101 protein-coding genes, 3 tRNA genes and 1 pseudogene (2 of these 105 running past the window's edge) are annotated in these 115343 nt (G+C 55.4%); 35 read left to right on the forward strand and 70 right to left on the reverse strand.

What is annotated here, in order from left to right:
• Window positions 1-279 carry the 3' portion of an MDR family MFS transporter gene (locus tag ACMWKA_RS07560; protein WP_029883185.1) on the forward strand. It extends 942 nt beyond the left edge of the window, so 279 of the gene's 1221 nt are visible here — the last part of the coding sequence; its start codon lies beyond the left edge, outside the window; the stop codon is at window positions 277-279.
• Window positions 280-284: 5 nt separating this feature from the next.
• On the opposite strand, the gene ACMWKA_RS07565 is transcribed toward ACMWKA_RS07560, so the two are convergent.
• Window positions 285-629 (reverse strand): nitrous oxide-stimulated promoter family protein, encoded by a 345-nt coding sequence (locus ACMWKA_RS07565; protein ID WP_038420491.1) that lies wholly within the window; start codon window positions 627-629, stop codon window positions 285-287.
• A 174-nt stretch (window positions 630-803) separates the two neighbouring features.
• Here ACMWKA_RS07565 and ACMWKA_RS07570 point away from each other — a divergent pair, with 174 nt between their 5' ends.
• The gene (locus ACMWKA_RS07570) at window positions 804-1049 is read left to right on the forward strand and encodes a SymE family type I addiction module toxin (RefSeq protein ID WP_013098482.1); all 246 of its coding nucleotides are present in this window, start codon (window positions 804-806) and stop codon (window positions 1047-1049) included.
• On the opposite strand, the gene ACMWKA_RS07575 is transcribed toward ACMWKA_RS07570, so the two are convergent.
• Together ACMWKA_RS07575 and ACMWKA_RS07580 are read right to left on the reverse strand one after the other, a co-directional pair.
• Window positions 1027-1506, reverse strand: coding sequence for a membrane protein (locus ACMWKA_RS07575; protein ID WP_023621089.1), 480 nt, complete (start codon window positions 1504-1506; stop codon window positions 1027-1029). The genes ACMWKA_RS07570 and ACMWKA_RS07575 overlap by 23 nt on opposite strands.
• Entirely contained in the window at window positions 1503-2318 is an 816-nt protein-coding gene (locus ACMWKA_RS07580; protein ID WP_414760109.1) for a winged helix-turn-helix domain-containing protein, read from the reverse strand. The genes ACMWKA_RS07575 and ACMWKA_RS07580 overlap by 4 nt, the downstream gene beginning before the upstream one ends.
• Window positions 2319-2841: 523 nt before the next feature.
• On the opposite strand from ACMWKA_RS07580, the gene mutS reads away from it, so the two are divergent.
• Entirely contained in the window at window positions 2842-5403 is a 2562-nt protein-coding gene (mutS, locus tag ACMWKA_RS07585) for a DNA mismatch repair protein MutS (RefSeq protein WP_013098485.1), read from the forward strand.
• 93 nt (window positions 5404-5496) lie between these two features.
• On the opposite strand, the gene ACMWKA_RS07590 is transcribed toward mutS, so the two are convergent.
• Genes ACMWKA_RS07590 through ACMWKA_RS07600 form a run of 3 tightly spaced genes read right to left on the reverse strand, consistent with a single transcriptional unit; the run spans window position 5497 to window position 7748 of the window.
• A complete protein-coding gene (locus ACMWKA_RS07590; protein ID WP_013098486.1) occupies window positions 5497-5718 on the reverse strand; it encodes a non-oxidative hydroxyarylic acid decarboxylases subunit D in 222 nt (73 codons plus the stop codon).
• Between the two features lie 10 nt (window positions 5719-5728).
• Window positions 5729-7156, reverse strand: coding sequence for a non-oxidative hydroxyarylic acid decarboxylases subunit C (locus ACMWKA_RS07595; protein ID WP_045902038.1), 1428 nt, complete (start codon window positions 7154-7156; stop codon window positions 5729-5731).
• Complete coding sequence (locus ACMWKA_RS07600) at window positions 7146-7748, reverse strand: non-oxidative hydroxyarylic acid decarboxylases subunit B (RefSeq protein ID WP_013098488.1); 603 nt, start codon at window positions 7746-7748, stop codon at window positions 7146-7148. Before ACMWKA_RS07600 ends, ACMWKA_RS07595 begins: the two co-directional genes overlap by 11 nt.
• 172 nt (window positions 7749-7920) lie before the next feature.
• On the opposite strand from ACMWKA_RS07600, the gene ACMWKA_RS07605 reads away from it, so the two are divergent.
• On the forward strand, window positions 7921-8328 hold the full coding sequence (locus ACMWKA_RS07605) for a MarR family winged helix-turn-helix transcriptional regulator (protein ID WP_020689291.1): 408 nt from the start codon (window positions 7921-7923) through the stop codon (window positions 8326-8328).
• On the opposite strand, the gene ACMWKA_RS07610 is transcribed toward ACMWKA_RS07605, so the two are convergent.
• Window positions 8325-9212, reverse strand: coding sequence for a LysR substrate-binding domain-containing protein (locus tag ACMWKA_RS07610; RefSeq protein WP_414760110.1), 888 nt, complete (start codon window positions 9210-9212; stop codon window positions 8325-8327). The genes ACMWKA_RS07605 and ACMWKA_RS07610 overlap by 4 nt on opposite strands.
• Window positions 9213-9321: 109 nt before the next feature.
• On the opposite strand from ACMWKA_RS07610, the gene ACMWKA_RS07615 reads away from it, so the two are divergent.
• Together ACMWKA_RS07615 and ACMWKA_RS07620 are read left to right on the forward strand one after the other, a co-directional pair.
• Window positions 9322-10530 (forward strand): MFS transporter, encoded by a 1209-nt coding sequence (locus ACMWKA_RS07615; protein WP_048971758.1) that lies wholly within the window; start codon window positions 9322-9324, stop codon window positions 10528-10530.
• The gene (locus tag ACMWKA_RS07620; protein ID WP_029883177.1) at window positions 10527-10904 is read left to right on the forward strand and encodes a DUF4440 domain-containing protein; all 378 of its coding nucleotides are present in this window, start codon (window positions 10527-10529) and stop codon (window positions 10902-10904) included. Before ACMWKA_RS07615 ends, ACMWKA_RS07620 begins: the two co-directional genes overlap by 4 nt.
• Before the next feature lie 51 nt (window positions 10905-10955).
• Here the strand turns inward: ACMWKA_RS07620 and rpoS are convergent, their stop codons facing one another.
• From rpoS to cysG, 13 genes are all read right to left on the reverse strand, one after another.
• Complete coding sequence (gene rpoS / locus ACMWKA_RS07625; RefSeq protein ID WP_013098493.1) at window positions 10956-11948, reverse strand: RNA polymerase sigma factor RpoS; 993 nt, start codon at window positions 11946-11948, stop codon at window positions 10956-10958.
• 59 nt (window positions 11949-12007) lie between these two features.
• Window positions 12008-13132 carry a murein hydrolase activator NlpD gene (gene nlpD / locus ACMWKA_RS07630; protein ID WP_414760111.1) on the reverse strand — a complete coding sequence of 375 codons (1125 nt, stop codon included), beginning with the start codon at window positions 13130-13132 and terminating at the stop codon, window positions 12008-12010.
• Window positions 13133-13248: 116 nt separating this feature from the next.
• A complete protein-coding gene (locus tag ACMWKA_RS07635; protein ID WP_013098496.1) occupies window positions 13249-13875 on the reverse strand; it encodes a protein-L-isoaspartate(D-aspartate) O-methyltransferase in 627 nt (208 codons plus the stop codon).
• Entirely contained in the window at window positions 13869-14630 is a 762-nt protein-coding gene (gene surE / locus ACMWKA_RS07640) for a 5'/3'-nucleotidase SurE (protein WP_029883175.1), read from the reverse strand. Before surE ends, ACMWKA_RS07635 begins: the two co-directional genes overlap by 7 nt.
• Window positions 14611-15660 carry a tRNA pseudouridine(13) synthase TruD gene (truD, locus tag ACMWKA_RS07645; protein WP_248068015.1) on the reverse strand — a complete coding sequence of 350 codons (1050 nt, stop codon included), beginning with the start codon at window positions 15658-15660 and terminating at the stop codon, window positions 14611-14613. The genes surE and truD overlap by 20 nt, the downstream gene beginning before the upstream one ends.
• Window positions 15657-16136: a 2-C-methyl-D-erythritol 2,4-cyclodiphosphate synthase gene (gene ispF / locus ACMWKA_RS07650; RefSeq protein WP_013098499.1), complete on the reverse strand. Its 480-nt coding sequence runs from the start codon at window positions 16134-16136 to the stop codon at window positions 15657-15659. Before ispF ends, truD begins: the two co-directional genes overlap by 4 nt.
• Window positions 16136-16846 (reverse strand): 2-C-methyl-D-erythritol 4-phosphate cytidylyltransferase, encoded by a 711-nt coding sequence (gene ispD / locus ACMWKA_RS07655; RefSeq protein WP_013098500.1) that lies wholly within the window; start codon window positions 16844-16846, stop codon window positions 16136-16138. Before ispD ends, ispF begins: the two co-directional genes overlap by 1 nt.
• Before the next feature lie 19 nt (window positions 16847-16865).
• Window positions 16866-17177 (reverse strand): cell division protein FtsB, encoded by a 312-nt coding sequence (gene ftsB, locus ACMWKA_RS07660; protein ID WP_003862095.1) that lies wholly within the window; start codon window positions 17175-17177, stop codon window positions 16866-16868.
• 166 nt (window positions 17178-17343) lie between these two features.
• A complete protein-coding gene (locus ACMWKA_RS07665; RefSeq protein ID WP_013098502.1) occupies window positions 17344-17670 on the reverse strand; it encodes a DUF3561 family protein in 327 nt (108 codons plus the stop codon).
• A gap of 58 nt (window positions 17671-17728) precedes the next feature.
• Window positions 17729-18334 carry an adenylyl-sulfate kinase gene (gene cysC / locus ACMWKA_RS07670; RefSeq protein ID WP_013098503.1) on the reverse strand — a complete coding sequence of 202 codons (606 nt, stop codon included), beginning with the start codon at window positions 18332-18334 and terminating at the stop codon, window positions 17729-17731.
• The gene (gene cysN, locus ACMWKA_RS07675) at window positions 18334-19758 is read right to left on the reverse strand and encodes a sulfate adenylyltransferase subunit CysN (RefSeq protein WP_020689300.1); all 1425 of its coding nucleotides are present in this window, start codon (window positions 19756-19758) and stop codon (window positions 18334-18336) included. The genes cysC and cysN overlap by 1 nt, the downstream gene beginning before the upstream one ends.
• Window positions 19759-19767: 9 nt before the next feature.
• On the reverse strand, window positions 19768-20676 hold the full coding sequence (gene cysD / locus ACMWKA_RS07680) for a sulfate adenylyltransferase subunit CysD (RefSeq protein ID WP_008499613.1): 909 nt from the start codon (window positions 20674-20676) through the stop codon (window positions 19768-19770).
• 9 nt (window positions 20677-20685) lie between these two features.
• Complete coding sequence (gene cysG, locus ACMWKA_RS07685) at window positions 20686-22035, reverse strand: siroheme synthase CysG (RefSeq protein WP_161496891.1); 1350 nt, start codon at window positions 22033-22035, stop codon at window positions 20686-20688.
• A 246-nt stretch (window positions 22036-22281) separates the two neighbouring features.
• Here cysG and ACMWKA_RS07690 point away from each other — a divergent pair, with 246 nt between their 5' ends.
• On the forward strand, window positions 22282-23325 hold the full coding sequence (locus ACMWKA_RS07690) for an aminopeptidase (protein WP_316372148.1): 1044 nt from the start codon (window positions 22282-22284) through the stop codon (window positions 23323-23325).
• A gap of 496 nt (window positions 23326-23821) precedes the next feature.
• Here ACMWKA_RS07690 and cysH read toward each other — a convergent pair whose 3' ends face one another.
• The 3 genes from cysH to cysJ are packed head-to-tail and all read right to left on the reverse strand — an operon-like array spanning window position 23822 to window position 28089.
• A complete protein-coding gene (cysH, locus tag ACMWKA_RS07695) occupies window positions 23822-24556 on the reverse strand; it encodes a phosphoadenosine phosphosulfate reductase (RefSeq protein ID WP_020689303.1) in 735 nt (244 codons plus the stop codon).
• Window positions 24557-24571: 15 nt separating this feature from the next.
• Window positions 24572-26284, reverse strand: a complete 1713-nt coding sequence (gene cysI / locus ACMWKA_RS07700; protein WP_020689304.1) for an assimilatory sulfite reductase (NADPH) hemoprotein subunit — start codon at window positions 26282-26284, stop codon at window positions 24572-24574.
• Window positions 26284-28089 carry an NADPH-dependent assimilatory sulfite reductase flavoprotein subunit gene (gene cysJ / locus ACMWKA_RS07705; RefSeq protein WP_178328468.1) on the reverse strand — a complete coding sequence of 602 codons (1806 nt, stop codon included), beginning with the start codon at window positions 28087-28089 and terminating at the stop codon, window positions 26284-26286. The genes cysI and cysJ overlap by 1 nt, the downstream gene beginning before the upstream one ends.
• Before the next feature lie 306 nt (window positions 28090-28395).
• Here cysJ and queD point away from each other — a divergent pair, with 306 nt between their 5' ends.
• The gene (queD, locus tag ACMWKA_RS07710; protein WP_010434567.1) at window positions 28396-28758 is read left to right on the forward strand and encodes a 6-carboxytetrahydropterin synthase QueD; all 363 of its coding nucleotides are present in this window, start codon (window positions 28396-28398) and stop codon (window positions 28756-28758) included.
• Between the two features lie 87 nt (window positions 28759-28845).
• Here the strand turns inward: queD and queE are convergent, their stop codons facing one another.
• The 3 genes from queE to ACMWKA_RS07725 are packed head-to-tail and all read right to left on the reverse strand — an operon-like array spanning window position 28846 to window position 31838.
• On the reverse strand, window positions 28846-29517 hold the full coding sequence (gene queE, locus ACMWKA_RS07715; RefSeq protein WP_013098510.1) for a 7-carboxy-7-deazaguanine synthase QueE: 672 nt from the start codon (window positions 29515-29517) through the stop codon (window positions 28846-28848).
• A 54-nt stretch (window positions 29518-29571) separates the two neighbouring features.
• Window positions 29572-30279: an N-acetylmannosamine-6-phosphate 2-epimerase gene (locus ACMWKA_RS07720; protein ID WP_414760112.1), complete on the reverse strand. Its 708-nt coding sequence runs from the start codon at window positions 30277-30279 to the stop codon at window positions 29572-29574.
• Window positions 30279-31838 carry a maltose/glucose-specific PTS transporter subunit IIC gene (locus tag ACMWKA_RS07725; RefSeq protein ID WP_013098512.1) on the reverse strand — a complete coding sequence of 520 codons (1560 nt, stop codon included), beginning with the start codon at window positions 31836-31838 and terminating at the stop codon, window positions 30279-30281. Before ACMWKA_RS07725 ends, ACMWKA_RS07720 begins: the two co-directional genes overlap by 1 nt.
• Before the next feature lie 166 nt (window positions 31839-32004).
• Between ACMWKA_RS07725 and ACMWKA_RS07730 the strand changes: the two genes are divergently transcribed.
• On the forward strand, window positions 32005-32829 hold the full coding sequence (locus ACMWKA_RS07730; RefSeq protein ID WP_013098513.1) for a MurR/RpiR family transcriptional regulator: 825 nt from the start codon (window positions 32005-32007) through the stop codon (window positions 32827-32829).
• Window positions 32830-33185: 356 nt separating this feature from the next.
• Window positions 33186-34295 (forward strand): SDR family oxidoreductase, encoded by a 1110-nt coding sequence (locus tag ACMWKA_RS07735; protein WP_028027975.1) that lies wholly within the window; start codon window positions 33186-33188, stop codon window positions 34293-34295.
• Between the two features lie 53 nt (window positions 34296-34348).
• Here the strand turns inward: ACMWKA_RS07735 and eno are convergent, their stop codons facing one another.
• The 5 genes from eno to rlmD form a co-directional block, all read right to left on the reverse strand.
• The gene (gene eno / locus ACMWKA_RS07740) at window positions 34349-35647 is read right to left on the reverse strand and encodes a phosphopyruvate hydratase (protein WP_013098515.1); all 1299 of its coding nucleotides are present in this window, start codon (window positions 35645-35647) and stop codon (window positions 34349-34351) included.
• 81 nt (window positions 35648-35728) lie between these two features.
• On the reverse strand, window positions 35729-37366 hold the full coding sequence (gene pyrG, locus ACMWKA_RS07745; protein WP_013098516.1) for a glutamine hydrolyzing CTP synthase: 1638 nt from the start codon (window positions 37364-37366) through the stop codon (window positions 35729-35731).
• A gap of 223 nt (window positions 37367-37589) precedes the next feature.
• Window positions 37590-38381 carry a nucleoside triphosphate pyrophosphohydrolase gene (gene mazG, locus ACMWKA_RS07750; RefSeq protein WP_029883908.1) on the reverse strand — a complete coding sequence of 264 codons (792 nt, stop codon included), beginning with the start codon at window positions 38379-38381 and terminating at the stop codon, window positions 37590-37592.
• 66 nt (window positions 38382-38447) lie between these two features.
• Window positions 38448-40679: a GTP diphosphokinase gene (gene relA / locus ACMWKA_RS07755; RefSeq protein ID WP_013098518.1), complete on the reverse strand. Its 2232-nt coding sequence runs from the start codon at window positions 40677-40679 to the stop codon at window positions 38448-38450.
• Window positions 40680-40730: 51 nt separating this feature from the next.
• Window positions 40731-42029, reverse strand: a complete 1299-nt coding sequence (gene rlmD / locus ACMWKA_RS07760) for a 23S rRNA (uracil(1939)-C(5))-methyltransferase RlmD (RefSeq protein WP_013098519.1) — start codon at window positions 42027-42029, stop codon at window positions 40731-40733.
• Window positions 42030-42086: 57 nt separating this feature from the next.
• Between rlmD and barA the strand changes: the two genes are divergently transcribed.
• Window positions 42087-44846 carry a two-component sensor histidine kinase BarA gene (gene barA / locus ACMWKA_RS07765; protein ID WP_013098520.1) on the forward strand — a complete coding sequence of 920 codons (2760 nt, stop codon included), beginning with the start codon at window positions 42087-42089 and terminating at the stop codon, window positions 44844-44846.
• 70 nt (window positions 44847-44916) lie between these two features.
• On the opposite strand, the gene ACMWKA_RS07770 is transcribed toward barA, so the two are convergent.
• The 8 genes from ACMWKA_RS07770 to syd form a co-directional block, all read right to left on the reverse strand.
• A complete protein-coding gene (locus ACMWKA_RS07770) occupies window positions 44917-46056 on the reverse strand; it encodes a glycerate kinase (RefSeq protein WP_040021628.1) in 1140 nt (379 codons plus the stop codon).
• A gap of 77 nt (window positions 46057-46133) precedes the next feature.
• On the reverse strand, window positions 46134-47471 hold the full coding sequence (gene gudD / locus ACMWKA_RS07775; RefSeq protein WP_029882847.1) for a glucarate dehydratase: 1338 nt from the start codon (window positions 47469-47471) through the stop codon (window positions 46134-46136).
• Window positions 47472-47486: 15 nt separating this feature from the next.
• Entirely contained in the window at window positions 47487-48827 is a 1341-nt protein-coding gene (locus ACMWKA_RS07780) for a glucarate dehydratase family protein (protein ID WP_222168934.1), read from the reverse strand.
• Window positions 48827-50182 carry a galactarate/glucarate/glycerate transporter GudP gene (gene gudP, locus ACMWKA_RS07785; protein WP_013098524.1) on the reverse strand — a complete coding sequence of 452 codons (1356 nt, stop codon included), beginning with the start codon at window positions 50180-50182 and terminating at the stop codon, window positions 48827-48829. Before gudP ends, ACMWKA_RS07780 begins: the two co-directional genes overlap by 1 nt.
• 334 nt (window positions 50183-50516) lie before the next feature.
• Entirely contained in the window at window positions 50517-50963 is a 447-nt protein-coding gene (locus ACMWKA_RS07790; RefSeq protein ID WP_013098525.1) for a flavodoxin, read from the reverse strand.
• Window positions 50964-50978: 15 nt separating this feature from the next.
• Window positions 50979-51764, reverse strand: coding sequence for a tRNA pseudouridine(65) synthase TruC (gene truC, locus ACMWKA_RS07795; RefSeq protein WP_013098526.1), 786 nt, complete (start codon window positions 51762-51764; stop codon window positions 50979-50981).
• Window positions 51761-52090: a YqcC family protein gene (locus ACMWKA_RS07800; protein ID WP_335261807.1), complete on the reverse strand. Its 330-nt coding sequence runs from the start codon at window positions 52088-52090 to the stop codon at window positions 51761-51763. The genes truC and ACMWKA_RS07800 overlap by 4 nt, the downstream gene beginning before the upstream one ends.
• Window positions 52091-52720: 630 nt before the next feature.
• Complete coding sequence (gene syd / locus ACMWKA_RS07805; RefSeq protein WP_013098528.1) at window positions 52721-53266, reverse strand: SecY-interacting protein; 546 nt, start codon at window positions 53264-53266, stop codon at window positions 52721-52723.
• Window positions 53267-53334: 68 nt separating this feature from the next.
• Here syd and queF point away from each other — a divergent pair, with 68 nt between their 5' ends.
• From queF to xni, 5 genes are all read left to right on the forward strand, one after another.
• Window positions 53335-54177, forward strand: coding sequence for an NADPH-dependent 7-cyano-7-deazaguanine reductase QueF (gene queF, locus ACMWKA_RS07810; RefSeq protein ID WP_013098529.1), 843 nt, complete (start codon window positions 53335-53337; stop codon window positions 54175-54177).
• A 116-nt stretch (window positions 54178-54293) separates the two neighbouring features.
• Window positions 54294-55658: a nucleotide 5'-monophosphate nucleosidase PpnN gene (gene ppnN, locus ACMWKA_RS07815; RefSeq protein WP_013098530.1), complete on the forward strand. Its 1365-nt coding sequence runs from the start codon at window positions 54294-54296 to the stop codon at window positions 55656-55658.
• Window positions 55659-56169: 511 nt separating this feature from the next.
• On the forward strand, window positions 56170-57465 hold the full coding sequence (locus tag ACMWKA_RS07820; RefSeq protein ID WP_013098531.1) for an HAAAP family serine/threonine permease: 1296 nt from the start codon (window positions 56170-56172) through the stop codon (window positions 57463-57465).
• Between the two features lie 65 nt (window positions 57466-57530).
• Window positions 57531-58898, forward strand: coding sequence for an L-serine ammonia-lyase (locus ACMWKA_RS07825; protein ID WP_020689323.1), 1368 nt, complete (start codon window positions 57531-57533; stop codon window positions 58896-58898).
• Window positions 58899-59010: 112 nt separating this feature from the next.
• Entirely contained in the window at window positions 59011-59766 is a 756-nt protein-coding gene (gene xni / locus ACMWKA_RS07830; RefSeq protein ID WP_044157526.1) for a flap endonuclease Xni, read from the forward strand.
• Window positions 59767-59808: 42 nt separating this feature from the next.
• On the opposite strand, the gene rlmM is transcribed toward xni, so the two are convergent.
• The 4 genes from rlmM to ACMWKA_RS07850 form a co-directional block, all read right to left on the reverse strand.
• Window positions 59809-60909, reverse strand: a complete 1101-nt coding sequence (rlmM, locus tag ACMWKA_RS07835; protein WP_013098534.1) for a 23S rRNA (cytidine(2498)-2'-O)-methyltransferase RlmM — start codon at window positions 60907-60909, stop codon at window positions 59809-59811.
• Window positions 60902-61297, reverse strand: coding sequence for a DUF423 domain-containing protein (locus ACMWKA_RS07840; protein ID WP_003862756.1), 396 nt, complete (start codon window positions 61295-61297; stop codon window positions 60902-60904). The genes rlmM and ACMWKA_RS07840 overlap by 8 nt, the downstream gene beginning before the upstream one ends.
• 39 nt (window positions 61298-61336) lie before the next feature.
• The gene (gcvA, locus tag ACMWKA_RS07845) at window positions 61337-62254 is read right to left on the reverse strand and encodes a glycine cleavage system transcriptional regulator GcvA (RefSeq protein WP_023622031.1); all 918 of its coding nucleotides are present in this window, start codon (window positions 62252-62254) and stop codon (window positions 61337-61339) included.
• 349 nt (window positions 62255-62603) lie between these two features.
• Window positions 62604-62831, reverse strand: a complete 228-nt coding sequence (locus ACMWKA_RS07850; protein ID WP_008499648.1) for a YgdI/YgdR family lipoprotein — start codon at window positions 62829-62831, stop codon at window positions 62604-62606.
• 192 nt (window positions 62832-63023) lie between these two features.
• Between ACMWKA_RS07850 and csdA the strand changes: the two genes are divergently transcribed.
• Entirely contained in the window at window positions 63024-64229 is a 1206-nt protein-coding gene (csdA, locus tag ACMWKA_RS07855; RefSeq protein WP_262819652.1) for a cysteine desulfurase CsdA, read from the forward strand.
• Complete coding sequence (csdE, locus tag ACMWKA_RS07860; RefSeq protein WP_023622033.1) at window positions 64229-64675, forward strand: cysteine desulfurase sulfur acceptor subunit CsdE; 447 nt, start codon at window positions 64229-64231, stop codon at window positions 64673-64675. The genes csdA and csdE overlap by 1 nt, the downstream gene beginning before the upstream one ends.
• Here the strand turns inward: csdE and tcdA are convergent.
• Window positions 64666-65472: a tRNA cyclic N6-threonylcarbamoyladenosine(37) synthase TcdA gene (tcdA, locus tag ACMWKA_RS07865; protein WP_013098539.1), complete on the reverse strand. Its 807-nt coding sequence runs from the start codon at window positions 65470-65472 to the stop codon at window positions 64666-64668. The genes csdE and tcdA overlap by 10 nt on opposite strands.
• A 76-nt stretch (window positions 65473-65548) precedes the next feature.
• Window positions 65549-66646, reverse strand: a complete 1098-nt coding sequence (gene mltA / locus ACMWKA_RS07870; RefSeq protein ID WP_367641696.1) for a murein transglycosylase A — start codon at window positions 66644-66646, stop codon at window positions 65549-65551.
• Window positions 66647-66855: 209 nt separating this feature from the next.
• On the opposite strand from mltA, the gene ACMWKA_RS07875 reads away from it, so the two are divergent.
• The 3 genes from ACMWKA_RS07875 to ACMWKA_RS07885 all read left to right on the forward strand — a co-directional run bounded on the left by ACMWKA_RS07875 (window position 66856) and on the right by ACMWKA_RS07885 (window position 67153).
• Window positions 66856-66932, forward strand: a tRNA-Met gene (locus tag ACMWKA_RS07875).
• A 34-nt stretch (window positions 66933-66966) separates the two neighbouring features.
• A tRNA-Met gene (locus ACMWKA_RS07880) sits at window positions 66967-67043 on the forward strand.
• A gap of 33 nt (window positions 67044-67076) precedes the next feature.
• Window positions 67077-67153: transfer RNA gene (locus tag ACMWKA_RS07885), tRNA-Met, on the forward strand.
• An 88-nt stretch (window positions 67154-67241) separates the two neighbouring features.
• Here ACMWKA_RS07885 and amiC read toward each other — a convergent pair.
• Entirely contained in the window at window positions 67242-68495 is a 1254-nt protein-coding gene (gene amiC, locus ACMWKA_RS07890; protein ID WP_013098541.1) for an N-acetylmuramoyl-L-alanine amidase AmiC, read from the reverse strand.
• 227 nt (window positions 68496-68722) lie between these two features.
• On the opposite strand from amiC, the gene argA reads away from it, so the two are divergent.
• Window positions 68723-70054, forward strand: coding sequence for an amino-acid N-acetyltransferase (gene argA, locus ACMWKA_RS07895; protein WP_013098542.1), 1332 nt, complete (start codon window positions 68723-68725; stop codon window positions 70052-70054).
• A gap of 54 nt (window positions 70055-70108) precedes the next feature.
• On the opposite strand, the gene recD is transcribed toward argA, so the two are convergent.
• The 12 genes from recD to rppH form a co-directional block, all read right to left on the reverse strand.
• Complete coding sequence (gene recD, locus ACMWKA_RS07900) at window positions 70109-71929, reverse strand: exodeoxyribonuclease V subunit alpha (protein WP_414760113.1); 1821 nt, start codon at window positions 71927-71929, stop codon at window positions 70109-70111.
• On the reverse strand, window positions 71926-75468 hold the full coding sequence (gene recB / locus ACMWKA_RS07905; protein WP_149896962.1) for an exodeoxyribonuclease V subunit beta: 3543 nt from the start codon (window positions 75466-75468) through the stop codon (window positions 71926-71928). The genes recD and recB overlap by 4 nt, the downstream gene beginning before the upstream one ends.
• Window positions 75465-78347 (reverse strand): pitrilysin, encoded by a 2883-nt coding sequence (gene ptrA, locus ACMWKA_RS07910; protein WP_414760114.1) that lies wholly within the window; start codon window positions 78345-78347, stop codon window positions 75465-75467. Before ptrA ends, recB begins: the two co-directional genes overlap by 4 nt.
• A gap of 140 nt (window positions 78348-78487) precedes the next feature.
• On the reverse strand, window positions 78488-81862 hold the full coding sequence (gene recC, locus ACMWKA_RS07915; protein WP_414760115.1) for an exodeoxyribonuclease V subunit gamma: 3375 nt from the start codon (window positions 81860-81862) through the stop codon (window positions 78488-78490).
• 12 nt (window positions 81863-81874) lie between these two features.
• Window positions 81875-82198 (reverse strand): prepilin-type N-terminal cleavage/methylation domain-containing protein, encoded by a 324-nt coding sequence (locus ACMWKA_RS07920; RefSeq protein WP_013098547.1) that lies wholly within the window; start codon window positions 82196-82198, stop codon window positions 81875-81877.
• Window positions 82183-82584, reverse strand: a complete 402-nt coding sequence (locus ACMWKA_RS07925) for a DUF2509 family protein (RefSeq protein ID WP_040021643.1) — start codon at window positions 82582-82584, stop codon at window positions 82183-82185. The genes ACMWKA_RS07920 and ACMWKA_RS07925 overlap by 16 nt, the downstream gene beginning before the upstream one ends.
• The gene (locus tag ACMWKA_RS07930; RefSeq protein ID WP_414760116.1) at window positions 82581-83144 is read right to left on the reverse strand and encodes a prepilin peptidase-dependent protein; all 564 of its coding nucleotides are present in this window, start codon (window positions 83142-83144) and stop codon (window positions 82581-82583) included. The genes ACMWKA_RS07925 and ACMWKA_RS07930 overlap by 4 nt, the downstream gene beginning before the upstream one ends.
• A complete protein-coding gene (locus tag ACMWKA_RS07935; RefSeq protein WP_023620429.1) occupies window positions 83135-83599 on the reverse strand; it encodes a prepilin peptidase-dependent protein in 465 nt (154 codons plus the stop codon). Before ACMWKA_RS07935 ends, ACMWKA_RS07930 begins: the two co-directional genes overlap by 10 nt.
• 184 nt (window positions 83600-83783) lie before the next feature.
• Window positions 83784-84578 (reverse strand): thymidylate synthase, encoded by a 795-nt coding sequence (gene thyA, locus ACMWKA_RS07940; protein WP_013098550.1) that lies wholly within the window; start codon window positions 84576-84578, stop codon window positions 83784-83786.
• A gap of 6 nt (window positions 84579-84584) precedes the next feature.
• A complete protein-coding gene (gene lgt / locus ACMWKA_RS07945) occupies window positions 84585-85460 on the reverse strand; it encodes a prolipoprotein diacylglyceryl transferase (RefSeq protein WP_013098551.1) in 876 nt (291 codons plus the stop codon).
• Between the two features lie 347 nt (window positions 85461-85807).
• Entirely contained in the window at window positions 85808-88054 is a 2247-nt protein-coding gene (gene ptsP / locus ACMWKA_RS07950; RefSeq protein WP_248048421.1) for a phosphoenolpyruvate--protein phosphotransferase, read from the reverse strand.
• A gap of 12 nt (window positions 88055-88066) precedes the next feature.
• Window positions 88067-88597 carry an RNA pyrophosphohydrolase gene (gene rppH, locus ACMWKA_RS07955; protein ID WP_013098553.1) on the reverse strand — a complete coding sequence of 177 codons (531 nt, stop codon included), beginning with the start codon at window positions 88595-88597 and terminating at the stop codon, window positions 88067-88069.
• 442 nt (window positions 88598-89039) lie between these two features.
• On the opposite strand from rppH, the pseudogene ACMWKA_RS07960 reads away from it, so the two are divergent.
• From ACMWKA_RS07960 to ACMWKA_RS07975, 4 genes and pseudogenes are all read left to right on the forward strand, one after another.
• Window positions 89040-89126 (forward strand): annotated as a pseudogene (locus ACMWKA_RS07960) (hypothetical protein); the annotation flags it as partial.
• A 154-nt stretch (window positions 89127-89280) separates the two neighbouring features.
• Window positions 89281-89973, forward strand: a complete 693-nt coding sequence (mutH, locus tag ACMWKA_RS07965) for a DNA mismatch repair endonuclease MutH (protein ID WP_013098554.1) — start codon at window positions 89281-89283, stop codon at window positions 89971-89973.
• Window positions 89974-90101: 128 nt separating this feature from the next.
• Entirely contained in the window at window positions 90102-90320 is a 219-nt protein-coding gene (locus tag ACMWKA_RS07970) for a YgdI/YgdR family lipoprotein (RefSeq protein WP_013098555.1), read from the forward strand.
• Window positions 90321-90452: 132 nt separating this feature from the next.
• Window positions 90453-91493: an NADP(H)-dependent aldo-keto reductase gene (locus ACMWKA_RS07975; RefSeq protein WP_013098556.1), complete on the forward strand. Its 1041-nt coding sequence runs from the start codon at window positions 90453-90455 to the stop codon at window positions 91491-91493.
• 90 nt (window positions 91494-91583) lie between these two features.
• Here ACMWKA_RS07975 and lplT read toward each other — a convergent pair whose 3' ends face one another.
• Window positions 91584-92777, reverse strand: coding sequence for a lysophospholipid transporter LplT (gene lplT, locus ACMWKA_RS07980; RefSeq protein WP_414760117.1), 1194 nt, complete (start codon window positions 92775-92777; stop codon window positions 91584-91586).
• Window positions 92770-94929, reverse strand: a complete 2160-nt coding sequence (gene aas / locus ACMWKA_RS07985) for a bifunctional acyl-ACP--phospholipid O-acyltransferase/long-chain-fatty-acid--ACP ligase (protein WP_248048419.1) — start codon at window positions 94927-94929, stop codon at window positions 92770-92772. The genes lplT and aas overlap by 8 nt, the downstream gene beginning before the upstream one ends.
• A 422-nt stretch (window positions 94930-95351) precedes the next feature.
• Between aas and galR the strand changes: the two genes are divergently transcribed.
• Window positions 95352-96368, forward strand: coding sequence for an HTH-type transcriptional regulator GalR (galR, locus tag ACMWKA_RS07990; protein WP_013098559.1), 1017 nt, complete (start codon window positions 95352-95354; stop codon window positions 96366-96368).
• Here galR and ACMWKA_RS07995 read toward each other — a convergent pair.
• From ACMWKA_RS07995 to ACMWKA_RS08010, 4 genes are all read right to left on the reverse strand, one after another.
• Window positions 96329-96805, reverse strand: coding sequence for a GNAT family N-acetyltransferase (locus ACMWKA_RS07995; RefSeq protein ID WP_414760118.1), 477 nt, complete (start codon window positions 96803-96805; stop codon window positions 96329-96331). The two genes, galR and ACMWKA_RS07995, sit on opposite strands and share 40 nt — an antisense overlap.
• Window positions 96802-97575, reverse strand: coding sequence for a GntR family transcriptional regulator (locus ACMWKA_RS08000; protein ID WP_414760119.1), 774 nt, complete (start codon window positions 97573-97575; stop codon window positions 96802-96804). Before ACMWKA_RS08000 ends, ACMWKA_RS07995 begins: the two co-directional genes overlap by 4 nt.
• 90 nt (window positions 97576-97665) lie before the next feature.
• Window positions 97666-99093 (reverse strand): glycoside hydrolase family 1 protein, encoded by a 1428-nt coding sequence (locus ACMWKA_RS08005; RefSeq protein WP_414760120.1) that lies wholly within the window; start codon window positions 99091-99093, stop codon window positions 97666-97668.
• A 7-nt stretch (window positions 99094-99100) separates the two neighbouring features.
• Window positions 99101-100426, reverse strand: coding sequence for a PTS sugar transporter subunit IIC (locus tag ACMWKA_RS08010; RefSeq protein ID WP_414760121.1), 1326 nt, complete (start codon window positions 100424-100426; stop codon window positions 99101-99103).
• A gap of 300 nt (window positions 100427-100726) precedes the next feature.
• Here ACMWKA_RS08010 and ACMWKA_RS08015 point away from each other — a divergent pair, with 300 nt between their 5' ends.
• Window positions 100727-101764, forward strand: a complete 1038-nt coding sequence (locus ACMWKA_RS08015) for a LacI family DNA-binding transcriptional regulator (protein WP_013098564.1) — start codon at window positions 100727-100729, stop codon at window positions 101762-101764.
• Here the strand turns inward: ACMWKA_RS08015 and lysA are convergent.
• Window positions 101734-102996 (reverse strand): diaminopimelate decarboxylase, encoded by a 1263-nt coding sequence (lysA, locus tag ACMWKA_RS08020; RefSeq protein ID WP_102751616.1) that lies wholly within the window; start codon window positions 102994-102996, stop codon window positions 101734-101736. The genes ACMWKA_RS08015 and lysA overlap by 31 nt on opposite strands.
• 122 nt (window positions 102997-103118) lie before the next feature.
• On the opposite strand from lysA, the gene ACMWKA_RS08025 reads away from it, so the two are divergent.
• The gene (locus ACMWKA_RS08025; RefSeq protein ID WP_020689348.1) at window positions 103119-104045 is read left to right on the forward strand and encodes a LysR family transcriptional regulator; all 927 of its coding nucleotides are present in this window, start codon (window positions 103119-103121) and stop codon (window positions 104043-104045) included.
• Here ACMWKA_RS08025 and ACMWKA_RS08030 read toward each other — a convergent pair.
• Complete coding sequence (locus ACMWKA_RS08030; RefSeq protein ID WP_013098567.1) at window positions 104040-104732, reverse strand: aspartate/glutamate racemase; 693 nt, start codon at window positions 104730-104732, stop codon at window positions 104040-104042. The two genes, ACMWKA_RS08025 and ACMWKA_RS08030, sit on opposite strands and share 6 nt — an antisense overlap.
• Before the next feature lie 135 nt (window positions 104733-104867).
• Here ACMWKA_RS08030 and ACMWKA_RS08035 point away from each other — a divergent pair, with 135 nt between their 5' ends.
• A complete protein-coding gene (locus ACMWKA_RS08035) occupies window positions 104868-105191 on the forward strand; it encodes a cupin domain-containing protein (protein WP_013098568.1) in 324 nt (107 codons plus the stop codon).
• A gap of 40 nt (window positions 105192-105231) precedes the next feature.
• Here ACMWKA_RS08035 and wzz(fepE) read toward each other — a convergent pair whose 3' ends face one another.
• A complete protein-coding gene (wzz(fepE), locus tag ACMWKA_RS08040) occupies window positions 105232-106356 on the reverse strand; it encodes an LPS O-antigen length regulator Wzz(fepE) (RefSeq protein WP_020687121.1) in 1125 nt (374 codons plus the stop codon).
• A gap of 408 nt (window positions 106357-106764) precedes the next feature.
• On the opposite strand from wzz(fepE), the gene ACMWKA_RS08045 reads away from it, so the two are divergent.
• Genes ACMWKA_RS08045 through ACMWKA_RS08060 form a run of 4 tightly spaced genes read left to right on the forward strand, consistent with a single transcriptional unit; the run spans window position 106765 to window position 110987 of the window.
• Window positions 106765-107655 carry a carbohydrate ABC transporter permease gene (locus ACMWKA_RS08045; protein WP_013098570.1) on the forward strand — a complete coding sequence of 297 codons (891 nt, stop codon included), beginning with the start codon at window positions 106765-106767 and terminating at the stop codon, window positions 107653-107655.
• Complete coding sequence (locus tag ACMWKA_RS08050) at window positions 107648-108550, forward strand: carbohydrate ABC transporter permease (protein ID WP_023620436.1); 903 nt, start codon at window positions 107648-107650, stop codon at window positions 108548-108550. The genes ACMWKA_RS08045 and ACMWKA_RS08050 overlap by 8 nt, the downstream gene beginning before the upstream one ends.
• A 12-nt stretch (window positions 108551-108562) precedes the next feature.
• Window positions 108563-109687, forward strand: a complete 1125-nt coding sequence (locus ACMWKA_RS08055; RefSeq protein WP_023620437.1) for an ABC transporter ATP-binding protein — start codon at window positions 108563-108565, stop codon at window positions 109685-109687.
• 13 nt (window positions 109688-109700) lie between these two features.
• Complete coding sequence (locus ACMWKA_RS08060) at window positions 109701-110987, forward strand: ABC transporter substrate-binding protein (RefSeq protein ID WP_095427999.1); 1287 nt, start codon at window positions 109701-109703, stop codon at window positions 110985-110987.
• A 69-nt stretch (window positions 110988-111056) separates the two neighbouring features.
• On the opposite strand, the gene ACMWKA_RS08065 is transcribed toward ACMWKA_RS08060, so the two are convergent.
• From ACMWKA_RS08065 to kduI, 3 genes are all read right to left on the reverse strand, one after another.
• Window positions 111057-112490 carry a sugar porter family MFS transporter gene (locus tag ACMWKA_RS08065; RefSeq protein ID WP_414760144.1) on the reverse strand — a complete coding sequence of 478 codons (1434 nt, stop codon included), beginning with the start codon at window positions 112488-112490 and terminating at the stop codon, window positions 111057-111059.
• Between the two features lie 294 nt (window positions 112491-112784).
• On the reverse strand, window positions 112785-113546 hold the full coding sequence (kduD, locus tag ACMWKA_RS08070; RefSeq protein ID WP_013098575.1) for a 2-dehydro-3-deoxy-D-gluconate 5-dehydrogenase KduD: 762 nt from the start codon (window positions 113544-113546) through the stop codon (window positions 112785-112787).
• 63 nt (window positions 113547-113609) lie between these two features.
• The gene (gene kduI, locus ACMWKA_RS08075; protein WP_100168062.1) at window positions 113610-114446 is read right to left on the reverse strand and encodes a 5-dehydro-4-deoxy-D-glucuronate isomerase; all 837 of its coding nucleotides are present in this window, start codon (window positions 114444-114446) and stop codon (window positions 113610-113612) included.
• Between the two features lie 298 nt (window positions 114447-114744).
• Between kduI and ACMWKA_RS08080 the strand changes: the two genes are divergently transcribed.
• Window positions 114745-115343: the 5' portion of an oligogalacturonate lyase family protein gene (locus ACMWKA_RS08080; protein ID WP_029883167.1), read on the forward strand. It continues 577 nt past the right edge of the window; 599 of the gene's 1176 nt are visible here — the first part of the coding sequence; the start codon lies at window positions 114745-114747; its stop codon lies off the right edge, out of view.

Consider the following 115343-nt stretch of genomic DNA (forward strand, 5'->3'; position numbering starts at 1 on the left):
TTTGTGGCGCTATTAACGCTTGGGCAAATGCTGCTGGTGCCCTCGGCGAAAGATCTGGTTCCACGCTTTGCGGAGGAATCGACGCTTGGCGCGCACTACGGCGCACTCGCCACCGCAGGCGGTGTTGCGGTGCTGCTGGGGAATTTGCTGTTTGGCAGTCTGCTGGATCGTGCGCTTGTCCCTTCGCCGCAGGCGATGTCCCCCTGGCTGCTGCTGGCCCTGTTCCCGCTATGCAGCGCGATCGCCATGAAGATCATTTGTCGCCCTTTCACACGCTGAGACGGTTACTTTTTCGGGCGATACTTTTCCGGTAATTCCGGTACCGGGCGACGATCGTCAAGCAGATGGCGTACCGTCAGAATGGGGTGACGCCACAGCATGCGGGGCCCCGCCCAGCGCATAATCTGCTTCATCTCTTCACGCCGGGCGGGCTGGTAGCAGTGTACCGGACACTGTTTACAGGCCGGTTTTTCCTCACCAAAGACGCACTTATCCAGACGCTTATCTGCATAGGCATTCAGCGCCTGATAATGCCCCTCTTCCTGAGAAGCCTGCGGGCACTGTTTTTCATACAGAGCGATCATTCTGGCGATCGTCTTTTTTTCCCGTGAAATACGTTTACCAGACATAGCGGCTCACCGACTAAAAACATGCATTAATAATACTCCTTTATCTGCCCCTTTTCAGTCGTTGCATTTCGTTTTCTGAAGCCGCCTTCCACTATTAAGCCCACCCCCACCCTTTTTTACTGGTATTTTATACAGGCATTAACAACACGCGTCGCTCATCGTTACGGAGGCTATATGCAAGAGATCGCCACGACCAAACACTATCGCCACTTAAAAGTCGGTTATTTCAGAAAGCGTCACGAAGACCGGAAGACCAAAATCCCGCGACGTTACAGCGTACATGCGGCGTTGAGCTTAAAAGGTGACTGGCTGGAGCAGGCAGGGTTTACTACCCACTCTCAGGTCAGGGTGGGGGTTGAACAGGGGAAAATTGTCATCGAACTACTGAAAGAAGATCTCAGCGAGAGCAGAAGAAAATAGGACGCTTACCGACGGTAAATAGAAACCCTCTGGGCCCTTGTTTCAGAATGGTATAGTTCAATTTATGGTTCGGATAAATAAAGAAATCAGGCAACACGTCGCCGAGCACATTATCCGGCAGGGAGTCTTCATTAACCTCATGGATCTTCACGGAGGTAAACTGGAAAGAGTCTTTGTTTTCGGTCCAGATATAAGACACATCCCGGCGGATAGAGGCTATCGCCTTCTCATTTTTAAAATATGTCCCGCTTAGCGCGATGACCCCGGTCTGCTTTTGCATGGTGTACATAAAATCCAGCGTCAGGTTTGCGCGGGCATCTTCATGGTAAACAACAACAGAAACTGAACAGGCTTCCGTATTTTGTTTTTTTTCTAAGTGATAATGATAAAGCCAGGACGTCAGCGCCCCAACGGCAAACAGGACGAGACACAGGATGGCAGTAGACTTTTTAGTCACTGATTGTACCCCCTAAAATAAAGCGTAACGCATCCTGCATCTTCTTCTTGCTCATACGGTTTTCTGCAAATGAGTACAGAAAGTGCCGGAGCCGTGCTGGATGAAGAGAAGTAGGCCCAGGGGTATTTTTTACAATCGAGCCCTGTTCGCATGATAATTTGCTTATAACGCGTGAAGTTACCCCTGCTTTTAATATCATCGTTTCGTGAGAAAAAATGGCAGCCATTTTCCGTACTGCTTATGGTGTAGTCTTTAAAAAAGTCTTTTCTGGAATAGTCATGGACCGCCAGATGAAGAATAAAATAGCCCAGCCCAAAAGAGAGGGCCATAAAAAGCAGTGGAAGATAGCGACGATAGTAATGACGCGGGGTCATATCTTTCACCTGAACGGCAGCAGTTTCCGCAATCACCTCTTTCGAGCCGGTGACAGGCTGGGCTTCTGCTATCGCGCTTTCTGATTCTGTTACGTCGTTTTCAATTCGGCTGACCTTTACTTCTTTTTTAATCTGGAACCCTTTTCTGGGCACCGTGGCAACCAGCGTGTCGTCAGTCTCTCCCGTCGTGCGCAACCCACGCCGGATAATGGAGATATTCTGATAAAGGGTATTGGCCGGAACTAACATTCCGTCTTCACCCCAAACTTTAGTAAAGAAATCCCTTTGATTAACCACTTCCGGGGCGGACTCAAGCAGAAGAACCAGACAACGACTGGCTGGCGTGGTCAGAATGACGCTCAACTCCGGTCGGGTCATAGAGACAAGTAAGTTTTTCTCTGGACAAAATTTAATATTATCGTTAATTATCCAGAACATATGAGACTCACTATGCAATAAACAGAATCAGAAAACTGTTGCCAGAGTTAGCAAGTATACTCTGCGAATATTCCTTGTCAAAGCAGTAAGTTATGGTGTTTGTTCAGCAGTAACACCGAAATAAAATAATGTGAGCATAATAGAATATTATCCCCACATCGAAGACAAATACGTTTCTGAAACAGAAAAAAAGGATGACGTTATATTCTGACGCCTTTATTCCCGTTTACGTTTAATACGCAAGGAATATCGCGCGGTGTTCCTTTAGCGTTACCGGACCAGCGTGCCTGTCGCAATTGCGGCAAGACAGGCCCACGTCTTCAGTATCGCTGGAATCAGGTACGCATTTTAGTCGAAAGAGCCTGCACGTCTGTTTTCCTGTCCAGCAGAGTCCGTTATCATGGTCCGTGAACGATTCATGATAAGAAACGCAGGCTGTCATGCGTTCCAATGAGAGAGTAAGAAACCTGACAATAAAAAAGACAACTCATTGAAATTGAAAAAAAATGGACACGGTAACCTAATGAGTACACTTGAAAATTTTGACGCCCATACCCCAATGATGCAGCAGTACCTGAAGCTGAAAGCGCAGCATCCGGAAATTCTGCTGTTTTACCGCATGGGCGATTTTTACGAGCTGTTTTATGACGATGCTAAACGGGCATCGCAGCTGCTCGACATCTCTCTGACCAAACGTGGCGCATCGGCAGGTGAACCCATCCCGATGGCAGGCATTCCGCATCATGCGGTAGAAAACTACCTGGCCAAGCTGGTGAATCAGGGCGAGTCGGTTGCCATCTGTGAGCAGATCGGCGATCCGGCCACCTCAAAAGGCCCGGTTGAACGCAAGGTCGTGCGTATCGTCACGCCAGGCACCATTAGCGACGAAGCCCTGCTCCAGGAGCGTCAGGATAACCTGCTGGCGGCCCTGTGGCAGGACGGCAAAGGGTTTGGTTACGCCACGCTGGATATCAGCTCCGGGCGTTTTCGTCTGAGCGAGCCGGCTGACCGGGAAACCATGGCAGCCGAGCTGCAGCGCACCAACCCGGCGGAACTGCTGTATGCCGAAGATTTTGCCGAAATGGCGTTGATCGAAGGTCGTCGCGGCCTGCGCCGCCGTCCGCTGTGGGAATTTGAAATTGATACCGCTCGCCAGCAGCTCAACCTGCAGTTTGGCACCCGCGATCTGATTGGCTTTGGGGTGGAAAACGCCCCGCGCGGATTGTGCGCCGCGGGCTGCCTTTTGCAGTATGTGAAAGATACCCAGCGCACCGCCCTGCCGCATATCCGCTCTATCACCATGGAGCGCCAGCAGGACAGCATCATTATGGATGCGGCCACGCGTCGGAATCTGGAGATCACCCAGAACCTGGCGGGTGGCGTTGAGAACACGCTGGCATCCGTCCTCGATAACACCGTGACGCCGATGGGCAGCCGCATGCTGAAGCGCTGGCTGCATATGCCCGTCCGCGATACGGATACGCTCGTTTGTCGTCAGCAGACCATTGCCGCGCTGCAGGATCGCTACACCGAACTGCAGCCTGTGCTGCGTCAGGTGGGCGATCTGGAGCGTATTCTGGCTCGCCTGGCACTGCGCACGGCGCGGCCTCGCGACCTTGCACGAATGCGTCATGCCTTCCAGCAGTTGCCGGAACTGCGTGCTCAACTGAGCGACGTTGACAGCGCACCGGTTCAGAAACTGCGCGAAACCATGGGCGAGTTTGCTGAACTCCGCGAGCTGCTGGAGCGCGCTATCATAGATGCGCCGCCGGTTCTGGTGCGCGACGGTGGCGTAATTGCCCCTGGCTACAACGAAGAGCTGGATGAATGGCGCGCGCTGGCTGACGGCGCAACGGATTACCTCGACAAGCTAGAGATCCGCGAGCGCGAACGTCTCGGGCTCGATACCCTGAAAGTCGGCTATAACGCAGTCCACGGTTACTATATTCAGATCAGCCGCGGGCAGAGCCATCTGGCGCCGATTCACTATGTGCGTCGCCAGACGTTGAAAAACGCTGAGCGCTACATCATTCCTGAGCTGAAAGAGTATGAGGACAAAGTTCTCACCTCGAAAGGCAAAGCGCTGGCCCTGGAAAAGCAGCTTTACGACGAGCTGTTCGACATGCTGATGCCACACCTCGCGGACCTGCAGTTAAGCGCTGGCGCGCTGGCGGAGCTGGATGTGCTGGTAAATCTGGCTGAGCGTGCTGAAACGCTGAACTATACCTGCCCGACCTTTACCGACAAGCCCGGCATTCGCATTACCGAAGGCCGCCACCCGGTGGTGGAGCAGGTACTGAACGAGCCGTTCATCGCTAACCCGCTGAGCCTGTCGCCGCAGCGAAGAATGCTGATCATTACCGGTCCGAACATGGGCGGTAAAAGTACCTATATGCGCCAGACGGCGCTTATCGCCCTGCTCGCCTACATCGGCAGCTACGTTCCGGCGCAGAAAGTGGAGATTGGCCCCATCGATCGTATCTTCACCCGCGTGGGTGCGGCGGACGATCTGGCCAGCGGCCGTTCCACCTTTATGGTCGAAATGACGGAAACCGCCAATATCCTGCACAACGCGACAGAACACAGCCTGGTGCTGATGGATGAAGTCGGACGCGGCACCTCAACCTACGACGGACTGTCGCTGGCATGGGCGTGTGCGGAAAACCTGGCGAATAAAATCAAGGCCATGACGCTGTTCGCGACGCACTACTTTGAACTGACGCAGTTGCCGGAGAAAATGGAGGGCGTGGCAAACGTCCACCTGGATGCGCTTGAGCATGGCGATACCATCGCCTTTATGCACACGGTGCAGGAGGGGGCCGCGAGCAAGAGCTATGGCCTGGCCGTCGCGGCACTGGCGGGTGTGCCTAAAGAGGTAATTAAACGCGCGCGTCAGAAACTGCGCGAGCTGGAAAGCCTGTCACCGAATGCGGCGGCCACCCAGATTGACGGCACGCAAATGTCGCTGCTGGCACCTGCGGAAGAGACGTCACCCGCCGTTGAAGCGCTGGAGAATCTCGACCCGGATTCACTGACGCCACGTCAGGCGCTGGAGTGGATTTATCGGCTGAAAAGTCTGGTTTAGTTTTCTGCGGTCTGTTTTGTCGGGTGGCGGCTTCGCCTTACCCGTCCTACAAAACCCGTAAGCCCGGTAAGCGTAGCGCCACCGGGCTTTTTTTTACAGCAATGGCGGAATGGTCGGCACCTGCGGCGCCTCATCAATATCCTTCTGCGTCATGCGGAACGCTTCAGGGTAATGTTCGCGGCTGGTACGACGCAGCGGCTCGGTATCGCGCCAGGTATACAGACAATGCTGGCACTGATAAACCGTCCAAATCCCTTTCACCGGTGATGTGGCCATCACCTCAATTTGCTCATCGGCACAACGTGGACAAATCATCTTTTCCTCCTTATTGGCGTGCTGCCAGCATCGCAGTCAGCTTTTCAGCCCAGGCTTTGGTTTCAGGTAAATCCTGCACCGGCTGGCTGTAGTGACCGCGGTTATCCGGCGCAACAGGCGTGGTGGCATCAATAATCAGCTTGTCGGTGATACCTGCCGGGCTGGACCCAGGATCAAGCTCAAGAACCGACATGTTCGGCAGCTGCACCAGATCCCCTGCCGGGTTCACTTTCGATGACAGCGCCCACATCACCTGCGGCAGATTGAACGGATCGACATCTTCATCCACCATAATCACCATCTTCACATAGCCCAGGCCATGCGGCGTGGTCATGGCGCGTAAACCGACCGCGCGGGCAAAACCACCGTAGCGTTTTTTGGTGGAGATGATCGCCAGCAGACCGTGGGTGTACATCGCGTTCACCGCCTGCACTTCAGGGAACTCCGCTTTCAGTTGCTGGTAAAGCGGCACACAGGTGGCTGGCCCCATCAGGTAGTCGATCTCGGTCCAGGGCATCCCGAGATAGAGGGATTCGAAAATCGGTTTGGTGCGGTACGAGACTTTATCAATACGGACCACCGTCATATTGCGTCCGCCCGAATAGTGCCCGGTAAACTCACCGAACGGCCCTTCAATTTCACGTTTACGGCCTTCAATCACCCCTTCCAGGATCACTTCAGACCCCCACGGCACATCGAAGCCGGTCAACGGCGCGGTCGCAATCGGGTACGGGCTTTCACGCAGCGCCCCGGCCATTTCATACTCGGACTGATCGTATTTCAGCGGCGTTGCGCCCATCAGGGTGATGATCGGATCGTTGCCCAACGTAATCGCAATCGGCAGGTCTTCACCACGCTCTTCGGCTTTATGCAGATGCAGGGCGATATCATGCATCGGCACCGGCTGCAGGCCGAGCTTACGTTTGCCCTTCACTTCCATGCGGTAAATACCGACGTTCTGCTTGCCAAAATGGACCGGGTCGAGCGGATCGCGCGAGACAACGCACGCTTTGTCGAGATAAAAACCGCCGTCCCCGTCGTTCAGGCGAAACAGCGGCAGGATGTCGAACAGGTTAATCTCCTCACCGTCCACCGTATTCTGCGCCCATGCGGGGTTGGCCCGGCGCTCCGGTGCGACCGGGAATTTATCCCAGCGGCGAATAAACTCATCGATCTGCTTTTTGACCGGGGTATTCGCCGGCAGCCCCATCGAAATGGCGTGGTTCTGCCAGGAGCCGATGGTGTTCATCACCACCCTGGCATCGGTAAACCCGCGAATGTTATCGAACCACAGCGCAGGCGCACCATCACCGATACGTCCCGTCGCGTTAGCGGCCGCCGCCAGATCCGGCTCCGCATTGACCTCTTCTTCAATTTTCAGCAGTTGCCCTTGCTCATCGAGCGCCTGCAGGAAGCTTCTCAAATCATCAAATGCCATCGTTATTCTCCTGTGAAAAATGTTTCGCCGCCTGCAGGCCGTTCCAGCGACGCGCTTTTTTGTGCTCCAGACCAAACTGGTCGAGCACGCGGGTCACGATATGCTGGGTGATATCATCGGCGGTTTGCGGGTGGTTGTAATACGCAGGCATGGGCGGCACCATCGCCACACCCATGCGGGAAAGCGCGAGCATGTTCTCCAGATGAATGGTGCTGAGCGGCGTTTCACGCGGGACCAGCACCAGCTTGCGCCCCTCTTTCAGCACCACGTCTGCCGCACGGCCCACCAGCCCTTCGGCATAGCCCGCGCGGATACCCGCCAGCGTTTTCATGCTGCAGGGAATGACGATCATGCCGTCGGTACGAAACGAGCCGGAGGAGATGGTGGCAGCCTGATCGGCAGGACTGTGAACGACATCTGCCAGGGCGGCGACATCCTGCGCGGTATAGGGCGTTTCCAGCTCAATGGTGGTTTTCGCCCATTTCGACATCACCAGATGGGTTTCAACCTCTGGCATGTCCCGTAACGCCTGCAGTAAAGCCACACCCAGCGGAGCACCTGTTGCTCCCGTCATTCCCACGATCAATCTCATTCAGCACCTCAATTAATTTGTTCGCATACGAACATAATGACTACGTTACTCCCGGTGAGCTGAGCTGACAATATTGTTCGTACACGATCACACGTAATGCTAAAAACTGCTGCGTTAAAATCGCAGGCAATAGCGGCTATCATAGGGGGAGATTTTTTTCGTCGGAGTGTTCATGGAACTGAGACAAGAAGCGTTCCACCTGCTACGGCAGCTTTTTCAACAGCATACTGCCCACTGGCAACATGCTTTACCGGCGCTGACCAAGCCGCAATATGCGGTGATGCGATCTGTTTCTGAAAATCCGGGGATCGAGCAGGTCGCCCTGACGGAAGTCGCCGTGAGCACAAAAGCGACGCTGGCCGAAATGCTGAGCCGCATGGAATCGCGCGGGCTGGTGAAGCGCGAACACGATCCTGCGGATAAGCGCCGCCGGTTTGTCTTCCTCACGCCTGAAGGGGAAGCCCTGCTTGCAAGCTGTAAACCGGTCGGTAATGAGGTGGATGAGGCGTTTTTAGGGCGTCTCAGCCAGGACGAGCGGGAACAATTTACGGCACTGATCAAAAAGATGATGCATGACTAGTTCACCCGGGCACGCATAAAATCAATAAATGTCCGAACCTTAGCGGGCACATGCTGGGCATCTGGATAAACGGCATAGATGCCCTGCTGAGCAAACGTGTATCCCGGTAAAAGCGATACCAGAACCCCCGAATTCAGTGCGTTTCGCACCAGCCACTCCGGCAGCAGCGCCACACCACATCCCGCATGCGCGAAAGCCATCAGCGCCTGGGCGCTATCTGCGTACAGGCGCGGGGCTTTTTTAATCTCAAAGGCAACCAGATTGCCAGCTGCATCTTTTACCTGCCAGTGCAGCGGCGAAGGTAAACGCTCGTGAACGATCCACTCGGCCTGCGCCAGGTGTTCGAGAGATTCAACGGGATGGTTAGCCAGCCACCCGGGGGCGGCAACCGGCAGGATAGTAAAGTTTGAAATCAAGGCGGCGTGGTAGCGCGAATCAGCGAGTGTTCCCAGCCGGATGGCGACATCAAAGCGCTCCGAGATAAGATCGGCATGCTGAGACGACGAAACATGACGAACGCGAAGCTCCGGATGCTGCTGGCTAAATTCGGCCAGCAAAGGCAAAACCACCTGCGAACCGTATTCGGGCGTGGTGGTGATCCGCAATTCGCCGGTCAGGCCGGCATGGTTAGCGCGAACGTCATCCTGCAGGCGTTCAGCCTCCTGTAAAAGCCTGACGCTTCGCTGATGAAAAAGCACGCCCGCCTCGGTTAACGTCAGGCGACGGGTGGATCGCAACAGCAGCGTGACTCCCAGCTCATCTTCCAGCTGGCGAATATTGAAGCTGACCACGGCCTTTGTCAGCCCCATCGACTCTGCGGCGGCAGTAAAACTGCCCGCATCTGCTACCGCCACAAACATCGCCGTTCGCTGGAGATTCAGCATCGTTAACCTTCAAAATTGTCAAAATAGTTTTGACAGTATATCGCGAATTGTTGCGTTTATCGGCACCGGACAAGCCGATACGAAACGCCCCCTCACCGGAGGATCCACCATGACGTATCGCAGCAAAGTCGCCGTAGTCTATCTGCTGGGCTTTTTTCTTGATTTGATCAACATGTTTATCGCCAGCGTCGCCTTTCCGGCAATGGCGCAGACCTATCACGCCACGCCCTCTGCACTCGCCTGGGTCAGTAACGGGTATATTGCCGGCCTGACGCTGGTGATCCCGTTCAGCAGTGCCCTGACGCGCCGCATCGGGGCAAAGCACGTCATCCTTCTCTCGCTGGTTCTCTTTAGCGTAGCCTCCACCGCGGCAGGCTTGTCTGCCACACTTGAAAGTCTGATTGCCTGGCGGGTGCTGCAGGGCGTGGGCGGTGGCTTATTGATCCCCGTAGGGCAGGCGCTGACCTGGCAACAGTTTAAAGCGCATGAACGCGCCAGGCTCTCTTCCGCCGTCATGCTGGTTGCACTGCTTGCCCCCGCATGCTCACCTGCGTTAGGGGGCGTACTGGTTCAGGCGTTAAGCTGGCGGTGGGTATTTTTTGCTACCCTCCCGGTTGCTCTCCTGACCTTTGCATTGGCCTGTCTGTGGCTTAAGCATGAAATGCCCGCGATGAAAGCAAACCGACTGCTAAACCTGAGTTTGATCGCCGATCCGCTTCTGCGCGTTTCCATGATGGTTTATGTATGTGTCCCCGGCATGTTTATCGGAATAAACGTCACCGGCATGTTTTATCTGCAGAGCGTGGCCAACATGACGCCAGCCGCGACGGGCATGCTGATGCTGCCGTGGTCTCTGGCATCGTTTATGGCCATCACCGCAACGGGCCGTTACTTTAACCGTGTCGGCCCCCGACCTCTGTTGATCGCGGGTTGCCTGCTTCAGGCGTCAGGTATTCTGCTTTTGCTCAGCGTCAGTGCGACCACGGGCACGCTGCCAGCGATCGTTGCGTTTGCATTAATGGGCGCAGGAGGCAGTCTTTGCAGCAGTACGGCACAGAGCAGCGCATTTCTGACAACGCGTCGGGAAGAGATGGCTGATGCCAGCGCGCTGTGGAATCTTAATCGTCAGCTGAGTTTTTTTGCGGGTGCCTTTCTGCTGGCACAGGTGCTGGATCTGGCCCAGAGGTATTTGCCCCCCGTCGCCGCGTGGCACGGGATGTTTCTGGTTGCTTCGGCCATCACCCTGGTGCCCGTCATCTCTGTATTTCGTCTTAACAACCCGCAGGTGCTTGCACAACTGCAACAGGAGAAACCATGACGCCTTTCGAACACGACATCATTGATATTCATATCGCACTGGAAAACTGGCTGGGTGCCGGTGAAGGTAATATTGATGCCCTGCTCGCCCGTTTCCAGCCAAACTTTCTGATGGTTCCCCCGAGTGGAGCGCATTTAAACCATGACGCCCTTGTCCGTTTTCTGCACGCCCAGCGTGGAAGCCGACCCGGCCTTAAAATCATCATTGATGAGCTAGCCACGATTCAGTCATGGGATAACGGTGCGGTGCTTCATTACCGGGAGACGCAGACCCGCCCGGACCAGCCCGTCAACGTACGCTGGTCAACCGCGGTGCTCAATCGGGATGGCGAGAAAATCAGCTGGCGTCTGCTGCACGAAACGGCCCAGCCGTAAGAGATAAAAAAGGCCCGTCTCACGACGGGCCTTTTTTTGACGAAAGGTTGCTTATTCGCGGAACAGCGCTTCGATATTCAGACCTTGCCCCTGCAGAATTTCACGCAGGCGGCGCAGACCTTCAACCTGAATCTGACGAACACGTTCACGGGTCAGGCCAATTTCACGGCCGACGTCTTCCAGTGTCGCAGCTTCATACCCCAGTAAACCGAAACGACGTGCCAGCACTTCACGCTGTTTGGCGTTCAGTTCGAACAGCCATTTGACGATGCTCTGTTTCATGTCATCGTCCTGCGTGGTGTCTTCCGGGCCGTTGTCTTTTTCATCGGCCAGGATATCCAGCAGCGCTTTTTCGGAGTCGCCACCCAGCGGGGTGTCAACCGAGGTAATGCGCTCGTTGAGACGCAGCATGCGGCTTACGTCATCAACCGGTTTGTCGAGTTGCTCAGCAATCTCTTCTGCGCTTGGCTCGTGGTCCAGTTTATGGGACAACTCGCGCGCGGTACGCAGATAGACGTTCAACTCTTTGACGATGTGAATCGGCAGGCGAATCGTACGGGTTTGGTTCATAATGGCCCGTTCGATGGTCTGACGAATCCACCAGGTCGCGTAGGTGGAGAAGCGGAACCCACGTTCTGGGTCAAACTTCTCTACTGCGCGGATGAGACCTAAGTTGCCCTCTTCAATCAGATCCAGCAGAGCCAGACCACGATTGCCGTAACGACGGGCAATTTTCACGACCAGACGCAAGTTACTTTCAATCATGCGACGGCGCGAGGCAACATCACCACGCAAAGCACGACGTGCGAAATAGACTTCTTCTTCGGCCGTTAACAGTGGGGAGTAACCAATCTCCCCAAGGTAAAGCTGAGTCGCGTCCAGTACACGCTGTGTGGCACCCTGCGATAACAGCTCTTCTTCAGCCAAATCGTTATCACTGGGTTCCTCTTCTACTAAGGCTTTTTCGTCAAAAGCCTCTGCTCCGTTCTCATCAAATTCCGCATCTTCATTTAAATCATGAACTTTCAGCGTATTCTGACTCATAAGGTGGCTCCTACCCGTGATCCCTGAACGAGACACCCTGGCTGGCATGCCCCGTCAATTTATCGCTGCGGCAAGTACTGCAGCGGGTTTACGGATTTCCCCTTGTAACGAATTTCAAAATGCAAGCGTGTAGAACTGGTTCCGGTGCTACCCATGGTAGCGATTTTTTGCCCCGCCTTAACTTCTTGTTGTTCCCGGACCAGCATTGTGTCGTTATGGGCGTAGGCACTCAGGTAATCATCGTTGTGTTTGATGATAATAAGATTACCGTAACCGCGCAGAGCGTTACCGGCATACACAACGCGTCCGTCTGCGGTCGCGATGATAGCCTGTCCCTTACTTCCTGCGATATCGATCCCTTTGTTCCCTCCTTCGGAGGAAGAGAAGTTCTCGATAACCTTACCGTCAGTTGGCCAGCGCCAGGTTGAAATTGGCGAACTGGAACTCATACTGCTGGCAGTCGGTTCAGTAGAGCTAACCACAGGTGCCGTAGCCGGTGCTGTGACAACAGTCGCAGTCCCTTTATTATTCGGCAACATTTTGTTAGCAGTCTGATCACCTGAATCTTCAGAATACGTAATTACAGGTTGTGAAGCAACCACCTTGGTGGATTTTTGTGCAGGCTTAACGCTGTTATTTTGCGCGGTCACGTCGGCTGCAGAAACGGTATTGCCAGGCGTAAGCGGCGTACCCGTCGCGTTGCCCACCTGGAGCGTCTGCCCGACTTCCAGCGCATACGGTGCCTGGACGTTGTTGCGCTGCGCGAGGTCACGGAAATCGTTCCCGGTGATCCACGCGATATAGAACAGCGTATCGCCACGTTTCACGGTATAGGTGCTGCCGCCGGTATAGCTGCCTTTCGGAATGTTCCCATACTGACGGTTATACACTATGCGGCCATTTTGGGTCTGAACAGGTTGTTCGACTGGCTGAATCTGTGTTGGCTGTGTAACAGGATGTTGCACAGGCTGAATTTGTGGTGTTTGCTGCGGCGCAGCAGTTCCCATTTTAGGTGGCGGCGTGATCAACATTCCGCTGGACGTGTTACCGGAGCCGCTGTTTCCGCCAACAGAACTGACAGGCGCAGGTGCATTGTTAGAACTCGAACAGCCTGCCAGCCAGAGCGAAACCAGTGATAATGCCGCAACACGGCTGATGGTGAATTTAGGGCTTCCCGCGCTCATTTATCCCCCAGGAATGTGTTAACTACCAGTGACTTAAAATTAACCGTGATGGCACGATTCTTTCGCGCCACACCATACGCTGAATTTGCCTTAATAACCCTGGAAAATTCCGAGTCTTAGGCCAGTTCCCCCTTTACCAGAGGCACAAAGCGCACGGCTTCTACGGTATCGATAATAAACTCGTCGCCACGTCGACGAACGCGCTTTAACAGCTGCTGCTCATCGCCAACAGGCAATACAAGAATGCCCCCCTCATCCAGCTGCGACAACAGGGCCGCAGGGATCTCCGGTGGAGCCGCCGTCACGATGATTGCGTCAAACGGGGCGCGAGCCTGCCAACCCTGCCATCCATCACCGTGTCGTGTCGAAACATTGTGTAAATCAAGTTGTTTCAGGCGACGACGCGCCTGCCACTGTAAACCTTTGATCCGCTCAACCGAGCACACATGATGCACCAGATGCGCCAGAATCGCAGTCTGATACCCGGACCCGGTGCCAATCTCCAGCACGCGGGAGTCGGGGGTGAGCTCCAGCAGCTCCGTCATGCGCGCCACCATGTAGGGCTGCGAAATCGTCTGGCCCTGCCCGATGGGCAACGCCACGTTTTCCCACGCTTTGTGTTCAAACGCCTCATCTACAAATTTCTCACGCGGAACCTGGGCGAGCGCGTCAAGCACATGCTCGTCGCGGATCCCCTGTGCGCGAAGTTGTTCCAGAAGAGTTTGTACACGTTTGCTTACCATTGCGCGTTCACTCCTGCGCGATCAAGCCAGCCCGACACCACATCATGCGCGCTATACGCGGTTAAATCTACGTGCAGCGGCGTTACCGAGACATAGCCTTCATCCACAGCGGCAAAGTCGGTATCCGGCCCCGCATCGCACTTATCGCCGGGAGGGCCAATCCAGTAGAGCGTGTTGCCGCGCGGATCCTGCTGCGGGATGACCTGATCGGCCGGATGACGGCTTCCGCAACGCGTGACGCGAATGCCCTTGATTTCATTCAGCGGGAGATCCGGCACGTTGATGTTGAGGATGCGTCCGGTACGCAGCGGTTCACGGCTAAGTGCCCGCAGGATAGAACAGGTTACCGCTGCCGCCGTGTCGTAATGAGTGTGACCATTTAACGATACCGCCAGCGCCGGAAAGCCAAGATGACGGCCTTCCATTGCGGCCGCCACGGTACCAGAGTAGATAACGTCATCACCCAGATTCGGCCCGGCGTTAATCCCGGAAACGACGATATCCGGGCGCGGGCGCATCAGCGCATTCACCCCCAGAAAAACGCAGTCCGTTGGCGTGCCCATCTGCACGGCAATATCGCCATTTTCAAAAGCAAAGGTGCGAAGCGACGACTCCAGCGTCAATGAGTTAGACGCTCCACTGCGGTTACGATCGGGAGCCACGACCTGCACATCCGCAAATTCGCGAAGGTGTTTCGCCAGCGTCTGAATGCCTGGCGCATGGATCCCGTCATCGTTACTCAGCAATATTCGCATAATCACCCGACGTGTTGATAAGTTCCCTGACAACACTGGTGGCAAAACTACCTGCCGGCAGCCAGAAACGTAACTCAACGGTTACGTCATCCCACCAGTTCCAGCTTAACTGCTGCGGGTAGAGCAACATCGCCCGGCGTGCTGCTTCGACTTTTTCCCGCACCAGCAATGATTGTAATTCTTGCGCTTCGGCCACGGCTGCCTGCTCCGCGGCCAGCGCGTCACCCTGCGTTCCCCAGTCGCCCGTGCCGGGCAAGGCTGCGGTGATCATCAGCGTTTTAGCGTCCACGCGCGACTGAACATCGGCCATTTCTTCGGCCGTTGCCACAAACCAGCTACCGCGTCCCGCTAATTGTAGCGCATCGCCGACAACAACTTGATTCACGTCCGGTTTTTTCAGCCGTTCGCTTACGATCTGATTAAACAACGCACTGCGGGCCGCCGACAACCAAAAACTGCGTTTATTCCTGTCGCGCACCGGCGCATCGCTCTGAGCCCAGCGCAGTGCGCCCTGCAGGTTACTGCCGCCGATGCCAAAACGCTGTGCGCCAAAATAGTTAGGCACACCGCGTTCATTGATGGCCTGCAAGCGCTTTTCCACGTCGTCACGGTCGGTCACTTCACGCAGTACGAGGGTAAAGTTGTTACCTTTCAACGCCCCCAGACGCAGTTTGCGCTTGTGACGGGCGTACTCCAGCACCTTACAGCCCTCAAGCTCAAATTTGCTTAAATCAGGCATCGCATTGCCGGGAACGCGCGCGCAAAGCCACTGTTCGGTGACCGCGTGTTTGTCTTTCTGCCCGGCGAAGCTCACTTCGCGGGCATGGATTTTCAGAAATTTAGCCAGCGCATCGGCCACAAAGCGGGTATTGCAGCCATTTTTGAGGATGCGCACCAGGATATGCTCGCCTTCGCCGTCCGGCTCAAAGCCCAAATCTTCCACGACCACGAAATCTTCGGGGCTGGCTTTCAGCAGCCCACTCACCTGCGGTTTACCGTGCAGGTAGGTCAGGTTGTCAAAATCGGTCATTTGCTCGCCTTCACCAGCAGCGCCACGGCTTCGCAGGCGATGCCTTCGCCGCGACCGGTAAAGCCCAGTTTCTCCGTGGTGGTCGCTTTGACGTTGACGTCATCCATATGGCAGCCCAGATCTTCAGCGATAAATACGCGCATCTGAGGAATATGCGGCAGCATTTTAGGGGCCTGAGCGATGATCGTCACATCGACGTTACCCAGGGTGTAGCCCTTCGCCTGAATACGGCGCCAGGCTTCACGCAACAGCGCACGGCTGTCTGCGCCTTTAAACGCCGGATCGGTGTCCGGGAACAGCTTGCCGATATCGCCCAACGCCGCCGCGCCCAGCAAGGCGTCGGTTAAGGCGTGTAATGCCACGTCGCCATCAGAATGCGCCAGCAGCCCTTTTTCATAAGGAATACGCACGCCGCCAATGATAATTGGGCCAACGCCTCCAAAGGCGTGTACATCAAAACCGTGTCCAATTCGCATTATGCCTTCTCCTGATGGGTCGAACGGGTAAGATAAAATTCCGCGAGCTGTAAATCTTCCGGGCGCGTCACTTTTATATTATCAGCGCGCCCTTCAACAAGCGTTGGGTGGAAACCGCAATACTCCAGCGCAGAGGCTTCGTCGGTGATGGTCGCACCTTCTTTAAGCGCGCGCGTTAAGCAGTCGTGGAGTAATTCGCGGGGGAAAAATTGTGGCGTCAGCGCGTGCCAGAGATCCACGCGCTCAACGGTATGCGCGATAGCCTGTTTGCCAGGCTCGGCACGCTTCATGGTGTCACGCACCGGCGCGGCCAGAATGCCACCGACTTTACTGGTTTCACTCAGCGCCAGCAGGCGCGCAAGATCGTCCTGATGCAGACACGGGCGCGCAGCGTCGTGGACCAGCACCCACTGGGCATCGCCAGCGGCCTGGATGCCCGCCAGCACGGAATCGGCGCGCTCGGCACCGCCATCAACGACGGTGATCTGCGGATGAGCGGCCAGCGGTAACTGTGCGAACCGGGCATCGCCCGGACTGATGGCGATGATGACACGCGTCACTCGGGGGTGCGCCAGCAGCGCCGCCACGGCATGTTCGAGGATCGTTTTATCGCCAATAGAGAGGTATTGCTTAGGACATTCTGTCTGCATGCGCCGGCCAAAACCCGCGGCCGGCACCACGGCGCATACGTCCGAAAAAGTCACTGCCATGTCGTAATCCTGGGCCTGATTATCGATTGTTTTGTGCTGAGCCCTGATTGCGTTTAGACGCATCCGGAACCAGACGATAAAAGGTTTCGCCCGGTTTAGTCATACTGAGTTCATTGCGTGCGCGTTCCTCAATCGCCTCCTGCCCGCCATTGAGGTCATCAATTTCAGCAAAAAGTTGATCGTTTCGCGCCTTAAGTTTGGCGTTAGTTGCCTGCTGAGCCGCGACGTCATCGCTTACCCGGCTATAGTCGTGCAGTCCGTTTTTACCGAACCACAGCGAATATTGCAGCCAGACCAGCAGAGCCAGCAACAGCAGCGTTAGTTTACCCATCCTGCCCCCTGAAAAACGGCATCTTCATCCCACAACGCCCCCGGCGCTCTATGCCGGAGTAACAGAGATGCCGCAACATCGCGGGCAAATGTACCACATTTTTTCCGCAGAATCGCCCTGCTCAATATCGTCACACAGTTGGTTACGGTTTGAATTATGGCTGAAGTTAGCCCATGAGCCACAAAAATAACAGACCAAACATCAGGACCACCGTCACAATCGTGACAACGGTGCTGTACAGCAGTTTGCCGTTAAGCAGTGAATGCAGGGCGATGCCGACGACAACCGCCACGGGCATCAGCGCCAGGAAGAAGGGCCAGGTGTAGAGAAAGAAGAACAGCGTGTTACCGCCATAGATGAGAAACGGGATGCCCAGCGCCAGCAACCACGAGACGAAGCCGACGAAGGCCCCGGGAAAGGACCAGGTCGTCTCGTCGTCGGTCGCTATCGGATCCGACCCGGTGGTAATCATGTAGTTTTCACTGTTGCGCATAGCTAATCCTGTGACCGTGACTCATCGTTCGGGAAGACAGCTCCCGAACGATACCGTCTCAGGATCTGATAATATCGTCCCGTCTGAGCAGGTCTAATAATTGGCTTACTAAATTTGTTACCAATTGTTGACCTTCCAGGTGAATCTCAGGGGATTCAGGCGCTTCGTAGACCGAGTCGATGCCGGTGAAGTTTCGCAGCTCACCCGCGCGGGCTTTTTTATACAGCCCTTTCGGATCGCGCGCTTCGCAGATTTCCAGCGGCGTATCGACAAACACCTCGATAAATCGATCCTGACCGACGCGCTCGCGTACCATCTGCCGCTCGGCGCGGTGAGGCGAGATAAACGCGGTCAGCACCACCAGCCCGGCATCCGCCATCAGGCTGGCCACTTCCCCAACCCGACGGATATTCTCCTTGCGGTCTTCATCACTAAACCCTAAATCACTGCACAGGCCGTGACGCACGTTGTCGCCATCCAGCAGGTAGGTGCTCACCCCCTGCTGATGCAGCGCCTCTTCCAGCGCGCCCGCGACCGTCGATTTACCGGAGCCGGACAGCCCGGTAAACCACAGCACAACCCCACGGTGGCCGTGGAGTTGCTCCCGCTGAGCGACGGTGACCGGATGAGGATGCCAGACGACGTTCTCATCATGGGCGGCCATTACTTGCCTCCCAGCAGATCGCGTGCGCCCCAGTGCGGGAAGTGCTTACGCACCAGCGCATTCAGCTCAAGCTCAAAGGCGCTGAATTCAGACACCGCTGCCGCCTGTTGATTAGGCTCGCGGACCATACCTGCACCAACCGTAACGTTGGTCAGGCGATCGATAAAGATAAGTCCACCCGTTACCGGATTTTGCTGGTATTTGTCCAGCACCAGCGGCTCGTCAAAGGTGAGATCCACCAGGCCAATACCGTTCAGCGGCAGTTCGCTCACTTCACGCTGGGTCAGATTGTTGATGTCCACCTGGAACTGGATACCGTCCACCCGGGCGCGGGTTTTCTTACCGGCAATTTTGATGTCGTAGCTTTGGCCTGCGGTCAGCGGCTGTTCAGCCATCCACACCACATCCACGGCAGCACCCTGCACCGCCGCCAGCGTTTCCTGCGCATCCACCAGCAGATCGCCGCGGCTGATATCAATCTCATCTTTCAGCACCAGCGTCACCGCTTCACCGGCCCCCGCCTCCTGCAGATCGCCATCAAAGGTGACGATACGGGCAATGGACGACTCCACACCCGACGGCAGCACTTTGACGCGCTGCCCCACCGTGACGGTGCCCGAGGCGAGGGTGCCGGAGAAGCCGCGAAAATCGAGGTTCGGGCGGTTCACGTACTGCACCGGGAAGCGCATTGGCTGGGTATCTACCACGCGCTGAATTTCAACCGTCTCCAGCACTTCCAGCAGCGTCGGGCCGCTGTACCACGGCATGTTGGCGCTCTGGGAGGCAACGTTATCCCCTTCCAGCGCCGAGAGCGGCACAAAGCGAATATCAAGGTTACCCGGCAACTGTTCAGCAAAGGTCAGGTAGCTCTGGCGGATCTCCTCGAAGGTCTCTTCGCTGAAGTTCACCAGATCCATTTTATTCACCGCCACCACCAGGTGTTTGATCCCCAGCAGCGTGGAGATGAAGCTGTGACGACGGGTTTGATCCAGCACGCCTTTACGGGCGTCGATCAGCAGGATCGCCAGCTCACAGGTTGATGCACCGGTGGCCATGTTGCGGGTGTACTGCTCATGCCCCGGCGTGTCGGCAATAATAAATTTGCGTTTTTCGGTGGAGAAATAGCGGTACGCAACATCAATGGTGATGCCCTGCTCGCGCTCCGCCTGCAGGCCGTCCACCAAAAGCGCCAGGTCGAGCTTTTCGCCCTGAGTACCATGACGTTTGCTGTCGTTATGCAGGGAAGAGAGCTGGTCTTCATAGATCTGACGCGTGTCGTGCAGCAGGCGACCAATCAGCGTGCTTTTACCGTCATCAACGCTACCGCAGGTCAGAAAGCGCAGCAGGCTCTTGTGTTGTTGTGCGTGCAGGTATGCTTCTACGCCGCCTTCGTTGGCAATTTGTTGGGCAATCGTGGTGTTCATGGCGGCTCCTTAGAAATAACCCTGACGTTTCTTCAGCTCCATCGAGCCTGCCTGGTCGCGGTCAATGACGCGCCCCTGTCGCTCGCTGGTGGTCGATACCAGCATCTCTTCGATGATCTCTGGCAGCGTTTGCGCGTTGGACTCCACCGCGCCGGTCAGCGGCCAACAACCAAGAGTACGGAAACGTACCATCTGTTTTTTGATCACTTCGCCCGGCTGTAAATCAATGCGATCGTCGTCGATCATCATCAGCATGCCGTCGCGCTCCAGCACCGGGCGTTCAGCCGCCAGGTAAAGCGGAACGATCTCGATATTTTCCAGATAGATGTACTGCCAGATATCCAGCTCGGTCCAGTTGGAGAGCGGGAAGACGCGAATGCTTTCGCCTTTGTTGATCTGGCCGTTGTAGTTGTGCCACAGCTCAGGACGCTGGTTTTTCGGATCCCAGCGGTGGAAGCGGTCGCGGAAGGAGTAAATACGCTCTTTGGCGCGGGATTTCTCCTCGTCACGGCGCGCACCGCCGAAAGCGGCGTCAAAACCGTACTTGTTCAGCGCCTGCTTCAGCCCTTCGGTTTTCATGATGTCGGTGTGTTTGGCGCTGCCGTGAACAAACGGGTTAATGCCCATCGCCACCCCTTCCGGGTTTTTATGCACCAGCAGCTCACAGCCATAGGCTTTGGCGGTACGGTCGCGGAACTCATACATCTCACGGAATTTCCAGCCGGTATCCACGTGCAGCAGCGGGAACGGCAGCGTACCCGGATAAAACGCTTTACGCGCCAGATGCAGCATCACGCTGGAATCTTTACCGATGGAGTACATCATCACCGGGTTAGAGAACTCGGCGGCCACTTCGCGGATAATATGGATACTTTCCGCTTCAAGCTGTCGCAGGTGAGTAAGTCGTTTTTGGTCCATAACCGTTCCTTAAGCCAGATTCACCACAGAGGAGCCAAACCCCTCTGAGTCTGTTGTATGTTGAAACCAGGCGAGCGTGCTGTGCAGCTGTACCACTTCGCCCACCACAATAAGCGCGGGCATTGGGGCGTCTTTCGCCAGGACTGCAAGGTCTTGTAGCGTACCGGTCACCACACGCTGATCGACGCGGGTACCGCGAGAAATCACGGCCACCGGCGTTGTCGCCTCGCGACCGTGCTGAATAAGTTGTTCACTGATGTCCGCCGCCTTCATGGTGCCCATATAGATGGCCAGCGTCTGTCGGCTCTGGGCGAGATGCGACCAGTCAAACGGCGTGCTGTCGGCCTTATAATGACCAGTCACAAAGGTCACACTCTGGGCGTAATCGCGGTGCGTAAGCGGAATACCTGCGTAGGCCGTTACCGCGGAGGCCGCCGTAATCCCCGGCACCACCTGGAACGGCACGCCCGCTTCGGCTGCCGCCTGCAGTTCTTCGCCACCGCGACCAAAGATGAACGGATCGCCCCCTTTAAGGCGCACCACGGTTTTGCCTGCTTTCGCTGCGGCAACCAGCATCTGATTGGTGTCGTGCTGCGGTACCGAGTGCTCGCCTGCGCGTTTACCCACGCAGATTTGCTCGGCATCGCGACGAATTAGCTCGCGCACACCGTCGGTGACCAGATGGTCATAGAACACCACGTCCGCGTCCTGCAGCACCTGCAGTCCGCGTAAGGTCAGTAACCCGGCATCACCCGGACCAGCACCTACCAGAATGATCTCGCCGCCCGTGCTGCCGGGGTTATCCAGCTCGTCTTCGAGGATTTTTTGCGCTGCCGTCTCATTACCGGCGTGCATCAGGCTGGCAAAGCGGCCACGGAATACCCGCTCCCAGAAGCGACGGCGTTCCGTTACGCTGGTCAGGCGGGTTTTCAGATGGTTGCGCCAGTAGCTCGCTTTCTCTGCCATACGTCCGAGACTGGTTGGTAACAGCGCTTCAATCTTTTCCCGCAGCACGCGCGCCAGCACCGGTGCGGTACCGCCGGAGGAGATCGCCACCAGCAGCGGCGAGCGGTCGACAATCGACGGGAAGATAAACGAGCACAAAGGCTGGTCGTCGACCACGTTCACCAGGCGGTAACGCGCCTGAGCGGCCTCGGAAACGCGTCGGTTGAGTTCGCGATCCTCCGTCGCTGCAATCACCAGCACCACGCTGTCGATTTGTGACTCGTCGAACTCCGCTTCTGCGACAACCCGCACCTGCGCGCCCGCGCGCTGCAGAAACGCGATTTTGCGATCGGCAATTTCACCCGTACCCACAACCAGTACCGGTTTTTCTTTAATCGCAGCAAAAAGGGGCAGATAGTCCACAAGCAACAACTCACTAACAACGAGGAATAGAGGGACTATAGGGGGCGGCTTAGACCGAATGAAATTACGAATTGGAATGAGTAGTTACTCAATGGAATAACGCGATGAAAAAGCAAATATCAAAAAGTGCTTAACACGCGAAATTTCGGGCATTTAAGAGCAATTCAAATTGTGTATGGCCGATCACAGTTTCATACTAAGCGGGTTATAATTTTGCTCTGTTTTTAAGGACTCACTATGTTTTCCGCAATGCGCCACCGATACGTTGCCCTGGCGCTCGGCGTTTGCTTTATCCTTCCGGCTCAGGCAAAAAATCAACCGTTTGGTGAAATCGCCAATATGCAGGCGCGGCATATTGCCACCGTTTTTCCCGGACGCATGACCGGCTCCCCTGCGGAAATGCTTTCCGCTGACTATCTTCGCCAGCAGTTTGCCGATATGGGCTACCAGAGCGATATCCGCTCGTTTCACAGCCGCTATATCTACACCTCACGAAATAAAACAAAAAACTGGCATAACGTGACCGGCAGTACCGTTATTGCGGCACATGAAGGTAGCGCGGCTGAGCAGATCATTATTATGGCGCACCTGGACACTTACGCGCCCATGAGCGACGCCGATACCGATAACAATCTGGGCGGGCTGACGCTGCAGGGGCTGGACGATAACGCGGCGGGTCTGGGCGTGATGCTTGAACTGGCCGAGCGAATGAAAAACATTCCGACAAAATACGGTATTCGCTTTGTGGCAACCAGCGGCGAAGAGGAAGGCAAACTCGGCGCGGAGAATTTCCTTAAGCGCATGAGCGCTGAGGAGAAGAAAAATACACTGCTGGTGATTAACCTCGATAATTTAATCGTTGGCGATAAGCTCTATTTTAATAGCGGACAGAGTACGCCGGGTACCGTGCGTAAACTGACCCGTGACCGGGCGCTGGCAATTGCGCGCAGCCATGGCGTGTATGCCACGACCAATCCTGGCGGCAATCCGGCTTATCCGCGCGGAACGGGCTGCTGTAACGACGGTGAAGTGTTCGATAAAGCGGGCATCCCGGTGCTGTACGTCGAAGCCACCAACTGGGCGTTAGGCAAGAAAGATGGCTATCAGCAGCGGGCTAAAACGAAAGCCTTTCCGGACGGGACGAGCTGGCATAACGTGATGCTGGATAATCAGCAGCATATTGATAGCGCACTGCCGCAGCGCATTGAGCACCGTAGCCGCGATGTGGTGAAAGTGATGCTGCCGCTGGTGAAGGAGCTGGCGAAAGCGGGGAAAGCCTGAGGTCGTGCGGCCTGATGCCTTCACCCTCCCCCTCTCCTACCGGGTTGAGGGATCCCCAGTAATTTTTTTACCGAAAGCGACGAAAGTTGTTTCAGGAAAATTAATGACTTACAGCGACGCCCTGGTCCGGCTGTAAATCGCTGAGGCGTTTCCTGCAGGCCGGGGCGAGGCGCATGGATGCGCCGAGAGGGCGGCTTTACAGGGACGTTACATCCGCCCGTCCCCGATAAGCCGGAAGGAATAAGCCGAAGGCACCGCGAAGCGGCAATTTACCGCCGGGAGCCCGGGTCGCCAGGGTGGTGGCGACTGAGCCACCCTGGCACGTTCACGGGCTATGTCGTTACAGAGTAGCAAGGAACATAAAGTGAACGGAATGACCTCCACAGCCGTATGTTCCCCCTCACCCCAGCCCTCTCCCTCAAGGGAGAGGGGGGCCTCCGTGCAGGCATTATTTTGTGGGGAACTCTCAGCCCACCGGGAGAGGGAGAAAAGATCATTACCCTTCGTGTAACCCGCACTCGCGCTTCAGCCCAAAGAATCGCGTCTCTTCTTCCGCCATTCCCGGCTCCCATTTGCGCGTGGTGTGGGTATCCCCCACGGACAGGTAGCCCTGATCCCACAGCGGATGGTATTTCAGCCCGTGTTTTTGCAGGTACTGGTACACCGTACGGTTATCCCAGTCGATGATCGGCAGCACTTTAAACACGCCGCGCTGCACCGCCAGCACTGGCAGCGTGGCTCGGCTGCCGGACTGCTCGCGGCGAAGACCGGCAAACCAGGTCTGCGCGTTCAGCTCTTTCAGCGCACGGTTCATCGGCTCGACCTTGTTGATCTCATTGTATTTCTCAATGCCCTCAACGCCCTGCTCCCAGAGTTTGCCGTAGCGCGCCTCCTGCCAGGCCGCGCTCTGCTCCGCGCGGTACACTTTCAGGTTCAGCTTAAGCTTGTCCGTCAGCTCATCGATAAACTGGTAGGTTTCCGGGAACAGATAGCCGGTATCGGTGAGGATCACCGGAATATCCGGGCGGATCTGATTCACCAGATGCAAACTGACCGCCGCCTGAATGCCAAAGCTCGACGACAGCACGTAGTCACCCGGCAGGTTTTCCAGCGCCCACGCCACGCGCCCTTCGGCGTCCAGCTTTTCCAGTTGGGCGTTGGTTTCTGCGAGTGCCAGAATGCGTTCGACTTTTGGCAATGCGTTAAGCGCGTTTAGATCGAGTACGGACATAATTACCTCTCGTGGTTACTCCCAGAAATCCCTTGCGGGATCGAGCACCGGGCGAATAATGCCCGCACGCACCGTAAAGTCGCCGAAGCCTTCACCCGCTTCGCGCTCTTTCGCCCAGCGCCCGACAAGCTCGTCGATGGAATCGAGAATTTCTGGCTCAGTGATATTCTCGCGGAACATACGCGGAATACGCGTGCCGATACGGTTACCGCCCAGGTGCAGGTTATAGCGACCCGGCGCTTTCCCCACCAGCCCAAGCTCGGCCAGCATCGCGCGGCCACAGCCGTTCGGACAGCCGGTAACGCGCATAACAATATGCTCGTCCGGAATACCGTGTTTTTCCAGAATCGCTTCCACTTTGTCCGTAAATGACGGCAGGAAACGTTCCGCTTCCGCCATCGCCAGCGGACAGGTCGGGAACGACACGCAGGCCATCGAGTTTTCGCGCTGCGGTTTGACCGCATTCATCAACCCATGGTCACGCGCCAGCGCCTCAATTTTCGCCTTTTCACTTTCCGGCACACCAGCAATAATCAGATTCTGGTTGGCGGTAATGCGGAACTCACCTTTGTGGATCTTCGCGATTTCCAGCAGGCCGGTTTTCAGCGGACGGCCCGGGTAATCCAGAATACGGCCGTTTTCGATAAACAGCGTCAGGTGCCATTTATTGTCGATGCCTTTTACCCAGCCGATGCGATCGCCGCGACCGGTGAATTCGTAAGGGCGGATCGGCTCAAATTTGATCCCCGCGCGACGCTCCACTTCCTCTTTGAACGTCTCAACGCCCACGCGCTCCAGGGTGTATTTGGTTTTCGCGTTTTTACGGTCGGTACGGTTACCCCAGTCGCGCTGGGTGGTGACCACCGCTTCCGCCACGGCCAGCGTATGCTCCAGCGGCAGGAAGCCGAACTCGCTCGCGGTTCGGGCATAGGTTTTCTTGTTACCGTGTTCAATGGACAGACCGCCGCCCACCAGCAGGTTAAAGCCCACCAGCTTGCCGTTTTCGGCAATTGCCACAAAGTTCATGTCGTTGGCGTGCAGATCGATGTCGTTCTGCGGCGGGATCACCACCGTGGTTTTGAACTTACGCGGCAGATAGGTCTGACCGAGGATCGGTTCTTCATCGGTGGTCGCAACTTTTTCCTGATCGAGCCAAATCTCCGCATAGGCGCGGGTACGCGGCAGCAGGTGCTCGGAGATCTTCTTCGCCCACTCATAGGCTTCAGCGTGCAGCTCGGACTCATACGGGTTCGAGGTGCAGAGCACGTTACGGTTCATGTCGTTGGCCGTCGCCAGCGCATCCAGTCCGACGGAGTGCAGCATCTGGTGTACCGGCTTCACGTTCTTCTTCAGAATGCCGTGGAACTGGAAGGTCTGACGGTTGGTCAGACGAATGCTGCCGTAAATGGTGTTTTCACCGGCGAATTTATCAATCGCCTGCCACTGTGTCGTGGTGATCACTCCGCCCGGCAGACGGCAGCGCAACAGCATCGCGTGACGCGGCTCCAGCTTCTGTTCAGCACGCTCGGCGCGAATGTCGCGGTCGTCCTGTTGATACATGCCGTGGAAACGGATCAGCAGGAAGTTGTCGCCTTTGAAACCGCCGGTGAGACCGTCATTCAGATCTTCAGCAATGGTGCCGCGCAGATAGTTGCTTTCCAGCTTCATGCGCTCGGCGTCTGACAGTTTACCTTCGACCACCAGGGGTCCTGGATGTTTTTCGCTCATTAGTAGACATCTCGCTGATAACGGCGCTCAACGCGCAGCTCACTTAAAAATTCATCCGCCGCTTCGGCATCCATACCACCGAATTCGGCAATCACTTCCAGCAGTGCCTGCTCAACGTCTTTCGCCATGCGATTGGCGTCACCGCAGACATAAATGTGGGCACCGTCATTGATCCAGCGCCACAGCTCTGCGCCCTGTTCGCGCAGTTTGTCTTGTACGTATACTTTTTCTTTCTGATCGCGCGACCAGGCCAGATCGATACGGGTCAGCACCCCTTCTTTCACGTAGCGCTGCCACTCAACCTGATAGAGGAAATCTTCGGTAAAGTGCGGGTTGCCGAAGAACAGCCAGTTTTTACCCGGTGCCTCGTCCGCCGCACGCTGCTGCATAAAGGCACGGAACGGCGCAATGCCGGTACCCGGGCCAATCATGATTACCGGCGTTTCCGGGTTCGCCGGCAGACGGAAGTTGTCGTTGTGCTCGATAAAGACGCGCACTTCGCCCTCTTCCTCCACGCGATCGGCCAGGAAGCTGGAGGCACCGCCCGCGCGGGCACGGCCTTCGATGTCGTACCGCACCACGCCCACGGTGATGTGCACTTCGCTCTCGACTTCAGCCTGCGATGAGGCAATGGAGTACAGACGCGGCGTAAGCGGACGCAGCAGGCCGATCAGCGCGTCGGCATCCAGTTGTGCCGGAGAGAAACGCACCATATCGACAATCGGTGTGGTCGCCGCGTAATGCTGCAGCTTCGCCTTATCGCCGACTAACGGCAGCAGCGATTCGCTGCGCGTTAAGGTGGCATAGTTCTCAACGATATTGGCGGTATTTACCGTCAGCTCGAAGTGCCACTGCAGCGCTTCAGAGAGCGGCTGCGTTTTGCCTTCGACGGTGACAGGCTCGTCGCCTTTCAGCCACAGCAGTTCGACCAGTTCCTTGACCAGCGCCGGATCGTTTTGATACCAGACCCCCAGCGCATCGCCAGGCTGATAGCGCAGACCCGAGTCGCCCAGATCGATCTCGATATGGCGCACATCTTTTTCAGAGTCGCGGCCGGTAATTTTTTGATTAACCGACAGGCTTGCCGACAGCGGCGCCTCTTTGGTGTACGGGCTGGTGTGAATGTCGTTGACCACGCCGGTCGCGGTGATCGCAGCCTGGGCTGGTGTCTCTTTCGGTACGCGTGCTTTCAGCACGTCAACAATGCGCGCACGCCACTCTGCAGCGGCAGCCTGGTATTCCACATCTGCATCAACGCGGTCCAGCAGGCGCTCTGCACCCAGCTCCGCCAGCTTGCTGTCAAAATCTTTGCCGGACTGGCAGAAGAATTCATAAGAGGTATCGCCCAGGCCGAACACGGCAAACGCAGTGCCATCGAGTTTGGGCGCTTTTTTCGAGAACAGGAATTTATGCAGCGCGACCGCCTCTTCAGCGGGTTCACCCTCGCCCTGCGTTGAGGCCACAACCACCAGCAGTTTTTCTGACGCGATCTGTTTGAATTTATAATCCCCGGCGTTTACCAGGTTCACGTTCAGTTTGGCGGCAAGCAGGTCGTCACGCAGCGCTTCTGCCACGCGGCGGGCATTGCCCGTCTGCGAAGCGGAGATAAGCGTAATGGCAGGAATTTCTACCGCCGTTGCCGGAGCCGCAGCCACAGCGCCAGGCTGCTGGTTGAGCATTCCCCAGAAATAGCCAGAGACCCAGGCAAGCTGGGTGGGAGAAAAATCAGAGGTGGCAGCCTGAAGGCGCGCCAGTTGCTCCGGGTTCAGGGGAAGCAAATTTGAAGGTGGGGCCTGTGTTGTCATGCGTCGTTATGTTCCAGTAGCCAAGCGGACTTTAAGCGAATAAATCCAAACTGAAGATAAGGTTAACGGCGAGGATAATAACAATTAAAGAAGGGATGGAAATAATAAATAACCAAATGGACTAACCTGTTTTAGTTATCGTTCTTAACGGTAAAAGCGATAAACTAACCGACTGTAAAATAAGGATATAAATCACAAAGCGACGGCTTTTTTGCTGCAATGAAGGTAAAGGCCGTTTTAGTTAATGCTAAAAATTGTGCTTTCCGGTACTATGCGGCGGTTTTTTCCGCATTACTGCGAGCGATCATGTCCACCACACTGTTTAAAGATTTCACCTTCGAAGCCGCCCACCACCTTCCGCATGTTCCTGAAGGACATAAATGCGGCCGTCTGCACGGGCATTCGTTTATGGTGCGTCTTGAGATCACCGGTGAAGTTGATCCGCATACCGGTTGGATCATGGATTTTGCTGAGCTGAAGGCGGCATTTAAGCCGACTTACGATCGTCTGGATCACTATTACCTGAACGATATCCCGGGCCTTGAAAACCCGACCAGCGAAGTGCTGGCAAAATGGATTTGGGATCAGATGAAACCGCTGGTGCCGCTGCTGAGCGCAGTGATGATCAAAGAGACCTGTACGGCAGGCTGCGTGTATCGCGGCGAGTGATGCTTGCCGGGGGTCGGCTTCGCCTTACCCGGCCAACAAAAGCCTGGAACCGTAGGCCCGGTAAGCGCTAGCGCCACCGGGCTTTTTTTAGGCAATATTCAGGTATTTGTGCGTCTGCATCGACAGGCGCCAGTTACGCGCGATACAGGTTTCAATGCACAGGCGCGTGGCGTCTTCTTTCTGACTGATAGGCTGCAGCGCAATCACGCGCTGTTTTTCGTCCGTCAGCGTCGCCAGCAGTTCATCCAGCGCTTCGATATCACGTACTCGCCCTACCGGGTGTTTAATCTCATCAGCACGTTCCAGCGCCTGAGACAGTACGTCGTAGCCGCCGCGCATGTTTACTTTAGGCGATACCGTTACCCATGTGGTGTGGGAGCAGCGCACTTCATGCGTGCCGCTGGTTTCAATCTGGCAACTGTAACCGTTCTTTTCGAGCAGTTCGGTCAGCGGCGTCAGATCGTGGATGCAGGGTTCGCCCCCGGTAATGACCACATGGCGCGCCGTCCAGCCCTGACGACCAATAATGGCCAGCAGATCTTCCGCGCTGCCAGCACCCCACTTATCGCTCTCTTTGGTTTTCGCCAGAACGCTAAACAGCGACACTTCCCGATCTGCGAGTTTATCCCACGTATGTTTGGTATCACACCAGGCACAGCCAACCGGGCATCCCTGTAAACGAATAAAAATTGCGGGAACGCCGGTAAAGTAACCCTCGCCTTGCAGGGTCTGGAACATCTCGTTAATCGGGTACTGCATAGTCATCTCAGTTAAGGGGATAAACGATAAGTATCGCAGATCCCCGTGAGATGGTCATGCTCGATCGGTGCTTTGCGCGTCAATTGCCGCCATAAAGCGTTCCGTAATCTGCTGCGGGCGGGTGATTGCCCCGCCCACCACCACCATATGCGCCCCCAGCGCCAGACATCTGGCGGCGCGTTCCGGGGTGTCCACGTTACCTTCGGCCACCACCGGTACCGTGACGGCTGCCAGTACCGTTTTCAGAAACTGACAGTCATCATCGGGTAAGGCGTGTCCGGCGGTCTGCGCGGTATAGCCGTAAAGCGTGGTCCCGACACAATCAAACCCCAGCGCCTGCGCCGTGACGGCCTCATCAACAGTGGCTATATCAGCCATAAGCAGCACCGAGGGATAACGGGTACGAATGCGCGTAACCAGCGTTGCCAGAGATTCCCCGCCAGGCCGCGCCCTGTCGGTCGCATCAAGCGCAATGATCGCCGGGGAGACGGTCATCAGTTCATCCACCTCTTTCATCGTTGCGGTGATAAACACCTCGCTGTCGGGGTACTCCCGCTTGATGATGCCAATAACCGGCAGCGTAACCTGCTCTTTGATCGCCTCAATATCCACCACGCTGTTGGCACGGATGGCCGCAGCCCCTCCCTGACGCGCCGCCAGCGCCATCCGCGACATAATAAACGGGCTATGCAACGGTTCGTTCTCAAGCGCCTGACAGGAGACGACCAGTTTTCCCTTCAGGGTATCCAGTACTGTTTTCATTACGATAAGATCTCTTCCACTTCGTTTTTGATAATCGTGACATGCGGACCATAAATGACCTGAACGCCATTCCCGCGCACAATCACGCCGCGCGCACCGGTGGCTTTCAGCGCCGCGTCATTCACTTTGCTACCGTCTTTAACCGTGACGCGAAGACGCGTGGCGCAGCAGTCCACCTCTTCCAGATTGTCTTTTCCGCCCAGTCCGGCGATCACCGCACTTGCGCGTTCGCTCTGGACTAAAGTCACGTCATTGGCCACCGCCTCCTTTTCCCGACCCGGCGTGGCAAAATCAAAGCGATTAATCAGATAGCGGAACGTGAAGTAGTAGAGGAAGAACCACGGTACGCCCACCAGCGGCACTAACATCCAGTGGGTTTTGGCCTCCCCCTGCAAAATGCCGAACAGCACAAAGTCGATAAAACCGCCGGAGAAGGTCTGCCCAATGGTGATATGTAAAATATGCGCGAGCATAAACGCCAGCCCGTCAAAAAATGCGTGAATGACGTACAGCACCGGCGCGATAAACAGGAAGGAGAACTCGATGGGCTCGGTGATCCCCGTCAGGAAGGAGGTTAATGCCGCTGAAAGCAACAACCCCGCGACGCGTTTTTTGTTCTCCGGTTTAGCCGTGTGATACATCGCAAGGCAGGCCCCGAGCAAACCAAACATCATCGTGATAAAGCGCCCGGACATGAAGCGCGACGTTCCTTCATAAAACTGGCGCGTCGTGGGATCGGCCAGCTGAGCGAAGAAGATCCGCTGCGTACCTTCAACCAGTTGCCCGTTGACAATCTCGCTGCCGCCAAGCGCGGTGGTCCAGAACGGAAGGTAGAAGATGTGGTGTAAACCGAACGGGCCCAGCATGCGCAAAATGAAGCCGTACAGCAGTGTTCCCAGATAACCGGTCGCATCCACCAGCCCGCCCAGACCAAAGATCAGCTTCTGGAAATGTGGCCAGACTACGGTCATTAAGGCTCCGACCAGGATCGCAGCCAGTGAGCTGATAATCGGCACAAAGCGTGACCCGCCAAAGAATCCCAGAAATTGTGGCAGCGCGATCTTATTAAACCGATGATGCAGCGCGCAGGTCACAAGACCAATGACCACCCCACCAAATACGCCGGTCTCCAGCGTCTGGATCCCCAGCGTCATGCCTTGCCCGACCGCCCCCGGATTCTCGTGCGCCAGTTTTCCGGTGAGGATCAGCAGTGCGTTAATGGTGGCATTCATGACCAGAAACGCGAGTAACGCCGCCAGCCCTGCCGTACCTTTATCATTTTTTGCCAGCCCGACGGCAACCCCAACGGCAAACAGCACCGACAGATTCGCGAACACAATCGAACCGGCGCTGCTCATGATGGTGAAAATAGCCTGTAACCAGTCCACATCTAAAAACGGATATGCCGTAAGCGTATTGGGATTCGATAACGCGCCGCCTATCCCCAGCAGCAGACCCGCCGCAGGCAGTACGGCGATGGGCAACATAAAGGATTTGCCAAAGCGCTGCGCTTTTTCAAACCATCCGCCGGACGAAGCACCACTGAACATTTGCATCATTTTTTCATCCCCTTAGTTAACGATGAAAATTTTTACCATAATTATATTTAATAGTGAAAATCACCATCAAAAACCAGGAGGACGATCATACTTTTTCGAAATGACTGGCATCCCTGCCCCGCTTTCCGCCACACTAGGACGCAGAGAAACGCATTAAGGATCTAGCATGTCAGACCATGAAAACCTGCTGCTGAAGCTGCGCCAGGAGGCTTCCGGGTACAGCCCCACGCAAAAAAAACTGGGAGAGTTTGTTCTCAACGATCCGGCCCGGGTGCTCTACCTGACGATCACCGAACTGGCACGGGAGAGCCACACCAGTGAAGCCAGCGTGACGCGTCTTTGCCGGACGCTCGGCTGCAAAGGCTATAACGAATTCAAGATGGCACTGGCGCTGGATATTCAGCAGGGTCAGCCCGCACGCGTGGCCGGGGACGAAATTGATAACGTCGTCGATGAGTCTGTTCAGGCGCTGCAGGATACCGCCAGACTGCTCGACAGAGCACTGCTGGAAAAGGCCGCTCAGGCGCTGCATCAGGCGCAAGCCGTACAAATATATGGGGTGGCCGCCAGCGCGATCCTCGGTGAGTATTTACATTACAAACTGTTGCGACTCGGCAAACCTGCACAGCTTTTTAGCGATATGCATCGTGCGGCCATGAATGCAGCAACGCTTTCAGAAGGGACGCTGGTGGTGGCCATTTCCAGTTCCGGTTCAACGCGGGATTTGCTCCACGTCGTAAAACTTGCACGCAAACGCGGCGTTAAGGTGTTATCCCTTAGCAATACGCCCCGCAGCCCGCTGGCTTCGCTTAGCGATATGCAGCTGGTTGCCGCAAAACCGGAAGGGCCACTCAGCGCAGGCGCGCTCAATGCTAAAGTGGGCGTAATGTTACTGGTTGAGTTACTTACAACTTCCCTGATTGCGATTGATAGCCATTACGGTGAAGTTAGCCAGCAAACAGCGAGCGCAACGCTGCCTTTATTACTCTAAAACCCTTTGCAGGCTAAATAAAATAGCCTGCATGGCGTGATGTCGATTCCATTTAAGTGCTGATACGGTTATTTCGTGCGCGGCATAATGGTGTAACAAATTATTTTATTTATTACATATTCAATGAGTGTTAAAAGCAATAAAATCGCACAAATAACAAAACAAAATCAGTTAGTTAAAATTATTTGATTTATAAATTGAATTTTTCTCACTCCGCTAGTGTCCAATATTTCCACCTGAATTCCTTACCTTAAAATAAGCTTAAGACGCCGTCAGCTTTGCCATTTTTCTATTTAAATGCCGTTTACTTTTCCCTGCCTACAATCCGCCTCATCAATCATTATGAGACGGTATAGATTAATATGTTATTTATTACAGGCGTGACTGGTTTTCTGGGCGGTGCAGTACTTGAAAAAATACTGACCAGCAATAGTTCAGTAAAATTACTGCTGCTTGCGCGCGCCAGTGACCCCCAACAAGGGCTGGAACGCGTGCGGGACAACATGCGTAAATTCAAGGTTTCAGAGGAGACGCTGGCCGCGTTGAGCGAGGAGAATATCCTTATCGGCGATCTCAGCCAGCCGGAGGGGTTCCTGAACGACCCGCGTCTGGAACAAGTGACGCATGTTCTTAACTGCGCGGCCGTCGCGTCATTTGGTAACAATCCGCTGATCTGGAAAGTAAATGTGGAGGGGACGCTGGCGCTCGCCAGACGCATGAACCAGGTTGCCGGTTTACAGCGCTTTCTGCATGTGGGAACAGCCATGTCGTGCACGCCGGAGCAGGATTCGCTGGTCGCCGAAAGCGCGGAGTTCAGAGAGAACGCCGAGCATCTGGTGGAATACACATATTCGAAATCCACCATTGAACAACTGATGCGCCAGCACTGTCCCAACCTGCCGCTGCTCATCGCCCGTCCGTCCATCGTGGTCGGCCATACCCGTCATGGCTGTACGCCGTCGAGCAGTATTTTCTGGGTCTTCAGCATGGGGCTAATGCTGCAAAAATTCATGTGCTCAATGGAAGACAAAATAGATGTCGTCCCGGTGGATTACTGCGCCGATGCGCTGCTGATGTTGCTTAACAGCACTGCGCAGCCGGGAGAAGTGGTACATATTTCTGCCGGAGAAGAGAACAGCGTGCGCTTTGCGGATATTGATAATGCGATGGCACAGGCGCTGGAGAAAGCCCCGGTCGGTGATAAGTATGCCCAGGTAAGCTACGAAACGCTGGTCAGAATGCGACGTGAGCTGAAGGATATTTTTGGCCCCTGCAACGAACGGCTGATGCTGAGAGCAATGCGCTTGTACGGGGCCTTTGCCACACTGAATGTACGTTTCAGCAACGACAAGCTGCTCAGTATGGGCATGCCTAAACCGCCGCGTTTTACGGACTATATTGCCCGCTGCGTACAAACTACCCGGGGATTGAGCATCCCGGAGCAAATGGCGGTTGATTTCAAATAACCAAAAAAAATGCCAGTCTTTCGACTGGCATTTTCATTTTAAGGCTTAAGCAATTATGCCTGGCCTTTGATCTCTTTACGACCGTTGTAAGGTGCTTTTTCGCCCAGCGCTTCTTCGATACGAATCAGCTGGTTGTATTTAGCAACACGGTCAGAACGGCTCATAGAACCGGTTTTGATCTGGCCAGCAGCGGTACCAACAGCCAGGTCAGCGATGGTAGCGTCTTCAGTTTCGCCAGAACGGTGAGAGATAACAGCGGTGTAGCCAGCGTCTTTCGCCATTTTGATCGCAGCCAGAGTTTCGGTCAGAGAACCGATCTGGTTGAATTTGATCAGGATGGAGTTAACGATGCCTTTCTCGATGCCTTCTTTCAGGATCTTGGTGTTGGTTACGAACAGATCGTCACCAACCAGCTGGATTTTGTCGCCCAGTACTTTAGTCTGGTATGCGAAACCATCCCAGTCAGACTCGTCCAGACCGTCTTCGATAGAAACGATTGGGTACTGTTTGGTCAGGTCTTCCAGGAAGTGAGTGAACTCTTCAGAGGTGAACGCTTTGTTGCCTTCGCCAGCCAGAACGTATTTACCGTCTTTGTAGAATTCAGACGCTGCGCAGTCCATCGCCAGAGTGATGTCTTTGCCCAGCTCATAGCCAGCGGCTTTTACTGCTTCAGCGATAACAGCCAGTGCTTCTGCGTTAGAACCCAGGTTTGGCGCGTAGCCACCTTCGTCACCCACAGCCGTGTTCATACCTTTTGCTTTCAGAACTTTAGCCAGGTTGTGGAACACTTCAGAACCCATACGTACTGCTTCTTTCAGGGTTTTCGCGCCAACTGGCTGAATCATGAATTCCTGAATATCAACGTTGTTGTCTGCGTGCTCACCACCGTTGATGATGTTCATCATTGGTACAGGCATGGAGTATTTGCCTGGGGTGCCGTTCAGTTCAGCGATGTGCTCGAACAGTGGCATACCTTTCGCTGCCGCAGCGGCTTTGGCGTTCGCCAGGGAAACCGCCAGGATTGCGTTCGCACCGAAGTTAGATTTGTTTTCAGTACCGTCCAGATCGATCATGATCTTGTCGATGCCAGCCTGGTCTTTAGCGTCTTTGCCAATGATTGCCTGAGCAATAGGACCGTTTACAGCGCCAACAGCTTTCAGTACGCCTTTGCCCATGAAACGGGATTTGTCGCCATCGCGCAGTTCCAGCGCTTCGCGGGAACCAGTAGAAGCACCTGATGGAGCAGCTGCCATACCGACGAAACCACCTTCCAGATGAACTTCGGCTTCAACGGTCGGGTTACCACGGGAGTCGATGATTTCACGACCGATGACTTTAACGATTTTGGACATTAGATTTTCCTCAGTACAAGTTAAACTAAAACTCCAGACAAACAACGCGTACCGGGGGTACGCGTTGCCGTTCTAACTTTTTTACTTCGCCTGACGCTTCTGATACTCGCTGGCGGCTTTCACGAAACCTGCAAACAGCGGATGCCCGTCACGTGGTGTTGAAGTAAATTCCGGGTGGAATTGGCAGGCGACAAACCACGGGTGGTTTGGCACTTCGATGATCTCGACTAACTGATCATCCCCGGAGCGGCCCGCAACACGCAGACCCGCAGCTTCAATTTGTTTCAACAACATGTTGTTGACTTCATAGCGGTGACGATGACGCTCAGTGATGACCGGTTCGCCATACAGCTTACGAACCACGCTATCGTCAGACAACTGGCAGGCCTGTGCGCCAAGACGCATAGTGCCACCCAGATCGCTCTTCTCGGTACGGACTTCGACGTTACCGTCTTCGTCGCGCCATTCAGTGATAAGCGCCACTACAGGGTACTTACAGTCTGGCACAAATTCCGTAGAGTTCGCGTTTTCCATTCCCGCTACGTTGCGCGCAAATTCGATTAGCGCAACCTGCATACCCAGGCAGATGCCGAGGTATGGAATATTGTTTTCACGCGCATAGCGTGCAGTGGCGATCTTGCCTTCTACACCACGGTAGCCGAAGCCGCCAGGGATGAGAATCGCATCCAGATCTTTCAGAATTTCGACGCCACGTGTTTCAACATCCTGCGAATCAATCAGCTTGATGTTCACGGAGACGCGGTTCTTCAGACCACCGTGTTTCAGCGCTTCGATAACGGACTTATAGGCATCCGGCAGTTCGATGTACTTGCCGACCATACCGATAGTCACTTCACCAGCCGGATTGGCTTCTTCATAAATAACCTGTTCCCATTCAGACAGGTTAGCTTCCGGACAGTTCAAGCTGAATCGTTTACAAATATAATCGTCCAGGCCCTGTGATTTCAACAGGCCCGGGATTTTATAAATGGAATCGACATCTTTCATTGAAATAACGGCTTTTTCAGGCACGTTACAGAACAATGCAATTTTCGCACGTTCGTTCGCCGGAACCGCGCGATCGGAGCGGCAAACCAGAATGTCAGGCTGAATACCGATGGAGAGCAGCTCTTTCACGGAGTGCTGAGTCGGTTTGGTTTTCACTTCACCTGCGGCTGCCATGTAAGGCACCAGCGTCAGGTGCATGAACAGTGCGTGTTCACGACCGATATCAACCGCCAGCTGGCGAATCGCTTCCAGGAACGGCAGGGATTCGATATCACCCACGGTACCGCCGATTTCAACCAGCACCACGTCGTGGCCTTCGCCACCCGCAATGATGCGTTCTTTGATAGCGTTAGTGATGTGCGGGATAACCTGTACGGTTGCACCCAGATAATCACCACGGCGTTCTTTACGCAGAACGTCGGAGTAGATACGGCCAGTCGTGAAGTTATTACGACGGGTCATTTTGGTGCGAATGAAACGCTCGTAGTGGCCAAGATCCAGATCGGTTTCAGCGCCGTCTTCAGTAACGAACACTTCCCCGTGTTGGATTGGGCTCATGGTGCCAGGATCGACGTTGATGTACGGATCCAGTTTCATCATGGTCACATTGAGGCCACGGGCTTCAAGAATGGCTGCGAGGGAGGCTGCGGCAATGCCTTTACCCAGAGAGGATACGACCCCGCCGGTCACAAAAATATAGTTCGTTGTCATGCTGAACCTGAGAAGTTAGGGTGAAACGATGGAATAACCAGGACGGGAAAGTAGTATACCCGAACACGGCGAGCGCCACAAACTTTCATTCTCCGTCTCCATTCCAGGCCATGACAAACATAAGGAGTGAGAAAATAGCCCCTTTTGGGTAAATGTTTTTGACGCAAATCAAGCGCTTGTCATTTAAAAAATCACACAAATTGCGCTTGATCGCAAAATTCCGTTAGAGATCAGATTCCTGGCGTTTTACTTCCTGCCAGACTTCTTCCATCACATCGAGGTCAATTCCGGTCATTTCCAGGCCGCGCGAGGCCACAATGCGCTCGACTTCGCGAAAGCGTCGTTCGAACTTAAGGTTGGCTTTTTGCAGGGCCGTTTCCGCTTTTACACCCAGGTGGCGCGAAAGGTTGACGGTGGCAAACAGCAGATCGCCCATCTCTTCTTCAAGCTTTGCTTCATCCACCACGGCCTGCTGCGCTTCGTGCATCACTTCGTCGATTTCTTCATGGACTTTGTCCAGTACCGGGCCAAGCGAGTGCCAGTCAAACCCCACTGCCGAGCAGCGTTTCTGGATCTTATGGGCACGCATCAGGGCGGGCAGACTCAGCGGGATGTCATCCAGCGCGGAGTGTTGGGATTTTTCAGCCCGCTCGGCGCTTTTAATCTGCTCCCAGCGCGCCAGCACTTCCGCGCTGTTGCCCGCCGTGGCATCGCCAAAGATATGCGGATGGCGGCGCTCAAGCTTGTCGCTAATGGCGGCGCAGATATCGTCAAAATTAAAGCGTCCCTCTTCCTGCGCCATCTGCGCATAGAACACCACCTGGAACAGCAGGTCACCGAGTTCGCCGCGCAGGTCGTCAAAGTCCTCACGTGAAATGGCGTCCAGTACTTCATAGGTCTCTTCGAGGGTGTACGGGGCGATAGTCGCGAAAGTCTGCTCTTTATCCCACGGGCAGCCGTTTTCCGGGTCGCGCAGGCGTTTCATGATGCCGAGCAGGCGGTCGATTTGAGTCATAGTGCTGTCCTGATGAAAAAATGCCGGGTGGCGGCGTTGCCTTACCCGGCTTACAGAAGAGGATGTTTAACCGCCGTGGAGACGACGCGCGTCAATCACATCCGGGACCTGGTTCAGTTTGCCAAGCACGCGGCCCAGCACCTGCAGGTTGTAGATTTCGATGGTCATATCGATGGTGGCAAGCTGCTCGCGGGTATCGCTGCGGCTGGCAACGCCCAGCACGTTGACCTTCTCGTTGGCAAGAATGGTCGTAATGTCGCGCAGCAGACCACTGCGATCGTTGGCGGTGACGCGCACCACCAGCGAGTAGCCGGCAGAGTAGCTTTCACCCCAGACGGCTTCAACGATGCGTTCCGGCGCATGCGACTGCAGCTCAGCAAGCTGGTCACAGTCTGAGCGGTGAATCGAAATCCCGCGCCCCTGGGTGATAAAGCCGACGATGTCGTCCCCCGGGATAGGCTGGCAGCAGCGGGCGATATGGTGCATCAGATTGCCGACGCCTTCCACCACCACGCGGCCATTGTCTTTGCTGCGCTGCTGCGGGGCGTAGGTTTTCTGCTGCAGCTGTTTTAGCGCCGCCGCATCCTGCTCTGCCGCACTTGGCTTGTTGAACTGCGCCTGCAGGAAATTCACCATCTGGTTGAGACGAATATCGCCGCCGCCAATGGCCGCTAACAGCTCATCGAGCTCATTAAAGTTGTAACGCGGCAGCAGGAACTTCTCCGCCTCTTTCAGGCTGATGCCTATATGCTCCAGCTCGTCATCCAGGATCTGGCGACCGGCAAGGATGTTCTTGTCACGATCCTGTTTACGGAACCAGGCGTGAATTTTGGAGCGTCCGCGGCTGGTGGTGACATACCCCAGGTTCGGGTTCAGCCAGTCACGGCTCGGGTTTGGCTGCTTCTGGGTGATGATTTCAATCTGATCGCCCATTTGCAACTGGTAGGTAAACGGCACAATGCGCCCGCCGATTTTCGCACCAATGCAGCGGTGCCCGACATCGCTGTGGATGTGATAGGCAAAGTCGAGCGGCGTTGACCCGGCAGGCAGGTCGACAACGTCCCCTTTCGGCGTAAAGACGTACACCCGGTCGTCGAAGACCTGGCTGCGCACTTCGTCGAGCATCTCGCCGGAGTCGGCCATCTCTTCCTGCCACGCAATCAGCTTACGCAGCCAGGCAATGCGGTCTTCGTGGCCGGTGCGCGCTCCGCCCGAGGTGCCCTCTTTGTATTTCCAGTGCGCGGCGACACCCAGCTCGGCGTCTTCGTGCATCTGTTTGGTACGGATCTGAATTTCAACCGTTTTACCGCCGGGGCCCAGCACCACGGTATGAATAGACTGGTAGCCGTTAGGTTTCGGGTTGGCGACATAGTCATCGAACTCATCCGGCAGATGGCGGAAGTGCGTGTGCACGATCCCCAGTGCGGCGTAGCAGTCCTGCAGACGCTCCGCCACAATACGCACGGCACGCACGTCGAACAGCTCGTCAAAGGCGAGGTGTTTCTTCTGCATTTTGCGCCAGATGCTGTAGATATGCTTTGGCCGACCGTACACTTCGGCACGGACGTTCTCTTCCTTCATCGACTGGCGCAACCCGCTGACAAATTCTTCAATATAGTGTTCGCGGTCGATACGGCGTTCATGCAGCAGTTTCGCAATGCGCTTATATTCCGCCGGGTGCAGATAACGGAAGCAGTAGTCTTCCAGCTCCCATTTGAGCTGACCAATGCCTAAGCGGTTCGCCAGCGGCGCATAGATGTTTGTACACTCTTTGGCGGCGAGTACGCGCTCATCTTCCGGCGCGTCCTTCACTTCACGCAGGTGGGCGATACGCTCGGCAAGCTTGATCACCACGCAGCGGAAATCATCCACCATGGCCAGCAGCATCCGGCGAACGTTATCGACCTGTTCAGAGGAGACGGAATCGGTGTGCGCGGCTTTGAGCTGACGAATGGCCGCCATATCGCGGACACCGTGGATCAGCGCCACGACCGATTTTCCGACGCTTTCACGCAGCACGTCTTCCGTGACGACATCCGCATCGGCAAGCGGGAACAGAAGCGCGGCCTGCAGCGTTTCGATATCCATATTGAGCATGGATAAGATTTCGACCATCTCCACGCCGCGCCACAGCAGCAGCTCGGCGTCCGGATGCCCCAGCGTGGTGCGCTGACAATAGGCCCAGGTTTCGGTTAAGCGTTCACACGACTGCTGGCTGGAAATTCCCAGACTTGCGATCCATTTTTGAGGGTCAAACTCACCAGCTTTATTAAGATGTGCACTTCTTACCGCAACCATCGTCCTCTCCTTTAGGGACCAGGGCCTGTCGAAGTCGACAAGCCAAACTAATTAGATGTGCTCGAACAACACCATTGATTCCAGATGCCCAGTGTGCGGGAACATGTCCAGCATTGCCAGACGCTGAATCTGGTAACCCGCGCTGAGTAATGCCTCGCTATCCCGGGCAAGCGTTGCCGGGTTACAGGAAACGTAGACCACGCGTTTCGGGGCGAGTTTAATTATATGCTGCATCACGCCCGGTGCGCCTGCCCGTGCCGGGTCGAGCAGGATTTTGTCAAAGCCCTGTTTTGCCCAGGGCTGCTGCGTGACATCTTCCTCCAGATTTTGATGAAAGAATGTCACATTTTGCAAGCCGTTCTGTTGCGCATTCTCCTGGCCTTTCGCCACCAGCGCGTCGACGCCTTCTACCCCCACAACACTCGCCGCTTTACGGGCCAGCGGCAGCGTGAAATTGCCCATGCCGCAGAAGAGATCAAGCACGCGGTCGGTCGGCTGGACATCCAGCCACGTCAGCGCGGTTTCGATCATCTGCTGATTGACGCCGTCATTAACCTGGATGAAATCCCGCGGACTGAACGTTAAGCGTAGTCCGTTTGACGCATACCAGGGCGCGTCACCTGTAACCTGCTCCAGTATCTCGCTTTGTGGGGCGAGAAAAAGCGCCAGCTCGTGGGAATGCGAAAAGCGTTCCAGTTTTTCGCGGTCTTTTTTGGACAGCGGCGCGGTATGGCGCAGCACCATCAGCGGACCATTGTTTGCCAGGACCAGTTCCACGTGCCCGAGGTGGCGAACACTGTCCAGCCCGGACAGGCATGCGTGCACGTCCGGGAGCAATGCCTCAAGACGGGGCACCAAAATGGGGCACTGCCTGATATCGACGATATCGCTGGAGCCCGCTTTGCGAAACCCCATCTCCAGCCGCTCGTTTTTGGGCTGATAGCTTAGGCTCAGCCGCGCGCGACGACGATAGCCCCAGGGTTGGTCGGCAATGATGTCGTCAACGTCATGCCTGAGCAGGCGTGCCAGGGCATTACTCTTACTTTTTTGCTGTAAAACTACGCTGGCATGTTGTTGCTGGCAGCCTCCGCAGACGCCAAAATGCGGGCAGCGTGGCTCTGTGCGCTCCGGGCTGGTGGTCAGACGGCGCTTCACCTTCCCGCGTGCGTACTGGCGTTTATCTTCCGTCAGCGTAATTTCTGCTCGTTCTGTGGGCAGCAAACCTGTTATAAACAGTGTCTTACCATTGTGATGCGCGACGCCCTGACCAAAAGGGTCAAGGTCCGTGGCTTCGACAGTGATGATCTGACGCGTCGTCACGCGTCGCTTTGCAGAGTAGAATTGCGCCATCGCCGGGAATTTTCTCAAATATACATAATTATCTTAATTGTCCCATAACGGAACGCCATGACCAACTACAGCCTGCGCGCGCGCATGATGATTTTGATCCTCGCCCCCACCGTTCTCATCGGTTTGCTGCTGAGCATCTTCTTCGTTGTGCACCGCTATAACGACCTGCAGCGACAGCTGGAAGATGCCGGAGCCAGCATCATCGAACCGCTGGCCGTGTCCAGCGAATACGGGATGAACCTGCAAAACCGCGAGTCGATTGGTCAGTTAATCAGTGTGTTGCATCGCCGCCACTCGGATATTGTGCGTGCGATCTCCGTCTATGACGAGCATAACCGGCTGTTCGTCACCTCTAATTTTCATCTTGATCCGGCAGCGTTAAAAATTCCTGACGGTTCGCCCTTCCCGCGCCATCTCACGGTGATGCGACGGGGCGATATTATGATCCTGCGCACGCCAATTATTTCGGAAAGTTATTCGCCGGATGAGTCCGCGCAATCCGACGCCAAGTCCAGCAGCAATATGCTCGGATATGTGGCGCTGGAGCTGGACCTCAAGTCGGTGCGACTGCAGCAGTACAAAGAGATTTTTATCTCCGGCGTGATGATGCTGTTCTGTATCGGCATTGCGCTCATCTTCGGCTGGCGACTGATGCGCGATGTGACCGGGCCCATCCGCAATATGGTCAACACCGTTGACCGCATTCGCCGTGGCCAGCTCGATAGCCGCGTGGAAGGGTTTATGCTGGGCGAACTGGACATGCTGAAAAACGGCATCAACTCGATGGCGATGTCGCTGGCGGCCTATCACGAAGAGATGCAGCATAACGTGGATCAGGCCACTTCGGATCTGCGCGAAACGCTGGAGCAGATGGAGATCCAGAACGTCGAGCTGGATCTGGCGAAAAAGCGTGCCCAGGAGGCTGCCCGCATTAAATCGGAGTTCCTTGCCAATATGTCACACGAGCTGCGTACGCCGCTCAATGGCGTGATTGGCTTTACCCGCCTGACCCTGAAGAGCGAGCTTAACCCCACCCAGCGCGATCACCTGCACACCATTGAACGTTCGGCTAACAATCTGCTGGCGATCATTAATGACGTGCTGGACTTCTCCAAACTGGAGGCGGGCAAGCTGATTCTGGAGAGCATTCCGTTCCCGCTGCGCAGTACGCTTGATGAGGTGGTCACACTGCTGGCGCACTCGTCGCACGACAAAGGGCTTGAGCTGACGCTGAACATTAAAAACGACGTGCCGGATAACGTCATCGGCGATCCGCTGCGCCTGCAGCAGGTCATTACCAATCTTGTCGGTAATGCCATCAAATTTACCGAAAGCGGCAACATCGACATTCTGGTGGAAAAACGTGCCATCAGTAATAACAAAGTACAGATTGAAGTTCAGATCCGCGATACCGGCATTGGCATTCCCGAACGGGATCAATCCCGTCTGTTCCAGGCGTTTCGTCAGGCGGATGCGAGTATTTCACGGCGTCACGGTGGTACGGGCCTGGGGCTGGTTATCACGCAAAAACTGGTTAAAGAGATGGGTGGCGATATCTCTTTCCACAGCCAGCCAAACCGGGGGTCGACGTTCTGGTTCCATATCAACCTGGATCTCAACCCGAACGTGCTGACGGACGGCCCGGTGACGGATTGCCTGAAAGGCAAGCGCCTCGCTTACGTGGAGCCGAACGCCGCCGCGGCCCAGTGCACGCTGGACATCTTAAGCACCACGCCGCTGGAGGTGGTCTACAGCCCGACCTTCTCTGCGCTTACCGTTGAGCATTACGACATCCTGCTGATGGGGATCCCGGTCACCTTTACCGGGGAGCTCACCATGCAGCAGGAACGGCTGGCGAAAGCCGCATCAATGACCGACTACCTGCTGCTGGCGCTGCCGTGCCATGCGCAAATCAATGCCGAAGAGTTGAAAAACGACGGGGCGGCCGCCTGTCTGCTTAAACCGCTCACCGCCACACGCTTGTTGCCTGCTCTGACGGCCTACTGCCGCCTGAATGAGCATGCCGTGGCACTGATTAATGACGAGCAGAGGCTGCCGATGAGCGTGATGGCGGTGGATGATAATCCAGCAAACCTGAAGCTGATTGGCGTGCTGCTTGAGGATCAGGTTCAGCATGTTGAGCTCTGCACCAGCGGTGCTGAGGCGGTTGAACTGGCCAAACAGATGCAGTTCGATTTGATTCTGATGGATATTCAAATGCCGGGTATGGATGGCATTCGCGCCTGCGAGCTCATCCGCCAGCTACCTCATCAACAGCAAACGCCGGTCATTGCCGTGACCGCACATGCGATGGCCGGACAGAAAGAGAAGCTGCTCGGCGCCGGAATGAATGATTATCTGGCGAAACCTATCGACGAAGAGAAACTGCATAACCTGCTGCTGCGCTATAAGCCGGGGCATATCGGCGGTACGTATACCTTATCAGCAGAACCAGTTGAGATTAGCGTGAATCAGAACGCCACCTTTGACTGGCAGCTTGCGTTACGCCAGGCGGCGGGGAAACCCGATTTAGCCCGCGAGATGCTACAGATGCTGGTCGCGTTTCTGCCGGAAATTCGCAATAAGGTAGAAGAACAGCTGGTGGGCGAAAACCCGGAGGAGCTGCTGCAGGCTATCCACAAGCTGCACGGCAGCTGTGGTTACAGCGGCGTGCCCCGCCTGAAAAACCTCTGCCAGCTGCTGGAGCAGCAGCTACGCGCAGGGACACCAGAATCTGAACTGGAACCGGAGTTCCTTGAGCTGCTGGATGAGATGGATAACGTGACGCGGGAAGCGATGAAGGTGTTAGGAAACTGAGGTAAATGCCCGGTGGCGCGACGCTTACCGGGCCTACACCCTCACCCCTCTCCCACTGGGTAAGGGAGAACTACATCCCCTGCCCGAGTTTCAGTACCGCCGCGATATTTCTTGCGGCCATCCTGACGTTCTCGCTGGCATTTTCCAGCGCATCTTCCAGCGAGCAGATGGTGTAAATCACGCTAAACACCGCATCGATGCCGTGATCGTGCACGACGCCAACGTCCGCCGTCAGACTGCCTGCAATCCCGATAACCGGCTTGTTGAAGCGTTTAGCTACCTTCGCCACCCCAACCGGCACTTTGCCGTGGATCGTCTGGCTGTCGATGCGACCTTCACCCGTTATCACCAAATCCGCATCGGCAATCTGGTCAGCCAGATGTAGCGCATCGGTGACGATCTCAATGCCCTGGCGCAGCTGCGCACCGCAGAAGGCATACAGCGCCGCCCCCATTCCACCTGCCGCGCCGCCGCCCGCCAGGTTGAGCACATCCATATCAAGATCCCGGGCAATGATCCGCGCATAGTGCGCAAGCGCATTGTCCAGAGTGATGATCATCTCGGGTGTGGCCCCCTTTTGCGGGCCAAAAACCGCTGATGCGCCCAGCTTACCGGTAAGCGGATTCGTCACATCGCAGGCCACTTCTATGCGGCACTCGGCCAGACGCTTGTCCAGCCCGCTCAGGTCGATACGGGCAAGTTTGCCCAGCTCGCCTCCGCCCTGCCCCAGCGGCTGTTCACGGTCGTCCAGCAGCCTGGCCCCCAGCGCCTGCACCATTCCTGCACCGCCATCATTGGTGGCGCTGCCCCCGATGCCGATGATGATATGCTTAACGCCCGCATCCAGCGCGTGACGGATAAGTTCACCCGTGCCCCAGGAGGTCGTTTTCAGAGGATCGCGCTGCGAAGGTGCAACCAGCTCAAGACCACTGGCCGCCGCCATTTCGATAAAGGCGCTCTTCTCGTCGCCGGATATCCCGTAAAACCCTTCCACGCGATGGCCCAGAGGGCCGGTCACCGGAACATGCACAATGCGTCCCTGGGTTGCCGCGATCATCGCTTCGACGGTGCCTTCACCGCCGTCCGCGACCGGCAGTTTGACGTAAACCGCCTCAGGAAAGATCTCGCGAAAACCCTGCTCTATCGCTGTCGCAACCTCAAGCGCACTCAAACTTTCCTTATACGAGTCCGGTGCGATAACAATTTTCATAAGCCATCCTTACGCATAGTCGTTACGTTAAGCATACACCACGTAAAGAACCGCTCATGGGAGCGGTCCCAATGCGTTTATCGTACCATGCACGGACGTTTATTGTCGAATGTCCACTCTGGGATCAGATACTGCATCGCCATCGCGTCATCGCGCGCACCCAGCCCATGTTTCTGGTACAGCTCGTGGGCTTTCATCACCTGATCCATATCCAGCTCCACGCCCAGACCCGGTGTGGACGGGACCTGCACCATCCCCCCTTTGATTTCAAACGGCGCTTTCGTCAGACGCTGATTGCCTTCCTGCCAGATCCAGTGGGTGTCGATCGCGGTGATCGTGCCCGGCGCGGCAGCGGCCACGTGGGTGAACATCGCCAGCGAGATATCAAAGTGGTTATTGGAGTGCGAGCCCCAGGTCAGACCGAACTCATGGCACATCTGCGCCACACGTACAGAGCCCTGCATCGTCCAGAAATGCGGGTCCGCCAGCGGAATATCGACAGACTGCAGGGACAAAGTGTGCCCCATCTGACGCCAGTCGGTGGCGATCATGTTGGTCGCGGTAGGTAAACCGGTGGCGCGGCGGAACTCCGCCATCACTTCACGGCCAGAGAAACCTTGTTCTGCCCCGCACGGATCCTCCGCGTAGGCCAGCACGCCTTTCAGCTGCTTGCCGATGGCGATCGCCTCATCAAGCGACCAGGCCCCGTTCGGATCCAGCGTGACGCGCGCCTGCGGGAATCGTTTAGCCAGGGCTGAGATAGCTTCCGCCTCTTCTTCCCCGGCCAGCACGCCGCCCTTCAGTTTGAAATCATTAAAACCATATTTTTCGTACGCGGCCTCTGCCAGGCGCACCACCGCATCCGGCGTCATCGCTTCATCGTGGCGGAGTCGGTACCAGTCACATTGCTCGTCCGGCTGGCTCTGGTATGGCAACGGCGTCAGGTTGCGGTCGCCAACAAAGAACAGATAGCCCAACATCTCCACTTCGCTGCGTTGCTGCCCCTCACCCAGCAGGGAGGCAACGTTAACCCCCAGGTGTTGACCTAACAGATCCAGCATGGCGGCTTCGATGCCGGTCACCACGTGGATGGTGGTGCGCAGATCAAACGTTTGCAGCCCACGGCCACCCGCATCGCGATCGGCAAAGGTATTCCGCACGGTATTTAAGACGTTTTTATATTCGCCCAGCGTTTTTCCCACCACCAGCGGGATGGCGTCTTCAAGCGTTTTGCGGATCTTCTCACCGCCCGGGATTTCCCCCACGCCGGTATGCCCGGCGTTATCTTTAATAATGACAATATTGCGGGTGAAAAACGGCGCATGTGCGCCGCTCAGGTTCATCAGCATGCTGTCATGGCCGGCAACCGGAATGATCTGCATGGAAGTAACAACAGGGGTGGTAAAAGTGCTCATGGTGCAATCCTTTTATCAGTGACGTCCAAAAACTGGGCGCTTACGGTCAAATGTCCAGCCAGGGATCAGGTACTGCATCGGCCCGGCGTCATTACGCGCGCCGCCCGGCAGTTTTTTATACGCTTCATGCGCCTTGTGGACCTGATCCCAGTCAAGCTCCACGCCCAATCCCGGCGCATCCGGTACTGCGATGGTGCCGTTTTTAATTTCCAGCGGATTTTTCGTCAGACGGGCCTCACCCTCCTGCCAAATCCAGTGTGTGTCGATAGCGGTTGGGTGACCCGGTGCCGCTGCGCCAACGTGGGTAAACATCGCCAGCGAAATATCGAAATGGTTATTGGAGTGACAACCCCAGGTGAGCCCCCAGTCATCACACAGCTGCGCCACACGCACGGCGCCTGAAAGCGTCCAGAAGTGCGGGTCTGCCAGCGGAATATCGACCGCATTCAGCATGACCGCATGGCCCATTTCACGCCAGTTGGTGGCGATCATGTTCGTAGCGACCGGTAGCCCGGTGGCACGTCGGAATTCCGCCATCACCTCGCGACCCGAGAAGCCTTGTTCAGCCCCAACCGGATCTTCCGCGTAGGTCAGGACATCCCCCAGTCCTTTGCACAGGGCGATAGCCTCATCCAGCAGCCAGGCACCGTTAGGGTCAACGGTAATGCGGGCATCCGGAAAACGTTTCTTGAGCGCACGCGCGGTTTCAATCTCCTGCTCGCCGGGTAATACCCCGCCTTTGAGTTTGAAGTCTTTAAAACCGTAGCGGTCCTGTGCCGCCTCGGCCAGCCGAACCACCGCGTCACTGGAGAGCGCCTCCTGGTGACGCAGGTGATACCACTCATGGTGGCCCGGCGAGTGCGCCAGATAAGGCAGATCGGTTTTTTGCCGATCGCCAACATAAAACAGATAGCCGAGTACCGTCACCGCGTCACGCTGTTTGCCCGGCCCCAGCAGTTCACAGACCGGAACGTTCAGCGCCTTACCGAGCAAATCGAGCAGGGCGGCCTCCAGCGCGGCGACAGCATTGACGCGCAGCTCAAACGTCCAGGCGCCTTTGCCGAAGGTGTCAAAGTCCGCCGACTGGTTGCCTTTGTGAACATGCTGGACCACTTTATTCAGACGGGCGACCTCCTGGCCGACCACCTGCGGAATGGCGTCTGACAGCGTCTGGAAAATTACCTCACCGCCCGGCGCTTCCCCAACGCCGGTGTTCCCTGCGCTGTCGGTCAGCACCACGATATTGCGGGTAAACCAGGCGTTATGCGCGCCGCCAATATTAAGCAGCATGCTGTCCTGGCCGGCCACCGGGATGACCTTCATGTCGGTAATAACCGGGCTCGATTGTGTTGTCATCAGCCACGCTCCGCTACAGGTTTGAGTTCAATGCGTTTGATATCACCCACCAGCACCAGATAGCTCAGGACCGCCACCAGGGCGTGCACACCCACATAAATCAGCGCACCGTTGAATGAGCCCGTGGTCCCGACGATGTAGCCAATGGCAATCGGGGTGACAATCCCGGAGATGTTGCCGAACATGTTAAACAGACCGCCGCTCAGGCCGCTGATCTCTTTTGGCGCGGTATCCGCCATCACTGCCCAGCCCAGCGCACCAATCCCTTTCCCGAAGAAAGCCATCGCCATAAAGCCGATGATCATCCACTCCGCGCTGACGTAGTTACAGAACACCATGGTCATTGAAAGCAACATGCCGAGCACAATTGGCGTTTTACGGGCGATGTTCAGCGAACCGGTACGACGCATCAGCCAGTCGGAAATCACCCCACCCAGTACGCCCCCCACAAAGCCGCAGATAGCCGGTACGGAGGCGACAAAGCCTGCTTTCAGAATCGACATACCGCGTGCCTGCACCAGATAGACCGGGAACCAGGTGATAAAGAAGTAGGTTAAGGCGTTAATGCAGTACTGCCCCAGGTAGATGCCAATCATCATGCGCGAACCGACAAGCTGCTTGATCTGCGCCCATTTCTGGCTCAACGGAACTTTTGCTTTTTGGCTTTTCTGATCCATGTTGATCAGCGCTCCGCCTTCCGCAATGTACTCCAGCTCTTTCTTGTTCACGCCCGGATGTTGGTTCGGCTCGTGGATCACTTTCAGCCAGATAAAGCTGATGACAATCCCCAATCCGCCCATGAAGAAGAAGACGTGTGACCAGCCCACTTCATGCGTCAGCCAGCCCATGATTGGCGCAAAGATCACCGTCGCGAAATACTGTGCAGAGTTAAAAATCGCCACCGCCGTTCCCCTCTCTTGCGCCGGGAACCAGGCGGCCACGATGCGGCTATTACCCGGGAAGGATGGCGCTTCTGCTAACCCCACCAGGAAGCGGAGAGTAAAGAGCGCGACGATAATACCGAAGCCGCTGAAGATATCGACGAAGCCCTGCAACAGGGTAAACATCGACCAGATAAAGATGGACCAGAAGTAGACGCGCTTGGATCCAAAACGATCGAGCAGCCAGCCACCCGGGATCTGACCAATAACATAGGCCCATGAAAATGCGGAGAAAACATACCCCATGCCAACCGGATCAAGCCCAATGTCTTTTGCCATTTCAGAGCCGGCAATCGACAGCGTGGCGCGGTCACCATAGTTAAAGGACGTGACGATAAACAGCATCACCACTATCCAGTAGCGAGCGTTAGTGCGCTTCTCCGCACTGCTCGCCGCGTGGCTTAATGTACTCATTGTTGCACTCCTGAAACATAGCTTTCGCCTGGTTCACTCTGTACAGCACCGGTAGGGTAATCAGAATGAGATTTGTGTTTGTCGTTTTGGTACGGCCTGAAGCCGTTTTATTGTGACCGGGAAAGTATATGAAGGAGTGACACGTTCTCTCACCGTGCAAAAACACAACATTAAGGGGCATGAGAAAGGTTGTTTGTGGCAAAAGCCTAAAAGAATGGAAGATGGTTCACGGAATTGGCGTTTGGTGCGGAAGTTATCGCCGGGTGGCGGCAACGCCTGACCCGGCCAGGAAAACCCACATGCCCGCGCAAGCGAAGCGCCGCCGGGCAGGATGTTATTTAAGCAGTGTGGCCCAGTTCTCAACCCACGGGTTTGATTCGCTTTCGGGTTCCGGGTGTTCTCCGGCGTCAATCAGCAGCATGTCGCCCACGCGCTGGGCGCTCTGTTCCTGCAGGAGTGCGTCGAACTGCTTGCCGCCGCCGCAGAAATTGGCGTAAGAGCTGTCGCCCAGGGCGATGATGCCGTAGTGAACGTCCGGCTGGTAGCCAATATCTTTAATGCCCTGGAAAAGCGGCACGATGCTGTCCGGCAGATCGCCCTGCCCGGTGGTGGAGGTGACCACCAGAATGTATTTATCTTTATACTTTTCCCAGTCTGCCAGTTCCGGGTCTTCATAAACCGTGGCTTTATGACCCTGGCTTGTGAGTATCGCTTCCGCCTCTTCCGCAACCAGCAGCGAGTTGCCGTACATTGTGCCGACAAAAATGCCTACTTCAGCCATGATATGTTCCCTAAATTATTGCGCTTGCCGTTCATCCTGAACGTTGCCCGGTACAAACTCAACCCTTTCATTTTTGGGGAGTTGCCCCAGCCAGCCAAACTGTGACAGCGCCTGCATCCAGACATCATCCAGCCCCGCATGGATCGTCAGAGGTTTGCCGGTAAACGGATGCGTCAGGCTCAGTTCGCTTGCGTGCAGCATCAGACGATCGCAACCAAAATGTTCAGCCGCACTGCGGTTCTGGCGCAGATCGCCATGCTTGCTGTCACCGATAATCGGATGTCGCAAATGCTTCAGGTGTCGGCGGAGCTGGTGTTTACGCCCGGTTTTGGGCAAAAGCTCAACCAGGCTGTAGCGAGTGGTGGGAAATTTGCTGGTTGCCACCGGCATTTCAGTCGTCGCCATACCGCGATACTCGGTTACCGCAGGTTGCGGACCTTTGTCATCACGGGCAAATTTATCGGCGATTTTGTCCAGCTCTTCCACCAGAGGATAGTCAAGCGTGGCGGCTTCTGTCAGCCAGCCACGCACGATCGCGTGGTAGCGTTTCTGGATCTGATGCTGCTCAAACTGCTGCGCCAGCAGACGACCCGCTTCGCTGGACAGTCCCATTAGCAATACACCGGAGGTGGGTCTGTCCAGGCGATGGGCGGTAAACACATGCTGACCAATCTGGTCGCGCACGGTCTGCATCACTACCACCTTCTCGTCACGATCCAGCCAGCTGCGGTGCACCAGCCATCCCGACGGTTTGTTCACTGCCACCAGCCACTCATCCTGATAGAGGATCTCAAGCGTCATGCGTCATCACCGGCAAACAACGCATCCAGCTTTTCCAGCTCAGCCAGCATGACAACACGCGCCGGGTGGGTGGCCTCCAGCGCCATTTCATAGTAAGGCGAGACCGCAAACGCCTGCGGCAGCGGATGCCCCCCCTCCAGCAGCGCATGCATACGGGGAATTAACACCCACTGGAGCCACTCAAACGGTGCCAGCGTATCCAGGCAGAACGGCTGGGTACTTGCGAACGCCTCTGGCTGCGGCGCGGTCTCCTGCCACAGCTGATGTTGGCGCATAAGAGCTTCGATGGCGTGCAACCGGGCACGAACGCTATCGTGTTGCGTCATAGTAACCTCAACTGAAAAAATGAACGGCGCGCAGCATAGCATTGCAGGCAGCAGAAATAAAAAAAGGGAGCACTGTAAAAACAGTGCTCCCGGTTCGTTTCGCAGCATTCCAGCTACAATTTATGCTCCCTGCTCTTCCGTGACAACTTTTCCTGAAGCCCGAAGGCCTGTTCATCCGTAAACTGTTTGCATCCTGCACACATCGTCCTGATGTGTCTGTTTCATCCTGAAACGTCCTGGCCATCCTGACCCACCGATCATCCTGAGCGGCTCTCGTTCTCCTTCCTGGAGGTGTCCCTTACGCGTCCTGCGTGATCCTTTGCTTCATCCTGAAGCCTTCCTGCAGCGCCATCCTGACGTGTCCTGTGTGAGAAGCGCCATCATCCTGATGTTCGTTTCTCGTGTCGGCGTCCTGTCGACAGAGATAGAATCCGCTATTCCGCTTCGTCTTACAACCTACCCTGTAAGCGTTGTCAGCCTCTGAAAAGCGGGTTTGCTGCGTCAGAATTTTATTAATTCCTTGATAATTATCATAATATTTTTCTTAATTACGTAAGGTAATACTGATCGTTGCGGCGATCTCTCACAAACCGTGTAAGAGATCTCTCACACGCGCTGTAGCATGATGGATTACAGAAGCGGCTCAAGTCGGGTAAGGAAATCCGCAAGTGAGGGGGCGAGGGTCTCGCGATTGCGGGTGCCGATTGTCTCTTTGATCACTTCACCAGACAGGTTGCAGACGGAAATAACATCCAGTTCACTGTCCAGCGTGGCAATAAAGAGTGTCGGAGAAAGCTTAAGGCGTTTTTGCGTGACCAGATGACCAATCAGGTTTTCCTGAACACGCTGCAGATCGTCTTCGCTCCAGGTCTGCAACAGCGTCAGCGTTACCTCACCAAAGCGGGCAGGCATATCCCCTGCAAACTGCGTGGTGTAGAACGCGTGAACCGCTGGTTGTACCACAATGTCCATTGCCCGTTCAACCGCATTTACATTCTCCTCGACAGACCAGGGCTGCGGCTGCCAGATAACGTAGTCGTCCACCGAAGAGATAATGCAGGGCGAAGGCACACCATAGAGATCAGCACTTTGCGGCCAGGTGCCCCGGGTGTCATGCCATGCGTCGCAGTAACGGGTCGTGAAGGTCTTAAGGGCATTTGCAGTTTCGATATCCACCGATTTCTCTCTTCTGGTAAGACAGGATAAACTCAGACCTAAGTGTACCTGTAAAGTGACTATGAAACATGTCTTACGAAAATCATCAGGCGTTAAGTGGCTTAACGCTGGGTAAATCGACCGATTACCGCGACACCTACGATGCCAGCCTGCTGCAGGGCGTTCCGCGCAGCCTTAACCGCGATCCTTTAGGGCTGCGTGCAGACGCGCTGCCGTTTGTCGGCGGTGATATCTGGACGCTGTATGAGCTCTCCTGGCTGAATGCTCGCGGTCTGCCGCAGGTGGCGGTAGGCCAGGTTGAGCTGGATCATGCCAGCCTTAACCTGGTGGAATCCAAAAGCTTCAAGCTGTATCTCAACAGTTTTAATCAGACCAAATTCACCAGCCTGGAAGAGGTTCAGCACACGCTGGAGCGTGATTTACGCGCCTGTGCCCAGGGCAACGTGACCGTTGCGCTGTATCGCCTGAATGAACTGGAAGGGCAACCTGTCGCCCATTTTAACGGCACCTGCATTGACGATCAGGATATCGAGGTGGATAACTACGAGTTCAGCGCCGGGTACCTGGAAAATGCGGCAAGCGGGAAGATCGTGGAAGAGACGCTGGTCAGCCATCTGCTGAAGTCCAACTGCCTGATCACCCACCAGCCGGACTGGGGTTCTGTGCAAATCCAGTATCGCGGCCCCAAAATTGACCGGGAAAAGCTGCTGCGCTATCTGGTGTCGTTCCGCCATCACAATGAATTCCACGAGCAGTGCGTGGAGCGCATCTTCAGCGATATTCAGCGCTTCTGCCAGCCAGAAACGCTGAGCGTGTACGCGCGCTACACCCGTCGTGGCGGGCTGGACATTAACCCGTGGCGCACCAATACCGATTTTGTACCTGCAACGGGCCGACTCGTGCGTCAGTAATATAAATATTTTCACAATATGCGCGGGTAATGCAGCGCTTTAGGTTGTGAAACGTCACGCGGCAGGGCTATTGTAATCAGCAGGGAATGACGATAATCGTCCCATAAGGAGCTCACTTGATTACACATATTAGCCCGCTTGGCTCAATGGATATGTTGTCGCAGCTGGAAGTGGACATGCTTAAACGCACGGCCAGCAGCGATCTTTATCAACTGTTTCGTAACTGTTCACTTGCCGTACTGAACTCCGGAAGCCTGACAGACAACAGTAAAGAACTGTTATCCCGCTTCGAAAGCTTTGATATCAACGTGCTGCGCCGTGAGCGTGGCGTGAAACTTGAAGTGATCAACCCGCCGGAAGAGGCCTTCGTCGACGGGCGGATTATTCGTTCCCTGCAGGCCAACCTGTTTGCCGTGCTGCGTGACATCCTGTTTGTTAACGGGCAGATCCACAACGCGGGCCGCTTCCAGCATCTTGACCTGGAAAGCTCGGTTCATATCACCAACCTGGTGTTTTCTATTCTGCGTAACGCCCGTGCCCTGCACGTTGGCGAAGCACCGAATATGGTCGTCTGCTGGGGCGGTCACTCCATTAACGAAACCGAATACCTGTACGCCCGTCGGGTGGGTACCCAGCTCGGTCTGCGTGAGCTGAATATCTGCACCGGCTGTGGCCCAGGCGCGATGGAAGCGCCAATGAAAGGTGCCGCCGTGGGTCATGCCCAGCAGCGTTATAAAGAGGGGCGCTTTATCGGCATGACCGAGCCGTCGATCATCGCCGCTGAGCCACCTAACCCGCTGGTCAACGAGCTGATTATCATGCCGGATATCGAAAAGCGCCTGGAAGCGTTTGTCCGTATCGCTCACGGCATCATCATCTTCCCCGGCGGCGTGGGTACGGCAGAGGAGCTGCTCTATCTGCTGGGGATCCTGATGAACCCGGCCAACAAAGATCAGGTTCTGCCGCTGATCCTGACCGGGCCGAAAGAGAGTGCCGACTACTTCCGCGTGCTGGACGAGTTTATCGTGCATACGCTGGGTGAAGCCGCGCGTCGTCACTATCGCATTATCATTGACGATGCGGCAGAAGTGGCGCGTCAGATGAAAAAAGCGATGCCGCTGGTGAAAGAGAACCGTCGTGATACCGGTGATGCCTACAGCTTTAACTGGTCAATCCGTATTGCGCCGGATCTGCAGATCCCGTTCGAGCCTTCGCATGAGAATATGGCGAACCTGAAACTCTATCCTGACCAGCCGGTAGAAGTGCTGGCCGCCGACCTGCGACGCGCCTTCTCGGGCATTGTGGCGGGTAACGTGAAAGAGGTGGGGATCCGCGCCATTGAGCAGTTTGGCCCGTATAAGATCCACGGTGACCCGGAGATGATGCGCCGCATGGACGACATGCTGCAGGGCTTTGTCGCCCAACACCGTATGAAGCTGCCGGGCTCGGCGTATATTCCTTGCTACGAAATCTGCACATAAGGCGTTAATCGTTCTTCTGAGGGCCGGGGCGCGTTCTGTCGTTACCCGGCCTTTTTTTCGCATCAATTCATAGTTATCGCTTATAGAATTTATAAACTGCACGCCAACGCAAACGATTACCTGGATTTTAAAACCATAAATTATCAGCTTTAAAGCAAATTACTCATCAGAAAATCCTAAAACCCACCATCTTTACAGCGCAAGACACCTATCTTCGGGGCCGCTCTTTCCGGACATATGTTGTTAATGATAGCCTTCGCGCCCGTAAATTCTCTTTGATGTTTTTTTAACAGAGAAATGGTCTAAATATACCCACATCATGAGTGGATTATTGCATTTGGGATCGCGATCACTGATACATTCATAAGTAGAATGTATCTTTCCGCCCGCCAATAGTTACGGGTGAAAATTATTAAAAAACCGTCACTGAACGAATTTCATATTACCGTCAGGCATTTTTTCATCGGATTTGACTACAAACCTGACAATTTGCTTCCTCCAGGAGATACAGATGGAAACCACTCAAACCAGCACCGTTGCTTCGATTGAATCCCGAAGTGGTTGGCGCAAAACGGATACCATGTGGATGCTTGGCCTTTACGGCACAGCAATCGGCGCTGGTGTACTGTTCCTTCCTATCAACGCAGGCGTCGGCGGTCTGATCCCGCTGATCATTATGGCCATCATCGCGTTCCCGATGACCTTCTTCGCACACCGCGGTCTGACCCGCTTCGTGCTGTCCGGTAAAAACCCGGGCGAAGACATCACTGAAGTGGTTGAAGAGCATTTCGGCGTTGGTGCAGGGAAACTGATTACCCTGCTCTACTTCTTCGCCATTTACCCGATTCTGCTGGTTTACAGCGTGGCGATCACCAACACCGTTGAAAGCTTCATGACGCACCAGCTGCAGATGACGCCGCCACCGCGTGCCATTCTGTCCCTGATCCTGATCGTCGGTATGATGACCATTGTGCGCTTCGGCGAGCAGATGATCGTTAAAGCGATGAGCGTTCTGGTGTTCCCGTTTGTTGCCGCACTGATGGTGCTGGCCTGCTACCTGATCCCACAGTGGAACGGTGCGGCGCTGGAAACCCTCTCCCTGAGCAGCGCATCTGCAACCGGTAACGGCCTGATGATGACCCTGTGGCTGGCGATTCCGGTAATGGTCTTCTCCTTCAACCATTCCCCGATCATCTCTTCCTTCGCTGTGGCGAAGCGTGAAGAGTACGGCGCAGGCGCAGAGAAGAAGTGCTCCAGCATCCTGGCACGTGCACACATCATGATGGTGCTGACCGTAATGTTCTTCGTCTTCAGCTGCGTACTGAGCCTCTCCCCGGCGGACCTGGCAGCAGCGAAAGAGCAGAACATCTCCATTCTGTCTTACCTGGCGAACCACTTTAACGCACCGATTATTGCGTGGATGGCACCGATCATCGCCATTATCGCCATCACCAAATCCTTCCTCGGCCACTACCTGGGCGCACGTGAAGGTTTTAACGGTATGGTGATCAAATCTCTGCGCGGTAAAGGCAAGAGCATTGAAATCAGCAAGCTGAACAAAATCACTGCACTGTTCATGCTGCTTACCACCTGGGCCGTTGCTACGCTGAACCCAAGCATCCTGGGCATGATTGAAACCCTGGGCGGTCCGGTTATCGCGATGATTCTGTTCCTGATGCCGATGTACGCAATTCAGAAAGTCCCTGCTATGCGTAAGTACAGCGGTCATGTGAGCAACATCTTTGTGGTTATCATGGGGCTTATCGCTATCTCTGCGATCTTCTACTCCCTGTACACCATGTTCTGATTATCACCCGCGCCGTCCCCGGACGGCGCACTCCTTCCTCTCTGACTGAAAGCAATGGACGCATCATGATTAGCGTATTCGATATCTTCAAAATCGGTATTGGTCCTTCCAGCTCTCACACTGTCGGACCAATGAAAGCCGGTAAGCAGTTCACGGATGACTTGATTGCACGCGGCATCTTGCACGACATCACCCGCGTGGTTGTCGATGTGTACGGCTCGCTTTCCCTGACCGGAAAAGGCCACCATACCGATATCGCCATTATCATGGGCCTGGCGGGAAACCTGCCGGATACCGTTGATATTGATGCGATCCCTGGCTTTATCCAGGACGTAAACACCCACGGTCGCCTGCTGCTGGCAAACGGCGAACACGAAGTGGAATTCCCGGTTGACCATTGCATGAATTTCCATGCGGACAACCTGTCGCTGCACGAAAACGGCATGCGCATTACCGCGCTGGCCGGCGACACTGCGGTTTACAGCCAGACCTATTACTCTATCGGCGGCGGGTTTATCGTCGACGAAGACCACTTTGGTCAAACCAGCACCTCATCTGTTGACGTGCCGTATCCGTACAAAACTGCGGCCGATCTCCAGCGTCACTGTCAGGAGACGGGGCTTTCCCTCTCCGGTCTGATGATGAAAAACGAGCTGGCCCTGCACAGCAAAGCGGAGCTGGAACAGCACTTTGCTAACGTCTGGGAGGTGATGCGCGGCGGGATTGAACGCGGGATCACCACCGAAGGCGTTCTGCCCGGTAAGCTTCGCGTACCGCGTCGTGCGGCCGCGCTGCGCCGTATGCTGGTGAGCACCGATAAAACGACCACCGACCCAATGGCCGTCGTAGACTGGATCAACATGTTCGCCCTGGCGGTGAACGAAGAGAACGCCGCAGGGGGGCGCGTGGTCACGGCGCCAACCAACGGCGCCTGCGGTATCGTTCCGGCCGTACTGGCGTACTACGACAAGTTTATCCGTGAAGTGAATGCCAACTCGCTGGCGCGCTACCTGCTGGTCGCCAGTGCGATTGGTTCTCTGTATAAGATGAACGCCTCCATTTCCGGCGCGGAAGTGGGCTGTCAGGGTGAAGTGGGCGTGGCCTGTTCCATGGCCGCTGCGGGTCTGGCAGAGCTGTTAGGCGCAAGCCCGGCGCAGGTCTGCATTGCCGCCGAAATCGGCATGGAGCATAACCTGGGGCTGACCTGTGACCCGGTTGCCGGACAGGTTCAGGTGCCGTGTATCGAACGTAACGCGATCGCCTCCGTGAAGGCAGTGAACGCCGCACGAATGGCGCTGCGCCGCACCAGCGAGCCACGCGTCTGCCTCGATAAGGTTATCGAAACCATGTACGAAACCGGTAAAGATATGAACGCCAAATACCGTGAAACCTCTCGCGGTGGTCTGGCAATGAAGATCGTGACCTGCGATTAAGCCTCTCAGGAAGCCTCGTTTTGCGAGGCTTCTTCCTGTTTTCCCCGCCGCGCATAGTTTCATACCGCTGACAGTGTTACCCTTCCTTCATGAGACAGAAGGGAGATTATCTGTGGCTGTTCATTTGCTTATCGTCGACGCGCTCAACCTGATTCGCCGGATCCATGCAGTGCAAGGCACGCCCTGTAAGGACACCTGTCTGCACGCGCTGGAGCAACTTATTCGCCACAGCGAACCGACGCATGTCGTGGCCGTATTTGATGACGAGGCGCGTAATTCCGGCTGGCGACATCAGCGTTTGCCGGACTATAAAGCCGGACGCGCCCCCATGCCGGACGATTTGCATTCAGAAATGCCGATGATTCGCTCGGCATTCGAAAAGCGCGGCGTGCCCTGCTGGGGCGCCCAGGGCAATGAAGCGGACGATCTCGCGGCGACGCTTGCGGTCAAAGTGGCCAGCGCCGGGCATCAGGCAACCATTGTGTCGACGGATAAAGGCTACTGCCAGCTGCTCTCACCCACTATCCGCATTCGTGATTACTTCCAGAAACGCTGGCTCGACGCCCCGTTTATTGCCAGTGAATTTGGCGTCTCACCTGAGCAACTTCCTGACTACTGGGGGCTGGCGGGGATCAGCAGCTCTAAAGTGCCGGGCGTTGCCGGTATTGGGCCAAAAAGCGCCGCACAGTTGCTGACGGATTTTCAGAACCTGGAAGGGATCTACGCCCGGCTCGATGAAGTTCCGGAAAAATGGCGTAAGAAGCTGGAGGCCCATAAAGAAATGGCCTTTATCTGCCGGGATGTGGCGACGTTACAGACGGATTTACAGCTGGACGGGAATTTGCAGCAGTTGAGGTTAGAGCGTTAAAAGTCCCCTCTCCCCGTTGGGGAGAGGGTTAGGGTGAGGGGCCTATCGCTCGTCGCGACGCCCGCCCACGGCCGCCCACCAGCGACGAATATGCACCGTCACCTCTTCGCGATCGTGATACAGCTGACGCGCCTGGATCTCCACATTAATGCCGTGTTCATCCAGTTGCTGCTGAATATAGGCCAGGTTCTGAGAGACCTCCTCATAGCGCTTTTTCATTGGCAGCTTGAGGTTAAAAATCGTCTCACGGCACCAGCCGTTCACCAGCCAGGAGGCCATCAACGCCGCCACTTTCGCTGGTTTTTCCACCATATCGCACACCATCCAGGAGATGTTATTGCGGGTTGGACGATAGCGGAAACCGTCTTCACGCAGCCACGTGACCTGCCCGGTGTCCATCAGGCTTTGCGCCATCGGGCCGTTATCAACAGACGACACCCACATGTTGCGTTTCACCAGCTGATAGGTCCAGCCACCTGGGCACGCGCCGAGATCGACCGCGTACATGCCGTTGGCCAGACGCTCATCCCACTCATCCGCCGGAATAAAGACGTGAAACGCCTCCTCCAGCTTCAGGGTTGAACGGCTCGGCGCATCAGCCGGGAACTTCAGGCGTGGGATCCCCATAAAGAACGGAGAGTTGTTGTTGGTATAAGAGTAACCGGCGTAGCAGCAGCCCGGGGCAATAAAGAAGATATGCACGACTGGACGTTTTGGCGTTTCGTAGTTTGTCAGCACGCCGGCATCACGCAGCGCCGCGCGCAGCGGTACGGTGAACTTACGGCAGAACTTCATCAGCTCTTTGCTTTCGTTGGTGTCGGCCACTTCAACGCGCAAATCGCCCCCCTTCTCGACCACGCCCTGCAGCATGCCCACAATCGGGGTGATGCGATCTTCTGGCGGGAGATCTTTCAGCAGCTCACCCGCGACAAACATCTGGCGCGCAAAGATCAGTGAACTGAACGGCAGCTCGCGTGCCAGCTTATCCGCATCGTCAGGCTGGTAGCATTCGAACACCACATAGCCCGCATTATCCTTAACGCGCGCAAAACCGAAGACTTCTCGCTTCGCCGCTTTATCCGTAATTTCCGCGGCGCACTCTTTCTCAAACCCCGGGCGACAATATAAAACAACCTTATTCATGAACAACGCCCTTGCGTTTCAGACGGATAGCTCCGATAAACATTAATACCCACCCTGCCAGGAAGCTGACGCCGCCGACAGGTGTAACAAACGCCCACAGGCGCAAATGCGAGAGCGCAAGGCAGTAAAGGCTGCCGCTGAACAGCACCGTACCCAGCGCCAGGAAAACGCTGCTCCAGTAAAACCAGATGCTGATGCGGCGCTGCATCGCTACCGCCAGCCCAAAAATAGCCAGCGTATGGAACGCCTGGTATTCAAGGCCGGTCTGGATCCAGCCCATCTCCACCACACCCAAAGACTTGCTTAAGACATGTGCGCCAAACGCGCCCAGTGCAACAAAAATAAAGCCACTCACCGCGGCAAAAATCAGCATGAATCGGCTGGTCATGTTTCAGTCCTAAAGTAATGCGTGCCCGGCACACAAAAGTTATTGTTCATACCTGAAGCGGAATTTTTCTTGCTCGCTCGCCGCTTTCGCCAGTATCCACTGCCGGAAAGCGGCTATTTTACCCAGTTCTGCCTGACTGTCATGACAAACCAGATAAAACGCATTCTTGCTGACCAGTACATCATTAAAAGGGCAAACCAGACGGCCGGCCTCAATTTCGGACTGCGCCATGACGTTGTTCGCCAACGCAATGCCCTGTCCGTGAATGGCAGCCTGTAGCACCATCGCACTGTGGCTAAAGATGGGGCCCTGCTGCACGTTTATATGATTAAGACCTAATTGACGGGTATAAGTTTGCCAGTCGCGGCGAGAAGCATCGTGTAACAGCGTATGTTGTGCCAGATCGGCGGGCGTTTTTAACGCTTTATCGCCTGTCAAAAGCAGCGGTGAACAGACTGGCAGCAGATATTCTGCGTATAATTTCTCGACACGCAAGCCCGGCCAGTTACCACGCCCATAAAAAATGGCAACGTCCACATCGTCCGCCAGTTTGTCTTCCTGACGATCCACCGCCTGGATCCTGACATCAATTCCCGGATAAGCTGAGTTAAAGCTTGAGAGTCTGGGCACCAGCCACTGAATGGCAAAACTGGGCAATAAACTGACCGTCAGTGCGCCTTTTGCACTCCTGGCCTGCAGCTTGCGCGTGGCTTCCGTGAGCTGGGAAAAAATCTCTTTAATATCCTGAAAATAGCTCTGCCCCTCTTCCGTCAGCAACAGCGAACGGTTGCGTCGGCGAAACAGCTTGAGGCCCAGAAAATCCTCCAGGGACTTGATTTGGTGACTTACTGCGGCCTGTGTCACAAAAAGCTCATCTGCTGCGCGGGTGAAGCTTAGATGACGTGCTGCTGCATCAAAAACACGTAATGCATTTAGGGGTGGCAATCGCTTGGACATGGTTATCTGGCTTAGATGTTAACGAGATTTAACAAACAGGAAACAACGTTTAACCTATTAGTTTTTTTTATCTGAGCCATTATAATTTGTCCGTTGAGGAACTACCAGCAAATACCTATAGTGGCGGCACTTCCTGAGCCGGAACGAGAAGCTTTTTTTGGAATGCGTGTTCTGAAGAGCTTTTGGCTTACGGTTGTGATGTTGTGTTGTTGTGTTTGCAATTGGTCTGCGATTCAGACCACGGTAGCAACGCTACCAATTTTTCACTTCCTGTACATTTACCCTGTCTGTCCATAGTGATTAATGTAGCACCGCCAATTTGCGGTGCTTTTTTTTGCTTAGCGATCTGTTAATGCTCGATCTCTTTCATCTCTTTCACGTCCGTGCGGTTGATCTGCTGCTTGTTCCCGTTAGCATCTTTGTATGAAATCATCCCGGTATCGTTATCGGTTGTCGGTTTCCCTTCCGAAACAATGGAACGACCATCGTTAGTGTGCATGACGTAGTTGTTACCAGAACAGGCGCTCAGGGCAAAAGTAAACGCACAGGCAGAAATGATTGCAGCTGTCTTATTCATGATTCTTCTCCTTTAGCAATTAATGCTATTCAAACCTCGATTTATAACAGGCTAAAACATCCGCCTAACACTATTTAGCATAACCTGCTTTTTCAGGGGCGTTGGGATAAGCAGACAATTCTGATAGATATCAACCTCCTTGCCCTGCCGCTGAAATTGCGCGACGATCTCAGTAATGCAATGAGGAATTCCATGAACGCTTTCAGCCCTGCGCAGTTTCGCGCACAGTTTCCGGCGCTGGCCGATGCCGGTATTTATCTCGATAGCGCTGCCACAGCCTTAAAGCCGCAGGCGGTTATTGAGGCAACGCAGCAGTTTTACAGCCTGAGCGCAGGCAATGTGCATCGTAGCCAGTTTGCCGAGGCCCAGCGCTTAACCGCACGCTACGAAGCGGCACGCGATCAGGTTGCTCGTCTGATCAATGCCGAAAGCGGGAAAAATATCGTCTGGACGCGGGGTACCACCGAAGCCATAAACATGGTGGCCCAGTGTTATGCCCGCCCACTGCTTCAGCCCGGAGACGAGATCATCGTCAGTGAAGCGGAACATCACGCCAACCTGGTCCCATGGCTGATGGTGGCAGAGCAAACAGGGGCACGGGTGGTGAAGCTCCCGCTGGGGACAGATTACCTGCCGGACGTAGCACAGTTACCGGAGCTGATTACACCGCGCAGCCGCATTCTGGCGCTTGGACAGATGTCCAACGTCACCGGTGGCTGCCCGGATTTGGCGCAGGCTATCCGCATCGCGCATGCCAACGGCATCATAGTGATGGTTGACGGCGCGCAGGGCGTGGTCCATTTCCCGGCCGATGTGCAAAAACTGGATATCGATTTTTATGCCTTCTCAGGGCATAAGCTCTACGGACCAACCGGTATCGGGGCGCTGTACGGTAAGCCTGAGCTGCTGGCACAAATGACGCCATGGCTCGGTGGCGGCAAGATGATCGCGGAAGTCTCTTTCGAGGGCTTTAAAACCCAGGACGTCCCTTACCGGCTGGAAGCGGGTACGCCAAACGTGGCGGGCGTCATTGGCCTGAGCGCCGCGCTCGAATGGCTCGCCGAAACGGACATTGTCCAGGCGGAAAGCTGGAGCCGGGGTCTGGCGACGCTGGCTGAAGAGGAGCTTAAAAAACGCCCTGGCTTCCGTTCGTTCCGCGTGCAGGATTCAAGCCTGTTAGCCTTTGATTTTGCGGGCGTACACCATAGCGACATGGTGACCCTGCTGGCAGGATATGGCATTGCGCTGCGTGCCGGGCAGCACTGTGCCCAGCCGCTGCTGGCAGCGCTTGGCGTGAGTGGTACACTGCGCGCCTCGTTTGCGCCTTACAATACCCAAAGCGATGTCGAAGCGCTGATTTCCGCGGTTGACCGCGCCCTTGAACTCCTGGTGGATTAATGACTAGCTCAGCTTTAGCCGGACATCCGTTTGGCACAGTGATCACCGAAGAAACGTTAAAACAGACCTTCGCGCCGCTCACACAATGGGAAGATAAATATCGTCAACTGATCCTGCTGGGTAAGCAGCTTCCGGCCCTTTCTGACGATCTCAAAGCGCAGGCAAAAGAGATCGCGGGCTGTGAAAACCGCGTCTGGCTTGGGTTCAGCGTATCCGGTGAGAAACTGCATTTCTTTGGCGACAGCGAAGGACGTATCGTGCGCGGTCTGCTGGCAGTGCTGTTAACCGCCATCGAAGGGAAAAGCGCGGCGACGCTACTGGCGCACTCGCCGCTGGCTCTGTTCGATGAGTTAGGGCTGCGCGCGCAGCTGAGCGCCTCACGCGGTCAGGGCCTGGTCGCCCTTAGCGAAGCGGTGCAGGACGCCGCCCGTCAGGCTCAGGCCTGACGTTCCGCCTTCGCTATCATCTTTTTCAGTGCGTGAGACACCGCCACAAAGCCAAAAGAGGCGGTCACCATAGTGGCCGCGCCAAATCCTGAGGCGCAATCCATCCTTTTTGGCCCTTCCGCCGTGCTTTTCATTGCACACACCGAGCCGTCCGCCTGCGGATACACCAGCGCTTCAGTCGAGAAAACACAATCGACGCCCAGCTTGCCCTTGCTGTTTTTCACCACGTTAAAATCGCTTTTCAGACGTTCACGCAGCTTGGCCGCCAGCGGATCCTGAATGGTTTTGGCCAGATCGGCCACCTGAATCTGTGTGGGATCGATTTGTCCGCCTGCGCCACCGGTGGTCACCAGTGGCACCTTGTAACGACGACAGTACGCAATAAGCGCCGCTTTTGGACGCACGCTATCGATCGCGTCAATCACGTAGCTGTAGCCCTTACTCATATAGTCTGCGACATTATCCGCCGTCACAAAATCATCAATCACCGTGACCCGACATTCCGGGTTGATCAGGCGGATACGCTCTGCCATGACCTCAGATTTTGCCAGGCCGACGTTGTCACGCAGGGCATGGATTTGACGGTTGGTGTTGGTGACGCACACGTCATCCATATCAATCAGCGTGATTGCGCCAATACCGGTTCTCGCCAGCGCTTCTGCAGCCCACGAGCCCACACCACCAATGCCCACGACGCAGACATGCGCATCCGCAAACAGCTGCAGGGCTTTTTCACCATAGAGACGTGCCGTACCGCCAAAACGCTGGCGCCAGGCGTCGCTGATTACCACAGACATAAAACCTCAGATGTAAAAAGGGTGAGGTTTTTCCTCACCCTGAACAGTAATCCGTATTCCGCTCAGAATACCACAATCAGCCGCTGAATACGTTTCCGGTGCCAGGCGCTGTCTTCAGTACCCATACGCGGCCATAGTGGTTATACCAGCCCGCCCGATGACCGGCATCCGGACCAATTCCCTGATAAATATCGAAGTGCTGGCCTTTAATCGCGCCACCAACGTCCAGTGCCACCATCAGACGTAGCTCGTACTGGCCGTTAAATTTACCGTTATTATCCAGCAGCGGCACTTCTGCCAGCAGCGTGGTGCCCGCAGGAATGATGGAACGATCCGATGCTACCGACGCACGGCCAATCAGCGGCACGGCGCTCGCCCCTTTCACCGGCGCAAAGTTTTGCGGTTTGAAGAAGACGAACGACGGGTTCTGCTCCAGCAGCTCGCGTACATCAGCTTCACTGTGTTTTTCGCCCCACTCGCGGATCGCCTGCATCGACATATCTTCTTTTTTCACTTCGCCACGGTCGATCAGCACTTTACCAATGCTGCGATAGGCATGGCCGTTTTTACCGGCGTAGCTAAAGAAGTTCAGCGGAGAACCGTCACCAAAATCGATGTAGCCGCTGCCCTGAACGTCCATGATGAAGTTATCCATCAGGGAGTTGCTGTAAGCCAGGACGTAGTTTTCGCTAAGCGCACCGGCGTAGATCTCCGCACGGGACGGCAGGCGACCACGTTTTGGCGGCATACGATAAATAGGATACTGGAATTCGCCCTGACGCGTATGTCGCGCCTGGATAACCGGGGTGTAATAGCCGGTAAACTGCACGTTGCCGTAGTTGTCCGCCCCTTCCATCTGCCAGGCGTCGATACCAAACTGACGCATATTGCGCGTATCGCCGCCCGCGCGCAGCCAGTCCTGCACCGCGTTATAGACGCTACTCTGGGCACCATACAGGCGCGGCGACGCATTGCGGATCTGGTAAACCTGCTCGGAGAAATCACCGGCGTTGATCGGTGCGCCGACAGCATCCGGCTGGTTAACTAAAGAGAAAGGCTGGGATAACTTCCCGTCTTTATACTGTTGACCGCGATCGGTCGGTTTAGAAGAACAGGCCGCAAGAATGGCTACCATTGCGCCCGTGATCAGATACTTTGCCCAACGTCCTTTCATTATATCTCGTCTTTAAGTTGCCCATTTCCGCATGATGAAGATAACAAACCCACTGTTCTAATGAAACGGAATCACATGCCCTTTGGCAAATTCTGAGCAAAAAATAGTCCAAAGGTTTCAATGTCGTTCAATTTACATACAAAATTAATGAATTATGTGAAAAAGGGGTTGCATCACAAACCTAACCGAGTATAGTGCGCTTCCACGGACGCGGGGTGGAGCAGCCTGGTAGCTCGTCGGGCTCATAACCCGAAGGTCGTCGGTTCAAATCCGGCCCCCGCAACCAATTAAAATTTGATGAAGTATAAGCAGTACGGTGCCGCGGGGTGGAGCAGCCTGGTAGCTCGTCGGGCTCATAACCCGAAGGTCGTCGGTTCAAATCCGGCCCCCGCAACCAATCAAATTTGATGAAGTAAAAGCAGTACGGTGCCGCGGGGTGGAGCAGCCTGGTAGCTCGTCGGGCTCATAACCCGAAGGTCGTCGGTTCAAATCCGGCCCCCGCAACCAATACTTCTAAAAACAATAAACACCCTTAAGGGTGTTTTTTTGTATCTGTCGTTTGTGAATTTGCCGGGGGTTAACCCGGCGTTCAGCATTATCCACGTCGTGCCAGCGTCGCCCCGTCAGAGAAATACGCCCGGATCCCTGCCAGAATCGACTCAGCCACTTCCTGCTGGAATTTGGCCGTCTTGAGCTTACGCTCCTCTTCCACGTTACTGATAAACGCCGTTTCAACCAGGATAGACGGAATATCCGGTGCCTTCAGCACCGCAAACCCGGCCTGCTCGACGCTGTTTTTGTGCAGCTTATTGACCCGCCCCAGCTTGCCCAGTACCGCTTTACCAAACTTCAGGCTGTCGGTAATGGTCAGCGATTGCACCATGTCGAACATGGTGTGATCGACGTAGCGGTCGCCGCTTTTGCTCACACCACCGATGAGATCCGAGGCGTTCTGCGTGTCCGCGAGGTAACGCGCCGCGGTACTGGTTGCCCCTTTGGTTGAGAGCGCAAATACTGACGATCCACTCGGCTGACGGCTGGTAAAAGCATCAGCATGGATAGAGACGAAGAGATCCGCCCGCTGCTTCTGGGCTTTTGCCACGCGGACTTTCAACGGAATAAAGACGTCTTCATTACGCGTCATGTAGGCGCGCATGTTGCCCTCTCTATCGATTAACGCCTTCAGACGGCGGGCAATCTGCAACACCACATCTTTTTCCCGCGTCCGGTATTTGCCTACCGCACCCGAGTCTTCTCCGCCGTGGCCAGGATCGAGCATGATCACAATCGGGCGATCGCGCCCTGCTTTTCCGGGCTGCGGACCACTTTGCGCAGGTGGAACCTGTTTCTCCAGATTGCCCTGGTTGTAGTCTTCCAGTAACGCCAGGAGCGGATCCTGAATGTCCGTTGCATTCGCCGGATAGAGATCCATCACCAGACGCTCTTTGAACGATGCCACAGGCGCAAGGGCGAACAGCTGCGGTTTCACGTTCTGCTTGAGTTCAAACACCATGCGCACGGTTTGCGGATCAAACTGCCCAACGCGCGCCGATTTGATAAACGGATCGTCACCGCGGATCTGCGCCGCCATCCCCTTCAGAACGGAGTTCAGGTTAACGCCTTCGAGATCTACCACCACACGCTCAGGGTTGCTCAGGGCAAATTGCTTATATTTCAGCACCCGATTGGATTCCACCGTCACGCGCGTATAGGTTGACGACGGCCAGACGCGCACCGCCACCACCTGACTTGTGGCGGCAAGACCCACCTGGCTGACGCTGAGCAGCCACATCGCCCCTGCCCCTTTTAACAAACGGCGGCGGCTTATTGCTGAATTGGATCCCGACATGCTTCTCCCGAGCAAGAAATCTGATTGACAGACAAAACATCAAAATTGACCGAAAACTTTAACGAATGACGCATAAACTGTCATCTATAAAAGGGTAAACAATCATACGTTAACGCACGGATTACTTATTATTTTCTGTGGGTCGCAGAAAATTTAGGCTTGCACATGCGGCCACAATCGAATAAAAATACAGAAATTACGAATAAACATTCATTAAGGGTTGTGCCATGGTGAAGGAACGTAGAACCGAACTGGTCCAGGGATTCCGCCATTCTGTTCCCTATATCAACGCCCATCGGGGAAAAACGTTTGTCATCATGCTCGGCGGCGAAGCCATTGAGCATGAAAACTTTTCCAGCATCGTCAATGACATTGGCCTGCTGCACAGCCTCGGCATCCGCCTGGTGGTGGTGTATGGTGCGCGTCCGCAGATCGATGCGAACCTGGCCGCACACCATCACGAGCCGATTTATCACAAACATACCCGCGTTACGGATGCCAAAACCCTTGAGCTGGTGAAACAGGCAGCGGGTCTGCTGCAGCTTGATATCACCGCTCGTCTGTCCATGAGCCTGAACAACACGCCGCTTCAGGGGGCGCATATCAACGTCGTCAGCGGTAACTTCATCATCGCTCAGCCTCTCGGCGTGGACGACGGGGTGGACTATTGCCACAGCGGACGCATTCGTCGTATTGATGAGGAAGCCATTCATCGTCAGCTGGACAGCGGTGCCATTGTATTGATGGGGCCGGTGGCCGTTTCCGTAACCGGCGAGAGCTTTAACCTCACTTCAGAAGAGATTGCCACCCAGCTGGCGATCAAACTGAAGGCGGAGAAAATGATTGGGTTTTGCTCCTCTCAGGGCGTCGTGAACGAAGAAGGGGTGATCGTGCCAGAGCTCTTCCCGAATGAGGCCCAGGCCCGCGTGGAAGCGCTGGAAGCCGAGGGAGATTACTACTCTGGTACCGTCCGGTTCCTGCGCGGTGCTGTGAAAGCCTGCCGCAGCGGCGTGCGTCGCAGCCATCTCATCAGCTATCAGGAAGACGGTGCCCTTCTGCAGGAGCTGTTCTCCCGCGACGGTATCGGCACCCAGATTGTAATGGAGAGTGCGGAGCAGATCCGCCGCGCCACCATTAACGATATCGGCGGTATTCTGGAGTTAATTCGCCCGCTGGAGCAGCAAGGGATCCTGGTACGCCGTTCCCGCGAACAGCTGGAAATGGAGATCGACAAATTTACGATTATCCAGCGCGATAATCTGACCATCGCCTGCGCCGCGCTCTATCCGTTCCCGGAGGAGAAGATCGGCGAAATGGCCTGCGTTGCCGTCCATCCAGACTACCGCAGCTCTTCACGCGGCGAGATGCTGCTTGAGCGCGTGGCGGCTCAGGCGCGCCAGATGGGCCTGAGCAAGCTGTTCGTCCTGACCACGCGCAGTATTCACTGGTTCCAGGAGCGCGGCTTTACGCCTGTAGATATTGATTTGCTGCCTGAAAGTAAAAAAGAGATGTACAACTATCAACGCCGCTCAAAGGTGCTGATGGCCGATCTGGGATAACAGATCCTTCGCCGGGTGGCGTTGCGCCGACCCGGCCTCTCTTTCTCACCTCATTCAGAGGGACTCAAATATCGCGCTCAGGCCGCTTCGCCGTTCTGTACGGGCGGCAATCGCCTGCACCAGCACACGCTCGTCGGTATAGAGCGACAAGCGCTGACGCGCGCGGGTGATGGCGGTGTAGATGAGCTCGCGGGTAATCACGGGTGAAAGCTGGGTGGGCAGGATCAACGCCGCATGGTTGAACTCCGAGCCCTGGGACTTGTGTACCGTCATCGCCCATGCTGTTTCATGTTCAGGCAAGCGACTGGGCTGCACAGACTTCACGCTTCCGTCCGGCATCAGGAACCAGACGCGTAGACCCTGTCCACGGTCAAGCGCAATGCCAATATCGCCGTTAAACAACCCCAGCGCGCTATCGTTACGGGAGATCATCACTGGCCGACCTTCGTACCAGCGTGAATGCGGCGTGCGGATGATTTTGCGCTTTTGCGCAAGCAGTTGCTCAAGCCTGTCGTTGAGGCCGCTGACACCAAAAGGCCCTTCCCTCAGCGCGCACAGCAGCTGATACTCGCCAAACGCGGCAATGACCTGCGCAGGCGTATGTTGCTGCTGCACGCTCGTCAGAAAGTGCTGATAGCCCAGCAGGGCATCATCCAGCATCGCCTGATACTCTTCCCCGGTTTGCAGCGATTTCTTCTCAATATCACTGAAGCTGCCGTCAAAAACGGCACTGGTCGCATGCCGATCCCCTCTGTTCACGGCCGCCGCCAGTTGGCCAATGCCGGAATCACTCCCGAACCGGTAGCTTTTTTGCAGCAAACAGAGGCTGTCTCGCAGCGCCGCCGCGAGAGACTGACTTTCGGCTGCGAGCGAACATCCGGTGAGGCGGGCTAACTCCTCAGCACGTTCCGCGGTATACCCAAGACTCGCATAGGTGCAGATATCGCCCAGTACGGCCCCGGCTTCCACCGAGGCAAGCTGGTCACGATCGCCCAGGAAAATTACGCGCGCGTGGGGAGGTAAGGCGTCAATCAGCCGCGACATCATCGTCAGGTCGATCATCGACGCTTCATCCACCACCAGCACGTCAAGATGCAGCGGGTTTCCGGCGTGGTAACGCAGGCGCTGGCTGCCCGGCTGGGCGCCCAGTAGCCGGTGCAGGGTGCTGGCTTCATTGGGGAAAAGCGCAAGCTGTTCCTGCGTGAGCGGCAGTTTTTGCAGCGCGCCACCTAACGACTCCGTCAGCCTGGCCGCCGCTTTGCCGGTGGGCGCCGCCAGGCGAATACGGCATTTTTGCTCACCCGACAGCTGAATCAGCGCGGCAAGCAGTTTTGCCACGGTGGTGGTTTTACCCGTGCCCGGTCCGCCCGAGATCACCGAGATCCGCCGCGTTAAGGCGACGGCCGCCGCCACTTTCTGCCAGTCTGTCGCCTCATCTGAGGTAAACAGGGCATCCAGCGTTTGCCGGAGCCGCGCTTCTTCACAGGGAAGCGGCGCATTTGTCTCGCTGAAAAAGCGCGCTACCGTCAGTTCATTACGCCACAGCCGGTTAAGGTACAACCGGTCGCCGATGAGGATCATGGGCGTCTGGGTATCGGCTCTGCTGACAGCAGGAGAGCTTAGCAAAACGCTCTGCCAGTCTACCGACTCGCCCAGCAGGGCAAAACAGGACTGAAGAGCCGAAGGCATTTTCTCATCAATGGTCAGGCGCGAAAGCGGCAGGCAGACATGCCCTTCCCCCGCGTCGTTGCTCAGGATAGCGGCAGCCAGCATTACGGCCGGCTGCTCGCCAGCCACCATGATGGCGAACTGCACATCAAGATGGCGCAGTAAACGCTGTTCTACGGCTTCCAGCAGTAATTCCTGCATCGTCATGCCAACTCCTCCGTGCCTGCGGCAAATAAACTGTCCATTTTCTCAATCAGTGCCGCGTCCGGGCGCGTACTAAAAATACCAGACTGCGGATCGTCGGCATCCACCCCGCGCAGGAAGAGGTAAATCACCCCGCCAAAATGGTCTTCGTAGCGGTAATTTGCAATGCGATGACGCAGATAGCGATGCAGCGCAAGGGTATACAGCTGGTACTGCAGATCGTAACGATGCATCTGCATGGCAGAGGCCATCGCCTGTTGGGTATAGGCTTCGCTGTTTTCACCCAACCAGTTCGATTTGTAATCCAACAGGTAGTAACGCCCTTCATGGCGGAACACCAGATCGATAAAGCCCTTCAGCATCCCCTGAACCTGACGGAAGTTAAGTGGCGGGCAACCGGCGGATAGCGGGTCGTGCTCGCGGATCAGCGCATCCAGTGCCTCGGCTCTTAGCGGGCTGGCGATGGGGAGATAAAACTCCATCTCCACCTGCTTATCTCTGGCGGTCAGCTGGCTGAGCGAAATACCCTGTGCCGTGAGCGGGGCGTGAAGGATAGCGGTGATCCATTCGCTGAGCACCGGCTGCCATTGCGCGTCGTAGCCGCCGCTTTGCAACATTTTCAGCACCCACTCCTCAGAGACAGGTTGCGTGAAATCCAGCTCTTCAAACAGGCTGTGTAAAAACGTGCCCGGTGACGCGCCGCGCGGAAATTGATGAGGGGTCAGCACCGGTTCATCCGGCACACTGCCGGTACCTGCGGCATCCACGTCAAGCTTAGGCATCAGATCCTGCGCAATGCTCTGCCCGTGCTGCTGTAAACCGGAATAGCTGGTCACGCGCCAGTCGTCTGCAACGGTTCGCGTAATCTGCCGGGCCTGCAGGTCGGTTGTCTGCTGTTCTGGCAGCTGCCAGCGACTGTTATCGGGTTGCGACGGGATATGCAGGGCAATATGTTCCCCGCACAGTGTTTCAATACACTGACGCAGCCCGGCAGCATCTTTTGGCTCACCAAGCTGAATCAGCCTTCCCAGCGCGCTCAGATGAAAATCGGTCTCGCCTGCCTTTTCGCCACGGCGGCGGAATAGCGGAGCGATACCCAGACTGCAGTGCCAGACCGAGCGGGTCAGGGCCACATAGAGCAAGCGTAAATCTTCCGCCAGGCGCTCGGCCTCGGCCAGTTCTACGCTGGACTCTGCTTTGCTGAGATCGAGCACCGCTTCGAACGACTCGCGATCGTGATAAAAAGCCTGATCCTGCACCCGATAATTGGCGATAAAAGGCAGCCAGACCAGCGGATACTCCAGGCCTTTCGACTTGTGAATGGTGACGATTTGCACCAGGTGCTTATCACTCTCAAGACGCATCTGCTGGCTCGACGAGTTACTGTTCGGATCGGCAATTTGCTGCGCCAGCCAGCGCACCAGGGCATGCTCGCTCTCCAGCTGCGTGCCCGCCTCCTGCAACAGTTCGCTGATATGCAAAATATCGGTCAGACGGCGCTCGCCGCCCACTGTGGCGAGCATATTCTCGGCAATGTGACGCTGCCTCATCAGTTCACGCAGCATCGCCATCACGCCGCGTTTTTGCCAGCGCTCGCGGTACTGCACAAACTCTTCGACCACCGCATCCCAGGCGGCTTCGTCGCAATTTAGCGCATCAATATCGCGCGCGTTCAGTCCCAGCATGCTGCTTGCCAGCGCGCTGCGAAGGGTGCTTTCCCGCTCCGGCGCCATCACGGCCTGCAGCAGCCACAGCATCTCCTGCGCTTCCAGCGTTTCAAAGACGCTATCGCGGTTAGAGAGATACACGGACGGGATGTTCAGTGACGTCAGGGCATCACGGATAAGCGCCGCCTCCTGACGGCTGCGCACCAGCACCGTAATATCGGATGCTTTTACCGGGGCTGATGTGTCCCCCTTCCACAGCAACGCCTCACCGCGCGTACCTGCGCTGAGCCAGTCCCGGATCTGCGCGGCGCAGTGCTGAGCCATGGCATGTTGATAGTCCGTAACACCGCACCCCTCGCCGTCCAGCAGCCAGAAATTCATGGCGGGCTGGTTCACGCCGTTGAATTCAAAGCGCAACGAAGCATTTCTGGCGGCGAACTTTACCGGCTGGAAGGGAATCTCCCTGAACATAAACGCCGAATCCATGCGGCTGAAGAGCGCATTGACGCTCTCCACCATCCCCGGCGAGGAGCGCCAGTTGGTGTCCAGGGTGTAGTGCGCTTCAACCTCGCTGCGGGCTTTCATGTAAGTGAAAATATCCGCGCCACGGAAGGCATAAATGGCCTGTTTGGGATCGCCAATGAGCAACAGTGCCGTGTTAGGCTGCTGTCGCCAGATGCGGCGGAAAATGCGGTACTGCTGGGGATCGGTATCCTGAAATTCGTCAATCATCGCCACCGGAAAGCGCGTGCGGATGGCGGCGGCAAGCGCCTCGCCATTTTCACTGCACAACGCCGCGTCCAGGCGACTTAGCATATCGTCAAAGCCCAGCTCACCCCGGCGGCGTTTCTCACGCGACACCGCTTCACGGATCTCCGCCATGGCGCGGGTGATCATCAGGTCGTTAAGGGTTAATGGCTCTGCCAGCAGGGTTTCGATCTCAACAAACAGCGGGTGCTCCGGAACAATGCCATCGGCTTTGGTTCGCTCAATCAGAAAACGCCGGGAAAATTTTTCCAGCGCATCCGGGAGCTGGTAACCGCGCGTCTCTTCCTGCGCCCAGGCAGTGATCTTGTCGATCCATTTCCCCTGATTACCACGGTTAAACTTGCGCCTGTCGATCCCGGAGTTTTCGATAATGGCGTCGATCTCGCCGACAGACTCAATCCATTTTTGCTTAACGGCTGCAATCTTCGCGACGATTTTTTCATGGCGCGAGGCCAGCGTTTCATCCGCAGGCGGTGGAGATTTAATGACCGGGGCCTCCCCCTGCAGATAGCGCTCAATGGCGCGCAGAAGCTCCTCAGGGCCTTTCCACAACGCATGTACCGCTTCGGCGATCTCCCGCTGTAACGGGTAGCAGTGGCGACGCCAGAAATCAGCACAGGCCTGGTAGCGAAGCTCAGACTCATCTTCAATAAGCTGCAGTTCAAACAGCATGCCGGATTCAAACGCATTCAGGCTCAGCATGCGCTGGCAAAAACCGTGGATGGTGAAGACAGAGGCCTCGTCCATTTGCCGTTCAGCCAGAAGCAGCCACTGTGCGGCCTGCTGTTTATCGGCAATCTCTGCCAGCAGGCTCGCGTAGAGAGGGTTATCCGTGCTTTCGCGCAGACAGGCGATACGCAGTTCATGAATATTGGCACGGATACGGCCGCGCAGCTCAGCGGTGGCGGCCTCGGTGAAGGTCACCACCAGCAGCTCCTCCACGCTTAACGGACGCGGAAAAGCGGCCTGGCCGCCAAGCCCCAGCAACAGACGCAGATAAAGCGCGGCAATGGTGAAGGTTTTTCCCGTTCCCGCTGAGGCTTCAATCAATCGTTCACCCTGCAGAGGTAAACGTAAGGGATCAAGGGACTCAGCGGTGTCGGTCATTCTTTCTTACTCCAGGGCATAGATTGCTGCAGGGCGCTGACGCTCTTCCAGATTTTCCAGCCTTTCGGGTTAACGTAGTCCGTTTTTCCGTTCTGGCTACCAGAAACCTGAGACAGAATGGCTATTCCCTGCGGTTTAACCACCGCCTGATGGAAGAAGTCGGCAACCTTCTGAGGCGTCAGCTGTTTTATCTCGGCCACTACTTTATCACGCGAATCAAATTTCAGATTACCGCGATCGAAATCTTTGCTCAGTTGGGATGCTTCTTCACCCAGCGTCTGAGGCGGCTGCATCACCTGCGCGATGACGGCCTGCTGGATTTGGGCAAACTCATCCGGCTTCATGGCTCGCAGTTTAGCTTCCGCTTGCGGGAAGAAAGCCTGGTAACGCTGCCAGAGATAAGCGGGCTGTTTATCGCTGCTCTGTAGCAGGAAACCCAGCCCCCACTGGCGGCCAACGTTCATGGAGAAGGCAAAGACCGCGTAGCCAAGCTGCTCTTCTGTGCGCAGCTGATTGTAGAACCACGGCTGTATAATTTGTCCCAGAACGGCACTCTGCGCAGAGCTGGCAAATTCATCATAGCCCGTAGGAACAAACACGGCGGCCAGCGCGGAATCCGTGCTGTTACCTGCTTTTTCAAAAATCACATTCTGTTTTTTCTCAACCAGCACGTCCTGGTTACGGCACCACTCGTCGCCTTTTGAACCGAGCTGCTGACGTACGTTCTCTGCCAGCGTTTTGGCCTGGTCCTCGCTCATGTTGCCGACGATAAGAAACTCCGGACGCGTGTTAGTTTTCAGCGCGTCGCGGTAGGCCAACACCTCTTTTAATGTGATGGATGGCAGCAGCGCCCGGCGATCTTCACGCTGGAAATAAGGGATTTGCGACAGCATCTGCGCCGGCATAATCGCCTGATCGTACGCCTTGCCTTTCTCAGCGGAATCCATCATCTGCGCATACCAGGACTTCGCCTGCTCAAACTGCTCTTCCGTTGGCGTGTAGCTGAAATAACCCTCCAGCAACGCCTGGAACAGCTGAGGCAGACGCTGGGTATAGCCGTTTGCATTGACCATCAGTCCGTTATTGGCGTTGGTAGAGAAGCTGATCCCACCCACCGCGGCCTGGTTGCTGAGCTGGTCAAGCGCGATACCGGCCAGATAGTCATTGAGCGCAAACATCACCTGATTTTTGGCGCTATCCATCGCTTTCGGGTTGCGAAGAACAGCGCTGACATCGGCTTTTGGCTCGCTGGCGAAGTAGTGGCTTGGGGTGTACACCACGCGCAACGTCGGCTCATCAACAATAAGCTGCGGGTGTGGGTACGCTTTCGCGGTTTTAATCAGGGAGAAATCATCCGGGATGTAGGGATTCAGTTCCGGCAGCTTCAACGCGATCTCGCTGGCCTTTTTCTGCCAGTTTGCGAACGTTTGCTCACTGATTTTATCCACCTGGTAAGGGGCATCCACGAAATAGGCCGTTTTGTTATGCGGCTCGTTCGGGCTGATGTACCAGATACGGGCATTCTGTGGGGTCATCATTGCCAGGCGCGCTTTTATCGCCTCAGCGTCATACTGGTCGGCAATGTTGACCGCGTCCAGGGTATGTTCAACCGGCACGCGGATCATGGTATCCGCCAGCCACTCAACATAGTCCATGTCGCGGGTAATGGACGGATAGCGGAAATCGAGATCCAGCACGTGTGCCAGTTCGTCAAAGTAGCGTTTATCGACGCCTTTATCGCGCAGCAACGAGAGATAGCTGAAGATAGCCGCGACCACCTCATCACGGTGCGCCAGCCCTTTGTCGGTCAGGGTGGCGGAAATCGCCAGCACACCGCTGTTGCCGTTAACCACAGGATCGGAGTCGGCACGGATCCCTTCCACCAGCCCCTGCTTTTGCAGCCAGTCAGAAAGCGTTCCCGGGCTGCGGTTACCAATAAGATAGGTGACCAGTTCATCCGTTTTACTGCGGAACTGTGCGGTATTGTTATCAATGCGGAACTCAACGCGTAACACCTTGCGCGGCAGTGCGGGCACGTAGTGGATCACGATCCCTTTCTGCGCGTCGGTGACAACCGGTACGTTTATCTGCGGCAGGTCGATGTTTTTATTTGGTACCCGTCCAAAGGTCTGCGCCGCCATGGCAGCCAGTTCTGGCAACGGTTTGTTGCTGTAGATAACCGCTTTCATCAGGTTTGCGGAGTAGTATTTGTCGCGAAACGCGTGCAACGCATCAAGCACCGGGCTGTTTGGTTTGTCACTCAGCGTCTCGAGGTTACCCCCGGAAAAACGGGATCCAGGGTGCGCCGGGTTGATGGTTTCGGCGCTCACCTGCGCCATGCGCATACCGTCTCGCGTGCGGGCCAGGGTCAATTCAGCATTGACGGCATTACGTTCACGGTCAGCGTATTTTTTATCCAGCAGCGGTGCGGCAATGGCATCGGCGAGACGATCCACCGCCCCTTCCAGCGCATCATTTTCGACTTCCAGATAAAACGCCGTCCGATACGGTGCCGTACTGGCGTTGTGGCTGCCGCCATGCATTTTCAGAAATTCGGAGAGGCTATCCGGCTGGGGGTATTTTTTGGACCCCATCAACGTCATATGTTCCAGATAGTGCGCAAGACCCGGGTGCGCTTCGGGATCTTCCAGCGAACCAACGGGTACCACAAGCGCCGAGAGGGATTTCACCGCCTGCGGATCGGAAACCAGCAGCACGGTCATCCCGTTATCAAGGCGGACAGCCTGATACTGACGGGTATCTTTTTCGCTTTTACGGATAGTTTCCTGGATGGGTTGCCAACCGGAGTCTGCCTGAGTGACGGGAGCCCAAAGGGCGACAAACAAAACAAACGCTTTGAACAAGGTGCTGCCTGGCATTAACGACCTCTTTATCACGGCTACATCATTAACAAACTTCGTGCTGGACACGCCAGCATCTCTTTCTTTCTGTACATCAGTCCGTGATAGCAGGTGCATCATAAATGAACACCCTTTGCTGCGCAATTTTTATACAGCGCTCAGGACTGATTAAATTTGAACAACGGTAACAGGTAACGTTGTGCCTCTTCCGTGATGGTCTCAAAGTATTCTGGCTCAAGCGTTCGCCATAACCGTTGATACCAGACATCATCGCCTTCACCACGGACCATCATGTTACCTTCCCAAGCCTGAACAAATTTACTCCGCGCTTTCTGCAGTGAAGCGTCATCCGTTAACATCGCATCATTCTGCGCGTCATAACAGGCTTTTATCCACGCCCCGCCACTTTCAGGCAGTAACAGCAGCGGCTTGTTCATCCCCTGACGGTAACCTTCAATGTACAAGGACAAGTAATGTAATGCCTGCTCCGGCTCCATTGGCGGGAAACGCCACTCGCCCTCCTTGCGTACAAACATCCGGCTTTCACCCTGGTTACCGCCAGCACTGTAGACAAGATGTTCGAGCCAGAGTTGCAAACCCTGTGAAACGCTCAGCATGGAAGGCCGCCAGCGCAGCAGCCCGTCCGGTTGAACCTGCGTCAGCCAGCCCGTCAGCTGGATACCGTTGCAGTTGAGGTCGATTTCAAGGCTTGTTCCCGGCTGTCGGCATTCGATAACACGCTCGGCAAGTGCCTTCATCTCTGTGCACTGCGCCTCCCAGACGATCTCCCCGAACGCACCATACGGTAATTGCCCCGCAGCGCGATAGCGGCGGAACAGTTTGTCAGCATCTTCCTGCTCCACCAGCGCATTCAGCAGCTGGAGGTTTAACTGATAACGTTCCAGCCCTTCCAGCGTAAACGGTTCTGCGTCAGGAATTTCGCTCTCTTCCGAGCGGAAATTTACCTGCAACCGCTGCTGGAAGAAGGCGCGTACCGGATGCGCCCAAAACCGCTGCAGTTGTTCGAAGGTCAGGGTTTCAATGGGCCGCGCGTCGAGCTCCTGAATGAAATCACTGTGCGCCTTCCCCTCTTTTTTCGCCGCGGGCAGCCACTCCTGGGCATAGCTCTGCAATTCGCTGGCGACGTAGTTCATCGGGTCAAACGGCATACGGCTGTGACAACAGGTGATATGCGCTTTCACCCGCTGGTCGCTCTCATCGCAGTTACGTTCTTCATCCCCCGGCAGGTAGTGGCTCTGTCCGATATAGTCCACCAGTTCCTGCACCAGAACAGAGGGAAAACGCTCGCTGTTATCCTGAATCGACCGACCGATATAGCTGATGTAAAGCTTGTTCTGCGCGGAAATAAGCGCCTCAAGGAAGAGGTAGCGGTCATCATCACGACGGCTACGGTCGCCCCGCTTCGGTGCCGGGCTCATGAGATCAAAGCCCAGCGGCGGCAGGGCTCGCGGATAAACACCGTCATTCATACCAAGCAGACACACCACTTTGAAGGGAATGGAACGCATGGGCATCAGCGTGCAGATATTGATCGGCCCGGCAAGGAAGCGCTGGCTGATACGCTCCTGATCGAGGCGCAGGGTCAATTCGTCCCGCAGAAGCGAAAGCGGGATCGCTTCGTTATAGTGGGAGTTCACCCCCTCATCGACTATCGCCTGCCACTGTGTTTCAATCAGCGCCATTGCGGCTTCCGTGTCACTGTCCGGCAGGAAGAAATCATTGAGCAGTTCCCGGCAAACCGGCAGCCACTCCTCCAGCGGACGCGGCTGCATTAGCGCACGTCGCCAGCGGTTAAGCTGCATCAGCAGTGAGGCTAAATGCCCGACAAGCTCCGCGATGAGCCCGCTGGACTCATCATAAGGCAGGACCTCGTTCCACTCGCCCTGGCTGCTTTCCATGGCATACCCCAGCAGCATACGCGTCAGACCAAACTGCCAGGTGTGCTGTCCGGTAGGGGGAAGCTCAAACTCCTGTACGTTGTCGTCATCGATCCCCCAACGTACGCCAGACTCGTTTACCCACTGACGAAGGTAGCGCAACCCCTCTTCGTTAATGTTAAAACGAGCGGCCAGCACGGGGACATCGAGCAATGCCAGGACATCTTCGGAAATGAAGCGGCTGTCAGGCAGTGACAGCAGGGTAACGAATGCCTGCAAGGCCGGGTGAGACTGGCGAGCCCGACGGTCAGAGATGGCATAAGGCAGGTAGCGCTCTCCCGTCGCACTGCCGAAAACGGCCTGAATAAAGGGGCTGTAGCTGTCGATATCCGCCACCATCACCACGATATCACGCGGTGTCAGGTCAGGATCGTCCTGCAGCATGGCGAGCAACTGATCGTGCAGGACTTCGACTTCACGCTGCGCACTGTGGCAAACATGCACCGTGATACTGCGATCGTCGGGATCCAGTCTCCGCTTCGTGTCGCTGCGTTCAAATTCTTCTGCCGTCACGCCCATCACCGCGCGATTTTCCAGATCCAGAATATCGGACTGGATATTGTGCAGCAGGCTGTCCGGCGTGATTTCAACAAACGCATCCACGTCGCCTTCGCCTGACGAGGTGATATCAGAGAGCATATGAATATAGTCCCGGCCCAGCTTGCCCCATGAGGCAAGCAGCGGGTTTGGCAGGTTCTGAATGCCCTGCTCATCAAAAAGCTGCGCGGCAGAGGCGCTGTCTTTAAACAAGGGCACCGTGCGTTCTTCAAAGAGACGTCGCCGCTGGCGCGTCACAAGCCGCGAAAGCCACCGGTCATCCTGAATGTCGCCCCAGTAATGGCGGCAAGGGTTAGTAAAGAGAATATGGATGTCGGTGTGTTTTCCGAGCGCTTTCAGCGCATCCAGATAGACGGGTGGCAAGGCGGAAATACCGCAGATAAATACGCGGGAGGGCAGCCGGGCCGGTCGGTCAGTGCTATTTTCCAGTATGGAGATGAACCGTTGGTAGAGGTTCGCACGGTGCCACTTGGGTTGACCCAGCTTTTCGGTATGCTCCACCAGCGCTTTCCACAGCGGCGCCTGCCAGACCTGCGCCTCCGGCAGACCTTCCACCAGCTCACCCACCTCCCAGCGAGTCAACCATTCCGGACGATACACTAAATACTGGTCATAGAGATCTGCGGTGCGTGATGCCAGCTCGAACAGCTTGCGTTTGTCGGAATCGTCATGCAGGTAGTGGCGCAGCATGGCAAACTCATCATGCGTGAGCATATCTGGCAAAAGCGCCATCAGCTTCCAGCTCATGCTCTGTTTGTTAAACGCACTCTGCTCCGGGATGTCAGGCAACACGCGGACAAACATCTCCCAGATAAAGCTCGCGGGAAGCGGAAAATCGATATTCGCCGCGATGCCAAATTTACGGGAAAGCGACATCTGCAGCCATTGTGCCATACCGGTGCTCTGCACCAGCACCATTTCAGGCTCAAACGGATCGTCGAGCCGCTCACGCTCAACGATAAATTCCATCAGCGCTTCCAGCACATCCAGACGATTTGAGTGGTAGACCCTTAACATAGACGCTCCCGACTACTGGCTAACCGGGCAATGCAGACGCGTCATCTCACCGCGTCGACCCAGAGGAGAAATAAGTGTAACCGTGATGCTGACACATCCAGACTGCGTTGTCTGCATCCGGTTTATCTGCCAGCCTGCTGGCAGCGCACCAGCATCCATCTGCGACTGCGTCCAGGCGATGTGCCAGAGCTGACGATACTGGCTAAACAGGGCAAAGCGGGAAGCCAGCGCCCGGTGATAGCCGGACAGCGCCGTTACGATCGCCACCAGCAGCATCATCGCCAGCAACACGTCGACCATGCTGAACCCCTTTTCATTCTTCACGGCAACCGACATAACGCACGCTCCTTTAGCGGGCAAAAATCACTCCAGCCATGAGGTAAAAAGCGTATGTGCCCGTTGACAATCTCCCCGCCACGCCAGAGCAACAGCTCTCCATCTCCAGCGATGAGTAACACCTGCGACTCATTCAGTACACGCAAACAAACACGTTGCGTTTGTCTCTGTTTGCACTGTACATGAGGCTGCAACGACCAGTGCTGAACGCGCCCCCACTCCAGCGCAGACTGCGTGGCTGCCTGCTGCTGGATGGCGCGGCTCTCGTCGCCAACCAGCATGGTAAATGTTATGAGTTGCTGGTTAAGGCCGGTCAGGATCAGTGTGCCTAACACCAGTAACAGCAGAACCAGCGTCAGTGAGGCAATCCCATTCTGGCGGTTCACAAGTTAAACCCCGTAACGCCATAGCGAACCTGGTAAGGGGCAGCGTGCTTATCATTCACCCCGCTGGCGGTCAACTCGAGATATAACGCTGGCGCAAATCCCGGGTGCTCATGTTTACGTACCACAAATGTGTGGATCATAAGCCGAGCCGGGTCGGTAAGTTTCTCCCATCCTTTTCCTTCACACCCCGTCGCGCCACGCAGGGTTTCCAGCGCGCCTGATTCCAGACGAAACCCCGTACTTTCATTATCCGATGCTGAGGTGTCCCAGGTGCCGTTACTGTTTGCATCCCACCGGATAATCACACAGCTTCCCTCCCTGCCGATGGTCAGGCTCTGCCCCTGACAATTACCCGCGCAATACCCCGCGCGCTGTAACTGCTTGCCAATCGCGAACAGGCGTTGCCAGATCTCTTCTTCACGCTCCTGCGCCCTGGATTGCAGCAAAACTGCCCGTTGCAGCTCCGGTAAAAAACGCGACGTGCTGAGTAACAGAATGCTGCTGATCGCCATTGCAACCAGCACCTCTGTAAGTGAGAAGCCGTGCTGGTTCATCGGCATGCATTTTCCCCTGTAACAGTGCACATCCTGATACGCCCTCCGTTTGAGACGACAATCATCCATTCTCCTGCCCTGCTCTGTACCCGTATCCGCCCTGCCCACGCCGTGTCCCTTAATCCATAGAATCCTAATGAAGGCGTAACCTCCCTTAGCACGACGTCAGGCCACAACGGTCTGAGCACATACGGGCTGTTGTTCTCACAGCCCTGCACTGCAGAGCTCATCAAACAGGCGCCTCTGTCGTCCTGCTGAAGCGTAATCAGGTGGTCACGGTTGTGACGATTGGCATCGTTTCGCAGAAACACCAGATAGTCGCGGACCTGACAGGCGACCTGCCACAACCTCTGCCGCTGTTGCCAGTTGTCCCAGCCGGCGAGCCCTGTCGCGCTGAGGATAATAACCAGCGAAATGGCAACCAGAGTTTCGATAAGCGTAAAGCCGTGCTCTTTTTTCATGCCGGGAGTGTGGCGAAACGCCGTGAACATGACGAGCCGCAATTCGGGGTTTTACGAGGCGTTATCCAGAGAATGTTATCCGTTGCAGCGCGTTGCACGCCGACTGGACAACGCCTCGGGAAACAGAGTACAGACGAAAAAAAACCGGCGCGTAAATGCGCCGGTTATGTAACGATTTGCTGTATCAGATTGCGACAGGCGCTTTGATGCCCGGATGCGGGTCGTATCCCTCAATCTCGAAGTCGTCAAAGCGGTAATCGAAGATCGATTCCGGTTTACGTTTGATAATCAGCTTCGGCAGTGCACGCGGCTCACGGGTCAGCTGGAGATGCGTCTGTTCCATGTGGTTGCTGTACAGGTGCGTATCCCCACCGGTCCAGACAAAATCGCCCACTTCCAGATCGCACTGCTGGGCCATCATATGTACTAACAACGCATAGCTGGCGATGTTAAACGGCAGGCCGAGGAAGACATCGCAAGAGCGCTGGTAAAGCTGGCAGGAGAGTTTGCCATCAGCCACATAGAACTGGAAGAACGCATGGCACGGTGCCAGCGCCATTTTATCCAGCTCACCCACGTTCCAGGCAGAAACGATAATACGGCGCGAGTCCGGGTCGTTTTTCAGCTGGTTCATCACGGTGGTGATCTGGTCAATATGGCGGCCATCAGGCGTTGGCCACGCACGCCACTGCTTGCCGTACACCGGGCCCAGATTGCCGTTTTCATCTGCCCATTCGTCCCAGATAGAGACATTGTTTTCGTGCAGATAGGCAACGTTGGTATCGCCTTGCAGGAACCAGAGCAGTTCATGAATGATCGAGCGCAGGTGGCAGCGCTTTGTCGTCACCAGGGGGAAGCCTTCTTGCAGGTTGAAGCGCATCTGGTGGCCAAAAATGGAGAGCGTCCCGGTTCCGGTACGGTCATTTTTCGGCGTGCCCTCGTCGAGCACTTTTTTCATCAATTCAAGATACTGTTTCATGGTTCCTCAGGAAAGTTGTTGCTGTGGACGACGACGATACGCCCAAATCATCATAATGGCACCCGCGACGATCATCGGAATGGAGAGGATTTGCCCCATGCTGATGTACTGTACCCACTCGCCGGTGAACTGCGCATCCGGCTGGCGGAAGAACTCAACGATGATACGGAACGCACCGTAGCCAATCAGGAACAGGCCGGAGACAGCCCCCATCGGGCGCGGTTTGCGGATAAACAGATTCAGGATGATAAACAGCACCACGCCTTCCAGCGCCAGTTCATAGAGCTGAGACATGTGACGCGGCAGAACGCCGTACGTATCAAAAATGGATTGCCATTCAGGATGAGACGGCAGCAGCGCCAGGTCTTCCGCGCGCGAGCCCGGGAACAGCATAGTAAAGGAAACGCTCGGGTCGACACGTCCCCACAGCTCGCCGTTAATGAAGTTGCCCAGACGACCAGCCCCCAGACCAAACGGAATCAATGGCGCGATAAAATCCGATACCTGGAAGAAGTTGCGTTTGGTGCGTTTGGCAAAAATCACCATCACCAGAATCACACCAATCAGGCCGCCATGGAAGGACATCCCCCCGTCCCAGACGCGGAACAGATAGAGCGGATCGTTGAGGAATACCGGGAGGTTATAGAACAGGACATAGCCAATACGCCCACCAAGGAACACACCGAGGAAGCCCGCGTAAAGCAGGTTTTCGACTTCGTTTTTGGTCCAGCCGCTGCCAGGACGACTGGCGCGACGGCCAGCAAGCCACATAGCAAAAATGAAGCCCACCAGGTACATCAGACCGTACCAGTGAAGCGAAACGGGTCCTACTGAGAAAATGACCGGATCAAATTCCGGAAAATGCAGATAACCACTGTTCATCTGTCACCACAAGATGTTGTTATTCCGCTGAAAGTGGACAGCGGTAGAGATGCGCCCCGGCGGTCAGCAGAGGCTCCAAAGTTGCGAATCATAGCACAAGGCGGACGCGGAGGATGCGCCAGAGATGTAAAAGATGTGTATAGAGGATGGTGTGGGAGGTTGCCCTCTCCCACGGGGCTGAGGGATCCCCACAGAAAAATTACGCACGGACAGTTCCCTCTCCTCCTGGGAGAGGGCTGGGGTGAGGGGGAACACACTGCTCTGGTGGTCATTCTGAGAGCAGCGTTATTGCTTCTGTTTATGAATCATTGTGGATCCCTCAGCCTACAGGTAGAGAGATAAAAACTTCAGCGGCCACCGCGGATCAGGCCGCCCATGCCGCGTCGCTCCATAAACGCGGCGACCTGATGACGCACTTCTGTTGCCAGTTGCGCTTCAAGACTGCGCTCGGCCAGCTCGCGGGCATCCTCGATGTCAATATGGCGCAGCAGGTACTTCACACGTGCGACAGCGCGGCCGTTCATCGACAGATGGCGATACCCCAGGCCGATGAGGATCGCAACGCACATTGAATCCCCGGCCATTTCGCCACACAGCCGCAAATCGATACCGTATTGCTCCGCTTCGCGGGCAATCATCGCCAGCGCCCGAATGATAGCCGGATGCAGGCTGTCATAAATACTGGCAACACGCGTGTTGTTACGATCGACAGCCAGAATATACTGCGTCAGATCGTTGGTCCCGACAGAGATAAAGTCGACCCGGTTCGCCAGCTGCGGCAGCATGAAGACCATGGACGGCACTTCGAGCATCACCCCGATCCGCGGTTTGGGGATCGCGTAACCAATCATCTCTTCGACTTCACGGCCTGCACGTTCGATCAACCGTCGCGCTTCGTCGATCTCATCAATGCTGGTGACCATAGGCAGTAAGATGCTGAGGTTCCCGGTCGCCGCATTCGCGCGCAGCATGGCGCGCACCTGGATCAGGAAGATCTCAGGCTGATCCAGCGTAATGCGGATCCCACGCCAGCCCAGGCACGGGTTTTCTTCACTGATTGGCATATACGGCAGCTGTTTATCCGCCCCAACGTCCAGGGTACGCAGGGTAACCGGCTTGTCGTTAAACATCTGCAACATGCCCTGATACTGTGCGACCTGCTCCTCTTCTGAGGGAAAGCCGCTTTGCAGCATGAACGGGATTTCAGTGCGATATAAGCCGATGCCATCAATGCGGCTGCCGAGCTTCTCTTCATGCTCGGGGCTTAACCCTGCGTTGAGCATAACTTTGATGCGCTCGCCGCTTTTGAGCTGTGCAGGCAGGTCGACGTCATCTTCCGCCAGCTTGCTTAATTCATTCTCTTCACTGATAAGGCGCTGATATTCCTGGAGCAGGACCGGCTCAGGATCGACCAGGAGCTCACCGCGATAGCCATCCACCACCAGCGTGCGTCGGTGCAGCACCGAGGGCTGAATATCGGCCCCCATAACGGTGGGGATACCCATGGCACGAACCATAATAGCCGCATGGGAGTTAGCTGCGCCATCGCGCACCACCACACCTGCCAGCCTGTCCTGCGGCAGCTCCGCCAGCGTCGTCGCGGACAATTCATCGGCAACCAGCACAAAGCGTTTTGGCCAGGCATTCGGCCCCTGGATCGTGTCATCAAGGTGGAACAGCAGACGCTGACCGAGTGTACGTAAATCTCCCGCACGCTCTTTCAGGTAACCGTCTGTCAGTGCGGCAAATTGCTCCGCAAATTTTTCGATGACCTTTTTAACGGCCCATTCCGCTACGGCACCTTTATCAACCTCGGCAAAAAGCTCACGGCGCAGACGCGCATCGGAGAGCAGGTGCGAATAGAGGTCAAAAATGGCCGCCGTCTCTTTTTGCGCCCCGGCGGCAAAGCGTTTGCTGTAACGCCGAAATTCGTTGGCCGCCTCTTCCAGCGCCGCGGTGAGGCGCTCGCGCTCAAGCGCTTCATCCAGCGTTGAGGCTTCGTACACCTGTTCCATCAGCGGCAGGGTGGCGTCCATCCAGCCTTCAGCAATCGCCACGCCAGGCGAGGCCGGCAGCGCACGAATACGCGTGTGACGGTACTGCCCAAACAGGGCGGCAAGCTGAGACTGAGAGAGGATCGCAGCCATCTGCGTGGCTAGCGTCACGAGGAAAGACTCTTCGCTTTCGTCATACTGACGCAGTTCGCGCTGCTGAACGACCAGTACGCCAAGCAGTTGACGACGCTGGATGATCGGTACGCCCAGGAAGGCGCGGAAACGCTCTTCTTTTACGGAGGGAATGTATTTAAAGCTGGGGTGCTTTTGCGCGTCGGCAAGGTTGATGGGTTCAGCCAGTCGCCCCACCAGGCCTACGATACCTTCATCAAAGGCGAGCGTAACGGTACGACCACGTGGTTTTTTTAAACCACGGGTCGCCATCAGGTAGTAGCAACGTCGGTCATGATCGGCCAGATACACCGAACAGACTTCAGTTTCCATCGCAAGACAGATGTCAGTGACCAGAATATTCAGCGCCTCGTTCAGACGAGGCGCACTGGCCACTTTCTCGACTATTTCTCGCAAGCGGGTGAGCATGATTTGCGTAGCTTAACCTCTTTTACGTCGCCAGGCAGGTGCGCTCTGCGGCTTAGGCGGGATCTCCTGAAGCTGCATGACAACACTTGCGAACTCTTTCATCACCCTACGGTAAACATCGCGTTTAAATGACACGACCTGACGAACAGGATACCAGTAACTCACCCAGCGCCAGCCATCAAACTCCGGCGTACTGCTGGTTTGCATATTGATATCTGAATCGTTGCCCACCAATTGCAACAGAAACCACTTCTGTTTCTGGCCGATACAAACCGGCTTTGTGTCCCAACGCACCAAACGTTTCGGTAACTTGTAACGCAACCAGTTGCGGGTCGAAGCCAGGATGCGAACATCTTTTCGGCTTAAACCGACCTCTTCAAACAGCTCCCGGTACATCGCTTGTTCTGGGGACTCCCCTGGGTTGATCCCGCCTTGCGGAAACTGCCAGGAGTGCTGACCATATCGCCGGGCCCACATCACCTGGCCCTGACGATTACAAATTACTATTCCTACGTTCGGGCGGTAGCCATCGTCATCAATCACCGGACTACCCCAAACTAAATCTGATATATGAATGATTGTTTCACACTACAGGGAGGCGGTAAACCACTCTCTTACAGGCCTGCAACCTAATAACATTTGAATAACTCACAAATATGCGCAGAGTTATAAACAGATAAGCAGCAACAAGGGCAATTTTATTCACCTTTTCTGTGGATATAGTTGTGAAGAAGTGTGGAATTACCGATGAACAACCTGAAGAGCCCCTCGCTACACCGTGTCACCCGCTGAAAACATTCCTATAATTTTCATTGTATTAGCTCTGTTTTTAGCGCCCCAGGAAGGAATTACGTGACGATCATCACACCTGTGATCGTTATGCTGATGAAAGATCGAACAGCGTCGGTTTTATCCACAGATTGTGCCAATAAGTTAGGCACAATTTGTGTGAAAATTCGATTTTCGTCGCACGTCAAGGCTGTAGATTGAAACAGTAGTCAGGGTTATTCCCAGTTATCCCACTTTTCTGTGGATAACATGGTGTAAGATCCTGTTCATTGTCAGTGACCAGAATTGAACAACCCGTTTTTCGTTTCATAAAGAACGGTCTTTCATGACTAAAAAAACCTAAAAATCATGCACATGGCATATTCGTACAGAAAAAGTTAAACTCTATCCACAGGGGACAGTTTCTTAGTTTATTTTTTAATCAAAAGGTTGCCGTCATGCTTGCGCTCTCACCCATGCTTTCTCCGCCAACAAGCGAAGCCCAGTTGCTTGGGCAGGCCCAGCGTCTGGCGGGCTTTTCGCTTGGCGAACTGGCAGCGATGGCAGGGTTGCCGATCCCAAAGGATCTGAAACGGGATAAGGGCTGGATCGGCATGTTGCTTGAACTGTGGCTGGGGGCAAGTGCGGGGAGTAAACCCGAGCAGGATTTTGCGGCTCTGGGCGTTGAGCTAAAAACCATTCCCATAGACCGTCTGGGAAAGCCCCTTGAAACCACCTTTGTCTGCGTGGCGCCGTTAACCGGGAATACCGGCGTGACGTGGGAAACCAGCCATGTTCGCCATAAACTCAAGCGCGTGCTCTGGGTTCCGGTTGAGGGTGAACGCCAGATCCCGCTGGCTGAACGCCGGGTAGGCGCGCCGCTGCTCTGGAGCCCCGATGAAGATGAAGAGCGGCAGCTAAGACTGGACTGGGAAGAGCTGATGGATATGATCGTCCTTGGGCAGGTAGAGCGCATCACGGCCCGACACGGAGAAGTTTTACAGTTGCGTCCGAAAGCGGCCAACAGCAAAGCCCTCACCGAGGCTATTGGCGCCAAGGGCGAACCGATACTCACGTTGCCGCGCGGCTTTTATCTCAAAAAGAACTTCACAGGTGCGCTGCTGGCTCGCCATTTCTTACTGAAAACATAGTTTTTTACTCATTTTGCGAACTATCAAACATAATCGACGGGGATTTAAGATTTTCCCCCTTTCTCCTTTCGATATATCAGGTTAATACTACACTATGATTTGATACGAGCCAGGTGAGGACGATAACGATGAAAAAATGGGCAGTGTTGATTTCAGCAGTGGGTTTAGCGTTTGCGGTATCGGGCTGTAGTAGCGATTACGTTATGGCGACGAAAGATGGCCGGATGATCCTGACCGACGGTAAACCTGAAGTCGACGATGATACCGGCCTGGTCAGCTACCATGACCAGCAGGGTAATAAAATGCAGATCAATCGCGACGAAGTTTCGCAGATTATCGAGCGATAAACAGATAAAGGTCAGTGGCTTGCTGGCCTTTTTGATTTTTTTCTTCCCCTTTTGCTTCCCCTCTGCCATGTTTATATTCCTTTGTCGGGAGGTTCCTGACGTGGTCTGTATTTCTAATGAAGGAAGCCGGCTATGCATTATCACCGTATCCCCCACAGCGCTCTGGAAATAAGCCAACTGGGGTTGGGCACGATGACATTTGGTGAACAAAACAGCGAAGCCGATGCCCATGCACAACTCGATTATGCCGTCAGCCAGGGCATTAACCTGATTGATGTTGCAGAGATGTACCCTGTACCGCCTCGTCCGGAAACGCAGGGGCTTACCGAAACCTACGTCGGCAACTGGCTCGCCAAACGCGGGAATCGCGAAAAGCTGGTTGTTGCGTCAAAAGTCAGCGGCCCCGCACGCAACAACGATGCCGGGATCCGTCCAAACCAGATCCTCGATCGCAAAAATATCCGCGCCGCGCTGGATGCCAGCCTGAAGCGCCTGCAAACCGACTATCTCGATCTCTATCAGGTTCACTGGCCGCAGCGCCCCACCAACTGCTTTGGAAAGCTGGGCTATAGCTGGAATGAGAGCGCCCCGGCCGTTACGCTACTGGAAACGCTGGAAGCCCTGGCCGAATGCCAGCGAGCGGGAAAAATCCGCTACATCGGTGTCTCTAACGAAACGGCCTTTGGCGTGATGCGCTATCTGCACCTGGCGGACAAACATGACCTGCCCCGCATCGTCACCATCCAGAACCCATACAGCCTGCTCAACCGCAGCTATGAAGTGGGTCTGGCCGAAGTGACGCAATACGAAGAGGTGGAATTGCTCGCCTATTCATGTCTGGGCTTTGGTACGTTGACAGGGAAATACCTGAACGGCGCGAAACCTGCCGGAGCGCGTAACACCTTGTTCAGCCGCTTTACCCGCTACAGCGGTGAGCAGACACAAAAAGCCGTGGCGGCCTATGTGGATATCGCGAAACGTCACGGTCTTGATCCGGCTCAGATGGCTCTGGCCTTCGTGCGTCGTCAGCCGTTTGTTGCCAGCACTCTGCTGGGCGCAACGACCATGGAACAGCTGAAAACGAATATCGAGAGTTTCCATCTGAATCTGAGCGAAGAGGTATTAGCAGAGATTGAAGCGGTGCATCAGGTATACACCTACCCGGCACCGTGATAAAAGCAAACGGCAACCTGGTTGCCGTTTTTAATGTTTGCGCCCTCTCCCGTAAGAGAGGGCCGTGGTGAGGGCGTCAGGCCGCTCTTATCAACGGCGACGCTGCCAGAGCCATAATCCGGTAATCGCCAGCGCAAACAGCGCACCGAATCCTACGCCAATCCCCACCACCGGCACACCGACTTTAACGGCCAGCGAATAGAGCCCCAGCATTAACAGCATCGCCAGGTTTTCACCGAGATTTTGCACTGCAATGGCATTCCCTGCGCCGACGGTCTGCTTGCCGCGTTCCTGCAACAGCGCATTGAGCGGCACAACGAAAAAGCCCCCCAGAATACCAATCAGGACAAGCAGCGCGTAGGCGGGTAGCAAGGCGTGCTGCAGCGAGAAGATAAGCACCACCACGCCAATCAGGATCCCCGCAGGCATGCAACGCGCAACGGTCTCAAGCGTCACCAGCTTCGCCGCCGCGCCAGCCCCAACGACAATCCCAATCGCCACCATTGCGTTAAGATAAGTCGGTGTCGCATTGTCAGTAATCCCCAGCGCCACCGGCACCCACAGCACCAGCAGGAAACGCAGCGTGACGCCTGCGCCCCAGAACATGCTGGTGCCCATCAGGGAGAAGCGCGTCTCACCGTTACGCCACAGCACGCGGCAGGCGTTGAAGAAACTGCCTGTCATAGGCGTAAAGCGCCAGGATTGCCCCGGGCGTGCCACCGGCAATTTTGGAATAAACAGGTTGGCTACCACCGCCCCGCCATACACCACTGCACACACGCTCAGCGCCGCCAGCACATGCCAGTCCGCCAGCACGCCCCCTGCGACAGAACCGAGCAGGATCGCCGCAATGGTAGAGGACTCCATCAGCCCGTTGGCTTTCACCAGCTTATCGCCGGTCGTGAGTTCCCCCAGGATGCCATACTTCGCCGGGGAGTACGCCGCTGCGCCAATGCCCACCAGCGTGTAGCCGATAAACGGGTTGATACCAAAAAAAATACTGGCGGCGCCCAGCAGTTTAAGGCCGTTCGCAAACATCATCACCCGGCCTTTCGGGAAGCTGTCCGCCACCTGTCCGACAAACGGAGCGAAAATAATGTAAGCACCCACAAACACCATCTGCAGAATGGGCTGGCTCCAGTCCGGATAAAACTCGGCCTTCAGCAATGCCAGGGTGGCAAACAGTAACGCATTGTCACCGAAGGCAGAGAGAAACTGGGCGGCAATGACCGCCATCATGCCCTTCGACCAGAGGGAAGTGTTAGTGTGTACTGACTCACGCATTTTGCTGTTCCGCCTCGTCAACCATACCCTTCAGGGTCACGAAATCGGGCTTACCGCTGCCCAGCACCGGAAGCTGCTTCAGGTAACGAATATCGCGTGGTACCGCCAGCTCAGGAATGCCATGTTCACGCGCATGCTGTAGCAACCGGTCGCGTTTCAGTTCGCTGTCGGTGGTGAACAACACCAGCGCTTCGCCTTTGCAGGCATCGCTCTTCACAACCGTAGCATGCAGCTTGTCAGCGGATACCGCTGTCGCCAGTTGCTCAACCATCTCCAGCGAGACCATCTCACCCGCAATTTTGGCGAAACGTTTAGCCCGGCCCTGGATCTGCACGAAGCCCTGCTCATCGAAACGGACAATATCTCCGGTGTCATACCAGCCCGTCTCACTCTCGCCATTGACGTTTTCCGCCGTCGGCACTTCCAGCACGCCCGGATTTTCCACGCGCAGATAACCGTTCATCACGTTTGGCCCCTTGAGCTGCAGACGGCCACCGTCCTCAATGCCAGGTACCGCCAGCAGACGCGCATCCATTCCCGGCAAAATACGGCCCACCGTCCCCGGCTTCGCCGCCATCGGCACGTTGATCGAGACCACCGGCGCGCACTCAGTAACGCCATAGCCTTCAAGAATGCGCAGACCAAACTTGTCCTGCCAAATCTGGCGCGTGCTCTCCTGCAGTTTTTCCGCCCCGGCCACCACATAGCGCACGCGGTAAAAGTCATACGGATTGGCAAAGCGCGCGTAATTACCGAGGAAGGTTGAGGTGCCAAACAGCACGGTGCAGTTACGGTCATACACCAGCTCCGGCACAATGCGATAATGGAGCGGGCTTGGGTAAAGGAACACTTCGGCACCGGTCAACAGCGGGGTAAAAAGCCCCACCGTCAGGCCAAAGGAGTGGAACAGCGGCAGCGCCGACATGAACCGGTCATTGGCGGTAAAGTCAGCAATACTTTTAATCTGCTCCACGTTTGCCAGAATGCTCTTGTGACTGTGAACCACCCCTTTCGGGTTTCCCTCTGAGCCAGAGGTAAAGAGGATAATGGCGTCATCTTCCGGCTGCTGTTTGACCTGGGCCAGACGCGGCATCAGCAGGTGAGCGAAAATCCACAGCTTGTCACCCGTCGTCACATCCGCTTTCAGATCTTCCAGGAAGACCCAGCGTACCTGCGTCAGCTGCTCCGGCAGGTGCCACAGCTTGCCTTTATCGAGGAACTGGCGCGAGGTGAAAACGGTATTGATTTGAGCCGCGGTGATGGCGCTGGTCAGCCCTTTTACGCCCGCCGTGTAGTTCATCATCGCCGGGATACGGCCCCGGGAAACCGCACCAAAAATCACCGCCGCGCTGATCCCGGCGTTAGGCAGCATCAGGCCAATCTTCTCGCCTTTCTGGCTATATTTCTCAAGAATACGTCCCACGAACAGGGTTTTGGTCAGCAGCTTGCGATAGGTGTCCGGGGTGAAGTTAATGTCTTCAATGCAGTTTTTCTTCGCGCCATAGCGGTACTGCGCCGACAGCAGAGATTCATAGAGCGTTTCGCGCGGGCGGACGGCCATCCGCGCTTCCATCATGATCTGGTGCAGCATTTCACCGGCGATTTTACGGCGGTCGCGCGCACGCGGCGCGTCGGGCATCGGTAATGAGGTTGGCGGCAGAATATGCAGGGTGATTTTCGGGAACAGGCGCTGCTTCACTAACCCTTTCAGACGACTGAAATGGGTGAGCTCCGCCCCTTCAATACGCAGTGGCACAACGGTCGCTTTTGACTTCGCCGCCACAAACCCTGCCCCGTCGTAGATTTTCATCAGCGAGCCGGTGACCGAGATCCGCCCTTCCGGGAAAATCACCACCGGACGTCCCTGCTCAACCAGACGTACCAGATGTTTAATCATCATCGGTTTTGTCGGGTCGAGCGGCACAAAATCAATCAGCGGGGTGAGCCAGCGCATGTACCACTGCTGACTAATAGAGGTATAGACCGCAAACACCGGGCGCACAGGCAGAAACAGCGCCAGCAGGATGCCGTCGATAAAGGAAACATGGTTTGGTGTGATAAGTACACGCTCGCCGCGGAGCGCCGTTGCATCGCCCGTTAAACGGACGCGAAAGAGGATACGGAACAGTGTGCGAAAGAACCCAAAAAGCATCTCAACTCCCTTTGCCAGCCAGTGTGAAGGGTAAGTAAATGGTGGCAGATTACACGAGAAGTGGTACAGGAGCGACAGCAAAAATAGAGGCGAAAAAAAACCTGCGCATCCGCGCAGGTTGGTGCAAGAGATGAGTACGAAACCGTACTAAGAAATCTCACCAATCAATACCTCTGGGATCTCAACTTTATCAATGTCGTCTTCTTTCCCGCTATCGGACAATCGCAACAGCCTGAGGCAAAGTGTAACTAAAGGTTCAGATTGACATTATTCCGACATGTCTGGCCGTGTAACGATTACACCGCCGGGGTTGTGCTGCGTCACGTTTGTGGAGTGGGACAGCGCGCCCCCCTTGAATGCACGGCGCTTTTCCGCAACACTTATTGGCGTGTAAACGCTTACCCCCACTAAGAAGGTAATGAATGGCGACAATAAAGGATGTGGCCCGTCTGGCAGGTGTTTCCGTCGCGACCGTGTCGCGCGTGATCAACGACTCCCCAAAAGCCAGTGACGCATCACGCCAGGCGGTGCAAAACGCCATGGAATCTTTGAACTACCATCCTAATGCTAACGCCCGTGCGCTCGCTCAACAGTCAACCGAAACCATCGGGCTGGTTGTGGGTGATGTCTCTGACCCCTTTTTCGGCGCCATGGTGAAAGCGGTTGAGCAGGTTTCTTATCAGACCGGGAATTTTTTGCTGATCGGCAATGGCTATCACAATGAACAAAAAGAACGCCAGGCTATCGAGCAACTGATCCGCCACCGCTGCGCGGCGCTGGTTGTCCATGCCAAAATGATCCCCGACGCCGAACTCATTCATCTGATGAAGCAGATCCCCGGCATGGTGATCATCAACCGGATTATTCCCGGGTTTGAGAAACGCTGCGTGGCGCTCGACGACCGCTACGGTGCCTGGCTTGCCACCCGCCATCTGATTCAACAGGGTCACACCCGCATTGGTTATCTCTGTTCAAACCACCCCATTTCCGATGCCGAAGATCGCCTGCAGGGGTATTACGATGCCCTGCGCGAAAACGGTCTGCCGTGCAATGACCGGCTGGTGGCTTACGGTGAACCCGACGAGAGCGGCGGCGAACAGGCAATGACAGAGCTGTTAGGACGTGGAAGGAATTTCACTGCCGTTGCCAGCTATAACGACTCAATGGCAGCCGGGGCTATGGGGGTATTAAATGACAACGGGATTGAGGTGCCGGGAGAAATTTCCCTTATTGGCTTCGATGATGTGCTGGTCTCCCGCTACGTGCGCCCTCGCCTGACCACCGTCCGCTACCCCATTATCACCATGGCCACGCAGGCGGCCGAGCTGGCGTTAGCACTTGCCGAGCAGCGTCAGCCACCGGAAATCACCCACCTGTTTAGTCCAACGTTAGTGCGCCGTCACTCTGTTGGGGCACCCGCCGAAGCCCCGGACGAATAGCGATAGAGATGTACCGTTTTGTCCGGGTACTCCAGCGCATCGCCGATATACTGCCAGCCGTAACGTTCGTAGAAGTCACGGCAGGCAGACCAGAGATGCAACGTGTAATACCCGGCCTGTGCGGCATAGTGGATAACATGCTTTTGCAGCAGCCCCGCCAGCCCCTTGCCTCGCGCCGCATCATCCACATACAGGGCTGCCAGCCAGGGGCAAAGATCCTGTCGGGTGATCAGATCGCAGCGCCAGAGCCCCACTGTGCCCACAAGCTGTTCATTCTCCAGGGCAATAAAGGTCAGCGGTAATGCGCCCGGCGTCTGGCTGTGCTCAACAATACTGTGGAAAAACGCCCGGGGCAGGCCGTCGCCAAAGGCCTGCCAGATCCAGTCGGTCACCTGCTCCGCATAGTGCGGTGCGGTGTAGAGCGGCAGAATAGTCATACCAGCTTCCCCTGGAAAATAGGCACAGATTCAAAGAGATAGCCGTCAAAATCCGGCGCATCTTCGTCTGAGAGTTCAAGTAAGCTTTTTTTCACGTTTTCCAGATGCTGGAACATTGCCTGCCAGGCGCCCATGACGTCACGGCGGCGCAGCGCGGCCAGGATGGTTTGCCGGTCACCCAGCCATTTCAGGCGGTACGAGCGGCTGGCGATGTGGCCATTAAACTGCTGCCACAGCGGACTGCTGTCCATGTGATGCCAGATACTCTCCACCGTCGCCAGCAGCATCTGATTTTGCGTCGCGCCCGCCAGGACCAGATGGAACATCTTATTGTTGTCCTGACTATTATCGTCGGCGGCAATCGCGCGTTGCTCCTGCTCGATAATACGGCGCAGATTGTCGATGTCTGCACGGGTCGCCATTTTGGCGGCAAACGCGGCAATATTGCTTTCGAGGAGCTGACGGGCCTGTAAAATCTCAAACGGCCCCACGTCGCTATTGAGAAAACGCTCTTCTTCGTTTTCATGCTCTTCGGGGATGCGCATCACATAAACACCGGAGCCCTGGCGAATATCCACCGTGCCCTGCAACTCCAGCATCAGTAAGGCCTCACGCACGATGGTGCGGCTTACGCCGTACTTCTCGGCAATATTGCGCTCAGGAGGAAGACGCGAACCAACGGGATAGTGCCCCTGGATAATCTGCGCCCGTAAATCCTCGCCAATTTCCTGGTACTGTTTTTTTTCCGGCAGGATGACAGCCTTATCCACGTTTTCACCTGTTTTTTCAGTTAATGCGCAGACCGGGCGTCCTCCCGGCCAGTTTGTGCGCTATTTTACCAGAACCGGCATGCTTTTCGCCTACTTCCATTCATCATCAACCTGAAGCGTGAGCCTCCGCGTATCGCGTAGCTGCCGGAACCAGGAGGCTGATTTTTTTGCTCGTCTGGCACGCTGGTTATCCAGATCGATCTCAATCAACCCGTAGCGGTTTTTAAACGCGTTCATCGGCGAGACGTTGTCGGTAAATGCCCACAGCATATAGCCATGGCAGTTCGCCCCCTCCTCCCGCGCCAGCAGCGTGTAGTAGAGGTGTTCGCTGATGAAATCGATGCGGTAAGTGTCGTCGATAATCCCATCGCGATTGCGAAATTGCGCTTCGTTTTCCACTCCCATTCCGCTTTCCGCCACAAACCAGTCGATATTGCGATAGTCATTTTTAATCCGCATCGCCATGTCGTAAATAATGCGCGGGTAGATCTCCCAGCCGCGGGAGCGGTTCATGCGCCGCCCCGGCAGTTCAAACGGCTCGTAGTAGTATGCCGGGTGGAATGGCGTGTCCGGATGCCAGTCGCGGGAAGGTGCCTTCACACGGTGCGGGTAGTAGAGGTTAATCCCCAGTTCGTCGACGGTGTTATCCGCAATCAGCGCCAGTTCGTTCGCGGTGTACTCCCACTCAGCCTGATGCTGCTCCAGCAGGGTAAAAAGCTCTGCGGGATAGCGCCCGTGCACCAGGGGGTCGAGGAAGAGACGGTTGTAGAACAGGTCATACATCTCAGCGGCCCGCACGTCATGCGGTGCGCGGGAGCGGGGATAGGTCACTTCAGGGTTGAGAATACAGCCCACAGAACCGCGATAGCCTTTCTCGCGAAACAGCTTCACCACCTTTGCCGTCGCCAGCACCTTATGGTGATTCCACTGCATCCACGTGCCGGTGTTCTGCTCATACGGCCAACGCAGCGCGTCCAGATAGACGCGGGTCTGGACGACAATCGGCTCGTTGAAGGTAAACCAGCGGGTCACTTTACCGTGGTAGCGTGCAAAGACCTTTTCCGCATAGCGGACAAACAGCTCAACCACATGCTTTGACGCCCAGCCGCCGTAGGTATCCAGCAGCACGCCCGGCAGTTCGTAATGTTCGAGGCAGATCATCGGCTCAATGCCCTGACGGTGCATCTCATCGAACAGCGCGTCGTAGTAGGCAGCGTACTCTTCATCCACCGTCGCGTTTTCGTAGTCGGTTAAAAAGCGTGACCAGTTGATCGAGGTGCGGTAGTGCGTCAGCCCCGCCTGCTTCATCAGGGCCACATCCTCGCGAAAACGGTTGATAAAATCGGTCGCCACCGCCGGGCCATAGCCGTTGTGCCAGACGTGACGGTCATTCTTGTACCAGAGATCGATCCATGAATCCTGCCCCGGCTTTTTACCGCTCCAGCCTTCGGTCTGCCAGGCCGATGCGGCCGCGCCGAGAATAAAATCCTGCGGTATGGCTATCTGTTTTGTGCTCATCGCATCCTCACGGGTTGTCAGTGGCCTGCTGCAGCGCGGCCTGCTCTGCGCGGCGTGAAGCGATTTTCACAAACGGCAGATAGATAATGACGGCAGTCACAATGCAGATGAGCTGGGTGATCACCGCCCCCATCGAACCCGCCGTAGAGAGCCATGCGTTGATCAGCGGCGGCGTCGTCCACGGCACCATCACCACCGCTTTACCGGCAAACCCGGTCACGGTGGCGAAGTAGCCGATGGAGCCCGTCACCAGTGGAGTGATAATGAAGGGAATGGCGAGGATCGGGTTAAGCATGATTGGCATACCGAATATCACCGGCTCGTTGATATTAAAAATCCCCGGGCCGATGGAAAGCTTGGCGATCTCTTTCATCTCTTTGCGTTTGGTGGCAATCATCACCGCGATCAGCAGGCCGATAGTCAGGCCCGAACCGCCGATGCTCATATATACATCCCAGAACGGCATGGTGATGATGTTCGGCACCTCTTTACCCTGCTCAAACGCGCTCATTTTGACGGTGATCGCCCCCAGCAGCAGCGGCTCGCGGATCGGCTTGATCATCTGGTTGCCATGGATACCAATCACCCAGAAAAGCTGTGCAACGAACATCAGCAGCAGGATCCCAGGCAGACTTTGCACCACCCGCTCCAGCGGCTGTTGCACCACCTGATACACCGCGTCGTAGAGATACATCCCGGTGATCTGATGAAACACAAACCCCAGCGTGGCAATGGCAGTGGTGGTAATAATCGCCGGGATCAGCGCGGAGAACGACGCGGCCACGTTAGGCGGCACGGTGTCCGGCATTCGGATCTTCAGCCCCGGGCGGTTCTCCAGCCAGCAGTAGATTTCAACGGACAGAATGGCGATAAACATGCCGAGGAACAGGCTACGGGTATCTGAGAACTGGCGCAGCAGCACGTCTTTCACCACGTGCATTTCGCCATCCACCAGCATCTCCACGGTGGTGGGCGTCACGCAAATAAAGCAGATCACCGCCAGCAGCCCCGGGAAAAGGGATTTGATACCGTTGATGCGCCCCAGCTCAATGCCAATCAGGAATACCGCACCAATGTTAAGGAAGTTCAGCGTGGCGTAATTCAGCGCGCTGGTGATCGGCTTTAGCGCGGCGAGGAACGACAGCGACGAGAAGCTCGCCAGGCCGTTTTTCGGATCCAGCACCATATTGGAGATCAGCACAGAGAACGCCCCAACGATGATGACCGGCATTAAGGTAATGAAGGCTGACTTGATCGCCATGATATAGCGATAACTGTTGAATTTAGTGGCGAAACTGCCCAGAGCGTCGATCAGTTTTTCCTGCAATGCCATAGGGTATTACCTCAGTAAAAGGGCTTTTATTGAATAAGGTGTACAGCCGGATACTATTGGCATACCAAAAATAGCTTTATGAGGGTAATGGTTCTGTGATTAAGCTCTCAACACCACCAGCGGTATTCCAGATCGTGATTTATGACCAATTTGGTATACCAATTGCAGCAATTTCTTCGGTTCTGACAGATCGTTACTGAAAAGCGTGATCGTGATGGGCGTTTTGCCCTTCCCGCGTCGCTTATGCGCCGGATGGTCTGTGTTAAACTGCAGATCGTTACGTGGAATCAGGAATGTCTAATGGCAACAATGCTGGATGTCTCACTGCGCGCAGGTGTATCAAAAGCCACGGTATCGCGCGTGCTGAACGGCACAGGTCAGGTCAAAGAGAGCACGCGTCAGCAGGTGTTCGCGGCAATGGAAGAGCTGGGGTATCGCCCGAATTTTCTCGCGCGTTCGCTGGCTAACCAGACCAGCAACAGCATTGGTCTGGTGGTCTCAACCTTCGATGGCTTTTACTTTGGCCGCCTCCTTCAGCAGGCCTCCCGGCAGACCGAAACGCACGGGAAGCAGCTGATCGTCACCGATGGTCATGACGCGCCGGAACAGGAAGAACAGGCGGTACAGATGCTGGCCGATCGCAAGTGTGACGCCATTGTGCTCTACACGCGCTACATGAGCGAAAAAGCGATCATGAAGTTGATCCACTCCGTGCAAACCCCGCTGGTAGTCATCAACCGGGAAGTCAGCCAGGCTCCCGATCGCTGCGTCTTCTTCGAACAGCAGGATGCCGCCTTTAAGGCCGTGGATTACCTGATAAACCAGGGACACCGGGAGATCGCCTGTATTACCGTCCCCATCCACACCCCTACCGGTAAAGCCCGCCTGATGGGCTACCGTAAAGCGCTGGAAAAGCACGGCATTCGCCTGGATGAGCGGCGGATTAAGTACGGCGATGCGGGCATGACGCGGGGGTATGAGCTATGCAGGGAGTTGATTGCCGACGGTGTGCCGTTTAGCGCCCTGTTTGCCTGTAACGATGATATGGCGCTGGGAGCCTCCAAAGCCTTGCACCAGGCAGGGCTGAAGATCCCGCAGGATATTTCACTGTTTGGCTTTGACGATGCGCCCAGCGCAAAATGGCTGGAGCCTGCGCTCTCATCGGTCTATCTGCCGATAGATAATATGATTGTCACGGCCATCGACCAGGCGATCCGGCTGGCAAAAAACCAGCCGGTAGAAGCGATCCCGCCGTTTACCGGTACGCTGGTACTACGCGACTCGGTAACCACGGGGCCATATTTTACTCAGACGAGTTCCAGCGCCAGCAATTCCTGAATGGTCTGGCGGCGACGGATCAGCCGCGCCTTGCCGTTATCAAACAGCACTTCCGGCAGCAGCGGGCGGCTATTGTAGTTAGAAGACATCGACGCCCCATAAGCGCCGGTATCGTGCAGCACCAGATAATCCCCGGGTTTCACCTCCGGCAGCGCGCGGGTTTCTACTTTACCCCCTTCCTGCTGGGTAAAGACATCGCCCGATTCACACAGCGGGCCTGCGACAACCGTATCAATACGTGGGGCGTCGGTTAAATCGCGGCCATCGGCGGCGAGCGCTGAAATATGGTGGTAGCTGCCATACATGGACGGACGCATCAGGTCATTGAAGCCCGCATCAATCAGTACGAAGTGGCGCGATCCCATCTCTTTCACGCTACGCACCTGAGCAACCAGCACGCCAGATTCCGCCACCAGGAAACGACCCGGTTCAATTTCGAGCTTCACCGGATGCCCGACATGCGCGGCAACTTTGTCCCGGGCGGCGCTCCACAGGCCGTAATAGTGATCGGTATCGATCGCCTCTTCCCCTTCACGATAAGGAATCGAAAGGCCGCCACCAGCGGAGATCGCCTCCAGATCCTGCCCAAAGTCGATAACCTGACGCACCATCGCGCCGCACACCTGTTCCAGGTGACCGTAATCCACGCCCGAGCCAATGTGCATATGAATGCCCACCAGCTTCAGGTTGTAACGCTGTAATACCTCTAGGGCGGCGGGCATATCGGCATACCAGATGCCGTGTTTACTGTTTTCACCGCCAGTGTTGGTTTTCTGGCTGTGACCATGGCCAAAACCGGGGTTCACACGTAGCCAGACGCGGTGGCCGGGAGAAACCTGTCCAAGCTGTTCCAGCATATCCACAGACCCGGCATTAACCGGGATCTGCAGTTCATGCACGCGGGCAAGCGTCGCGTCGTCGATCAGATCCGCAGTAAAGGCAATTGCGTCAGGATCGGTTTTTGGATCGTAACCAGCCGCCAGCGCGCGCTCGATTTCACCCAGCGACACGGAGTCAACCTTCACGCCCTGCTCGCGCATCAGGCGCAGGATATGGATATTGGAGCACGCCTTCTGGGCAAAACGCACCACGTCAAACTGATGCAGCGCGGCAATCTTCTCGCGAACGATTTGCGCATCGTAGACCCATACCGGGCAGCCAAACTCGGCAGGCAGGCGCAGCAGGTTGTCGGCATTTAAATCGGTGTCAGTCTGGTTAAGCGGGCGTGGCATGGTCTTCTCCGGGTGGTCATCTTTTTTATGATTACGCCACAGCAGAAAGAGAATAAAAAATATCGTTTTATCGCGAGTCTATGCAAAAATGATATGGACAGTCCTTCGCTTCCAGGTGCCCTATGCCCGCCGTCAACTTACGCCATATTGAGATTTTTCACGCCGTGATGACCGCCGGCAACCTCACCGAAGCCGCGCAGATGCTGCACACCTCGCAGCCTACGGTAAGCCGCGAGCTGGCACGGTTCGAGAAAGTGCTGGGACTGAAACTGTTTGAACGCACCCGGGGCCGGCTGCACCCAACGGTACAAGGGCTGCGTCTGTTCGAGGAAGTGCAGCGCTCGTGGTATGGGCTGGACAGAATTGTCAGTGCGGCGGAAAGCCTGCGCGAGTTTCGTCAGGGCGAACTGTCGATTGTCTGCCTGCCCGTCTTTTCACAATCCTTTTTACCGACGCTGCTGCAGCCTTTTCTGGCCCGATATCCGGAGGTCAGTCTCACTATCGTGCCGCAGGAATCTCCGCTGCTGGAAGAGTGGCTTTCAGCGCAGCGTCACGACCTGGGGTTAACCGAAACCCTCACCACCCCTGCAGGTACGGAGCGCACGGAACTGCTCACGCTGGATGAGGTTTGCGTGCTTCCTGCCGGGCACCGGCTTGCCAGTAAAGCAATGCTGACCCCCGCTGATTTCCACGGGGAAAATTACATTAGCCTGTCGCAGACCGACAGCTATCGACAACTGCTGGACACGCTGTTTGCCGAACATCAGGTAAAACGCCGGATGGTGGTGGAAACGCACAGCGCGGCCTCGATATGCGCAATGGTACGGGCCGGGGTAGGCGTAGCCGTGGTTAACCCGCTTACAGCGCTGGACTACGCCGGGAGCGAGATTGTGATTCGCCCGTTTAGCCTCTCCGTCCCGTTTACCGTCAGCCTGATCCGCCCCCTGCATCGCCCGGCGTCGGCACTGGTTGACGCCTTTACCGGGCATTTGATTGAGCATGCGCGTGAGGTGGCGCTTCGCTTACCTGACCGGCAAAATCCGTTATGACAGCATAAACTCAACGGCATCGGCAGCATGAATGGCGGCAGTGTCGAATACCGGGATCGGGCTTCGCTCAGCCGGTACCAGCAGGCCGATCTCGGTACAGCCGAAGATCACCCCTTCTGCCCCCTGCCGGGCAAGTTGTTCAATCACGCTGACGTAATACGCCCGGGAAGACTCACTGAAGGTGCCGAGGCAAAGCTCATCAAAAATAATCTGATTAATGCGCGCCCGGTCGGCGTCATCCGGGATCAGGCTTTCGATACCAAACTCACTGCTCAACCGGCCACGGTAAAAATCCTGCTCCATGGTGTAGCGCGTTCCCAGCAGCGCCACGCGACGCATCCCCGCCGCGCCAATCGCGCGCCCGGTCGCATCCGCAATATGCAAAAACGGCAGCGGGCAACGCGCTTCAATGTGCGAAGCGACTTTATGCATCGTGTTGGTACAGAGCAAAATCCCTTCGGCACCGGCACGCTGAAGCCCGAGTGCCGCCTGCGCCAGTATCTCTCCGGCTTTGTCCCATTCACCGCTCGACTGGCACGCTTCAATCTCATGGAAGTCCACGCTGTGCAACAGCAGACTGGCAGAATGCAATCCCCCGAGGCGCTGCTTCACCCCTTCATTAATTAAACGATAGTAGGGAATGGTCGATTCCCAGCTCATGCCACCCAGCAGGCCGATTGTTTTCATTATCCCTCCTTCTTTGTTTATCTCAGTGAAGCAAACTTGTGATCGCGTTTCCAGTTCTTTGTCGCGCCGTTTCTTTTTAAAAAGAGGTGATATAAATTAAATGAAACAATATTTCATTTTATGATGAGGGAAGGCATGTTTATTTTCCACAACGAGACCACGCTTGACGATCTGGGTAACGGCGTAACCCGTCGGATCCTGGCCCATAGCGGTAAGATGATGGCGGTTGAAGTGAATTTCGCCCAGGGCGCGATTGGCCCGATGCATAGCCATCCGCATGAACAGCTAACCTATGTGCTGTCCGGTGAGTTCGAATTCACCATTGGTGAAGAGAAGCATATTGTCAGGGCCGGCGATACGCTCTACAAAGCGCCACACGTCATGCACGGCTGCGTATGTCTTCAACCCGGCACCCTGCTGGATACCTTTACCCCCGTACGGGAAGATTTTCTGCAATAAAAAAGGGCGCTGATTTCAGCGCCCTTTTTCTCTGCGTCAGTTATTCCGCTACCGGCTCTGGCAGCGGGTTACGGCTAAGCATTGCTTCACGAAGCAATACGCTACCGCAGGCGAACAGCCCACCCAGGATCCCCGCCAGCATGACAATCAGCGCTTTCCCCGGGCCATCTTTTTTCACCGGCATGGAAGGCGAAAGCTGATATTTGAAAGGTTCCAGTTTAACGTCTTCAACGGAGAGTTTTTTCAGCTGCGCCAGATAATATTCACGGTTCTGGAAGTCTGCATTCAGCTCAGACACATCCTTAAGATTTTTCTCAATCTGCAATTTCTGCGCGATACCGTCAGCGCCGAGGGCAACGGAGTAATCCGGATCGTCTTTTACGGCCTGTCCGTTGCTGTAGACAGGTTTCTTAATGCCCGCCGCGTTAGCCACTTCCAGCGAATAGTTAAGACGCTGCAGATTGGTGTTGTGAATATTGGTCAGACGCACCCGATCCAGTTCCAGCTGCTGCTCTACCACCTTCGTTTTCAGGGCGAGCTGGTTACGGATATTCAGCATGATCTCTTGCTCGACAATCGCGGCAATATACTTGATATACCCTTCCAGAACGGTTTGCGCATCTCCCGCCGTGGGGGCGGTGAAGCTGAGCGTCCAGGAGACGTAAGGCGCTTTATCCGCGTCTTTTACCTGAGTGTTATCAATCGCTTTCATCTTCTCAGAGATATTGACCACCGCACGATGCAGCTCCAGCGGATCCACGTTTGTCCCCTCAAGCTGTGACATAACGTAAGGGGAGGATTTCATATACTCTTCAAGCAATGACTGCGACTGAAACTTTTTGATAAACAGTCCAAACACTTCATCACGGGACACTTTTACGTCCACATCCAAAACCTGGAGTGCCACCATCATCTGGCGCAGCGGGTTCCACTGCGTCTGTTCGGCAGGCGTGATCACCGCTTTACTGGTCCATTTCTGCGGCAGTAAAAAGGCAATCGCCAGTCCGGCCAGCGCAAACGCGAACGCAATTGCGATGATGCGTTTTTTGGCGGCAAGCAGGATGTCTAACAGCCCCAAAAGGTCGATTTCTTTAGTGCTGACAGCCGGGGTGGCATAAGAAGGAAAATCGAGGTCCGTGTTTTTTTTGAAATCCATCGCTGACATAGACGTTCTTCTGTTAAGAGTGCAGGTAATTTCTGCCTCGTGAGTTCAAGTGGTCCGATGATACAAGAAAGTAAGAATAATCTGAACGCGATATTGATCTATCTGTGTACTGGCTATCAAAGTTGGTAGTTAGTACCTTTCCGGTATTATTGTTATTAATCATCCGCTTTTCTTTCTGCTTACATGCAAGACCTGCCTTGATCGCCAGAAATAGCGGCAAAATGCCACCCTCCTCACTTTATTGAAACAGCGTTTCGATGCTGATCACATTTCCATCATTAAGCGAATGACGCGGGAAAAAATAGCCATAATATAAAATAAAACACTGTTTTATTATTCGAAAACTACGGTTCGGATGTCATGAAACTCATACCGTCATTTCACCCACTGATTGCCAGGTAGGTCTGTATGAATGAAAACAAGCTGCTGGGGCTCGCATGGATATCACCCTACATTATTGGGTTGATACTCTTTACGGCTTTCCCCTTCGTCTCATCGTTTTTCCTCAGTTTTACGGATTACGATTTGATGAGCCCGCCGGTGTTTAACGGCATCGAAAACTATCGCTATATGTTTACCGAAGACACGCTCTTCTGGACATCAATGGGTGTCACGTTCGCGTATGTATTTTTGACCATTCCGCTGAAGCTCGCGTTTGCATTAGGGATTGCGTTTGTTCTCAACTTCAAATTACGCGGGATCGGCTTTTTCCGTACCGCTTACTATATTCCGTCGATCCTCGGCAGCTCCGTGGCGATTGCTGTCTTGTGGCGCGCCTTATTTGCGATAGATGGTCTGCTGAACAGCTTTATTGGCGTATTTGGCTTCGACCCGGTGAACTGGCTGGGTGAGCCATCTCTGGCGCTGATGTCCGTGACCCTGCTGCGCGTCTGGCAGTTCGGCTCCGCGATGGTCATCTTCCTGGCGGCGCTGCAAAACGTTCCGCAGTCTCAGTATGAAGCGGCAATGATCGACGGCGCGTCCAGATGGCAAATGTTCATGAAAGTGACCGTGCCGCTGATTACGCCGGTGATTTTCTTCAACTTCATCATGCAAACCACTCAGGCATTCCAGGAATTTACCGGGCCGTACGTCATTACCGGCGGCGGGCCAACCTATTCGACCTATCTGTTCTCGCTCTACATCTACGACACGGCGTTCAAATATTTCGATATGGGTTATGGCGCGGCGCTGGCGTGGATCCTGTTCCTGGTGGTGGCCGTCTTTGCCGGTATCGCCTTTAAGTCGTCGAAATACTGGGTGTTCTACTCCGCCGATAAAGGAGGCAAAAATGGCTGATATTCAACACCTTTCCGCGGCAAGAAGCGTTGCCGAACGCGAGGTTGCCCGTACGCAGCGCAGAGAGAAAATCAACGCCACCGTTCGCTATACGATCCTGCTGTTTGTCGGCCTGCTGATGCTCTACCCGCTGGTGTGGATGTTCTCAGCGTCGTTCAAACCGAACCACGAGATCTTCACTACCCTGAGCCTGTGGCCGGCACATGCCACCTGGGACGGGTTTATCAACGGCTGGAAGACCGGGACCGAGTACACCTTCGGCCATTACATGCTGAACACCTTTAAGTATGTGATCCCCAAAGTGATCCTGACCATTATCTCCTCCACCATTGTGGCGTATGGTTTTGCCCGCTTTGAGATCCCGTGGAAAAAATTCTGGTTCGCCACGCTCATCACTACCATGCTGCTGCCCAGCACCGTGCTGTTGATTCCGCAGTACCTGATGTTCCGTGAAATGGGCATGTTGAACAGCTACATGCCGCTGTACCTGCCGCTGGCCTTCGCCACGCAGGGGTTCTTCGTCTTTATGCTGATTCAGTTCCTGCGCGGCGTGCCGCGTGACATGGAAGAGGCGGCGCAAATCGACGGCTGTAATTCCCTTCAGGTGCTGTGGTACGTGGTGGTGCCGATCCTGAAACCGGCCATTATCTCCGTCGCCCTGTTCCAGTTCATGTGGTCAATGAATGACTTTATCGGGCCGCTGATTTACGTCTACAGCGTGGATAAATACCCGATTGCACTGGCGCTGAAAATGTCCATCGACGTTACCGAAGGTGCGCCGTGGAACGAAATTCTGGCAATGGCGAGCATCTCCATTCTGCCATCCATCATTGTGTTCTTCCTGGCCCAACGCTACTTCGTGCAGGGCGTCTCCAGCAGCGGAATTAAAGGTTAAGAGGGAAATATCATGGCTGAAGTTGTCTTCAATAAACTGGAAAAGGTTTACTCCAACGGCTTCAAAGCCGTACATGCTATCGACCTGAAGATCGCCGAGGGGGAGTTTATGGTGATCGTCGGTCCATCCGGCTGTGCCAAGTCCACCACCCTTCGCATGCTGGCGGGGCTGGAAACCATCAGCGGCGGTGAAGTGCGGATCGGCGATAAGATCGTGAACAACCTCGCACCGAAGGAGCGCGGCATTGCGATGGTGTTCCAGAACTACGCGCTCTACCCGCACATGACGGTGCGCGAAAATCTGGCCTTTGGTCTGAAGCTGAGCAAACTGCCGAAAGAGCAAATTGAGTCGCAGGTAAACGAAGCGGCCAAAATCCTGGAGCTGGAGTCGCTGCTTGACCGCCTGCCGCGTCAGCTTTCCGGTGGACAGGCCCAGCGCGTCGCGGTTGGCCGCGCGATTGTGAAAAAGCCGGACGTGTTTCTCTTTGACGAACCGCTGTCAAACCTTGATGCCAAGCTCCGTGCCTCGATGCGTATTCGTATTTCTGATCTGCATAAGCAGCTGAAGCAGTCCGGTAAACCGGCCACCACTGTCTACGTCACGCATGACCAGACCGAAGCGATGACCATGGGCGACCGTATCTGTGTAATGAAGCTGGGCCACATCATGCAGGTCGATACCCCGGATAACCTCTACCACAAGCCCAACAACATGTTCGTCGCAGGATTCATCGGTGCACCGGAGATGAACATTCGTAAAAGCCAGCTGGTGGAAAAAGCCGGTCAACTGCACATCACCCTCGGCAATGAAACCATGCCGCTCAATGCGCAAACGCAGGAAAAAGTCGCTGCTTACGCCGGTCAGGACGTGTTCTACGGCGTGCGCCCGGAATTTGTGTCGATCTCAGACTCGCCTTTCCCGGATGGGTGCAGCGGTGAAATGGTGCGCGTGGAGAACATGGGCCACGAATTCTTTGTGTACCTGAAGGTAGCGGACCACGAACTGACCGCCAGAATCCCTTCGGAAGAGGCTAAGCCGATGATTGCTAAAGGGCTTAACCGAAAAGTCTATTTCCGCTTCGACATGAATAAGTGCCATATTTTTGACGCAAAAACTGAACTGAACCTCTCTCTCTGATGGAGCAAGAAAAATGAAAAATGTGCTTTTAAGCGCAGCAATCTCCGCGACCCTGGGCCTTACTGCTTTGCCATCGATGGCGCAAAATACCGATTTACGTATGTCCTGGTGGGGCGGTAATGGCCGTCACCAGGTGACGCTGAAAGCGTTAGAAGAGTTCCATAAACAGAACCCGGACATTAACGTTAAGGCGGAATACACTGGCTGGGACGGCCATCTTTCCCGTCTGACCACCCAGATCGCAGGCGGCACAGAGCCGGATGTGATGCAAACCAACTGGAACTGGCTGCCGATCTTCTCGAAAACCGGCGACGGCTTTTACGATCTGAACAAAATGAAGGACGTGATAGATCTAAGCCAGTTTGATGCCAAAGAGCTCCAGTCCACAACGGTCAACGGCAAGCTGAACGGGATCCCAATCTCCGTGACCGCGCGCGTCTTCTACTTTAACGACGAAACGTGGAAAAAAGCGGGCATCGAGTACCCAAAAACCTGGGACGAACTGATGGCCGCCGGTAAAACCTTCGAAAGCAAGCTCGGCAAGCAGTATTACCCTGTCATACTGGAACACCAGGACACGCTGGCGCTGCTGAATTCTTACATGGTTCAGAAATACAACATCCCTGCCGTGGACGAAAAAACCAAAAAATTCACCTACAGCAAGGCGCAATGGGTGGAGTTCTTCCAGACCTACAAAAAACTGATTGATAGCCATGTGATGCCGGACACCAAATACTATGCGTCGTTTGGCAAGAGCAACATGTATGAGATGAAGCCGTGGATCCAGGGGGAATGGGGCGGCACCTATATGTGGAACTCCACCATCAACAAATACTCCGATAACCTCAAGCCACCAGCAAAACTGGTGCTGGGCAGTTACCCTATGCTGCCGGGAGCCACGGATGCGGGCCTGTTCTTCAAACCGGCACAGATGCTGTCGATCGGTAAATCGACCAAAAACCCGGAAGCGGCGGCAAAGCTGATTAACTTCCTGCTGAACAGTAAAGAGGGCGTGGAGACGCTGGGCCTGGAGCGTGGCGTACCGCTGAGCAAAGTGGCGGTTCAGTACCTGACTGAAGCCGGTACCATTAAAGAAAACGACCCGTCGGTTGCAGGCCTGCGTCTGGCGCAGTCGCTGCCTGCAAAACTCAGCGTGTCCCCTTACTTTGACGATCCGCAGATTGTGGCGCAGTTCGGCACCTCGCTGCAGTATATCGACTATGGTCAGAAATCGGTGGAAGAGACCGCTGCAGATTTCCAGCGTCAGGCTGAGCGTATTCTGAAGCGGGCGATGCGTTAAAAGTCGACGCCTTACCGGGCCGACAAGGTATTGTAGGCCCGGTAAGCGAAGCGCCACCGGGCAATAACATTACACGCCAATATTACGTAGTTTCTCCCCGCTCATCAGCTTGCGTTCAATATGCTCCAGCGTCACGCCTTTGGTTTCAGGAATCAGCCAGAAGGTCACACCGATAAACGCCACGTTCAGTACCGTGTAGAGCCAGAACGTTCCTGCTGCGCCAATGGCATCCAGCAGCGTCAGGAAGGTTGCGCCGATGATCATGTTCGACACCCAGTTGGTGGTGGTGGAACAGGTGATGCCAAAGTCGCGGCACTTCAGCGGCTGAATTTCAGAGCACAGGATCCACACCACCGGTGCGGCGCTCATGGCATATCCGGCGATACACATCATGGTCATCCCGACAGAGAGCCAGGAGAGACCGCTCGAGGCGGTGCCATTATCAAACTGCATCAAACAGTAACCGAGGATCAGCGTACCGAGCGCCATTACGCTAAAGCCAATCTTCAGCGCCGGTTTACGACCGGCTTTATCCACGGTAAATACCGCGATAAACGTGGCAAACATAAAGGTCAGCCCGACCACCAGCGTTGCAATCATCTGCTGTTCGGTGGTGGTAAATCCGGCCATTTTGAAGATACGCGGCGCGTAATACATGATGATGTTCATCCCGGTGAACTGCTGCATCGCCTGCAGCAGCATGCCAAGGAACACCGCGCGACGCACGTTGCGGTTGGCTTTAAACAGCGACCAGCCGCCCTGCTTCAGCTTCAGGCTTTCACGGATCTCGTTCAGCTCTTCACGCGCTTTCTCTGAGGTATCACGCAGCATGCGCAGCACCTCTTCCGCTTCCACGTGACGACCTTTCTGCGCCAGCCAGCGCGGGCTGTTCGGCAGGAAAATCACCAGTACAATCAGCAACAGCGCGGGCAGCGCCAGCACGCCCAGCATGGCGCGCCAGTTACCACTGTAGCTGAAGTAAGTATCCGACAGAAACGCCAGTACGATACCGAGCGTGACCATCAACTGGTACATACTGATCATCTTGCCGCGCACGTTCTCGCTCGCCATCTCCGAGAGATACAACGGCGCAGTGTAGGAGGCAATCCCGACCGCCACGCCCAGCAGGACGCGGGAGAGCAGCAGCACTTCCACGTTGGTGGCGAACGCAGAGCCAATGGAGCCAGCCACAAACAGAATTGCCCCAACCATCAGGCTATATTTGCGCCCGAGACGGAACGAGAGCCAGCCGTTGAACAGCGCGCCGATGGCCGCGCCAAGCATCATGCTGCTCACCACCCACTCCTGCAGGCGACTGCTCAGCGTAAAGTGATCGGTAATAAACGGTAATGCGCCAGCAATGACGCCGATATCCAGTCCAAATAACAAGCCAGCCACTGCCGCCGCAATGGAGACAAACTGGTTCATGCGGCGAGTATCGCGCAGCGCCGCGGGCATGAGGGTAGAGTCATTTATAGATGTCATAGTTTCCTGCCTGAACAGAGAAATTCGTTAAGTGAAATTACGAGATAGGGAAGAAAAGTGTCAGGCCTGAATTCGCGAAGATATGGATTATTTCGCTATGGCATGGCGATCTGTGATGGACATTACAATTTCAACTCGCGGTGAAATATCGCCATATTTTACTAATTGATTAATATTTAAGTAATAAAACTGTGATGCGCGTCATTTATGATTTTTTAGTATGGATTTTTCATCTTTGTCGATATGGATAATGACAATTTTTGAGCAAAAAAAACCTCCACCCGCAGGCAGAGGCTCTTTCGTCAGCGCGAATTAACGCGCCAGCCAGCCGCCATCAACCGCTACGGTATAACCGTTGATGTAGTCCGACGCCTTCGATGCCAGGAACACCACAGGTCCTTTCAGATCGTCCGGCAGCCCCCAACGCCCTGCAGGGATTCGGTCAAGGATTTCCGCGCTACGCTGCTCGTCCGCACGCAGCTGCTGGGTATTGTTGGTCGCCATGTAGCCCGGGGCAATGGCGTTAACGTTGATATTGTGCTTCGCCCATTCGTTCGCCAGCAGACGGGTGACCCCCATCACTGCGCTTTTTGACGCGGTGTAAGACGGCACCCGGATGCCCCCCTGGAAGGAGAGCATGGAAGCGATATTGATAATCTTGCCGCCGTTCCCCTGAGCGATGAAGTGTTTCGCCGCCGCCTGAGACATAAAGAACACGCTTTTGATATTCAGGTTCATCACGTCGTCCCAGTCGCGCTCGCTGAAGTTAATCGCGTCTTCACGGCGGATCAGCCCGGCATTATTGACCAGAATATCGATGTGACCGAATTCCGCCACGGCGCGATCCAGCAGGTCAGGAATGGCGTCGATTTTACGCAGATCCGCGGTCAGGCTCAGGAAACGGCGGCCCAGCGCGGTCACGCGCTCGATGGTTTCCGTAGGCTCGACGATGTTGATGCCCACGATATCGCAGCCCGCTTCTGCCAGCCCCAACGCCATGCCCTGGCCCAGACCGGTGTCACAACCGGAAACCACAGCCACTTTACCTTGCAGAGAGAATGCATCCAGAATCATGTTTGTTCCTTACTCTTTCGATGCCTGTCAGCAACAGGCAGATTTATGCTTAACTGCCCGCGACTAGCGCAGATCTTTTACCGCGACGTGGTCCATGTCATCAAAGACCTGGTTTTCACCGACCATTCCCCAGATGAAGGTATACGCCTTCGTCCCCACACCGGAGTGAATTGACCAGCTTGGAGAGATAACCGCCTGCTCGTTATGCATCACGATATGGCGTGTTTCCTGCGGTTGACCCATCATGTGGAATACGCAGGCATCCTCATCCATGTTGAAGTAGAAATAGACCTCCATACGGCGCTCGTGGGTATGGCACGGCATGGTGTTCCACAGGTTGCCCGGCGCCAGCTCGGTCAGCCCCATGCTGAGCTGGCAGGTCTCCAGCACATCCGGAACGAAGTATTTGTTGATGGTGCGACGGTTGCTGGTGAGGTCATCGCCCAGCGTCACCGGTGCTACGTCTGCCGGGGTAACTTTTTTGGTAGGACAGGTGGTGTGAGCCGGGGCGCAGTTGTAGTAAAACTTCGCTGGCGTGCTGCCGTCGACGCTGGCAAAAACCACCTCTTTCGCGCCCTTGCCGACATACAGCGCGTCGCGGTGACCAATTTCGTAGCACTGGCCGTCAACCGTAATGGTGCCCGGCCCGCCAATGTTAATCACGCCCAGTTCACGCCGTTCCAGGAAATAGCTCACGCCGAGCTGCTTACCCACTTCCCCACCCACGGAGACAGTTTTGGTCACCGGCATAATTCCGCCCACAATAATGCGGTCAATGTGGCTGTAGACCATGGTGTAGCGATCGGCTTCGAACACCTGCTCAACTAAAAATTCACTGCGCAGCCCCTGCGTGTCGAGGGTTTTGGCGTGCGCGCTGTGGATGCTTTGTCTGACGTCCACGATAACCTCCAGAATGGATCGTGCCCGAAGGCAGAAAATTAACGAAACGACGTTCCGTTTTAAGGATAAGCACAGTGTAAACGTCCATAATGGGGTTTTCAATTACATTTAAAACATCGTTTCATTTTTTGTGATTCTTAATACCAGAAATGGTGTTCCGATCACGGAAGCGTCAGGATTCGCCGCTTCATCTCCCTCAAACTGACAAACTGCGCGATAAGTCACACTAAATAAAACAGTGTTTTGATAATTTAACACCTACTTTTTAATCTTATTTTATTGCCGAAAGGAGCGCATTATGGCTAAAGGTATGCGGGTCAAGCTGAACTACGAGATCGGCCGGGATCCGGATACAGGCGTCGAAGTCACGCGTCTGACCCCGCCTGAAGTAACCTGTCATCGCAACTACTTTTACCAGAAGTGCTTCTTTAATGACGGCAGTCATCTGCTGTTCGCCGGAGCGTTCGATGGTCACTGGAACTATTACCTGCTGGATCTGCAGAACGCCGAAGCCGTACAGCTGACGGAGGGCGCAGGCGATAACACCTTTGGCGGATTTCTCTCCCCGGACGATCGCGCCTTCTACTATGTGAAGAACGATCGCACGCTTATGGAGGTCTCTCTTGAGACACGGGCAGAGCGTGAAGTATACCGCGTCCCGGATGACTGGGTCGGTTACGGCACCTGGGTGGCGAACAGCGACTGCACCAGCCTTGTGGGCATTGAAATTGCGAAACGCGACTGGACACCGCTGAACGACTGGCAAATTTTCCACGACTTCTTCCATAAAGGGCCACACTGCCGGCTGCTGCGCGTGGATCTGAAAACCGGCGAGAGCTCAATCATTCATGAAGAGAAGAAGTGGCTGGGGCATCCTATCTATCGTCCGTTTGATGA

Source organism: Enterobacter sp. 03-F-07-AD-ECC (genome assembly GCF_047530935.1).
GTDB lineage: Bacteria > Pseudomonadota > Gammaproteobacteria > Enterobacterales > Enterobacteriaceae > Enterobacter > Enterobacter cloacae.

Coding starts and splice junctions, on each gene's coding strand:
- ptrA (WP_414760114.1), bottom strand. CDS start 78,347: ATGCCAGGCAGCACCTTGTTCAAAGCGTTTGTTTTGTTTGTCGCCCTT.
- ACMWKA_RS07610 (WP_414760110.1), bottom strand. CDS start 9,212: ATGCTGAATCTCCAGCGAACGGCGATGTTTGTGGCGGTAGCAGATGCG.
- ACMWKA_RS07790 (WP_013098525.1), bottom strand. CDS start 50,963: ATGGCTGAAGTAGGCATTTTTGTCGGCACAATGTACGGCAACTCGCTG.
- ACMWKA_RS07570 (WP_013098482.1), top strand. CDS start 804: ATGCAAGAGATCGCCACGACCAAACACTATCGCCACTTAAAAGTCGGT.
- ACMWKA_RS07800 (WP_335261807.1), bottom strand. CDS start 52,090: ATGACGCAACACGATAGCGTTCGTGCCCGGTTGCACGCCATCGAAGCT.
- queF (WP_013098529.1), top strand. CDS start 53,335: ATGTCTTACGAAAATCATCAGGCGTTAAGTGGCTTAACGCTGGGTAAA.
- rlmM (WP_013098534.1), bottom strand. CDS start 60,909: ATGAATAAGGTTGTTTTATATTGTCGCCCGGGGTTTGAGAAAGAGTGC.
- cysI (WP_020689304.1), bottom strand. CDS start 26,284: ATGAGCGAAAAACATCCAGGACCCCTGGTGGTCGAAGGTAAACTGTCA.
- ACMWKA_RS07840 (WP_003862756.1), bottom strand. CDS start 61,297: ATGACCAGCCGATTCATGCTGATTTTTGCCGCGGTGAGTGGCTTTATT.
- mutH (WP_013098554.1), top strand. CDS start 89,281: ATGCTTGCGCTCTCACCCATGCTTTCTCCGCCAACAAGCGAAGCCCAG.
- amiC (WP_013098541.1), bottom strand. CDS start 68,495: ATGTCGGGATCCAATTCAGCAATAAGCCGCCGCCGTTTGTTAAAAGGG.
- gcvA (WP_023622031.1), bottom strand. CDS start 62,254: ATGTCCAAGCGATTGCCACCCCTAAATGCATTACGTGTTTTTGATGCA.
- ACMWKA_RS07935 (WP_023620429.1), bottom strand. CDS start 83,599: ATGAAAAAAGAGCACGGCTTTACGCTTATCGAAACTCTGGTTGCCATT.
- kduD (WP_013098575.1), bottom strand. CDS start 113,546: ATGATTCTGGATGCATTCTCTCTGCAAGGTAAAGTGGCTGTGGTTTCC.
- ACMWKA_RS07920 (WP_013098547.1), bottom strand. CDS start 82,198: ATGTCGGTTGCCGTGAAGAATGAAAAGGGGTTCAGCATGGTCGACGTG.
- ACMWKA_RS07975 (WP_013098556.1), top strand. CDS start 90,453: ATGCATTATCACCGTATCCCCCACAGCGCTCTGGAAATAAGCCAACTG.
- ACMWKA_RS08025 (WP_020689348.1), top strand. CDS start 103,119: ATGCCCGCCGTCAACTTACGCCATATTGAGATTTTTCACGCCGTGATG.
- ACMWKA_RS08030 (WP_013098567.1), bottom strand. CDS start 104,732: ATGAAAACAATCGGCCTGCTGGGTGGCATGAGCTGGGAATCGACCATT.
- truD (WP_248068015.1), bottom strand. CDS start 15,660: ATGACCGATTTTGACAACCTGACCTACCTGCACGGTAAACCGCAGGTG.
- rpoS (WP_013098493.1), bottom strand. CDS start 11,948: ATGAGTCAGAATACGCTGAAAGTTCATGATTTAAATGAAGATGCGGAA.
- ACMWKA_RS07605 (WP_020689291.1), top strand. CDS start 7,921: ATGGAACTGAGACAAGAAGCGTTCCACCTGCTACGGCAGCTTTTTCAA.
- cysH (WP_020689303.1), bottom strand. CDS start 24,556: ATGTCCGTACTCGATCTAAACGCGCTTAACGCATTGCCAAAAGTCGAA.
- ACMWKA_RS07820 (WP_013098531.1), top strand. CDS start 56,170: ATGGAAACCACTCAAACCAGCACCGTTGCTTCGATTGAATCCCGAAGT.
- ACMWKA_RS07720 (WP_414760112.1), bottom strand. CDS start 30,279: ATGAAAACAGTACTGGATACCCTGAAGGGAAAACTGGTCGTCTCCTGT.
- ACMWKA_RS07825 (WP_020689323.1), top strand. CDS start 57,531: ATGATTAGCGTATTCGATATCTTCAAAATCGGTATTGGTCCTTCCAGC.
- ACMWKA_RS08045 (WP_013098570.1), top strand. CDS start 106,765: ATGAATGAAAACAAGCTGCTGGGGCTCGCATGGATATCACCCTACATT.
- ACMWKA_RS07620 (WP_029883177.1), top strand. CDS start 10,527: ATGACGCCTTTCGAACACGACATCATTGATATTCATATCGCACTGGAA.
- gudD (WP_029882847.1), bottom strand. CDS start 47,471: ATGAGCACTTTTACCACCCCTGTTGTTACTTCCATGCAGATCATTCCG.
- ACMWKA_RS07690 (WP_316372148.1), top strand. CDS start 22,282: ATGTTTTCCGCAATGCGCCACCGATACGTTGCCCTGGCGCTCGGCGTT.
- lplT (WP_414760117.1), bottom strand. CDS start 92,777: ATGCGTGAGTCAGTACACACTAACACTTCCCTCTGGTCGAAGGGCATG.
- lysA (WP_102751616.1), bottom strand. CDS start 102,996: ATGCCACGCCCGCTTAACCAGACTGACACCGATTTAAATGCCGACAAC.
- argA (WP_013098542.1), top strand. CDS start 68,723: ATGGTGAAGGAACGTAGAACCGAACTGGTCCAGGGATTCCGCCATTCT.
- lgt (WP_013098551.1), bottom strand. CDS start 85,460: ATGAACAGTGGTTATCTGCATTTTCCGGAATTTGATCCGGTCATTTTC.
- csdA (WP_262819652.1), top strand. CDS start 63,024: ATGAACGCTTTCAGCCCTGCGCAGTTTCGCGCACAGTTTCCGGCGCTG.
- ispF (WP_013098499.1), bottom strand. CDS start 16,136: ATGCGAATTGGACACGGTTTTGATGTACACGCCTTTGGAGGCGTTGGC.
- ACMWKA_RS07730 (WP_013098513.1), top strand. CDS start 32,005: ATGTCAGACCATGAAAACCTGCTGCTGAAGCTGCGCCAGGAGGCTTCC.
- recD (WP_414760113.1), bottom strand. CDS start 71,929: ATGACGATGCAGGAATTACTGCTGGAAGCCGTAGAACAGCGTTTACTG.
- ACMWKA_RS07600 (WP_013098488.1), bottom strand. CDS start 7,748: ATGAGATTGATCGTGGGAATGACGGGAGCAACAGGTGCTCCGCTGGGT.
- cysD (WP_008499613.1), bottom strand. CDS start 20,676: ATGGACCAAAAACGACTTACTCACCTGCGACAGCTTGAAGCGGAAAGT.
- aas (WP_248048419.1), bottom strand. CDS start 94,929: ATGCTTTTTGGGTTCTTTCGCACACTGTTCCGTATCCTCTTTCGCGTC.
- ACMWKA_RS07635 (WP_013098496.1), bottom strand. CDS start 13,875: ATGGTAAGCAAACGTGTACAAACTCTTCTGGAACAACTTCGCGCACAG.
- ptsP (WP_248048421.1), bottom strand. CDS start 88,054: ATGCTCACCCGCTTGCGAGAAATAGTCGAGAAAGTGGCCAGTGCGCCT.
- recC (WP_414760115.1), bottom strand. CDS start 81,862: ATGTTAAGGGTCTACCACTCAAATCGTCTGGATGTGCTGGAAGCGCTG.
- ACMWKA_RS07595 (WP_045902038.1), bottom strand. CDS start 7,156: ATGGCATTTGATGATTTGAGAAGCTTCCTGCAGGCGCTCGATGAGCAA.
- ACMWKA_RS08050 (WP_023620436.1), top strand. CDS start 107,648: ATGGCTGATATTCAACACCTTTCCGCGGCAAGAAGCGTTGCCGAACGC.
- ACMWKA_RS07850 (WP_008499648.1), bottom strand. CDS start 62,831: ATGAATAAGACAGCTGCAATCATTTCTGCCTGTGCGTTTACTTTTGCC.
- ACMWKA_RS07725 (WP_013098512.1), bottom strand. CDS start 31,838: ATGATGCAAATGTTCAGTGGTGCTTCGTCCGGCGGATGGTTTGAAAAA.
- ACMWKA_RS08055 (WP_023620437.1), top strand. CDS start 108,563: ATGGCTGAAGTTGTCTTCAATAAACTGGAAAAGGTTTACTCCAACGGC.
- surE (WP_029883175.1), bottom strand. CDS start 14,630: ATGCGAATATTGCTGAGTAACGATGACGGGATCCATGCGCCAGGCATT.
- thyA (WP_013098550.1), bottom strand. CDS start 84,578: ATGAAACAGTATCTTGAATTGATGAAAAAAGTGCTCGACGAGGGCACG.
- rlmD (WP_013098519.1), bottom strand. CDS start 42,029: ATGGCGCAATTCTACTCTGCAAAGCGACGCGTGACGACGCGTCAGATC.
- csdE (WP_023622033.1), top strand. CDS start 64,229: ATGACTAGCTCAGCTTTAGCCGGACATCCGTTTGGCACAGTGATCACC.
- ACMWKA_RS07615 (WP_048971758.1), top strand. CDS start 9,322: ATGACGTATCGCAGCAAAGTCGCCGTAGTCTATCTGCTGGGCTTTTTT.
- galR (WP_013098559.1), top strand. CDS start 95,352: ATGGCGACAATAAAGGATGTGGCCCGTCTGGCAGGTGTTTCCGTCGCG.
- mltA (WP_367641696.1), bottom strand. CDS start 66,646: ATGAAAGGACGTTGGGCAAAGTATCTGATCACGGGCGCAATGGTAGCC.
- eno (WP_013098515.1), bottom strand. CDS start 35,647: ATGTCCAAAATCGTTAAAGTCATCGGTCGTGAAATCATCGACTCCCGT.
- ACMWKA_RS08035 (WP_013098568.1), top strand. CDS start 104,868: ATGTTTATTTTCCACAACGAGACCACGCTTGACGATCTGGGTAACGGC.
- barA (WP_013098520.1), top strand. CDS start 42,087: ATGACCAACTACAGCCTGCGCGCGCGCATGATGATTTTGATCCTCGCC.
- ACMWKA_RS08060 (WP_095427999.1), top strand. CDS start 109,701: ATGAAAAATGTGCTTTTAAGCGCAGCAATCTCCGCGACCCTGGGCCTT.
- ACMWKA_RS07770 (WP_040021628.1), bottom strand. CDS start 46,056: ATGAAAATTGTTATCGCACCGGACTCGTATAAGGAAAGTTTGAGTGCG.
- pyrG (WP_013098516.1), bottom strand. CDS start 37,366: ATGACAACGAACTATATTTTTGTGACCGGCGGGGTCGTATCCTCTCTG.
- ACMWKA_RS07995 (WP_414760118.1), bottom strand. CDS start 96,805: ATGACTATTCTGCCGCTCTACACCGCACCGCACTATGCGGAGCAGGTG.
- mazG (WP_029883908.1), bottom strand. CDS start 38,381: ATGACTCAAATCGACCGCCTGCTCGGCATCATGAAACGCCTGCGCGAC.
- ACMWKA_RS08015 (WP_013098564.1), top strand. CDS start 100,727: ATGGCAACAATGCTGGATGTCTCACTGCGCGCAGGTGTATCAAAAGCC.
- tcdA (WP_013098539.1), bottom strand. CDS start 65,472: ATGTCTGTGGTAATCAGCGACGCCTGGCGCCAGCGTTTTGGCGGTACG.
- queE (WP_013098510.1), bottom strand. CDS start 29,517: ATGCAGTACCCGATTAACGAGATGTTCCAGACCCTGCAAGGCGAGGGT.
- truC (WP_013098526.1), bottom strand. CDS start 51,764: ATGACGCTTGAGATCCTCTATCAGGATGAGTGGCTGGTGGCAGTGAAC.
- ACMWKA_RS08010 (WP_414760121.1), bottom strand. CDS start 100,426: ATGGCATTGCAGGAAAAACTGATCGACGCTCTGGGCAGTTTCGCCACT.
- cysC (WP_013098503.1), bottom strand. CDS start 18,334: ATGGCCGCCCATGATGAGAACGTCGTCTGGCATCCTCATCCGGTCACC.
- nlpD (WP_414760111.1), bottom strand. CDS start 13,132: ATGAGCGCGGGAAGCCCTAAATTCACCATCAGCCGTGTTGCGGCATTA.
- ispD (WP_013098500.1), bottom strand. CDS start 16,846: ATGGCAGTGACTTTTTCGGACGTATGCGCCGTGGTGCCGGCCGCGGGT.
- ACMWKA_RS07590 (WP_013098486.1), bottom strand. CDS start 5,718: ATGATTTGTCCACGTTGTGCCGATGAGCAAATTGAGGTGATGGCCACA.
- ACMWKA_RS08005 (WP_414760120.1), bottom strand. CDS start 99,093: ATGAGCACAAAACAGATAGCCATACCGCAGGATTTTATTCTCGGCGCG.
- cysJ (WP_178328468.1), bottom strand. CDS start 28,089: ATGACAACACAGGCCCCACCTTCAAATTTGCTTCCCCTGAACCCGGAG.
- ACMWKA_RS07930 (WP_414760116.1), bottom strand. CDS start 83,144: ATGCCGATGAACCAGCACGGCTTCTCACTTACAGAGGTGCTGGTTGCA.
- ACMWKA_RS07580 (WP_414760109.1), bottom strand. CDS start 2,318: ATGTTCTGGATAATTAACGATAATATTAAATTTTGTCCAGAGAAAAAC.
- cysN (WP_020689300.1), bottom strand. CDS start 19,758: ATGAACACCACGATTGCCCAACAAATTGCCAACGAAGGCGGCGTAGAA.
- recB (WP_149896962.1), bottom strand. CDS start 75,468: ATGACCGACACCGCTGAGTCCCTTGATCCCTTACGTTTACCTCTGCAG.
- ACMWKA_RS07665 (WP_013098502.1), bottom strand. CDS start 17,670: ATGCGCAACAGTGAAAACTACATGATTACCACCGGGTCGGATCCGATA.
- mutS (WP_013098485.1), top strand. CDS start 2,842: ATGAGTACACTTGAAAATTTTGACGCCCATACCCCAATGATGCAGCAG.
- relA (WP_013098518.1), bottom strand. CDS start 40,679: ATGGTTGCGGTAAGAAGTGCACATCTTAATAAAGCTGGTGAGTTTGAC.
- ACMWKA_RS07780 (WP_222168934.1), bottom strand. CDS start 48,827: ATGACAACACAATCGAGCCCGGTTATTACCGACATGAAGGTCATCCCG.
- ACMWKA_RS07565 (WP_038420491.1), bottom strand. CDS start 629: ATGTCTGGTAAACGTATTTCACGGGAAAAAAAGACGATCGCCAGAATG.
- ACMWKA_RS07970 (WP_013098555.1), top strand. CDS start 90,102: ATGAAAAAATGGGCAGTGTTGATTTCAGCAGTGGGTTTAGCGTTTGCG.
- gudP (WP_013098524.1), bottom strand. CDS start 50,182: ATGAGTACATTAAGCCACGCGGCGAGCAGTGCGGAGAAGCGCACTAAC.
- queD (WP_010434567.1), top strand. CDS start 28,396: ATGTCCACCACACTGTTTAAAGATTTCACCTTCGAAGCCGCCCACCAC.
- ftsB (WP_003862095.1), bottom strand. CDS start 17,177: ATGGGTAAACTAACGCTGCTGTTGCTGGCTCTGCTGGTCTGGCTGCAA.